At 66.2% G+C, this 110,879-nt stretch carries 117 protein-coding genes (2 of these 117 only partly in view); 64 read left to right on the plus strand and 53 right to left on the minus strand.

Going from position 1 to position 110,879, the window contains the following annotated elements:
- The 31 genes from rpsL to rplQ form a co-directional block, all read left to right on the plus strand.
- On the plus strand, positions 1 to 156 hold the 3' portion of the coding sequence (rpsL, locus tag MEU52_RS11095; protein ID WP_012113697.1) for a 30S ribosomal protein S12. It extends 216 nt beyond the left edge of the window; 156 of the gene's 372 nt are visible here — the last part of the coding sequence; its start codon lies beyond the left edge, outside the window; the stop codon is at positions 154 to 156.
- A 25-nt stretch (positions 157 to 181) separates the two neighbouring features.
- Entirely contained in the window at positions 182 to 652 is a 471-nt protein-coding gene (gene rpsG, locus MEU52_RS11100) for a 30S ribosomal protein S7 (protein WP_238121331.1), read from the plus strand.
- 18 nt (positions 653 to 670) lie between these two features.
- Positions 671 to 2,746 carry an elongation factor G gene (gene fusA / locus MEU52_RS11105; RefSeq protein ID WP_238121332.1) on the plus strand — a complete coding sequence of 692 codons (2,076 nt, stop codon included), beginning with the start codon at positions 671 to 673 and terminating at the stop codon, positions 2,744 to 2,746.
- A 75-nt stretch (positions 2,747 to 2,821) separates the two neighbouring features.
- Positions 2,822 to 4,012: an elongation factor Tu gene (gene tuf, locus MEU52_RS11110; protein WP_238121333.1), complete on the plus strand. Its 1,191-nt coding sequence runs from the start codon at positions 2,822 to 2,824 to the stop codon at positions 4,010 to 4,012.
- 83 nt (positions 4,013 to 4,095) lie between these two features.
- Positions 4,096 to 4,404, plus strand: coding sequence for a 30S ribosomal protein S10 (rpsJ, locus tag MEU52_RS11115; protein ID WP_012113701.1), 309 nt, complete (start codon positions 4,096 to 4,098; stop codon positions 4,402 to 4,404).
- A gap of 23 nt (positions 4,405 to 4,427) precedes the next feature.
- Positions 4,428 to 5,159: a 50S ribosomal protein L3 gene (gene rplC, locus MEU52_RS11120; protein WP_238121334.1), complete on the plus strand. Its 732-nt coding sequence runs from the start codon at positions 4,428 to 4,430 to the stop codon at positions 5,157 to 5,159.
- A complete protein-coding gene (gene rplD, locus MEU52_RS11125) occupies positions 5,159 to 5,779 on the plus strand; it encodes a 50S ribosomal protein L4 (RefSeq protein ID WP_238121335.1) in 621 nt (206 codons plus the stop codon). The genes rplC and rplD overlap by 1 nt, the downstream gene beginning before the upstream one ends.
- Positions 5,776 to 6,081 carry a 50S ribosomal protein L23 gene (locus MEU52_RS11130; RefSeq protein WP_238121336.1) on the plus strand — a complete coding sequence of 102 codons (306 nt, stop codon included), beginning with the start codon at positions 5,776 to 5,778 and terminating at the stop codon, positions 6,079 to 6,081. The genes rplD and MEU52_RS11130 overlap by 4 nt, the downstream gene beginning before the upstream one ends.
- Before the next feature lie 25 nt (positions 6,082 to 6,106).
- Complete coding sequence (gene rplB, locus MEU52_RS11135; RefSeq protein WP_238121337.1) at positions 6,107 to 6,940, plus strand: 50S ribosomal protein L2; 834 nt, start codon at positions 6,107 to 6,109, stop codon at positions 6,938 to 6,940.
- An 11-nt stretch (positions 6,941 to 6,951) separates the two neighbouring features.
- Positions 6,952 to 7,230 (plus strand): 30S ribosomal protein S19, encoded by a 279-nt coding sequence (rpsS, locus tag MEU52_RS11140; RefSeq protein WP_238121338.1) that lies wholly within the window; start codon positions 6,952 to 6,954, stop codon positions 7,228 to 7,230.
- Between the two features lie 6 nt (positions 7,231 to 7,236).
- Positions 7,237 to 7,617, plus strand: coding sequence for a 50S ribosomal protein L22 (gene rplV, locus MEU52_RS11145; protein ID WP_238121339.1), 381 nt, complete (start codon positions 7,237 to 7,239; stop codon positions 7,615 to 7,617).
- Entirely contained in the window at positions 7,617 to 8,360 is a 744-nt protein-coding gene (rpsC, locus tag MEU52_RS11150) for a 30S ribosomal protein S3 (protein ID WP_238121340.1), read from the plus strand. Before rplV ends, rpsC begins: the two co-directional genes overlap by 1 nt.
- A gap of 29 nt (positions 8,361 to 8,389) precedes the next feature.
- Complete coding sequence (gene rplP, locus MEU52_RS11155) at positions 8,390 to 8,803, plus strand: 50S ribosomal protein L16 (RefSeq protein ID WP_238121341.1); 414 nt, start codon at positions 8,390 to 8,392, stop codon at positions 8,801 to 8,803.
- Between the two features lie 10 nt (positions 8,804 to 8,813).
- On the plus strand, positions 8,814 to 9,026 hold the full coding sequence (gene rpmC / locus MEU52_RS11160) for a 50S ribosomal protein L29 (RefSeq protein WP_238121342.1): 213 nt from the start codon (positions 8,814 to 8,816) through the stop codon (positions 9,024 to 9,026).
- Positions 9,027 to 9,033: 7 nt separating this feature from the next.
- Entirely contained in the window at positions 9,034 to 9,282 is a 249-nt protein-coding gene (rpsQ, locus tag MEU52_RS11165) for a 30S ribosomal protein S17 (protein WP_238121343.1), read from the plus strand.
- A 203-nt stretch (positions 9,283 to 9,485) separates the two neighbouring features.
- Positions 9,486 to 9,854 carry a 50S ribosomal protein L14 gene (gene rplN, locus MEU52_RS11170; RefSeq protein ID WP_138398138.1) on the plus strand — a complete coding sequence of 123 codons (369 nt, stop codon included), beginning with the start codon at positions 9,486 to 9,488 and terminating at the stop codon, positions 9,852 to 9,854.
- On the plus strand, positions 9,854 to 10,171 hold the full coding sequence (gene rplX, locus MEU52_RS11175; protein ID WP_238121344.1) for a 50S ribosomal protein L24: 318 nt from the start codon (positions 9,854 to 9,856) through the stop codon (positions 10,169 to 10,171). Before rplN ends, rplX begins: the two co-directional genes overlap by 1 nt.
- Positions 10,164 to 10,718 (plus strand): 50S ribosomal protein L5, encoded by a 555-nt coding sequence (rplE, locus tag MEU52_RS11180; RefSeq protein ID WP_238121345.1) that lies wholly within the window; start codon positions 10,164 to 10,166, stop codon positions 10,716 to 10,718. Before rplX ends, rplE begins: the two co-directional genes overlap by 8 nt.
- A gap of 141 nt (positions 10,719 to 10,859) precedes the next feature.
- On the plus strand, positions 10,860 to 11,165 hold the full coding sequence (rpsN, locus tag MEU52_RS11185; RefSeq protein ID WP_238121346.1) for a 30S ribosomal protein S14: 306 nt from the start codon (positions 10,860 to 10,862) through the stop codon (positions 11,163 to 11,165).
- Positions 11,166 to 11,175: 10 nt separating this feature from the next.
- Positions 11,176 to 11,574, plus strand: a complete 399-nt coding sequence (gene rpsH / locus MEU52_RS11190) for a 30S ribosomal protein S8 (RefSeq protein ID WP_238121347.1) — start codon at positions 11,176 to 11,178, stop codon at positions 11,572 to 11,574.
- 16 nt (positions 11,575 to 11,590) lie between these two features.
- On the plus strand, positions 11,591 to 12,124 hold the full coding sequence (gene rplF / locus MEU52_RS11195; RefSeq protein WP_238121348.1) for a 50S ribosomal protein L6: 534 nt from the start codon (positions 11,591 to 11,593) through the stop codon (positions 12,122 to 12,124).
- 12 nt (positions 12,125 to 12,136) lie between these two features.
- Positions 12,137 to 12,499 carry a 50S ribosomal protein L18 gene (gene rplR, locus MEU52_RS11200; RefSeq protein ID WP_238121349.1) on the plus strand — a complete coding sequence of 121 codons (363 nt, stop codon included), beginning with the start codon at positions 12,137 to 12,139 and terminating at the stop codon, positions 12,497 to 12,499.
- A gap of 17 nt (positions 12,500 to 12,516) precedes the next feature.
- On the plus strand, positions 12,517 to 13,074 hold the full coding sequence (gene rpsE, locus MEU52_RS11205) for a 30S ribosomal protein S5 (protein WP_238121350.1): 558 nt from the start codon (positions 12,517 to 12,519) through the stop codon (positions 13,072 to 13,074).
- 30 nt (positions 13,075 to 13,104) lie between these two features.
- A complete protein-coding gene (gene rpmD, locus MEU52_RS11210; protein ID WP_238121351.1) occupies positions 13,105 to 13,293 on the plus strand; it encodes a 50S ribosomal protein L30 in 189 nt (62 codons plus the stop codon).
- Between the two features lie 11 nt (positions 13,294 to 13,304).
- A complete protein-coding gene (rplO, locus tag MEU52_RS11215) occupies positions 13,305 to 13,790 on the plus strand; it encodes a 50S ribosomal protein L15 (protein WP_238121352.1) in 486 nt (161 codons plus the stop codon).
- 248 nt (positions 13,791 to 14,038) lie between these two features.
- Positions 14,039 to 15,373, plus strand: coding sequence for a preprotein translocase subunit SecY (gene secY, locus MEU52_RS11220; RefSeq protein WP_238121434.1), 1,335 nt, complete (start codon positions 14,039 to 14,041; stop codon positions 15,371 to 15,373).
- Positions 15,373 to 15,960, plus strand: coding sequence for an adenylate kinase (locus MEU52_RS11225; protein WP_238121353.1), 588 nt, complete (start codon positions 15,373 to 15,375; stop codon positions 15,958 to 15,960). The genes secY and MEU52_RS11225 overlap by 1 nt, the downstream gene beginning before the upstream one ends.
- A 330-nt stretch (positions 15,961 to 16,290) precedes the next feature.
- Positions 16,291 to 16,659 carry a 30S ribosomal protein S13 gene (gene rpsM, locus MEU52_RS11230; RefSeq protein ID WP_238121354.1) on the plus strand — a complete coding sequence of 123 codons (369 nt, stop codon included), beginning with the start codon at positions 16,291 to 16,293 and terminating at the stop codon, positions 16,657 to 16,659.
- 121 nt (positions 16,660 to 16,780) lie between these two features.
- The gene (rpsK, locus tag MEU52_RS11235; protein WP_234050032.1) at positions 16,781 to 17,170 is read left to right on the plus strand and encodes a 30S ribosomal protein S11; all 390 of its coding nucleotides are present in this window, start codon (positions 16,781 to 16,783) and stop codon (positions 17,168 to 17,170) included.
- A gap of 137 nt (positions 17,171 to 17,307) precedes the next feature.
- Positions 17,308 to 18,330: a DNA-directed RNA polymerase subunit alpha gene (locus tag MEU52_RS11240; RefSeq protein WP_238121435.1), complete on the plus strand. Its 1,023-nt coding sequence runs from the start codon at positions 17,308 to 17,310 to the stop codon at positions 18,328 to 18,330.
- Between the two features lie 72 nt (positions 18,331 to 18,402).
- The gene (gene rplQ / locus MEU52_RS11245; RefSeq protein WP_238121355.1) at positions 18,403 to 18,828 is read left to right on the plus strand and encodes a 50S ribosomal protein L17; all 426 of its coding nucleotides are present in this window, start codon (positions 18,403 to 18,405) and stop codon (positions 18,826 to 18,828) included.
- 76 nt (positions 18,829 to 18,904) lie between these two features.
- Here the strand turns inward: rplQ and MEU52_RS11250 are convergent, their stop codons facing one another.
- Complete coding sequence (locus MEU52_RS11250) at positions 18,905 to 20,437, minus strand: DUF2235 domain-containing protein (protein WP_238121356.1); 1,533 nt, start codon at positions 20,435 to 20,437, stop codon at positions 18,905 to 18,907.
- 219 nt (positions 20,438 to 20,656) lie between these two features.
- On the opposite strand from MEU52_RS11250, the gene MEU52_RS11255 reads away from it, so the two are divergent.
- Together MEU52_RS11255 and MEU52_RS11260 are read left to right on the plus strand one after the other, a co-directional pair.
- Positions 20,657 to 22,117, plus strand: a complete 1,461-nt coding sequence (locus tag MEU52_RS11255; RefSeq protein WP_238121357.1) for a DegQ family serine endoprotease — start codon at positions 20,657 to 20,659, stop codon at positions 22,115 to 22,117.
- A 9-nt stretch (positions 22,118 to 22,126) separates the two neighbouring features.
- Positions 22,127 to 23,437, plus strand: a complete 1,311-nt coding sequence (locus MEU52_RS11260) for a replication-associated recombination protein A (RefSeq protein WP_238121358.1) — start codon at positions 22,127 to 22,129, stop codon at positions 23,435 to 23,437.
- Positions 23,438 to 23,443: 6 nt separating this feature from the next.
- On the opposite strand, the gene MEU52_RS11265 is transcribed toward MEU52_RS11260, so the two are convergent.
- Complete coding sequence (locus MEU52_RS11265) at positions 23,444 to 24,373, minus strand: DMT family transporter (RefSeq protein ID WP_238121359.1); 930 nt, start codon at positions 24,371 to 24,373, stop codon at positions 23,444 to 23,446.
- 161 nt (positions 24,374 to 24,534) lie between these two features.
- On the opposite strand from MEU52_RS11265, the gene MEU52_RS11270 reads away from it, so the two are divergent.
- A complete protein-coding gene (locus MEU52_RS11270; RefSeq protein ID WP_238121360.1) occupies positions 24,535 to 25,065 on the plus strand; it encodes a MarR family winged helix-turn-helix transcriptional regulator in 531 nt (176 codons plus the stop codon).
- Positions 25,066 to 25,094: 29 nt separating this feature from the next.
- On the opposite strand, the gene MEU52_RS11275 is transcribed toward MEU52_RS11270, so the two are convergent.
- Positions 25,095 to 25,577 (minus strand): Lrp/AsnC family transcriptional regulator, encoded by a 483-nt coding sequence (locus MEU52_RS11275; protein ID WP_238121361.1) that lies wholly within the window; start codon positions 25,575 to 25,577, stop codon positions 25,095 to 25,097.
- Positions 25,578 to 25,841: 264 nt separating this feature from the next.
- Between MEU52_RS11275 and trxB the strand changes: the two genes are divergently transcribed.
- The 6 genes from trxB to MEU52_RS11305 all read left to right on the plus strand — a co-directional run bounded on the left by trxB (position 25,842) and on the right by MEU52_RS11305 (position 34,593).
- Positions 25,842 to 26,801 (plus strand): thioredoxin-disulfide reductase, encoded by a 960-nt coding sequence (gene trxB / locus MEU52_RS11280; protein ID WP_238121362.1) that lies wholly within the window; start codon positions 25,842 to 25,844, stop codon positions 26,799 to 26,801.
- A 148-nt stretch (positions 26,802 to 26,949) separates the two neighbouring features.
- Positions 26,950 to 27,840: a LysR family transcriptional regulator gene (locus MEU52_RS11285; protein ID WP_238121363.1), complete on the plus strand. Its 891-nt coding sequence runs from the start codon at positions 26,950 to 26,952 to the stop codon at positions 27,838 to 27,840.
- Positions 27,841 to 28,201: 361 nt separating this feature from the next.
- Positions 28,202 to 28,720 (plus strand): peptidoglycan-binding domain-containing protein, encoded by a 519-nt coding sequence (locus MEU52_RS11290; protein WP_238121364.1) that lies wholly within the window; start codon positions 28,202 to 28,204, stop codon positions 28,718 to 28,720.
- Positions 28,721 to 28,849: 129 nt separating this feature from the next.
- Positions 28,850 to 29,539, plus strand: coding sequence for a M15 family metallopeptidase (locus MEU52_RS11295; protein ID WP_238121365.1), 690 nt, complete (start codon positions 28,850 to 28,852; stop codon positions 29,537 to 29,539).
- A gap of 116 nt (positions 29,540 to 29,655) precedes the next feature.
- The gene (locus tag MEU52_RS11300) at positions 29,656 to 33,105 is read left to right on the plus strand and encodes an autotransporter domain-containing protein (RefSeq protein ID WP_238121366.1); all 3,450 of its coding nucleotides are present in this window, start codon (positions 29,656 to 29,658) and stop codon (positions 33,103 to 33,105) included.
- A 195-nt stretch (positions 33,106 to 33,300) separates the two neighbouring features.
- Positions 33,301 to 34,593: a mechanosensitive ion channel family protein gene (locus tag MEU52_RS11305; RefSeq protein ID WP_238121367.1), complete on the plus strand. Its 1,293-nt coding sequence runs from the start codon at positions 33,301 to 33,303 to the stop codon at positions 34,591 to 34,593.
- Between the two features lie 45 nt (positions 34,594 to 34,638).
- Here MEU52_RS11305 and MEU52_RS11310 read toward each other — a convergent pair whose 3' ends face one another.
- Genes MEU52_RS11310 through MEU52_RS11330 form a run of 5 tightly spaced genes read right to left on the minus strand, consistent with a single transcriptional unit; the run spans position 34,639 to position 38,013 of the window.
- Entirely contained in the window at positions 34,639 to 35,343 is a 705-nt protein-coding gene (locus MEU52_RS11310; RefSeq protein ID WP_238121368.1) for an energy-coupling factor ABC transporter ATP-binding protein, read from the minus strand.
- Positions 35,340 to 36,050: a cobalt ECF transporter T component CbiQ gene (gene cbiQ, locus MEU52_RS11315; RefSeq protein ID WP_238121369.1), complete on the minus strand. Its 711-nt coding sequence runs from the start codon at positions 36,048 to 36,050 to the stop codon at positions 35,340 to 35,342. Before cbiQ ends, MEU52_RS11310 begins: the two co-directional genes overlap by 4 nt.
- Positions 36,050 to 36,625: a cobalamin biosynthesis protein CbiL gene (locus MEU52_RS11320; protein WP_238121370.1), complete on the minus strand. Its 576-nt coding sequence runs from the start codon at positions 36,623 to 36,625 to the stop codon at positions 36,050 to 36,052. Before MEU52_RS11320 ends, cbiQ begins: the two co-directional genes overlap by 1 nt.
- Entirely contained in the window at positions 36,622 to 37,242 is a 621-nt protein-coding gene (gene cbiM / locus MEU52_RS11325; protein WP_238121371.1) for a cobalt transporter CbiM, read from the minus strand. Before cbiM ends, MEU52_RS11320 begins: the two co-directional genes overlap by 4 nt.
- A gap of 6 nt (positions 37,243 to 37,248) precedes the next feature.
- Complete coding sequence (locus tag MEU52_RS11330; RefSeq protein WP_273546201.1) at positions 37,249 to 38,013, minus strand: DUF4198 domain-containing protein; 765 nt, start codon at positions 38,011 to 38,013, stop codon at positions 37,249 to 37,251.
- A gap of 153 nt (positions 38,014 to 38,166) precedes the next feature.
- Here MEU52_RS11330 and nikR point away from each other — a divergent pair, with 153 nt between their 5' ends.
- A complete protein-coding gene (nikR, locus tag MEU52_RS11335) occupies positions 38,167 to 38,640 on the plus strand; it encodes a nickel-responsive transcriptional regulator NikR (RefSeq protein ID WP_238121373.1) in 474 nt (157 codons plus the stop codon).
- A gap of 41 nt (positions 38,641 to 38,681) precedes the next feature.
- Here the strand turns inward: nikR and MEU52_RS11340 are convergent, their stop codons facing one another.
- From MEU52_RS11340 to MEU52_RS11390, 11 genes are all read right to left on the minus strand, one after another.
- On the minus strand, positions 38,682 to 39,926 hold the full coding sequence (locus tag MEU52_RS11340; RefSeq protein WP_238121374.1) for an ammonium transporter: 1,245 nt from the start codon (positions 39,924 to 39,926) through the stop codon (positions 38,682 to 38,684).
- Between the two features lie 103 nt (positions 39,927 to 40,029).
- Entirely contained in the window at positions 40,030 to 41,049 is a 1,020-nt protein-coding gene (gene yut / locus MEU52_RS11345) for an urea transporter (RefSeq protein ID WP_238121375.1), read from the minus strand.
- A gap of 14 nt (positions 41,050 to 41,063) precedes the next feature.
- Entirely contained in the window at positions 41,064 to 42,002 is a 939-nt protein-coding gene (locus tag MEU52_RS11350) for an urease accessory protein UreD (protein ID WP_238121376.1), read from the minus strand.
- A 4-nt stretch (positions 42,003 to 42,006) separates the two neighbouring features.
- Positions 42,007 to 42,657 carry an urease accessory protein UreG gene (ureG, locus tag MEU52_RS11355; RefSeq protein ID WP_238121377.1) on the minus strand — a complete coding sequence of 217 codons (651 nt, stop codon included), beginning with the start codon at positions 42,655 to 42,657 and terminating at the stop codon, positions 42,007 to 42,009.
- Between the two features lie 25 nt (positions 42,658 to 42,682).
- Positions 42,683 to 43,405: an urease accessory protein UreF gene (locus tag MEU52_RS11360; RefSeq protein WP_238121378.1), complete on the minus strand. Its 723-nt coding sequence runs from the start codon at positions 43,403 to 43,405 to the stop codon at positions 42,683 to 42,685.
- 11 nt (positions 43,406 to 43,416) lie between these two features.
- On the minus strand, positions 43,417 to 44,097 hold the full coding sequence (ureE, locus tag MEU52_RS11365) for an urease accessory protein UreE (protein WP_238121379.1): 681 nt from the start codon (positions 44,095 to 44,097) through the stop codon (positions 43,417 to 43,419).
- A gap of 26 nt (positions 44,098 to 44,123) precedes the next feature.
- Positions 44,124 to 44,507, minus strand: coding sequence for a fluoride efflux transporter CrcB (crcB, locus tag MEU52_RS11370; protein ID WP_238121380.1), 384 nt, complete (start codon positions 44,505 to 44,507; stop codon positions 44,124 to 44,126).
- A gap of 12 nt (positions 44,508 to 44,519) precedes the next feature.
- A complete protein-coding gene (locus MEU52_RS11375) occupies positions 44,520 to 44,903 on the minus strand; it encodes a fluoride efflux transporter FluC (protein WP_238121381.1) in 384 nt (127 codons plus the stop codon).
- A gap of 83 nt (positions 44,904 to 44,986) precedes the next feature.
- Positions 44,987 to 46,705 (minus strand): urease subunit alpha, encoded by a 1,719-nt coding sequence (locus MEU52_RS11380; protein ID WP_238121382.1) that lies wholly within the window; start codon positions 46,703 to 46,705, stop codon positions 44,987 to 44,989.
- Positions 46,706 to 46,739: 34 nt separating this feature from the next.
- A complete protein-coding gene (locus tag MEU52_RS11385) occupies positions 46,740 to 47,150 on the minus strand; it encodes an urease subunit beta (RefSeq protein ID WP_238121383.1) in 411 nt (136 codons plus the stop codon).
- Positions 47,151 to 47,170: 20 nt separating this feature from the next.
- Positions 47,171 to 47,473 carry an urease subunit gamma gene (locus tag MEU52_RS11390; RefSeq protein ID WP_238121384.1) on the minus strand — a complete coding sequence of 101 codons (303 nt, stop codon included), beginning with the start codon at positions 47,471 to 47,473 and terminating at the stop codon, positions 47,171 to 47,173.
- Positions 47,474 to 48,295: 822 nt separating this feature from the next.
- Here MEU52_RS11390 and MEU52_RS11395 point away from each other — a divergent pair.
- Entirely contained in the window at positions 48,296 to 49,618 is a 1,323-nt protein-coding gene (locus tag MEU52_RS11395; RefSeq protein WP_238121385.1) for an RsmB/NOP family class I SAM-dependent RNA methyltransferase, read from the plus strand.
- Between the two features lie 68 nt (positions 49,619 to 49,686).
- Here the strand turns inward: MEU52_RS11395 and MEU52_RS11400 are convergent, their stop codons facing one another.
- The 4 genes from MEU52_RS11400 to MEU52_RS11415 form a co-directional block, all read right to left on the minus strand.
- The gene (locus tag MEU52_RS11400) at positions 49,687 to 51,756 is read right to left on the minus strand and encodes a YgiQ family radical SAM protein (RefSeq protein ID WP_238121386.1); all 2,070 of its coding nucleotides are present in this window, start codon (positions 51,754 to 51,756) and stop codon (positions 49,687 to 49,689) included.
- Between the two features lie 140 nt (positions 51,757 to 51,896).
- Positions 51,897 to 55,376 carry a TonB-dependent receptor domain-containing protein gene (locus MEU52_RS11405; protein WP_238121387.1) on the minus strand — a complete coding sequence of 1,160 codons (3,480 nt, stop codon included), beginning with the start codon at positions 55,374 to 55,376 and terminating at the stop codon, positions 51,897 to 51,899.
- 184 nt (positions 55,377 to 55,560) lie between these two features.
- The gene (locus tag MEU52_RS11410; RefSeq protein ID WP_238121388.1) at positions 55,561 to 56,502 is read right to left on the minus strand and encodes a FecR family protein; all 942 of its coding nucleotides are present in this window, start codon (positions 56,500 to 56,502) and stop codon (positions 55,561 to 55,563) included.
- 100 nt (positions 56,503 to 56,602) lie between these two features.
- On the minus strand, positions 56,603 to 57,103 hold the full coding sequence (locus tag MEU52_RS11415) for an RNA polymerase sigma factor (protein ID WP_238121389.1): 501 nt from the start codon (positions 57,101 to 57,103) through the stop codon (positions 56,603 to 56,605).
- A gap of 569 nt (positions 57,104 to 57,672) precedes the next feature.
- Between MEU52_RS11415 and MEU52_RS11420 the strand changes: the two genes are divergently transcribed.
- Together MEU52_RS11420 and MEU52_RS11425 are read left to right on the plus strand one after the other, a co-directional pair.
- Positions 57,673 to 59,028 (plus strand): tyrosine-type recombinase/integrase, encoded by a 1,356-nt coding sequence (locus MEU52_RS11420; protein ID WP_238121390.1) that lies wholly within the window; start codon positions 57,673 to 57,675, stop codon positions 59,026 to 59,028.
- 27 nt (positions 59,029 to 59,055) lie between these two features.
- Positions 59,056 to 60,201: a hypothetical protein gene (locus MEU52_RS11425; RefSeq protein WP_110372450.1), complete on the plus strand. Its 1,146-nt coding sequence runs from the start codon at positions 59,056 to 59,058 to the stop codon at positions 60,199 to 60,201.
- Between the two features lie 48 nt (positions 60,202 to 60,249).
- On the opposite strand, the gene MEU52_RS11430 is transcribed toward MEU52_RS11425, so the two are convergent.
- The 4 genes from MEU52_RS11430 to MEU52_RS11445 form a co-directional block, all read right to left on the minus strand.
- Entirely contained in the window at positions 60,250 to 61,317 is a 1,068-nt protein-coding gene (locus MEU52_RS11430) for a helix-turn-helix domain-containing protein (protein ID WP_110372449.1), read from the minus strand.
- A gap of 3 nt (positions 61,318 to 61,320) precedes the next feature.
- Entirely contained in the window at positions 61,321 to 61,962 is a 642-nt protein-coding gene (locus MEU52_RS11435; protein ID WP_110372448.1) for a hypothetical protein, read from the minus strand.
- A 278-nt stretch (positions 61,963 to 62,240) separates the two neighbouring features.
- Positions 62,241 to 64,535, minus strand: a complete 2,295-nt coding sequence (locus tag MEU52_RS11440; protein WP_110372447.1) for a heavy metal translocating P-type ATPase — start codon at positions 64,533 to 64,535, stop codon at positions 62,241 to 62,243.
- 167 nt (positions 64,536 to 64,702) lie between these two features.
- Complete coding sequence (locus MEU52_RS11445) at positions 64,703 to 65,695, minus strand: chromate resistance protein ChrB domain-containing protein (protein ID WP_210206329.1); 993 nt, start codon at positions 65,693 to 65,695, stop codon at positions 64,703 to 64,705.
- A 120-nt stretch (positions 65,696 to 65,815) separates the two neighbouring features.
- Here MEU52_RS11445 and MEU52_RS11450 point away from each other — a divergent pair, with 120 nt between their 5' ends.
- The 11 genes from MEU52_RS11450 (at position 65,816) to MEU52_RS11500 (ending at position 76,634) form a co-directional block, all read left to right on the plus strand.
- Positions 65,816 to 66,262, plus strand: coding sequence for a chromate resistance protein ChrB domain-containing protein (locus tag MEU52_RS11450; protein WP_110372446.1), 447 nt, complete (start codon positions 65,816 to 65,818; stop codon positions 66,260 to 66,262).
- Positions 66,263 to 66,278: 16 nt separating this feature from the next.
- Positions 66,279 to 67,508 (plus strand): MFS transporter, encoded by a 1,230-nt coding sequence (locus tag MEU52_RS11455; RefSeq protein ID WP_238121391.1) that lies wholly within the window; start codon positions 66,279 to 66,281, stop codon positions 67,506 to 67,508.
- A gap of 96 nt (positions 67,509 to 67,604) precedes the next feature.
- Complete coding sequence (locus tag MEU52_RS11460) at positions 67,605 to 67,931, plus strand: PadR family transcriptional regulator (RefSeq protein ID WP_110372445.1); 327 nt, start codon at positions 67,605 to 67,607, stop codon at positions 67,929 to 67,931.
- Between the two features lie 38 nt (positions 67,932 to 67,969).
- Positions 67,970 to 69,223, plus strand: coding sequence for a chromate efflux transporter (gene chrA, locus MEU52_RS11465; protein ID WP_110373179.1), 1,254 nt, complete (start codon positions 67,970 to 67,972; stop codon positions 69,221 to 69,223).
- Positions 69,224 to 69,276: 53 nt separating this feature from the next.
- On the plus strand, positions 69,277 to 70,053 hold the full coding sequence (locus MEU52_RS11470; RefSeq protein WP_238121392.1) for a sulfurtransferase: 777 nt from the start codon (positions 69,277 to 69,279) through the stop codon (positions 70,051 to 70,053).
- Between the two features lie 157 nt (positions 70,054 to 70,210).
- Complete coding sequence (locus tag MEU52_RS11475; protein WP_238121393.1) at positions 70,211 to 70,567, plus strand: hypothetical protein; 357 nt, start codon at positions 70,211 to 70,213, stop codon at positions 70,565 to 70,567.
- A gap of 137 nt (positions 70,568 to 70,704) precedes the next feature.
- Positions 70,705 to 72,603, plus strand: coding sequence for a DUF3141 domain-containing protein (locus tag MEU52_RS11480; RefSeq protein ID WP_110372442.1), 1,899 nt, complete (start codon positions 70,705 to 70,707; stop codon positions 72,601 to 72,603).
- 2 nt (positions 72,604 to 72,605) lie between these two features.
- Complete coding sequence (locus MEU52_RS11485; protein WP_110372441.1) at positions 72,606 to 73,214, plus strand: Spy/CpxP family protein refolding chaperone; 609 nt, start codon at positions 72,606 to 72,608, stop codon at positions 73,212 to 73,214.
- 78 nt (positions 73,215 to 73,292) lie between these two features.
- Positions 73,293 to 73,586 carry a DUF2933 domain-containing protein gene (locus MEU52_RS11490; RefSeq protein ID WP_110372440.1) on the plus strand — a complete coding sequence of 98 codons (294 nt, stop codon included), beginning with the start codon at positions 73,293 to 73,295 and terminating at the stop codon, positions 73,584 to 73,586.
- Positions 73,583 to 74,257, plus strand: a complete 675-nt coding sequence (locus tag MEU52_RS11495; RefSeq protein ID WP_110372439.1) for a methyltransferase family protein — start codon at positions 73,583 to 73,585, stop codon at positions 74,255 to 74,257. Before MEU52_RS11490 ends, MEU52_RS11495 begins: the two co-directional genes overlap by 4 nt.
- Complete coding sequence (locus MEU52_RS11500; RefSeq protein WP_110373178.1) at positions 74,250 to 76,634, plus strand: heavy metal translocating P-type ATPase; 2,385 nt, start codon at positions 74,250 to 74,252, stop codon at positions 76,632 to 76,634. Before MEU52_RS11495 ends, MEU52_RS11500 begins: the two co-directional genes overlap by 8 nt.
- Before the next feature lie 236 nt (positions 76,635 to 76,870).
- Here MEU52_RS11500 and MEU52_RS11505 read toward each other — a convergent pair whose 3' ends face one another.
- From MEU52_RS11505 to MEU52_RS21960, 13 genes are all read right to left on the minus strand, one after another.
- Positions 76,871 to 77,998, minus strand: a complete 1,128-nt coding sequence (locus MEU52_RS11505) for an MFS transporter (protein WP_238121394.1) — start codon at positions 77,996 to 77,998, stop codon at positions 76,871 to 76,873.
- A 98-nt stretch (positions 77,999 to 78,096) separates the two neighbouring features.
- Positions 78,097 to 79,659: a multicopper oxidase family protein gene (locus MEU52_RS11510; protein ID WP_238121395.1), complete on the minus strand. Its 1,563-nt coding sequence runs from the start codon at positions 79,657 to 79,659 to the stop codon at positions 78,097 to 78,099.
- 62 nt (positions 79,660 to 79,721) lie between these two features.
- Complete coding sequence (locus tag MEU52_RS11515; RefSeq protein ID WP_238121396.1) at positions 79,722 to 80,096, minus strand: hypothetical protein; 375 nt, start codon at positions 80,094 to 80,096, stop codon at positions 79,722 to 79,724.
- A gap of 12 nt (positions 80,097 to 80,108) precedes the next feature.
- Positions 80,109 to 83,240 carry an efflux RND transporter permease subunit gene (locus tag MEU52_RS11520; protein ID WP_110372436.1) on the minus strand — a complete coding sequence of 1,044 codons (3,132 nt, stop codon included), beginning with the start codon at positions 83,238 to 83,240 and terminating at the stop codon, positions 80,109 to 80,111.
- A gap of 9 nt (positions 83,241 to 83,249) precedes the next feature.
- Positions 83,250 to 84,902: an efflux RND transporter periplasmic adaptor subunit gene (locus MEU52_RS11525; RefSeq protein WP_110372435.1), complete on the minus strand. Its 1,653-nt coding sequence runs from the start codon at positions 84,900 to 84,902 to the stop codon at positions 83,250 to 83,252.
- 78 nt (positions 84,903 to 84,980) lie between these two features.
- The gene (locus MEU52_RS21955; protein ID WP_110372434.1) at positions 84,981 to 86,315 is read right to left on the minus strand and encodes an ATP-binding protein; all 1,335 of its coding nucleotides are present in this window, start codon (positions 86,313 to 86,315) and stop codon (positions 84,981 to 84,983) included.
- Complete coding sequence (locus MEU52_RS11535; protein WP_110372433.1) at positions 86,312 to 87,025, minus strand: response regulator; 714 nt, start codon at positions 87,023 to 87,025, stop codon at positions 86,312 to 86,314. Before MEU52_RS11535 ends, MEU52_RS21955 begins: the two co-directional genes overlap by 4 nt.
- A gap of 103 nt (positions 87,026 to 87,128) precedes the next feature.
- Positions 87,129 to 88,259: a nickel/cobalt efflux transporter gene (locus MEU52_RS11540; RefSeq protein ID WP_110372432.1), complete on the minus strand. Its 1,131-nt coding sequence runs from the start codon at positions 88,257 to 88,259 to the stop codon at positions 87,129 to 87,131.
- A 12-nt stretch (positions 88,260 to 88,271) separates the two neighbouring features.
- Positions 88,272 to 88,550 carry a metal/formaldehyde-sensitive transcriptional repressor gene (locus MEU52_RS11545; protein ID WP_012115376.1) on the minus strand — a complete coding sequence of 93 codons (279 nt, stop codon included), beginning with the start codon at positions 88,548 to 88,550 and terminating at the stop codon, positions 88,272 to 88,274.
- Positions 88,551 to 88,860: 310 nt separating this feature from the next.
- A complete protein-coding gene (locus MEU52_RS11550) occupies positions 88,861 to 89,340 on the minus strand; it encodes an SRPBCC family protein (protein ID WP_110372431.1) in 480 nt (159 codons plus the stop codon).
- Positions 89,341 to 89,671: 331 nt separating this feature from the next.
- Positions 89,672 to 90,367, minus strand: coding sequence for a VIT1/CCC1 transporter family protein (locus MEU52_RS11555; RefSeq protein ID WP_110372430.1), 696 nt, complete (start codon positions 90,365 to 90,367; stop codon positions 89,672 to 89,674).
- Positions 90,368 to 90,632: 265 nt separating this feature from the next.
- Positions 90,633 to 91,019: a nitrate/nitrite transporter NrtS gene (gene nrtS / locus MEU52_RS11560; protein ID WP_238121397.1), complete on the minus strand. Its 387-nt coding sequence runs from the start codon at positions 91,017 to 91,019 to the stop codon at positions 90,633 to 90,635.
- On the minus strand, positions 91,003 to 91,503 hold the full coding sequence (locus MEU52_RS21960; RefSeq protein WP_337927114.1) for a PepSY domain-containing protein: 501 nt from the start codon (positions 91,501 to 91,503) through the stop codon (positions 91,003 to 91,005). The genes nrtS and MEU52_RS21960 overlap by 17 nt, the downstream gene beginning before the upstream one ends.
- Between MEU52_RS21960 and MEU52_RS11570 the strand changes: the two genes are divergently transcribed.
- From MEU52_RS11570 to MEU52_RS11600, 7 genes are all read left to right on the plus strand, one after another.
- Entirely contained in the window at positions 91,429 to 92,100 is a 672-nt protein-coding gene (locus MEU52_RS11570; RefSeq protein ID WP_110372428.1) for a response regulator transcription factor, read from the plus strand. The two genes, MEU52_RS21960 and MEU52_RS11570, sit on opposite strands and share 75 nt — an antisense overlap.
- Positions 92,097 to 93,464, plus strand: a complete 1,368-nt coding sequence (locus MEU52_RS11575; protein ID WP_110372427.1) for an ATP-binding protein — start codon at positions 92,097 to 92,099, stop codon at positions 93,462 to 93,464. The genes MEU52_RS11570 and MEU52_RS11575 overlap by 4 nt, the downstream gene beginning before the upstream one ends.
- Positions 93,465 to 93,557: 93 nt before the next feature.
- The gene (locus MEU52_RS11580; protein WP_110372426.1) at positions 93,558 to 93,917 is read left to right on the plus strand and encodes a hypothetical protein; all 360 of its coding nucleotides are present in this window, start codon (positions 93,558 to 93,560) and stop codon (positions 93,915 to 93,917) included.
- Between the two features lie 44 nt (positions 93,918 to 93,961).
- Entirely contained in the window at positions 93,962 to 94,432 is a 471-nt protein-coding gene (locus MEU52_RS11585) for a DUF2271 domain-containing protein (RefSeq protein ID WP_110372425.1), read from the plus strand.
- 18 nt (positions 94,433 to 94,450) lie between these two features.
- On the plus strand, positions 94,451 to 96,637 hold the full coding sequence (locus MEU52_RS11590) for a PepSY domain-containing protein (RefSeq protein WP_238121399.1): 2,187 nt from the start codon (positions 94,451 to 94,453) through the stop codon (positions 96,635 to 96,637).
- Positions 96,618 to 97,574 carry an FAD:protein FMN transferase gene (locus MEU52_RS11595; protein ID WP_110372423.1) on the plus strand — a complete coding sequence of 319 codons (957 nt, stop codon included), beginning with the start codon at positions 96,618 to 96,620 and terminating at the stop codon, positions 97,572 to 97,574. Before MEU52_RS11590 ends, MEU52_RS11595 begins: the two co-directional genes overlap by 20 nt.
- 160 nt (positions 97,575 to 97,734) lie before the next feature.
- Positions 97,735 to 99,087 (plus strand): ferredoxin reductase family protein, encoded by a 1,353-nt coding sequence (locus tag MEU52_RS11600; protein ID WP_238121400.1) that lies wholly within the window; start codon positions 97,735 to 97,737, stop codon positions 99,085 to 99,087.
- A gap of 422 nt (positions 99,088 to 99,509) precedes the next feature.
- Here the strand turns inward: MEU52_RS11600 and MEU52_RS11605 are convergent, their stop codons facing one another.
- The 5 genes from MEU52_RS11605 to MEU52_RS11625 all read right to left on the minus strand — a co-directional run bounded on the left by MEU52_RS11605 (position 99,510) and on the right by MEU52_RS11625 (position 103,233).
- On the minus strand, positions 99,510 to 100,169 hold the full coding sequence (locus MEU52_RS11605) for a heme-binding beta-barrel domain-containing protein (RefSeq protein WP_273546164.1): 660 nt from the start codon (positions 100,167 to 100,169) through the stop codon (positions 99,510 to 99,512).
- A gap of 124 nt (positions 100,170 to 100,293) precedes the next feature.
- On the minus strand, positions 100,294 to 101,658 hold the full coding sequence (locus MEU52_RS11610) for a sensor histidine kinase (RefSeq protein WP_110372421.1): 1,365 nt from the start codon (positions 101,656 to 101,658) through the stop codon (positions 100,294 to 100,296).
- Positions 101,655 to 102,365 carry a response regulator transcription factor gene (locus tag MEU52_RS11615; protein ID WP_110372420.1) on the minus strand — a complete coding sequence of 237 codons (711 nt, stop codon included), beginning with the start codon at positions 102,363 to 102,365 and terminating at the stop codon, positions 101,655 to 101,657. Before MEU52_RS11615 ends, MEU52_RS11610 begins: the two co-directional genes overlap by 4 nt.
- Positions 102,340 to 102,954, minus strand: coding sequence for a cytochrome b/b6 domain-containing protein (locus tag MEU52_RS11620; RefSeq protein ID WP_110372419.1), 615 nt, complete (start codon positions 102,952 to 102,954; stop codon positions 102,340 to 102,342). Before MEU52_RS11620 ends, MEU52_RS11615 begins: the two co-directional genes overlap by 26 nt.
- A 3-nt stretch (positions 102,955 to 102,957) precedes the next feature.
- Positions 102,958 to 103,233, minus strand: coding sequence for a PepSY domain-containing protein (locus MEU52_RS11625; protein ID WP_110373174.1), 276 nt, complete (start codon positions 103,231 to 103,233; stop codon positions 102,958 to 102,960).
- A gap of 230 nt (positions 103,234 to 103,463) precedes the next feature.
- Between MEU52_RS11625 and MEU52_RS11630 the strand changes: the two genes are divergently transcribed.
- Positions 103,464 to 103,937, plus strand: a complete 474-nt coding sequence (locus MEU52_RS11630) for a rubrerythrin family protein (protein WP_110372418.1) — start codon at positions 103,464 to 103,466, stop codon at positions 103,935 to 103,937.
- Positions 103,938 to 104,187: 250 nt separating this feature from the next.
- A complete protein-coding gene (locus MEU52_RS11635) occupies positions 104,188 to 105,075 on the plus strand; it encodes a LysR family transcriptional regulator (protein ID WP_110372417.1) in 888 nt (295 codons plus the stop codon).
- On the opposite strand, the gene MEU52_RS11640 is transcribed toward MEU52_RS11635, so the two are convergent.
- The 8 genes in view from MEU52_RS11640 to trbE are tightly spaced (at most 14 nt apart) and all read right to left on the minus strand, a layout consistent with a single transcriptional unit that may run on beyond the window.
- Positions 105,037 to 105,300: a DUF2274 domain-containing protein gene (locus tag MEU52_RS11640; RefSeq protein ID WP_110372416.1), complete on the minus strand. Its 264-nt coding sequence runs from the start codon at positions 105,298 to 105,300 to the stop codon at positions 105,037 to 105,039. The genes MEU52_RS11635 and MEU52_RS11640 overlap by 39 nt on opposite strands.
- Positions 105,297 to 106,571: a TrbI/VirB10 family protein gene (locus MEU52_RS11645; RefSeq protein ID WP_110372415.1), complete on the minus strand. Its 1,275-nt coding sequence runs from the start codon at positions 106,569 to 106,571 to the stop codon at positions 105,297 to 105,299. The genes MEU52_RS11640 and MEU52_RS11645 overlap by 4 nt, the downstream gene beginning before the upstream one ends.
- Positions 106,568 to 107,560 carry a P-type conjugative transfer protein TrbG gene (gene trbG / locus MEU52_RS11650; protein ID WP_110372414.1) on the minus strand — a complete coding sequence of 331 codons (993 nt, stop codon included), beginning with the start codon at positions 107,558 to 107,560 and terminating at the stop codon, positions 106,568 to 106,570. Before trbG ends, MEU52_RS11645 begins: the two co-directional genes overlap by 4 nt.
- A 14-nt stretch (positions 107,561 to 107,574) precedes the next feature.
- Positions 107,575 to 108,270, minus strand: a complete 696-nt coding sequence (trbF, locus tag MEU52_RS11655) for a conjugal transfer protein TrbF (protein ID WP_110372413.1) — start codon at positions 108,268 to 108,270, stop codon at positions 107,575 to 107,577.
- A 3-nt stretch (positions 108,271 to 108,273) separates the two neighbouring features.
- Positions 108,274 to 109,623, minus strand: a complete 1,350-nt coding sequence (gene trbL, locus MEU52_RS11660; protein WP_110373173.1) for a P-type conjugative transfer protein TrbL — start codon at positions 109,621 to 109,623, stop codon at positions 108,274 to 108,276.
- Positions 109,624 to 109,629: 6 nt separating this feature from the next.
- Complete coding sequence (locus MEU52_RS11665; RefSeq protein ID WP_210206326.1) at positions 109,630 to 109,953, minus strand: entry exclusion lipoprotein TrbK; 324 nt, start codon at positions 109,951 to 109,953, stop codon at positions 109,630 to 109,632.
- A 10-nt stretch (positions 109,954 to 109,963) separates the two neighbouring features.
- Positions 109,964 to 110,692 carry a P-type conjugative transfer protein TrbJ gene (gene trbJ, locus MEU52_RS11670; protein ID WP_110372412.1) on the minus strand — a complete coding sequence of 243 codons (729 nt, stop codon included), beginning with the start codon at positions 110,690 to 110,692 and terminating at the stop codon, positions 109,964 to 109,966.
- Positions 110,689 to 110,879: the 3' end of a conjugal transfer protein TrbE gene (trbE, locus tag MEU52_RS11675; RefSeq protein WP_238121401.1), read on the minus strand. The gene runs 2,242 nt beyond the window's last position; the window shows 191 of its 2,433 coding nt (coding positions 2,243-2,433); its start codon lies off the right edge, out of view; the stop codon is at positions 110,689 to 110,691. The genes trbJ and trbE overlap by 4 nt, the downstream gene beginning before the upstream one ends.

Consider the following 110,879-nt stretch of genomic DNA (forward strand, 5'->3'; position numbering starts at 1 on the left):
AACCTTCAGGAGCACTCCGTGGTGATGATCCGCGGTGGCCGCGTGAAGGATCTTCCCGGTGTGCGTTACCACATCCTGCGCGGCGTGCTCGATACGCAGGGCGTCAAGAACCGCAAGCAGCGCCGTTCGAAGTACGGCGCGAAGCGGCCGAAGTGATCCGGCTGAAGTGAGGAACTGAACGATGTCACGTCGTCACAAGGCCGAGCGCCGCGAAGTCATTCCGGACGCGAAGTATGGCTCCACCACCCTGTCGCGCTTCATGAATTCCGTCATGCGCGATGGCAAGAAGTCGGTGGCTGAGACCATCGTGTATGGCGCTCTCGACGTTGTCGAGGCCAAGGCCAAGCACGATCCGGTGGAAGTCTTCATCCAGGCGCTCGAGAACGTTGCGCCGGCGGTGGAGGTTCGCTCCCGCCGCGTGGGTGGTGCCACCTATCAGGTGCCCGTGGAAGTGCGGAACGAGCGGCGCCAGACCCTGGCCATCCGCTGGCTGATCGCCTCGGCCCGGGCCCGCAACGAGAAGACCATGGTGGAGCGTCTGTCCGCCGAGCTGCTCGATGCTGCCAACAACCGCGGCGCTGCCGTGAAGAAACGCGAAGACACGCACCGCATGGCTGAAGCCAACCGGGCGTTCTCGCATTACCGCTGGTGATCGGAGAGGACGACTTCCATGCCCCGTACTCACGCGATCGAGGACTACCGCAACTTCGGCATCATGGCTCACATCGATGCCGGCAAGACCACGACCACTGAGCGGATCCTCTACTACACCGGCAAGAGCCACAAGATCGGCGAAGTCCATGATGGCGCTGCCACTATGGACTGGATGACCCAGGAGCAGGAGCGCGGCATCACCATCACGTCTGCCGCGACGACCGCTTTCTGGCAGGGCAAGCGCCTGAACATCATCGACACCCCCGGGCACGTGGACTTCACCATCGAGGTGGAGCGCTCCCTGCGTGTGCTGGACGGCGCCGTGTGCGTGCTCGACGGCAACCAGGGTGTGGAGCCGCAGACCGAGACGGTGTGGCGCCAGGCGGACAAGTACAACGTGCCGCGCATCGTGTTCGTCAACAAGATGGACAAGATCGGCGCTGACTTCTACCGCTGCGTCGAGATGATCGTGGATCGCGTCGCCGGCAACCCGGTGTGCTGCCAGCTGCCGATCGGTTCCGAGAGCAACTTCAAGGGCATCATCGACCTCGTTCGCATGAAGGCGGTGGTGTGGGAAGACGAGGCGCTTGGCGCCAAGTTCCACGACGAAGAGATCCCGGCCGACCTCGCCGACAAGGCTGCCGAGTATCGCAATAAGCTGGTTGAGGCCGCCGTCGAGCTCGACGACGATGCCATGGCCGCTTATCTCGACGGCACCGAGCCGGACGAAGCGACCCTGAAGCGCCTGATCCGTCTCGCGGTCATCGGTCGGAAGTTCAACCCCGTGTTCTGCGGCTCGGCCTTCAAGAACAAGGGTGTTCAGCCCCTGCTCGACGCCGTTGTGGACTTCCTGCCGTCTCCGGTGGATCGCGGCGCCATCAAGGGCATCGACTTCAAGACCGAGGAAGAGACCGACCGCAAGCCGTCGGACGCCGAGCCCCTGTCGGTGCTGGCCTTCAAGATCATGGACGACCCCTTCGTGGGCACCATCACCTTCTGCCGCGTCTATTCGGGCGTGATGGAAACCGGCATGAGCCTTTTGAACTCGACCCGCGACAAGCGCGAGCGCGTGGGTCGGATGCTGCTCATGCATGCCAATAACCGTGAGGACATCAAGGAAGCCTATGCGGGTGACATCGTCGCCCTCGCCGGCCTCAAGGAAGTCCGCACCGGTGACACGCTGTGCTCGACCGACAAGCCGGTGATCCTCGAGAAGATGGAGTTCCCCGAACCCGTTATCGAGATCGCCATCGAGCCGAAGTCCAAGGCCGACCAGGAGAAGCTGGGCATTGCCCTGTCGAAGCTGGCTGCCGAGGATCCGTCCTTCCGCGTGGCGACCGATCACGAGAGCGGCCAGACCATCCTCAAGGGGATGGGCGAACTGCACCTCGACATCAAGGTCGACATCCTGAAGCGGACCTACAAGGTCGACGCCAACATCGGCGCCCCGCAGGTTGCCTATCGTGAGACTCTCACGAAGAAGACCGAGGTGGACTACACCCACAAGAAACAGACCGGTGGTACCGGCCAGTTCGCGCGGGTGAAGTTCGTGGTGGAGCCGAACGAGGCCGGCAAGGGCTTCGAGTTCGAGAGCGTGATCGTCGGCGGCGCGGTGCCGAAGGAGTATATCCCGGGTGTCCAGAAGGGCCTCGAGAGCGTGCTCGGCGCTGGCGTGCTGGCCGGCTTCCCGGTGGTGGACGTGAAGGTTCAGCTGATCGATGGCGCCTTCCACGAAGTGGACTCGTCCGCTCTGGCGTTCGAGATCGCGTCCCGCGCCGGTTTCCGTGAAGCCCTGCAGAAGGGCGGCTCGGTGCTGCTGGAGCCGATCATGAAGGTCGAGGTGGTCACTCCCGAGGATTACACCGGCTCGGTGATCGGCGACCTGAACTCTCGCCGGGGTCAGATCCAGGGCCAGGACATGCGCGGCAATGCCAACGTGATCAACGCGATGGTGCCGCTGGCGAACATGTTTGGCTACGTGAACACCCTGCGTTCGTTCAGCCAGGGCCGTGCCACCTTCACCATGCAGTTCGACCACTACGAACAGGTGCCGTCGAACGTCGCTCAGGAGGTTCAGGCCAAATACGCCTGACGCTTCAAGCGTCAGCGTGGGCCTGAGCCCCATTCACCCTAGAGATCACGCCAGAGAGACCCGACGGAGCGTCCCATGGCCAAAGAAAAGTTTAATCGGTCGAAGCCGCACTGCAACATCGGCACCATTGGTCACGTTGACCATGGCAAGACCTCGCTGACCGCTGCGATCACCAAGGTGCTGGCCGAGACCGGCGGCGCCACCTTCACCGCCTACGACCAGATCGACAAGGCGCCGGAAGAGAAGGCCCGCGGTATCACCATCTCCACGGCCCACGTGGAGTATGAGACGCAGAACCGCCACTACGCGCACGTCGACTGCCCCGGGCACGCCGACTATGTGAAGAACATGATCACCGGCGCGGCGCAGATGGACGGCGCGATCCTGGTGGTGTCCGCCGCCGACGGCCCCATGCCGCAGACCCGCGAGCACATCCTGCTCGCCCGTCAGGTTGGCGTGCCGGCCCTGGTGGTGTTCCTGAACAAGTGCGATATGGTCGACGATCCGGAACTGCTGGAGTTGGTCGAGATGGAGGTGCGCGAGCTCCTCTCCAAGTACGACTTCCCCGGCGATGATATCCCGATCATTCGTGGTTCCGCGCTGGTGGCGCTTGAGAACGGTGATCCGGCTCTCGGCCGCGATGCAGTGCTCAAGCTGATGGAGGCGGTCGACGCCTACATCCCGCAGCCGGAGCGCCCGGTGGACCTGCCGTTCCTGATGCCCATCGAGGACGTGTTCTCGATCTCCGGCCGTGGCACCGTGGTGACTGGTCGCGTGGAGCGCGGCATCATCAAGGTCGGCGAGGAAGTGGAAATCGTCGGCATCCGTCCCACCGTGAAGACCACGGTGACCGGCGTCGAGATGTTCCGCAAGCTGCTCGACCAGGGTCAGGCCGGTGACAACGTCGGCATCCTGCTGCGTGGTACCAAGCGCGAGGACGTGGAGCGTGGCCAGGTGGTGTGCAAGCCCGGCTCGGTGAAGCCCCACACCAAGTTCAAGGCCGAAGCCTACATCCTGACCAAGGAAGAGGGCGGGCGTCACACGCCGTTCTTCACCAACTACCGCCCGCAGTTCTACTTCCGCACCACGGACGTGACCGGCGTGTGCACCCTGCCGGAAGGCACCGAGATGGTGATGCCCGGCGATAACGTGTCCATGGACGTGGCGCTGATCGTGCCGATCGCCATGGAAGAGAAGCTGCGCTTCGCCATCCGTGAAGGCGGTCGTACCGTCGGCGCCGGCGTGGTCGCGTCCATCATCGAGTGATCCGTAACGAAAAGAAACGGGGGCACGCCGCCCGGCGCGGTCAGCGCGGTGCGCGTGCCCTTCATTCCCGGAGCCTTTGAGCCATGAACGGCCAGAACATTCGAATTCGCCTGAAGGCGTTCGATCACCGCATCCTCGATGCGTCGACGCGTGAGATCGTCGCCACGGCCAAGCGCACGGGTGCGCAGGTGCGCGGCCCGATCCCGCTGCCCACGCGGATCGAGAAGTTCACCGTGAATCGCTCTCCGCACATCGACAAGAAGTCGCGCGAGCAGTTCGAGATGCGTACTCACAAGCGGTTGCTCGATATCGTCGATCCGACGCCCCAGACGGTGGACGCGCTGATGAAGCTCGACCTCGCCGCCGGCGTTGACGTCGAAATCAAGCTCTGAACGAGAGGCGAGGAGACACGACCATGCGGTCAGGCGTCATCGCCCAGAAGGTCGGCATGACCCGCATCTTTACCGATGCTGGTGAGCACGTGCCGGTCACTGTGCTGAAAGTCGAGAGCTGCCAGGTGGTTGCCCACCGTACGCTCGATAAGAATGGCTACGTTGCGGTCCAGCTTGGTGCTGGCCGTCGCAAGCCGAAGAACGTGACCCGCGCCGAGCGCGGCCATTTCGCGGTGGCTCAGGTTGAGCCCAAGCGGAAGATGGCCGAGTTCCGGGTCCCGGAAGAGGCTCTGATCCCGGTGGGTGCCGAGATCACCGTCGACCACTTCGTGGTGGGCCAGTATGTGGACGTGACAGGCACCACCGTTGGTAAGGGTTTTGCCGGCGGTATGAAGCGTCACAACTTCGGCGGCCTGCGCGCCTCTCACGGCGTGTCCATCTCGCATCGTTCGATTGGTTCGACCGGTGGTCGTCAGGACCCTGGCAAGACCTTCAAGAACAAGAAGATGCCGGGCCATATGGGCGACGTGACCGTCACCACGCAGAACCTGAAGGTCGTGATGACCGACGTGGAGCGTGGCCTGATCGCGGTCGAGGGTGCCGTGCCCGGGCACGCCGGTGGCTGGATCACCGTGCGTGATGCGGTGAAGAAGAAGTTGCCGGCTGATGCCCCGAAGCCGGGTGCGTTCAAGCTCGGTTCCGAGGCTGCCGCTGAGGCGCCCGCGGTCGAAGCCACCAATGGGGAGGGCGCGTGATGGAATTCACCGTCAAGACGCTCGACGGCGCTGACGCGGGCTCGGTGACTCTGGCGGACGAGATCTTCGGTCTCGAGCCCCGCGCAGACATCCTGCACCGCATGGTGACCTGGCAGCTGGCCCGCCGTCAGGCCGGCACGCACCGCACCAAGGGACGTTCGGAGATCAACCGGACGTCCAAGAAAATGTACAAGCAGAAGGGCACCGGTAATGCCCGCCATGGCGCGGCGTCTGCGCCGCAGTTCCGTGGCGGCGGTCGCGCCTTCGGTCCGGTCGTGCGCTCCCATGCGTTCGATCTGCCGAAGAAGGTGCGCGCGCTGGCGCTCAAGCATGCTCTGTCGTCCAAGCTGAAGGCGGAGCAGATCGTGGTGCTCGACAAAGTGTCGCTCACCGATCCGAAGACCAAGGCTTTGAAGGACCGTTTCGCGCAGCTGGGCTGGGCGTCGGTGCTCATCGTCGATGGCACTGAGGTGGAGCAGAACGTGGCGCTTGCCGCCCGCAACCTGCCTTATGTGGACGTGCTGCCCGTGCAGGGCATCAACGTCTATGACATCCTGCGCCGCGACAAGCTGGTCCTGACCAAGGCCGCCGTGGACGCGCTGGAGGCGCGCTTCAAATGAGCACGCGCAACATCGAGCCGCGTCATTACGACGTCATCGTCTCGCCGGTGATCACTGAAAAGGCTACCACCGCGAGCGAGCAGAGCAAGGTCGTCTTCAACGTGGCCAAGACCGCCACCAAGCCGGCGATCAAGGAAGCGGTGGAGAAGCTCTTCGACGTGAAGGTCAAGAGCGTCAACACGCTGGTCCGTAAGGGCAAGGTGAAGATCTTCCGCGGCCGCAAGGGCGTCCAGAGCGACGTCAAGAAGGCTGTCGTGACCCTCGAAGAGGGCCAGAAGATCGACATCACCACGGGCCTCTGAGAGCCGAGGGGAACGGGATAAGACCATGGCGCTGAAGCATTTCAAGCCGGTCACGCCGAGCCTTCGCCAGCTCGTGATCGTGGACCGCTCCGGCCTCTACAAGGGCAAGCCGGTGAAGACGCTGACCGAGGGCAAGAGCTCATCGGGCGGCCGTAACAACAATGGCCGCATCACCGTCCGCTTCCGCGGCGGCGGCCATAAGCAGACCTACCGTCTGGTGGACTTCAAGCGCACCAAGCGTGATGTTGCCGCGAGCGTGGAGCGGATCGAGTACGATCCCAACCGCACCGCCTTCATCGCCCTCATCAAGTATGAGGATGGTGAGCTTGCCTACATCCTGGCGCCGCAGCGTCTAGCGGTTGGCGATCAGGTGATCGCTGGTTCGCAGGTGGACGTGAAGCCCGGCAATGCCGGTCCGCTGTCTTCGCTGCCGGTGGGCACCATCGTGCACAACGTGGAGCTGAAGCAGGGTAAGGGCGGCCAGATCGCCCGCTCTGCCGGCAGCTACGCGCAGATCGTGGGTCGCGACGAGGGTTATGTCATCCTTCGTCTGAACTCGGGCGAGCAGCGCCTGGTGCATGGCGCCTGCTATGCGACGGTCGGGGCGGTGTCCAACCCGGACCATATGAACATCTCGCTCGGCAAGGCCGGGCGGAACCGGTGGCTTGGCCAGCGCCCGCATAACCGCGGCGTCGTCATGAACCCGGTTGACCATCCGCACGGCGGCGGCGAAGGCCGCACCTCGGGTGGCCGGCATCCGGTCACGCCCTGGGGCATTCCCACCAAGGGCAAGAAGACCCGCAGCAACAAGGCGACGGACAAGTTCATCGTGTCCAGCCGCCACAAGCGGAAGAAGTGAGGGCCTGACAGATGACACGGTCGGTTTGGAAGGGCCCGTTCGTCGACGGCTACCTCCTGAAGAAGGCGGAAGCCGCTCAGGGTTCGGGTCGCAGGGACGTGCTCAAGATCTGGAGCCGTCGCTCCACCATCCTGCCCCAGTTCGTGGGGCTCACCTTCGGCGTCTATAACGGGCAGAAGCATGTGCCCGTGTCGGTCACCGAAGACATGATCGGTCACAAGTTCGGTGAGTTCGCCCCCACGCGGACCTACTACGGACACGCGGCCGACAAGAAGTCGAAGCGGCGGTGATCGGTCATGGGTAAGCAGGCAAAGCCCCGCGCGCTCGCGGACAACGAAGCCAAGGCGGTTGCGCGTAATTTGCGCGTGTCGCCTCAGAAGCTGAATCTGGTCGCGGGCCTGATCCGCGGCAAGAAGGTGGCGACGGCTCTCGCCGATCTCGAGTTCTCTCACAAGCGGATCGCCCGTGATGTGAAGAAGTGCCTCGAGAGCGCGATCGCCAACGCCGAGAACAACCACGAGCTCGACGTGGACGATCTGATCGTCGCCGAGGCGCATGTGGGTAAGGGTCTGGTGATGAAGCGGTTCTCGCCGCGGGCGCGCGGTCGCGCCTCGCGGATCGAGAAGCCCTTCTCCCACATCACCATCGTGGTGCGGGAAGTCGAGGAGCGGGCCTGATGGGTCAGAAGGTCAATCCGGTCGGGCTCCGGCTCGGCATCAACCGCACGTGGGACAGCCGCTGGTTCGCCAACAAGGGCGAGTACGGCAAGCTGCTGCACGAAGACATCAAGATCCGCGAGATGCTGCTGAAGCAGCTCAAGCAGGCGGCCGTGGCCAAGGTCGTGATCGAGCGTCCGCACAAGAAGTGCCGTGTCACCATCTACTCGGCCCGCCCGGGTGTGGTGATCGGCAAGAAGGGCGCGGACATCGAAAAGCTGCGCCGCAAGGTTTCCGAGATGACCACCTCGGAAGTCTTCATCAATATCGTCGAGATTCGGAAGCCTGAGATCGACGCCAAGCTGGTGGCCGACTCCATCGCCCAGCAGCTGGAGCGCCGTGTGGCATTCCGCCGCGCCATGAAGCGCGCCGTGCAGTCGGCGATGCGTCTGGGCGCGGAAGGCATTCGTATCAACTGTTCCGGCCGTCTGGGCGGGGCTGAGATCGCGCGCCTGGAGTGGTATCGCGAAGGTCGCGTGCCGCTGCACACCTTGCGCGCTGACGTGGATTATGGCACGGCGACCGCCTTCACCACCTACGGCACCTGCGGTGTCAAGGTGTGGATCTTCAAGGGCGAGATCCTCGAGCACGATCCGATGGCGCAGGACAAGCGCCAGGCCGAGCAGGAAGCCGGGCCTTCTTCGCGTCCCCAGCGGCGCGAGCGGGGCGATCGTGACCGCGGTGACCGCGGCGAGCGCGCCTGACGGCCGGCGAGAAAGAAGGCGATTAAGCCATGCTGCAACCCAAGCGCACCAAGTTCCGTAAGCAGTTCAAGGGACGCATTCACGGCGTCGCCAAGGGCGGTACGGACCTCAACTTCGGCGAGTTTGGCCTCAAGGCCATGGAGCCGGAGCGCGTGACGGCCCGCCAGATCGAGGCGGCCCGTCGTGCCATGACCCGTCACATGAAGCGTGCCGGCCGTGTGTGGATCCGCGTGTTCCCCGATGTGCCCGTCTCGTCCAAGCCCACCGAAGTGCGTATGGGTAAGGGCAAGGGCGCGCCGGAGTACTGGGCGGCCAAGATCAAGCCCGGTCGCATCATGTTCGAGATCGACGGCGTGAGTGTGGAGCTCGCCCGCGAGGCGTTGACCCTCGCCGCCGCGAAGCTGCCGATCAAGACGCGCTTCATCCAGCGCATCGCCGAGTGAGGAGAGGCTCATGAAAGCCGAGGACGTTCGGGCCCTCAGCCCCGATCAGCTCGCCGATGAGCTGCTGAAGCTGAAGAAGGAACAGTTCAACCTGCGCTTCCAGAAGGCGACGGGTCAGCTGGAGAACACTGCGCGGTCCAAGGTGATTCGTCGCGATATCGCGCGGATCATCACCGTGCAGAACCAGAAGCGTGCCGGTGCGCCGGCGCAGAAGGCGAAGTGAGGAAGCGATGCCGAAGCGCGTGCTCCAGGGCGTCGTGGTGAGCGACAAGACCGACAAGACCGTGGTGGTCCGGGTGGAGCGGCGCTTCACCCATCCGCTGCTCAAGAAGACCGTTCGGCGGTCCAAGAAGTATCATGCCCATGACGAGGCGAATGCCTGGAAGGTGGGCGATACGGTTTGGATCGAGGAGCATCGGCCGCTCTCCAAGCTGAAGAACTGGATCGTGGTCCAGGGCGAGAAGCGGGCTGAGGTCTGAGAGCTTCAAGGCTTCTCACCCGGGTGAGTCATCCGGGTGAGGGAAGGTGCCCCGACGCTGGGTCCGTTGTCGTGTTCCGGGAAACCGGCCGGCGAGAGGAGACCGCATCGCGGCGACCTCGTGTTCGATGAGCGGGCACGGGGAGTGAGGATTAAGGCAAAGCCGGTCATCCGGTGGCGCCGGATGACGAGAACAGGTGCGTCATGATCCAGATGCAGACCAATCTCGACGTGGCGGACAATTCCGGTGCGCGTCGTGTCATGTGCATCAAGGTGCTTGGCGGCTCGAAGCGGAAGTACGCTCACGTGGGCGACATCATCGTGGTGTCGGTCAAGGAAGCCATTCCGCGGGGCCGCGTGAAGAAGGGCGATGTGATGAAGGCCGTGGTGGTTCGCACCGCCAAGGACATTCGTCGCGTTGACGGCTCCGTGATCCGTTTCGACCGCAATGCGGCCGTGCTGATCAACAACAACAAGGAGCCCGTCGGCACCCGTATCTTCGGACCGGTTCCGCGCGAGCTGCGCTCCAAGAACCACATGAAGATCATCTCGCTGGCGCCGGAGGTGCTGTGATGGCCGCGAAGATCAAGAAGGGCGACAAGGTCGTCGTCCTCGCTGGCCGCGACAAGGGCCGCACCGGCGAGGTTATCCAGGTCATGCCGAAGGACGAGCGCGCGCTCGTGCGCGGCGTGAACGTCGTCAAGCGCCACCAGCGCCAGACCGCGAACCAGGAAGGTGGGATCATCTCGAAGGAGGCCCCCATCCACCTGTCGAACATTGCGGTGGCCGATCCTAAGGATGGCAAGCCCACCCGCGTCGGTTTCCAGGTGCTGGAGGACGGGAACAAGGTCCGCGTGGCCAAGCGCTCCGGGGAGAAGATCGATGGCTGAGGCGTATACCCCGCGGCTCCGCGCCCATTACGACACCGTGGTGCGGCCGAAGCTGATCGAGCAGTTCGGCTACAAGAACCCCATGGAAGTGCCGACGATCGAGAAGATCGTCATCAACATGGGCGTGGGCGAAGCCACCGCCGACACCAAGAAGGCGACGACCGCCGCCGCGGATCTCGCGCTGATCGCCGGCCAGAAGCCGGTGCTCACTCGCGCCCGCAAGGCGATCTCGAACTTCAAGCTGCGCGAGAACCAGCCGGTGGGCACCAAGGTGACCCTCCGCAAGGTGCGCATGTATGAGTTCCTCGACCGGCTCGTGACCATGGCTCTGCCGCGTGTTCGCGATTTCCGCGGGCTCAACCCCAAGAGCTTCGATGGCCGTGGCAACTACGCCATGGGCATCAAGGAGCACATTGTGTTCCCCGAGATCAACTACGACCGCGTCGAGCAGATCTGGGGCATGGACATCATCGTGTGCACCACGGCGAAGACGGACGACGAGGCCCGGGCGCTGCTCAAGGCCTTTAACTTCCCCTTCCGCCAGTGATCGATTAGAAGGGGCGCTTCGATTCGGTGCGCCCCTCGCCGTCTCCGTAAGGGGTGCGGCGACCGAGTGACTGTTTCGAGTGCTTTTCCGGCCGTGAGGGGGTGAGAACGCGCCCTCAAACGCGGAGAACAGGAGCAAGAGATGGCGAAGAAGAGCGCGGTCGAGACGAACGAGCGCCGCCGCAAGCTGGCAGCCAGCCAGGCGGCGAAGCGCGCGCGTCTGAAGGCGATCGTGAACGACAAGACGCTGCCGATCGAGGAGCGCTTCCAGGCGTCCTTGAAGCTGGCGCAGATGCCGCGCAACGGCGCGAAGATCCGGATCCGCAATCGTTGCGAGGTCACGGGTCGTCCCCGTGCGTTCTATCGGAAGCTCAAGATGAGCCGTGTGGCACTGCGTGAGCTCGGCAACCAGGGCATGATTCCTGGTCTCGTGAAGTCGAGCTGGTGAGGAGGATCGCATGTCTGTGAATGATCCCATCGGCGATCTGATCACCCGTATCCGCAACGCGCAGATGCGCCGCAAGGACAAGACCCAGAGCCCCGGCTCGCGTCTTCGTGCCTCGGTGCTCGATGTGCTGCGCGATGAGGGCTATATCCGCGGTTACACCACCACGGACCAGGGCAATGGCCGCAGCGAGTTCGAGATCGAGCTCAAGTATTTCGATGGCGTGCCGGTGATCCGCGAGATCGCCCGTGTCTCGAAGCCCGGCCGGCGCGTTTATGCTTCGGTGAAGAACCTGCCCCGAGTTGCCAACGGTCTCGGCATCGCCGTCGTCTCCACGCCGCAGGGCGTGATGGCCGACCACGAAGCCCGCGACAAGAACGTTGGTGGCGAAGTGCTCTGCACCGTCTTCTGAGGCGAAGGAGGATAGAATGTCGAAGATCGGCAAGCTTCCCGTCGCCATTCCGGCGGGCGTCACGGCCTCGCTGAGCGGGCAGACGGTGAAGGTGAAGGGTCCGAAGGGCGCCCTCGAGCTGACCTTGGTGGAAGAAATTGCCGCCAAGCTCGAGGGATCCGAGATCCTGCTTTCCATGACCGGCGAGTCCAACCGCCACAAGGCTATGTGGGGCATGTCCCGCACGCTGGTGGCGAACCTGGTCGAGGGTGTGACCAAGGGCTTCGAGAAAAAGCTCGAGATCACCGGCGTCGGCTACAAGGCCGCCGTGCAGGGCAAGACCCTCAACCTGTCGCTGGGCTACAGCCACGACGTGCTCTACGCGATCCCGGAAGGCATCCAGATCGTCACGCCGAAACCCACTGAGGTGATCGTCTCCGGTATCAACCGGCAGCAGGTCGGCCAGGTGGCGGCTGAAATCCGTGAGTTCCGCGGCCCCGAGCCCTATAAGGGCAAGGGTGTGAAGTACGCGGGCGAATTCATCTTCCGTAAGGAAGGCAAGAAGAAGTAACGGAGGCGGACCATGGCTAAGGATTTGGAGGCGCTGGCGCGCCGCAAGGCCAAGGTGCGCCGCGCCATTCGTGTTGCCGCGAACGGACGCCCGCGCCTGTCGGTGCATCGCACGTCGCAGCACATCTATGCGCAGGTCATCGACGACGCGAAGGGGGAAACCCTCGCTTCCGCGTCGAGCCTGGAGAAGGAGCTGCGCTCCTCGCTCAAGACCGGCGCGGACACCGATGCGGCCAAGACCATTGGCAAGCTGGTGGCCGAGCGGGCGCTGGCGAAGGGCGTGTCTACGGTCGTGTTCGACCGTGGCGCATACATCTATCATGGGCGCGTCAAGGCGCTCGCTGAAGCGGCCCGCGAGGGCGGCCTTCAGTTCTGACGCGAGGACGTTGAGCAATGGCCCGTGAACGGGAACAGCGCCAGGAGCGCGAAGATCGCGACAACACGTTTGTGGACAAGCTGGTCCACATCAATCGCGTCGCCAAGGTGGTGAAGGGCGGCCGTCGTTTCGGCTTCGCCGCCCTGGTTGTGGTGGGTGATCAGAAGGGTCGCGTTGGCTTCGGCCACGGCAAGGCCCGCGAGGTGCCGGAGGCGATCCGCAAGGCGACCGAAAGCGCCAAGCGGGCTCTGATCCGTGTGCCGCTGCGGGAAGGCCGGACGTTGCACCATGACGTGCATGGCCACCACGGCGCCGGCAAGGTGGTGCTTCGCGCCGCCCCGGCCGGTACCGGCATCATCGCCGGCGGCCCGATGCGCGCCGTCTTCGAGACGCTCGGCATGCATGACGTGGTGGCGAAGTCCTTCGGGTCTTCCAACCCCTACAACATGATCCGCGCCACCTTCGACGCGCTGAAGAACCAGGACAGCCCGCGCTCGGTTGCCGCGCGCCGTGGCCTCAAGGTCTCGCAGCTTCAGTCCCGCCGCCGCGTCGAAGACGCGGAAGCGACCGACTGAGCGGCGCGAACCGACGATTAGGAGCGCGCCATGAGCGACAAGACCATCACCGTGGAGCAGATCGGTTCGCCGATCCGCCGCCCGTTCGTCCAGGAAGCGACCCTCAAGGGTCTTGGGCTGAACAAGCGGCATCGCCGCTCCACTCTCCAGGATACGCCGGCCGTTCGCGGCATGATCGCGAAGGTCGCCCACCTCGTCCGCGTGGTCGAGGGGGAGTGAGGAGCTGAACCATGAAGCTCGATGAGATCCGGGACAATCCCGGTGCCCGCAAGAGCCGGATCCGCGTGGGTCGCGGCATCGGCTCCGGCAAGGGCAAGACCGGCGGTCGCGGCGTGAAGGGCCAGAAGTCCCGCACCGGCGTCGCCGTGAAGGGGTTCGAAGGCGGTCAGATGCCGCTGCATCGGCGCCTGCCGAAGCGTGGCTTCCACAACATCTTCCGCGTGGACTACAACGAAGTGTCCCTGGGCCGTATCCAGGAGGCGCTTGATGCCGGCAAGCTCGAGGCTGGCCAGCCGATCACCGTGTCGGCGCTGGTGGCCGCCAATGTTCTGCGTCGTCCCAAGGCGGGCGTGCGGGTGCTGGGCGGCGGTGAGCTGAAGGCCGCGGTGACCCTCGAAGTCGCCTATGCCACCAAGTCGGTGGTTGCGGCGGTGGAGGGCCTGGGCGGGAAGGTGATCCTTCTTGCTCCGCCGACGGTTGCCGCCGAAGCGGTGTGAGGAATTGCGGCCGGGCCCAGCGCCCGGCCGTTTCGCGTGGCGGGGCGGGTTCGCAGCTGGTATCGAGGGTGCGCAACTGGCGTTGAGCGTGACGGTGCCCGCGGCAAGATCCGAATGGCCCCTTGGCAACCCGGCCTCGTGCCGGGTATGTGCGTTCTGCGGCGATGTGTCGGCGCCGCCTTGGCACCGCAGATCCCGCCCATATATCAGGGCTGCCCATAACCGGGCGGCGTCCAGCGGAGCAAGGCATGGTCTCGGCGGCGGAACAACTCGCGGCGAACCTCAATTTTGGTGCTCTCGGCAAGGCCGAGGAGCTGAAGAAGCGCATCTGGTTCACGCTTGGCGCGCTCATCATCTATCGGCTTGGCACCTATATCCCGATGCCGGGCATCAATCCTGATGCCCTGGCCGACGTGTTCAAGAACGCGCAGAACGGGATCATTGGCCTCTTCAACATGTTCTCGGGCGGCGCCGTCGAGCGGATGGCCATTTTCGCCCTGAACATCATGCCGTACATTTCGGCCTCCATCATCATTCAGCTTCTCACCAGCGTGTCACCCACGCTGGAGGCGCTGAAGAAGGAAGGCGAGGCGGGTCGCAAGCAGCTCAACCAGTATACCCGGTACCTCACCGTCGTCCTGGCGCTGTTCCAAGCGTACGGTATCGCCGTCGGCCTTGAGGGCTCCGGCAGCGTGGTGGCGGATCCCGGCTGGTTCTTCCGCATCAGCACCGTGATCACACTCACCGGTGGCACCATGTTCCTGATGTGGCTGGGTGAGCAGATCACCTCGCGCGGCATCGGCAACGGCACCTCCCTCATCATTTTCGGCGGCATCGTCGCTGAGCTGCCGGGCGCGTTCGTGCGCACGCTGGAGCTCGGGCGAGAGGGGGCCATCTCCACGGTGGCGATTCTCGGCGTGCTGCTGATGGTGGTGGTGGTGATCGCCTTCATCGTCTTCATGGAGCGGGCCCAGCGCCGGCTGCTGATTCAGTATCCCAAGCGCCAGGTGGGGAATCGAATCTATGAGGGGCAGTCGTCACATCTGCCGCTCAAGCTCAACACCTCCGGCGTCATTCCGCCGATCTTCGCCTCCTCGCTGCTGCTGATTCCGACCACCATTGCCAGCTTCACGCAGGGCAGTGGGCCGGAGTGGCTGCAGACCATCACGGCCTTCCTCGGCCACGGTCGTCCGCTCTATATGGCGCTTTATGTGGCTCTGATCGTGTTCTTCTGCTTCTTCTACACGGCCATCGTGTTCAATCCGGTGGAGACGGCCGACAATTTGAAGAAGCATGGCGGCTTCATCCCGGGCATTCGCCCCGGTGAGCGGACGGCGGAATATATCGACTATGTGCTCACCCGCATCACCGTGGTGGGTGCGGCCTACATCGCGGCGGTTTGCCTCTTCCCCGAACTGCTGATTTCCTACGCGGCTGTTCCGTTCTATTTCGGTGGAACGTCGCTCTTGATTGTGGTCAGCGTCACGATGGACACTGTGTCCCAAATTCAAGGCCACCTGCTCGCCCACCAGTACGAAGGACTGGTCAAGAAGGCGAAGCTGCGTGGGGGGAGGAGAAAGTGATGAGGCTGGTACTGCTTGGGCCGCCCGGGGCGGGGAAGGGGACGCAGGCGCAGCGGCTGGTGTCGCGCCATGGCATCGTTCAGCTGTCCACTGGTGACATGCTGCGCGCCGCGGTTGCAGCGCAGACGCCCATCGGGCTGAAGGCGAAAGAGGTCATGGAGGCCGGCGGGCTGGTTTCCGACGAGATCGTCATCGGCATCATCGCCGATCGCCTGGCCCAGCCAGACGCGAAGAACGGCTTCATTCTCGATGGCTTCCCCCGCACCGTGGCGCAGGCTGAGGCGCTGGACCGGATGCTGGCGGAAAAGGGAATCAAGCTGGACGCGGTCATCGAACTGGTGGTCGACCAGGAGAAGCTGGTGAACCGCATCCTCAATCGTGCCGCCGAGGCCCAGGCGAAGGGCGAGGTTGTGCGCAAGGACGACGACCCGGACGTCTTCAAGAGCCGCCTTGCCGCCTACAATCGTGATACCGCCGTCGTGGCGCCCTATTACAAGGCGCGCGGCCAGCTCAAGCAGATTGATGGCATGATGCCCATCGATGCGGTCACCGAGGCGATCGCCGGCGTGCTGAAGCAGGCGGCCTGAGCCGTAGCTTGGGAGTGCGTTGACGCAGGCCGCCACGTCCAACTGGGCGCGGTGGCTTTCTTTGCTGTGGCGGTCGCTCTGTTGAGCGGGGTGAGGCAGAGAGTGTGCGGCAAAGCGTCGCGCTCTGGGTTGACGAGACAGGGAATCCCCGCTATGGGCATTCCCTCGCTTCGGAATTAGGTGCCGTTCGCCCAGGTCGGAAGAGCCCGGGGAGGATGGGCGTCTTTGTCGCTTCCTTAAGCGTTTTTTCATTCGCAAGGGCCGGCCTCCACCGGACGCGAATGGCCAATGCGCGCCGGCGGCTTCGCCGCGCGACACATGGAGAGAGCAGTGGCTCGTATTGCAGGCGTCAACATCCCGACCAACAAGCGCGTGGTCATCGGACTTCAGTATATCCACGGCATCGGTGCCAAGAAGGCGCAGGAGATCGTGGAGAAGGTGGGCATCCCGGCCGAGCGCCGCGTGAATCAGCTGACCGACCAGGAAGTGCTGCAGATTCGCGAAACCATCGACCGCGACTACATCGTGGAAGGTGACCTGCGTCGGGAAGTCGCCATGAACATCAAGCGGCTGATGGACCTCGGCTGCTATCGCGGTCTGCGTCATCGTCGCGGCCTGCCGGTGCGTGGTCAGCGGACGCACACCAATGCCCGCACCCGCAAGGGTCCGGCCAAGCCCATCGCCGGCAAGAAGAAGTGATCGGCCGCCTGGCGGCTTGAGGAAGGGGTGGCGCTGCCGCCCCTTCCGGTTCCTCCCGGTCCCGCAAGGGGCCATCCCGAGCGCCTGGGATTACGGGCGCGCTTGAAGGATCGAAAAGAGTATGGCTAAGGAAGCTACCCGCGTTCGTCGTCGCGAGCGCAAGAACATCGCGTCCGGCGTTGCTCACGTGAACGCCTCGTTCAACAACACCATGATCACCATCACCGACGCGCAGGGCAACACGATCTCTTGGTCGTCGGCCGGTGCCATGGGCTTCAAGGGCTCGCGCAAGTCCACTCCGTATGCTGCCCAGGTTGCGGCTGAGGATGCGGCGCGCAAGGCCGCCGAGCATGGCATGCGCACCCTCGAGGTCGAGGTGTCGGGTCCCGGTTCGGGACGTGAGTCGGCTCTGCGGGCGCTGCAGGCAGCCGGCTTCCTCGTCACCTCCATCCGCGATGTGACGCCGATCCCGCACAACGGTTGCCGCCCGCGTAAGCGTCGTCGCGTCTGATCCGCTCTTGACCCCGTGGGACACGCGTCCTGCGGATCGTTTGCCCGGTTTCTCCTCCCCGCGATCGGGACGGGCCAGCACCTCCGGATGAGGTCGATACCCCGGCAGCAGTGACGGCCTGGCGAGAAAGCAAGGTGATGCAAGTGATTCAGAAGAACTGGCAAGAGCTGATCAAGCCCGAGAAGCTGCACGTGACTGCGGGCAGCGATCCCCAGCGCCTCGCCACGGTGGTGGCGGAGCCGCTGGAGCGTGGCTTCGGCATGACGCTGGGCAATGCGCTGCGCCGTATTCTGCTGTCGTCGCTCCAGGGGGCGGCGGTGACGTCGATCCACATCGACGGCGTGCTGCACGAGTTCTCGTCCATTCCGGGCGTGCGTGAGGATGTGACGGACATCATCCTCAACGTGAAGGACATCGCCATCAAGATGCAGGGCGATGGCCCGAAGCGGATGGTGGCGAAGAAGACCGGTCCCGGCGTGCTCTATGCCGGCGACATTCAGACGGTCGGCGATATCCAGGTGCTGAACCCGGAACTGGTGCTGTGCACCCTGGACGAAGGCGCGGAGCTGCGCGTCGAGTTCACGGTCGACACCGGCAAGGGCTATGTGCCGGCGGATCGCAACCGTCCCGAGGATGCGCCGATCGGCCTCATTCCGATCGATAGCCTCTACTCGCCGGTTCGGAAGGTCTCCTACAAGGTGGAGAACACCCGCGCCGGGCAGATCCTCGATTACGATAAGCTCACGCTGCAGATCGAGACCGATGGTTCGATCTCGCCTGAGGACGCGCTCGCCTATTCGGCCCGTATCCTGCAGGACCAGCTTGAGATCTTCGTGAACTTCGAGGAGCCCAAGCGCGAGAGCGAGGCTGCCGCCATCCAGACGCTGCCGTTCTCTCCGGCACTGCTGAAGAAGGTGGACGAGCTCGAGCTCTCCGTCCGTTCGGCGAACTGCCTGAAGAACGACAACATCGTCTACATCGGCGACCTGATCCAGAAGAGCGAGACGGAAATGCTCCGGACTCCGAACTTTGGCCGCAAGTCGCTCAATGAGATCAAGGAAGTGCTTGCTTCGCTTGGCCTGCACCTGGGCATGGAAGTGCCCGGCTGGCCGCCGGAGAATATCGAAGAGCTGGCCAAGCGCTTCGAGGAACACTACTGATCTGAACCCAACAGCGGCTCGAGCCGCGCAACCCTTCGGCTCGCCGCCGTCAGCTTTCAGGAGTTCGCCGTCATGCGTCACGGCAAGGTTTATCGCAAATTCAACCGCACCGCGGAGCATCGCAAGGCGATGTTCTCCAACCTCGCCGGTGCCCTCATCACCCATGAGCAGATCGTCACCACCCTGCCCAAGGCCAAGGACCTGCGTCCCGTGGTCGAGAAGCTGGTGACCTTGGCCCGTCGCGGCGATCTGCACGCCCGTCGTCAGGCCATCGCCGAGCTGCGCGACCTGGCCGTGGTGAAGAAGCTGTTTGAGGTTCTGGCGCCCCGCTATGCCGGCCGTCCGGGTGGTTACACGCGCATCATCAAGGCGGGCTTCCGCTATGGCGACAACACCGCTGTGGCCGTGATCGAGTTCGTTGATCGTGACGTGGAGGCCAAGGGCGCCGCCGACCGTGCGCGCGCCGCCGCCGAAGCCAGCGAGGCTGAGGCCGCCTGAGCTTCAGCCATCGCTTCATGAGATCGAAAAGGGCGGCCCCGTGGCCGCCCTTTTTGTTTGGCGGAAGGCAGTGCGTTTATGCCGAGGTCGGGCCTGGCTGCGGCGCGCGCGACGGGGGGAGCTCGCACTTCCGGGAGCGCGCGACCTTGCATGGGGGAGCGCCCGGCCGAAGCTCATACAAGGGCTTGCTGTCTTTGTGTTCCCCGAGGGCGCCCGGGCGATAAGGAGCACGGTGGTCGTAGATGCCGACCGTTGCGGCATCAAGGCGGTCGTAGACCGTGGGGTGGAGGATGGCCTCCACGTCAAGGTTGCGGTCGCCCCGGCCATAGGTCAGGCGAAACCAGCGGGTGATCAGGCCGAAACCCTCCCGCCGGGCGTCGTGTTGCAGGCCGCTCGGATCGGGGTAGAGCCGCAGCACGGTCGGATCATAGAGCAGGCCGTTGGGGATGCCGGTGGCCCAGTCCAGCATCCATTGGAGCGGAATGTCGGACAGCCGCGATTCATCTTCCGCATAGCTGCCGCCGACGTCGGAGTGCACGCCTGCGAACCAGACCTGCTCGAAGCGGATGTGGCCGGCGCCGTCGCGTTCGCCGAGGGCGGGGGCATAATCAGATGCCCACGGGACGCGGGCGAATGCCGCTCGGTTCTCGTCGATGGAGAGGGCGTGCTTGGCGTAAGGCACATGGCCGTCGAGGGAGGTATCGGCGAAGGTCTGAACCAGATCGGTGAGATGAAGGGTTCGCAGTTTGTCGGCCAGGCTCTGGTCCGGGAGGGAGAAGGTGAATTTGAGATGCGTAAAGAGATAGGGGAGCACGCCGCAGAGCAGGGCGGCGAGCAGAGTGAGGAGGATGCTCGCACCGGGGGAGATCCCGAAATAGACGGAGAGCACGGCCACCAGGCCAACACAGGCGAGGACGACGGCGAGGAGCAGCACGGCGAATTTCGGTGGATCCAGGAGAGCGGCGACCGTGTCGAACACGCCGATGAAATAGGGCATGACATTGGGGCGGTCCGGGTCGTCCGGATCGGCTGAGCCATGTTCGGCGCGGAAGCGGGCAGCGAGCTGCTCACGGGTATTCAGGAGGAAGAGCTGGCGGGGAGTGGCTTTCGGCTTCGGGCGGGAGGTGGTGAATTGATAGACCTGCTTCACGGCCTGGGTGGCGAGCTTTCGGGATCCGTAGCCATCGAGCGGCAGCGGGCTTCCGTCGGGCATGCGGGTGGGGATGCCGCACCAGCGGATGACGCCGGACAGGCAGCGCACGGTGTAGGCCCCGCGGCTGAAGCCGAAGAGGAAGATGCGGTCGCCGGGCTGCCACATGCGGATGAGAGCGGCGTAGCAATCGATGATGTTGGCGGTGATGCCGAAGCCTGTCGCCTTGCTGATGAGGGTATAGGGCCCTCGCAGGATGCCGCGGTAGGGGCCATCACCATCCAGCGCCGAGCCGAGGCCGGGATCGTAGAAGGCGGTCTGATCTTTCGGGTCGATGATGGAATCCGGGCCGCAGCGCGTGGCGCGGTAGAGCTTGTAGATATTCGAGCGGCGCTCGTCGAAGGTGATGCCGCCGGCTTGCGCGGTGCCATCCGAAAAAATGACGATATTGCGTCCCATGGCTCCCCTCCTGGACGCCGCAAGTGTAGCTGTGATTTCGGCAAGTACAACTAAATGGTGTGATAGTGTATGCCTGCCTCACGCCACTGTGCTGCCCTTATCGAGAGCGTGGGGGTATAGGTCTTCGCGGGCGCAAGCGCCGCTCTCAGGTGCGGCATCGCAAGCGCTGCATCGGAGCTGCCGGCCCGCGCGGCATGGGTTCACCAACGGTAGAGGCGGATGACTGTCTTCTTTCCCATCTCACGGATCGCCCGGCCCGTCCTGTGGTCGGTTCTTTGCGCCACGCTTTTCGTCGCTGCCGTTGCGCCAGGCGGCAGCCAGGCCCTGGCCCAGACGCGGGTGCCCAGCTCTGCCGCGGAGGTGAAGCTCTCGTTCGCGCCCATCGTCGCGCGCTCGGCGCCAGCCGTGGTGAACGTCTATGCGATGAAGACCGCGCGGGCGGTGAATCCGTTCTTTGAGGACCCCTTCTTCCGCCGCTTCTTCGGTGGGCCGGGGCGCGGCGGTCCGGGCCTCGGGGCGCCCGAGCGAGTGCAGCGGTCCCTCGGCTCCGGCGTGATTGTCGATCCCTCCGGAATCGTGGTGACCAATTATCACGTGATCGAGGGGGCCGATGAAATCCGCATCGCCCTCAACGACAAGCGCGAGTTCGAGGCGCAGGTGCTGCTGCGCGATCAGCGCACGGATCTCGCTATTCTGAAGCTGAAGGCGGAAGCTCAGGAGACCTTCGCGTCGCTGCCCATGGGCAATTCCGACGAATTGGCGGTGGGCGATCTGGTGCTCGCCATCGGCGATCCGTTCGGCGTCGGCCAGACCGTCACCCAGGGCATCGTTTCCGCACTGGCGCGCACTCAGGTGGGGGTGTCGGACTATCAGTTCTTCATTCAGACCGATGCGGCCATCAATCCGGGTAATTCCGGCGGCGCGCTGGTGGACATGGCCGGGCATCTGGTGGGCATCAACAGCGCCATCTATTCGCGCACCGGTGGGTCGCTGGGCATCGGCTTCGCCATTCCCGTGAACATGGTGCGGGTGGTGGTGGAACAGGCCAGGTCCGGTGGAACCGCTGTGCGGCGGCCCTGGCTCGGCGCGCGGCTGCAGCGCGTCACGCCCGACATCGCCGATGGCCTCGGCCTGGCACGCCCCACCGGAGCGCTGGTGCGGGAGGTCACGCCCGGCAGCCCGGCCGCCAAGGCCGGGCTGAAATCCGGCGATCTTATCGTCGCGGTCGAAGGGCAGGGGGTGGAAGACCCAGAATCGCTGAATTACCGGCTGGCGACCCGCCCCATCGGCAGCCGGGCGGCCCTGGGCCTGAACCGCTCGGGCAAGACGGAAAGTGTCGTGGTGGTGCTGGAAAGCGCGCCGGAGGTGCCGGCCCGCGAGGCTCTGGAGCTGCGCTCGCGCTCGCCGTTCAGCGGGGCCACCATCGTCAATCTTTCGCCGGCCGTGGCCGAGGAACTGAGGGTGGACGATGGTGCCAAGGGCGTGGTGATCTTTGATGTGGCCGAAGGCAGCCCGGCCGCTATGGCCGGTTTCAAGGCCGGTGACGTGGTGGCTGAGGTGAATGGTCAGAAGATCGTGCGCACGGCGGATCTCGCTGAGGTCTCCCGTGCGCCCATGCGGGCGTGGCAGGTGACGGTGGTGCGGAACGGCCGACTCATCACCGCCCTGCTACCCGGTTGAGGCCGGCCCATGTCGGATCTGTTCGAGGCCGCTGGCCTCAGTGAGAGCGCTCCCCGCCCCTTGGCGGATCGGCTGCGCCCCACCACCCTCGCGGAGGTGGTCGGGCAGGACCATCTGGTGGGCCCCGACGGCGTGCTGACACGCATGCTGGAAGCCCGCTCGCTCGGCTCCCTCATCCTGTGGGGGCCGCCGGGCACCGGCAAGACTACGGTGGCGCGGCTGCTGGCCAATGCCACCGATCTGCATTTCGAGCAGATCTCCGCCATCTTCTCCGGCGTCGCCGATCTGAAGAAGGTGTTCGAGCACGCGCGGGCGCGCCGGCGCATCGGCCAGGCGACTCTGCTGTTCGTGGATGAGATCCATCGCTTCAACCGCGCCCAGCAGGACAGCTTCCTGCCGGTGATGGAGGATGGCACCGTCACGCTGGTGGGGGCCACCACCGAGAATCCGTCGTTCGAGCTCAACGCCGCGCTGCTGTCGCGGGCGCGGGTGCTGGTGTTTCGCGCCCTGGATGCGGACGCCATTGGCCGGCTTTTGGCGCGGGCGGAAGAGGTGCAGGGCAAGCCCCTGCCGCTCACGGAGGAGGCCCGGCTGGCGCTGGTGAACATGGCGGACGGCGACGGCCGCGCCTCCCTGACCCTGGCGGAAGAGGTCTGGCGGGCGGCGCGGCCCGGGGAAGAGTTCGACGTGGCCGCGCTGGCCGATGTGGTGCAGCGCCGGGCGCCCATCTATGACAAGAGCGAGGACGGGCATTACAACCTCATCTCCGCCTTGCACAAATCGGTGCGGGGCTCGGATCCGGACGCGGCGCTCTACTATCTCGCCCGCATGCTGGATGCCGGGGAGAGCCCGCTGTTTCTCGCCCGCCGTATCGTCCGCATGGCGGTGGAGGACATCGGCAATGCCGATCCGCAGGCGCTGGTGGTGGCCAGTGCCGCCAAGGACGCCTTCGATTTTCTCGGCTCTCCCGAGGGCGAACTGGCGCTGGCGCAGGCGGTTGTCTATGTGGCGACCGCGCCCAAGTCCAATGCCGTCTACACCGCCTTCAAGGCCGCGCGGCGGCTGGCCGAGGCGGGGGGATCGCTGATGCCGCCCAAGCACATTCTCAATGCCCCCACCAAGCTCATGAAGACCGTGGGCTATGGCGACGGCTACCGCTACGATCACGACGAGCCGGATGCCTTCTCGGGGCAGAACTACTTCCCCGAGGCGCTGGGGCGGCAGAGCCTTTATCACCCGGTGGAGCGGGGCTTCGAGCGCGAGATCAAAAAACGCATGGAGTATTGGGCGCGGCTGCGGGCCGAGCGCGGCGAAAGCTGAGGCGGTTCAGTCGCGGCGGTCCGCGCCAGCACCTTTGCCGCGGCGGGCGAGAACGATGATGCCGGCCAGGATCAGCACGAACGCCGGCGGCAGCAGCAGCGGCACCGTCTCGCCCAGGAAGGCCACCGCCAGGGTCTTGCCGGTGCCGGCGGCGATCCAGCCGATCTGGCTGAGGCCCACCGGGCCGCTCAGCTTCTGCAGAATGAAATAAAGCGCGTAGGTGGCCGCGACCACCAGGGTCTGTGCCGCCAGCAGTGCAATCTCGACCGGTGCGTCCGGCAGCTGGAGCGGCACACCGGTGGCCACCGCGACCGTTCCGGAAATCAGCGCCGCCGCCAGAAGCATCAGGGGCGCCAGCAGGCGTGGGCTGGCAAGCCCCGGCCAGTCCACCGTGCGATAGATGTTGCCGGCCGACACCACCAGCGGCGCCGCCAGCGCGAGCCCGATCCAGAGCCACCCCCCATCGTCGCTGCGCGTGCCGGACAGCGCGAGGAATACCGCGCCCACGAGGCCGAGCGCCATTCCCAGCACGCCCCTTGTGGTCAGTCGGTCCATGCGCAGCGGCACGGCCATGGCATAGGTGACGAGGGGCGGGAAGGCGAGGCAGAGCGCCACGAAGCCTGCGCCCACATGGGGAATCGCGGCGAACGACAGCAGGTTCGGCAGCGCGAAGCTCAGCAGGCCGGAGAGCAGGGCGTAGCGCAGGAGGTGCGGCGACAGGCGCGGCCGCTCGCCTGCGGCCAGGGCGAGAACAGACAACAGCACGCCGCTGGTCAGCGCAGACCAGAAGAGGAAGGCGAACGGGGCCCAGCCCTGCCGGATGGCGCTGCCGGCCACGAAGGTGGTGAGACCGAGCAGGGCACCTGTGGCCAGCAGACACAGCAGCGGCAAGAGCGTCTCGCGCCGGGCCATGGAAGCTGTTGCGTCGGTCGTCATGGGGCCTCCGAGCCGCGTCTTAGCGGATAGATCCAATAAGGGAAGGGAGCGTTCGGGGGGGGGGGGCGGACGCGGGCGAGCCTCCGATGCCGCGTTCGTTGCCAAGGCGGCGAGAGACAGCTAATATCTCAATATCAAGTATCTTTATGTCAAGATAAATCATGAGAGATGACGCTCATCCGGATCGCGCGGCGCTCGCGGCAGCTCAATGGCGGCGGGAGCGGCCGGACCTCGATCCCTTTCCCATGGAGGTGCTGGGGCGACTGGCTGAGCTGGCGCACGTGGTGGCGCGCGACCAGCTGCTACCGGTCTTCGCGCGCTTCGGCCTGCAGCATGGGGATTTCGATGTGCTGGCGACCTTGCGCCGCGCGGGGGCGCCCTTTGCGCTCACCCCCACGGCGCTCTATGCAGCGACCATGGTCTCATCCGGCGGCATGACGGCGCGGCTGGACCGGCTGGAGCGCGCCGGCCTGATCATCCGCCGCAAGCACCCCACCGACCGGCGCGGGACGCTGGTGGAGCTGGCGGCGCCCGGCCGGGCCATCATCGACGCGGTGCTGCCGGTCCATGTGGAGAACGAGCGGGGGATCCTCGAAGGGCTCAGTCCGTATGAACAGGCGCAGCTCAATGGGCTGTTAGCCAAGCTCCTGGCGCATCTTGAACGGCTAGGGCCTGCAGCGCCCCCGGCCTGAGGCTGCGGGAGACGCTCAGGCGAGCCGGCTCAGAGCTTGGGCAGGCCGGCCTCAAGGGGCACGGCAGGCGCGTTCTTCACCTGCTTCAGCGTCAAGGCCGTCTTGACGTTGCGCACGTTCGGAGTGGCGGTGATCTCCAGCACGAAATTCTGGAAGGTGCGCAGGTCCGGTGCCACGCAGAGCATCATGAAATCCACGTCGCCGGAGAGCATCCAGGCGCTGCGGACCAGGGGCCAATGGTCGATGCGTTCCTGAAAGGCGGCAAGATCGGTCTCCGCCTGGCTCACCAGATGCACCATGGCGAACGCCATCAGGTCGTAGCCCAGGCGCTTCTCGTCGAGCAGCGCGCGATAGCCGTGGATGATCCCGTCATCCTCCAGCGCGCGGACGCGGCGCAGGCACGGAGGCGCGGAAATGCCGACCCGCCGGGACAGCTCCACATTGGTCATGCGCCCGTTGCGCTGCAGCTCGTCGAGGATTTTCCAGTCGACAGCATCGAGGCGGACGGTCAAGGCGGGCTCCCGGGGAACAGAGGCGACGCGGCGCGGCGCTCGCGCACCTTAGTTCGGGATTGCGGCAACGCAACGAAATAATCTTTCGTTGCCGGATCCCTGCACCGCCTATGACGAAAGGCGAATGTGCAGGCGCGCGGGCGCCTTGTCGCGGTGCGTGGGAGCCCCTACATTTGCGCATAGCTTACGCTGCGATGCGGGAGAGCTGCCCGGTGTGGGCGCTGCGCGCGATCCGCGGCGCGCATTTGCGGTTTCGAGGTCATAATGAGCGCCCAACATGTCAAGGTCGTCATCATCGGTTCGGGGCCGGCCGGCTATACGGCGGCGGTCTATGCCGCACGGGCCATGCTGCAGCCGGTTCTGTTCGAGGGCATCCAGCCCGGTGGCCAGCTGACCATCACCACAGAGGTCGAGAACTACCCCGGCTTTGCCGAGCCCATTCAGGGGCCCTGGCTGATGGAGCAGATGCGCGCCCAGGCCGAGCACGTGGGCACCACGATCATTGCCGATCATGTGGCGCAGCTCGATCTGTCGCAGCGCCCGTTCCGACTCAAGACCGAGTCGGGCACCGACTACACAGCCGACGTGGTGATTCTGGCCACCGGCGCCCAGGCCCGCTGGCTGGGGTTGCCGAGCGAGGAGACCTATCGGGGCTTCGGCGTTTCCGCCTGCGCCACCTGTGATGGCTTCTTCTATCGCGGCAAGGAGGTCGTGGTGGTCGGTGGCGGCAATACCGCCGTCGAGGAAGCGCTGTTCCTGACCAATTTCGCCGCGAAGGTGACCGTGGTGCACCGTCGCGACAGCTTCCGCGCCGAGCGCATCCTGCAGGATCGGCTGTTCGCCAATCCCAAGGTGGCGGTGGTGTGGAACGCGGAAGTGGCCGAAGTGAAGGGTGCGGACGAGCCGGCGCCGCACGTGACCGGCGTGGTGCTGCGCGACATCCGCACCGGTGAGATCAGCGAGCTGAAGGCCGACGGCTTCTTCGTGGCCATCGGCCATGCTCCGGCCACCGACCTGGTGGCCGGCCAGTTGCGCCTGAAGCCGTCCGGTTATGTCTGGACGGCGCCGGATTCCACCGCCACCTCGGTGCCGGGCGTGTTCGCCGCCGGCGACGTGGCCGACGACGTCTATCGCCAGGCGGTGACGGCGGCGGGCCGCGGCTGCATGGCGGCGCTGGAGGCGGAACGCTTCCTCGCACATACGGTGGCGGAAGCCGCGGAATGACGCGGCGCCGGCGGGTGGTCCATCCGCCGGGCCGAACTGTCCCCCTTTGAAGCCGGGACCGCCGAGCGCGCGCCCCGGCTTCTTCAACCGATGAAAGCCGCCCGCATCCCGCGCTCGAGGGGTGTCGCGCAGAACCCCCGGGGCCCCAATGGATTGGGACAAGCTGAAGGTTTTTCACGTCGCCGCCGAAGCCGGTTCCTTCACCCATGCGGGCGAAACGCTCGGATTGTCGCAGTCGGCCGTGAGCCGGCAGGTGTCGGCGCTGGAGGCGGAGCTGAAGGTTCCCCTGTTCCATCGCCACGCGCGTGGCCTCATCCTGACCGAGCAGGGCGAGCTGCTCTATCGCACCGCCCATGAGGTGTTCCTGAAGCTCGAATCGGCGCGGGCGCAGCTCAGCGACAGCCGCGAAAAGCCCAACGGGGAACTGCGCGTCACCACCACCATGGGCCTCGGCACCCATTGGCTCACCGCGCGGGTGGGTGAGTTCGTCGAGCTGTTTCCCGATATTCGCATCCAGCTCATCCTCACCGATGAGGAGCTGGATCTGGCCATGCGCGAGGCTGACGTCGCCATCCGCATGCGCCAGCCGGTGCAGCCGGATCTGGTGCAACGCAAGCTGTTCACGGTGCATTTTCATGCCTATGCGTCGGTGGACTATTTGAAGCGCCACGGCCAGCCCCGTTCCCTCGACGAGCTGGACAAGCACCGCATCCTGCTGCTGGGCGGGCCCATCCCATCCTATTTCCAGGGGCTCAACTGGCTGGAGCATGCCGGGCGAGAGGGCGCCTCGCCGCGGGTGCCCACGTTCGAGGTGAATAGCGTGCTGGGACTCAAGCGGGCGGTGGAGCGCGGCGTTGGGATCGGCACCTTGCCGGACTATCTGACGGACGACGCCACCTCGCTGGTGCAGCTGTTCACCGATCGCGAGACGCCCAAGCTCGAGGCGTATTTCACCTATGCCCAGGAAATGCGCTCTGTGGCGCGCATTCAGGTGTTCCGCGACTTCCTGATCTCCAAGGCGCAGCGCTGGAACTATTGATCTTTGACGGGCGTGTGTCGCCCCATGCAGAGGTCTGGGGATGAGCCCTTGGGCAAATGCATGCCTGATATGCCTGCTCTGCCGCCATTCGGCGTTGCAATCTGCCTAAGGAGCGTGCATGTTGCACAAGCGCTGATCGCATCGTGATTGATGCTTCAGCTGTTCCCCTCTGGAAGGTTCGCCGCTCTGCGGCGATACTTGCCGGGTCCTTCGTGGACCCGGCATTTTTCTTTTATGGGGCTGCCGATGCGCTTCTCGTGCCCTGTGTCGAATGGGGCGGTGCGCAGATCGCCGGTAGGCGATATAAGCGGAAGCTCCACCTTTCGTTGTCTCTAGATGACTCGTCCTGATGGGGGATGCCATGGCAATTCTGAAGCGCGGACTGGCCGGTGAGCCGGTGAAGATCCTGCAGGCCAAGCTCGGCGTGGTGGCCGATGGCCAGTTCGGCCCGGCCACCGAAGAGGCCCTGAAGGCCTATCAGAAGGCGCACGGGCTGTCGGTGGACGGCATCGCCGGGCCCGATACCTTCCTGGCACTGGAGCTGCCGGAGCTCATTCTGCTGACGGTGGGGTCCAAGGGCGACGCGGTCAAGAAGCTGCAGGAGGCGCTCAACATCGCCGCCGACGGCAAGTTCGGCGAGGGCACGGCCAAGGCTGTGCGCGCCTTCCAGGAGCAGAATGGCCTGGATGCGGATGGTATGGCCGGTCCGGTGACCCTGGCCAAGATTCCCGCTTTCGCCGGCGTGGTGACGGTCGAGGCGGTCACCAAGTCTCAGTCCGGCCCGGAGACGGTTGCCCCTGGTGCGACGCCCGCAGCTGCGGAGATTGCTGCCGCGCCGAAGAAGAGCATCTGGCAGACCATCACCAGCTTCTTCTCCTGAGTGCCCGGGGCGGATGGCGACATCCGCCCCTCTCATTTCTGCCCGCGCGCGGGATTGCCGCCGCCGGGATGGCGGGTAAAGTCGAGCTGTTCGGGGACACCGATGCCGACTCGCCTCATGGATTGGATTGTGAAGCCTGCCCTCATCTGCGCCGGTCTGTCGGGCGCCGCGTCGCCGGCGATCGGCCTGGCCGCCGAAGTGCAGCGCGCGCGACCGGACAGCTTCGTGGATGTGAGCACCCTGGTGCCCGACGCGGTGCTCGATGTCCGCTATGCGGGCACGCACAATTTCGTTGGCACTCCAGTGGATGGATATGGCGCGGCGCGGTGCCTGTTGACCCGCCCCGCCGCCGAGGCGCTGGCGCAGGTGGCCGAGAGCGCGCGGGCGCAGGGCTATCGGGTGAAGCTGTTTGACTGCTACCGCCCGGCTCGCGCGGTGGCCCACTTCGCCCGCTGGGCGGCCGACCTCGCCGACACGCACACGAAGGGGGAGTATTACCCCGATCTGGACAAGGGCGACCTGTTCACCCTGGGCTATATCGCCGCCCGCTCCGGCCATTCGCGTGGCTCCACCCTGGATCTCACTTTAGTGGAGGCGGCCAGCGGCGCGGAGTTGGACATGGGCACGCCGTTCGATCTGTTCAGCGACCTGTCGTGGCCGGGATCGGATGCGGTGACCGAGGTGCAGAAGGCCAATCGGCAGCGGCTTGCGCAATTGATGAGCGGCCACGGTTTCCAGCCCTTCGACAAGGAGTGGTGGCACTTCACCCTGGCGAACGAGCCGTTTCCCGACACCTATTTTGATTTTCCGATCGACTAGCGAGCGCCGGGGGGCGGCCGGGTCATGGGCCGAGTGCGCCGCCCGTTACCGCATTGTCATGTGTGTGTAGCATCCAGACCGTAGGGGAGGGACCTTCTTCCATACGGATCCCCCCGATGCCCGCGCTCTGCTCCACCGCCAGCCGTCTTGTTCTCATTCTCCTGTGCGCCGGCACCAGCGCGCCGGCGTTTGCGGGCTCCTTCGTGGTGCCGCCGGCGAGTGGGCCGCAGAGCGTGGCAGGGTCGGATACGGGCGTGGTTGAGGCCGGGGCGACGCTGGATGGCGGCGCTGATGCGGCGATCACCTGGAACGGCGCCGCGACGGGTTCCGGTGTCACCATCATCAATGACGGTTCAATCGTCTCCGAGGGGCGCGCCATTGACGCCGCGTCCAGCGTCAGCGGGGCCTTCAGCCTGTCTAATGCGGGCACCATCGCGTCGGACGACGACGCCCTCCGCCTCAAGGGGGCCTTCGCGGATGGTCAGCTCACCGTCGACAACAGCGGCATCCTCTCATCCGCGAGCGGCCAGGCGCTCGACCTCGACAAGGCCACGGCCGCCAGTGCCGTGGTGGCGGTGACCAATTCGGGAACGATTTCGTCGGCTGGCAGCGATGCGGTGCGGATCGGGGGCGGCACCCTCTCCATCGTGAATTCCGGAATCATCACCACCACGGCCGATGGCAAGCGCGCCATCAAGATGGATACCGCAGCGAATTTCGAGACCCTGCAGAGCCTTGCCATCACCAACCTGGCCGGTGGCCTGATCTCGGGCACCGATGATGGCATCAAGATCTCGTCGCCGGACGGCAGCAGCGCGGCGCCGGTCATCGCGATCCGCAATGCCGGCACCATCCAATCGACGGTGGATGGTCAGGCCATTGATCTAGGCGGAATCGCCTCGAAGAACGCGCAGATCACCATTGTCAACGAGGCCGGTGGGCTCATCACTGCCGCAGCCGATGATGGCATCCAGGGCGCCAACGGCATGGTGGTGACAAACGCGGGCACCATCAGCTCGTCTTATGCGGACGGCACCGCCGATACCCAGAACAATTCGGCCATCAAGATCGATGGCGAGGATCTCGCCGGCGGCATGAGCGCCACCATCATCAACGAGGCCACGGGGGTAATCTCCGGCGCCTATCACGGCATCAAGGCCTCGGGTGCAGAAGATTTCCTCGATGTCACCAATGCCGGCACCATCGAAGGGCGCAACGGGTCGGGTGTGAATTCCAACGGCTCGGGTATCGTGGTGAATTACGGCACCATCACCGGCACTTACGATCCCGCAGCCAGCTTCGGTGACGGGGATGGCGTCGATTTCGACAATGCCGGCACCATCTACAATTACGGCACCATTTCCGGCCTCGGCTCCAAGGGCACCAAGGAGGGCGAGACCAACCCGAGCACCAGCGAAGGCATCGCCATTGGTGGCGGCACCATCGTCAACGGCAGCGCCTCTGTCACCACGGCGCTCATCTCCGGCGCCAATAACGGCATTCTCGCCGATGACAGCAACAGCGGTGACATCTATGCGGCCCTGTCGGTGACCAATTACGGCACCATCCGCGGTGACGATGGCTTCGGCATCAAGGTGGTGAATACGGCCGGCCTCTTCTCCACCACCATCGTCAATTACGGCATCATCTCGGGCACCACTTATGCCGTCGCCATGGGCGATGGCGACGACCTGTTCGTCTATGAGGCCGGCTCCTCCGTGGTCGGGGCCGTGCGCGGGGAAGGGGGCACCGATACGCTGCGGCTTGGCGAGGTGGACGGCAGTTTCGACCTCGCCCTGCTGGGAGAGAGCGCCACCTATCAGGGATTCGAGCGCCTCACGCTGGCCGCCGGATCGAGCTGGATCGTCTCCGGCGGCAGCGCGTTCACCGGCACCACCACGGTGGATCAGGCGACGCTGCTGCTGGCCGATGCGCAGCTCGCGGGCTCCAGCGTGGTGGTTTCCGGTGATCTGGCGGGCGGGGCTTTGGGCCATCTGCGCGGCACCGGCACCATCGGTGGCCTGAGTGTCGAGAGCGGCGGCGTGGTGGCTCCCGGCGCCGTCGGCGCGGCTGGGACCCTCGTCGTCGGCGGCGACGTGCGCTTCGCTGCCGGTTCCAGCTACCAGGTGAGCGCCTCCACCCTGGGCACGGTGGACCTCATCGCCGCCACCGGCACCGCGAGCGTGGATGCCGGCGCGAGCCTGGTGCTCTCCGCGGCACCGGGCAGTCTCACCTGGGGCACCCGCTATACGGTGCTCAGCGCCGATGGGGGTGTGAGCGGGAGCTTCGGCAGCCTGGAGAGCACCACCAGCTATCTGTTCCTCACCCCTACGATGGGGGCGGACGCCAACGACATTTATGTGGAGCTCGATCGCAACAGCGTCTCGCTCGCCAGCTATGCCACAACGGCGAACCAGCGGGCGGTGGCGCGGTCGCTGGACCGGTTCGGCGCGGGGGCGACCCCGGGGGCCTCGAGCCTCTATGACGCGGTGGTGGGGCAGGCCTCCGCGCCGGTGGTGCGCACCGCTTTCACCCAGCTGGCCGGCGACGTCCACGCCACGGTGCCCGGCGTCCTGTTCAACGAGAATACCCTGGTCAACGACACCCTGCTCGGGCGCCTGCGGCAGGCGGATTCTGCCGGGACCGGCGGTGCCGCAGCGGCCCTCGGCTTCGGTGGGCCGGTGAGCGCCTATGCCGATGCGGCGCCGCAGGCTGGTCCGTTCAACGCGCTGTCCACCCCGGCGCGGCCGTCGGGCCCGGTGCTGAATGCCTGGGCGCAGGGCTATGGCCAGTGGCTGAACGCCAGCTCGGGGCCCATGTCCGCGGACACCCATCTCGGCGGCGCGCTGGTGGGCCTTGATGCCACTTTCGGCGCCAGCGTGGTCGGCGCCGCGGTCGGCTATTCCTCCAGCTCCACCTCCACCGGCGGGGCATCCGCCGATGCGGACACGGTGCGGCTCGCGGTCTATGGCGGCACCGCGTTCGATGCCGTCAAGCTGCGCGCTGGCGCCGATATCGGGTGGAGCTCCATCTCCACCGCCCGCTATGTGGCACTCACCGGAGAACGGCCGCAGGCGGATTATGACGGCACCTCGGCCAATCTGTTCGGCGAGGTGGCCTATGCGGTCACCGCCGGACCGGTGGCGTTCGAGCCCTTCGCCGGTTTCGGCTGGAGCTATGTGGACCTGGACGGCTTCACTGAAACCGGCGCACCCGTGGCGGGGCTGACCGCGACGGGCACCAGCGCCAGCACCCCCTATTCCACCCTCGGCGTGCGTGCGGCCGGCCTGGTGTCGCACGGAGGCACCAGCCTCACGCCCCATGCGAGCGTCGGCTGGCGCCATGCGTTCGGTGATGTGGCGCCGGAGGCGACGCTGGTGTTCCTGTCCACGGGCACGGGCTTTTCCGCCGCCGGCGTGCCGGTGGCGACAGATAGCCTGGTGGTTGGCGCGGGTCTCGACATGACCCTCCCCAAGGGCGTCACCCTCGGCCTTGCTTATGATGGGGCGTTCGGGGATGGCGTGACCTCCAATGCCGGCCGCGGCGTGCTGCAGGTTCGGTTCTGAGCAGAGCCCGCCACGCGAGGTCCGTGGGCGGCGCGGTCGCCCACGGACATGACACCTGTTTCATTTTACCGGCGGATCAGGCCATGCTAGAGCCGGCTCGGCGCATCCGCAGCGCCGGACGCCATGCTGGCCGACCCCTGCGCTGCCGTTCTACGGTGTGACCTCGGGAGCCATTGCGCGACGAGGACACGAGTCATGCCGATTGAGCGGAGCCCTGCCGATCTCCTGGCCCCGGCCCAGCGGGCCGTCGAGCCGGTGACGAGCTTTTTCGGCCATGTGGTGGCGGCCGTCGAGGCGCTGCCAATGGAGCGCATCGCCACCGCGCTCGGGGTCTTTCTGTTGTGTCTGGCGCTACGCTGGCCCATCCGCCACGTGATCTTGTTCCTCATTGTGCGCACGGTGGGTATCACCAGCAAGGATCTGCGGACGCAGATCGCCGACGCGCTGCGGCAGCCCGTGGGGCTTCTGCCGGTGGTGCTCGGCATCTTCTTCGCCTTCGAGATCCTCAAGGTGGACGAGAGCGGCATCATCGCCCGCATCTCCAAGGAGGCGGTCGCTACCTTGCTGATTCTGGCCGCCTATTGGGCCTTGTTCGCTCTGGTGGAGCCGCTGATCGCCTATCTGCGCCCACGGCAGAGCCATCTCACCGCCCCGGTGGCGGACTGGATCCGCAACGCCTTGAAATGCCTGGTGGCCTTCTTCGCGCTGGCGGCCATTCTGCAGCAATGGGGGGTGCGGATCGGACCGATGCTCACCGGCCTCGGCATCGTCGGCGCCGCCGCCGCGCTCGGATCGCAGGCGCTGTTCAAGAACCTGATCTCCGGGGTGCTGATTCTGATGGAGCAGCGCTTCCAGTATGGGGACTGGGTGAAGGTTCCGAACGTGGTGGAAGGCACGGTGGAGAGCATCGGCTTCGGATCCACCAAGATCCGCCAGTTCGACGACGCGGCGGTGCAGGTCCCCAATTCGGATCTGGCCGACAATGCCGTCATCAACTACACGCGCATGCGTCGGCGGCGGATCTATTGGCTCATTGGCGTGCCTTATTCCACAACCGTGGATCAGCTGCGGGTCATTCGCGACGGCATCGAAACCTACATCCACGAATGCGCGGACTTCGTGCCCTATAAGCAGGCCTCCACCTTCGTGAGGATCGATTCATTCGGCCAGTCGTCCATCAACATCATGGTCTATTGCTTCACGCGCACCACCAATTGGGGAGAGTGGCTGCTGGTGAAGGAGCGCCTCGCCTATAAGATCATGGACATCGTGCTCGGCGCCGGCTCCAGCTTCGCCTTCCCCTCCACGTCGCTCTATGTGGAATCGATGCCGCACGATCAGCCCGACCTGTTCCTGCCGCCGGAGGGTGATCAGCCCCGGATCGAGGCCGCCGTGGAGCCGCCGCCCGCCGCCACTGGCGCGGTGGGGCGTGTCGGTCCCGCGGACAAGGGCGAGCTGGACGGAGCACCCGGCGAGGGGCAGGGCTGACGACGATGTGACCGCATTGCGGGCCCTGCACATGGCGTGAAGGGCTCACGAGGCGGGGTGCACGTGCGGATGGCTGTGGCTGTGCGGGTGGGTGTGGATCTGCGCGGGCGTAAGGCCTTGATCCTGGATGACCAGGGCGTGGGTGGCCAGCTCCGAGATGAAGGCGTCGTCGTGGGAGACCAGCAGCAGCGCGCCGCTGAAGGTGCGCAGCGCATCACGCAGGCGCCGCCCGTTGCTCACGTCCACGCCGTTGGTGGGTTCGTCCAGCATCAGCACGTCCGGCCGCATGGCCAGCAGACCCGCCAGGCACACGAGACGCTTCTCCCCGCCCGACAGGCGATGGCTGATGCGATCCGCCAGATGGCCGATGCCGAGCGCGTCCAGCACATCCGCCGCCTGCGCCTGGGCCTGGGCCTCGGACAGGCCCATGTTCAGCGGGCCAAAGCACACGTCCTCAAGCACCGTGGGGCAGAACAGCTGGTCCTCGCTGTCTTGAAACAGATAGCCGATGCGGGGCCGGAAGGGGCGGAAGTCCCGCTCCTCCACGCAGCTGGCGCCGAACAGGCGGATCGTGCCCTGAGCGGGCCGTTCCAGGCCGACGATGGCGCGCAGCAGGGTGGTCTTGCCCGCGCCGTTGGGGCCGACGATGGCCAGCCGTTCACCGGCGGTGAGGGTGAGGTCCACCCCCTGCAGCACCGCAACGCCATCGCGGGCCAGGGTCACGTTCTGAAGTTCGATGAGCGGGGTCATAGGCGGTCGATCACCAGGGCGATGAGGCCGATGCCGGCGATGCCGGCGAAGCCGACCCAGTCGGTGACGGCGGGCGCCGGCTGGGTGCGATAGGGAAAGCGGCCATCGTAGCCCCGGCAGGCCATGGCGTCTTCAATCCGCTGCGCGCGATCGAGCGCCCGCACCAGCATCATGCCGATGAGGTTGCCATAGCTGCGCCAGGTGTGGCGGTTGGAGCCGGGGCGAAAGCCGCGCATGCGCATGGCATCGTGCAGGCGCCGGGCTTCGTCGCGGATCAGGCCCGCGTAGCGCACCGTCATCACGAACAGGCGGGTGAGGCGTTCGGGCACGTGGAGGCCGCGCAGGGCGGGGCCGAGCCGCGAGGGGTCCACATCGCCCAGAAGGGCCATCGCCAGCAGCACCGAGGCCGATACCTTGCAGGCGATGAGAGCGGCGCGCGCGACCCCCTCGACGCTGGCGGTCAGCGGGCCCAGCACCAGCAGGGGCGTGCCGGAAACGGTGAAGGGCAGGGTGGCGAACAGCAGCAGCAGGAAGCCCTCCATATGCAGGAGGCGCAGCCAGAGGCGTCCGGGCGGCCGCACCAGCGCCATCATGGCGACGATCAACGCCAGCACGCCGGCCGCCAGGGTGAGGGTCGCCAGCTGAGAGATGCAGGCGATCGCCACGAAGGTCGCGAGCAGGCGCAGCCGCAGATCTTGGGGCGGCATCAGCCGCGGCGCGCGCGCAGCCACAGTGCTCCCCCGGCCAGCCCGATGATGAGGAAGATGCCCGACAATGCATCGACGAAGCGCAGGCGCGAATCCAAGGCCTCGATCCGTTCCAGCAGCGGTTCGATCTGGCGGGCCACCGCGGCGTCCACCACTGCCGCAAGCTGCTGCGGGTCGGTGGAGGGACCCATCGTCGCCGGCGCGGCGGTGGGGGGGCGAGCAGCGCTGGCGGGTGGGCTTTGCGCGGGGGCCGCGCCATCGAAGCGGGAGGCGGCCAAGGTGGTGCTGGCGACGTGCGCGTCGTGGGTGTCCACGGTCACCGTGAGGTCAGAGGCGAAGCCCTGGGGCAGGGTGAAGCGGAACGCGCCCTCGGTGTCGGTGTCGCCGCCAGCGAGCTGGGTGCCTGTGGCATCGCGGGCGGTCCAGGCCGCGCCTTGCGGCCGGCCCCCGCCGATGAAGAAAGCGTAGCCGCTCACCGTCTCGCCGGCCACGGCGGCAAACACCTTCAGCTTGTGGGCCTGGGCCGGCCCGGCAAAGGCCAGGGCGAGAAGCAGCGGCAGGAAAACGCGCATCATGAGGGCGTGGCCACCGGTGAGAGGGCCGAGGGTTGAACCCGGGCCAGGAACGTGACGATGGCCGCCGTCACCAGCGCCTCGCCGAACGCGAGGGGCAGATAGGTGGCGATGAGGACGCTGGCGACCACCGTGTATTCGCTGGACGACAGGGCAAGGGAGAGGGCCACCAGCGCCCCCGTGCCGAGCACCGACAAGGCCCCGACGGCCCCCGCCAGCAGCGCCCGCACCAGCGGTCGCGCGCTGCGGCGGATCATGGGGCCCAGCAGGGCGGCGAACACGACCCCGGGCAGGGCGATGTTCACCGTGTTGACGCCGAGTGTGGTGAAGCCGCCGAAGCCGAACAGCAGCACCTGCAACAGCAGCACCACCAGCACGGCGGCGAAGGTGCTGATCCCCAGCATGATGCCGAGCAGGCCGGAGAGCAGCACATGGACGCTGGAGGGCCCCACCGGAACGGCGATCAGCGAGCCGGCGAACACCACCGCCGAGAGAATGGCGGCACGGGGGATCAGACGATCGTCGAGCCGCCGCAGCGCCAGCACCACGCCGGCGGCGGCGATGACGCCGCCCCCGACCAGCACCGGGGCTGAAAGGATGCCGTCCGGAATATGGGCCATTCGCGCCTACTTTCCTGCTGCGCCAGCCATGTCGGTGGCCTTGACCCAGATGAGGGCGCCTTCCTCGACCGCGGCGGGCTTGCCATCGGGCGCCGGCTTCTTCGCGTCGCCGTCGAGTAGCGCGGCAAAGCCCCACCAGCCCGCGCGGGGCATGGCGTAAGTGAAGGTGCCGTTGGCGTCTGCCTTGATGACCTGGGTCACGAATGCATCATTGGGCGGGCGCACCGAGCCGTCGTTCACGAACTCCACCTCGACTTCGGCGAACGGCACCGGCTTGCCGGCCTTCAGCACCACGCCGGAAAAGACGTTGCCCGTCCAAAGGCCGGTGGGGCGGGTGAGGGGCTGGATCTCCACCGGAAGCCCCACCAATTCGTCCCATCCCTCGCCGGAGGCGAAGCCGTCCACGATCACCTTGGCATAATGAACGATGTATTTGTTCTCGGCCGGCTCCCAATAAGGCTGGGGCTCGACGAAGAAGATCTCGGCACCGGGTTCCGCGATGGCGCGGGTGAGGCTCCAGGCGCTCTTGCCGTCCACTGGCTTGGCCTTCACCTGGTCTGTGAGGTCGGTGGTCTTGCCTCCGGCGTGCACACCTACGCGGACCGGCTTTTTCATCTCCATCGTCGGGCCGCGCTCCACCGGGTGGGTGAAGATCAGGTCGAGCGTCACGTCTCCGCCTTCCGGCAGCACGTCGGCGGAGGGAATGATTTCCTGGAAATGGGCGAAGGCAGGCGTGGCACCGAGCAGAAGGCCGACCAGGCCAAAGCGCAGCGCGGAACGAAGGTGCGACACGAAAACCCCCAGTATGAAAGACTCGATAAAAAATCATACCTCCGCCGGTCTGATCTTCGCAACCACGCCGGCGTTATTCTCGCCGGGCCCGCGGCGCGTATGATGCGTCGCTCCCCTTTGGCAGAGAGGCCCATGCAGCGCACAACCATCACTCTCGACGACGATCTGGCCGCCGACCTCGATGCCTATATGCAGGCCACCGGAGCCATGAGCCGCTCCGAGGCTATTCGCGATCTGGTGCGCCGCGGCCTGTCCACCCGGTCCGGCCGACCGGCGGAGGCCCATTGCTTCGGCATTGCCAGCTGCACCGTGGATCAGGCCGTGCGCAATCTTGCGGCGCGCGTGCCCCAGGGGCGGCTTGAGCGGCATGATCAGACCGTCGCGGCCCTGTCGGTGCCGCTTGATCACACCACCTCCATCGACATCGCGGTGATGCGTGGCCACGTGGCCGATGTCTCCGCTTATGCGGAGGCCCTGTTCCTGGAACGTGGGGTGATGCACGGAGCGCTGAACCTCATTCCCGTGGTGGAAGATAAGGTGCCCCATTCCCACGCCGAAGGGACCGGAACCGCGCACACCCATCTGCGCGTGCGCAGCGGCTTTTGAGGGAGCGCCCTCCCGCTCGAGGGGAGCGGGAGGGCAGGTGGTCATTCCGGCAGCTTGCGGTCCATGTCCCACAGGCTGTAGGCGCTTTCGCCCACCAGGGTCTGGTCGAGCCCGGCTTCCTGCACCGCATCGGACACCCGCAGCTTGCCGGTGAGGTCGAGCAGCGTCAGCAGGATGGTGGTGACCACCCAGGCGTAGAAGGCGACGATGGCCACCGCCAGCACCTGCATCAGCAGCTGGTGGCCGCTGGCCTGGACGCCGTTGATATGGGAGCTGGCCGCCACGCCGATGAGGATGGCGCCGGTGATGCCGCCCACGCCATGGGCCCGCCACACCTCAAGGGTGTCGTCGATCTTGAGCCACTTCTGCACATACTTGGCGTAATAGCAGACGGTGGCACCAGCGGCGCCGATGCAGAGCGCCGCCATGGGCTCCACATAGCCCGACGCGGGGGTGATGGTGGCGAGACCGGCCACGGCGCCCACCAGCACGCCGGAGAACGAGGCCCGTCCGGTCTCACGCCATTCCCAGAACATCCACACCAGCATGGCGATGGAGCCGGCCAGCATGGTGTTGGTGAAGGCATAGGCGGCCAGCGCGTCGGCGGCATAGGCGCCGCCTGCGTTGAAGCCGAACCAGCCGAACCACAGCAGGCCGGCGCCCAGCGCCACCAGCGGCAAGGAGGCGGGTTCCGCTGCCCCTGTGCCCGGGGCGGTCTTGCGCTTGCCGAGATAGCGCGCGGTAGCCAGAGCCGAGAAGCCGGCCGAGGCGTGGATGACGATGCCGCCGGCGAAATCCACCACGCCGAGCTGCGCCAGGAAGCCGCCGCCCCACACCCAGTGGGCCGCCGGCAGATAGATCAGCACCGTCCACAGGGCGATGAAGATGAGATAGGCGCCGAACCGGAACCGACCCACGAAGGCGCCGGTCATGAGCGCCGGGGTGATGATGGCGAACATCATCTGATAGGCGAACACGGTGATGAACGGCACGCTGGGCCCATAGGTGGGGTTGGGCGTGACGCCCACGTGATACATGCCGAAATAGGGGCGGATGTCGCCGATGACACCGCCCAGGAGGCTCGGGCCGAACACCAGGCTGAAACCGCCAAAGACCCAGATCAAGCCGACCACGCCCATGCACACGAAGTTCTGGATCATGATCGACAGCATGTCGCGCTGCTTCACCAGGCCGCCGTAGAACAGCGCCAGCGCCGGCGTCATCATGCAGACCAGCGCCGTGCACACCAGCACGAACGCGGTATCACCCGCATTTATTCCCTGCATCTTCGTCCCCCTTCGATCTCACTTCAGCCCAGCTCGAAGATTAAATGCAGTTGGCGGCAGCGCCCGTTGAGGGAGCACCGCCGCCATCCCTGCCGTCCGCGGTTCAGTTGGCCGCGGCTTTCCCCGTCGTCGCGTCAGCCGCGGGTGCCACCAGATGGCCCTTCACTGCCGCATGCGGATGGGGCGCGAACGCCTTCTTCGGCGCAATGAACAAGTACATGGTGAGCACATAGGGCGCCGTGAACGAGGGCAGGCCCGCCGGCAGCATCATGACATCGAAGGCGCCCTGGATGAACACAGTGGTGATGGTCGCCAGGAGAGCATAAAGGGCGACCCGCAGCGAGGGCTTGAGGAAGATCACGCCCACCGCCATCGCCGTCAGCACCGGGCTGAAGCCATAGAGGCCGGCTTGCACCGTGGCCGGATCGGCGCCCATGAGAATGGACACGATCATCGCAACGGCGGAACCCGCAGCCGCGGCGATGCCGGCCGGGATCGAGGCGATGAAGATGCCGAGCAGAATGAGGGCTCCGCTATACTCACTGCCCAGCAGGTAGACCTGGCCGATGTTGCGGAAGAAGATCTGCACCAGCTCCAGCGGGGCGGGAATGCTCACCAGGCCCTGCACATAGTCGGTGGCGAGTTTCGGCGCGTCGCCGGAAACGCTCAGGCCGCCGAAAGAGTAGGCTCCGGCCACCATCAGCCAGCCGGTCAGCACGAACGGACCGGTCGATCCGGGAATGCCCCAGGCCTTGGTCAGGGTGGCGCTGAAGGCTGCGGTGATGACCGTGCTGGCGGCCGCACCCACCACCACATAGACCCACAGCTGCGGCGAGGCGGTGATGAAGGTGGGCAAGGCGGCGCCGACCAGGATGCCGTTGAAGCCATAGAGGCCCGAGCTCACCGAGGTGTCGTCGGCATCCAGCAGCATGGCGGTGAGGGTCGCCACCACGACGCCGACGGCAGCGCCGATGGTGGTCGCCCACACGCCCGATTGGTAGGAGGCGACGGCGATCGCCGCGAAGAAGAGCACTCCGGTAATGGAGTTTTCCATGAAGAAGACCTGGCTGGTGCCGCGGAGGCACAGGACCAGGAAATTCAGTTTACTCTCGGTCGTGGCCATGCTGTCCCCCCTTGTCAGCGCCAGATGAATTCAGTCGGCAACGTGCGTCCGCGCGCTTCCTCGCGGACGATCCGCCAGAAGCGTCGCACCTCGTGGCGCACGTCGTAGCTTTCCACGCCCACTGCTCGCAGCATCAGCCCCGCCTCGTTGGGCAGCCGCGAGACGCCGCTCATGGCGCGGATCTCCCCCTCCACCGGCAGGTGCGGAGTGAAGCGCTCGCGGATCCGCGCGCACACCGGCGCGGGCGCCAGGCACATGATGTTGGCGAAGGCATCGAACCCGCGCATCACCGCGGTGAAGTCGATGGTGGGGTCGCCTTTCTCGATCAGCACCTTTTCCGTGAACAGCTGCCGCCCGTCGGGGCGGCGCACGCTGGCCATCACCGACAGCAGGTCCAGGCCGAACCGCTCATCCACGTGATGATGTTTGCGCCCGGTCATCATCATCTCGCCGTAGAGCACGGTGGCGTCGGGCGCGACCACCAGCTCGGTTTCGTTGATGAAGCGTGAGCCCCGGTAGGGAATGGTGAAGTCCGGCAGGTATTCGAGATAGGCGCCGGCCTCGACGTTCACCGTCTGGTGCTGGGACGCATAATTGGCATCCATGCGGTGGATGCGGTTGGCGCCCTGCGAGGTCACATAGGCGCAGGCCCCGGGCCCCACCGAGATGTCGATCTTGTAGCGATCGCCCTGGAGAATGCCGCCGCCCACCGAGATGATGGAGCAGATCGGCAGTTCCGGCATGGCCTCGTCCCAGTACAGCGCCTGCTGCACCAGCAGGGGGGCCACACGATAAAGATCGTGGAGCACCGACTTGCCATGGCGCATGGAAAAGCCGAGCCGCAGCTCGCCCACCTTGCCAGGCCCGGCCGCGCGCATCTGCGCGGGCTGGTCCTGATAGCCTTGCACTTCCCGCGCGAGGTCGAGGCGCCTCAGTTGCGCATCAAGGCCCATGGAGCTACTCGGCCGCCGAGCTGGTGGGGGTCGACGGCTTCACGTCGAACAGCGCCATGTCCATGATGAGCGCGATCAGCGCGTCGATGCCCTCGCCGGTCTTGCAATTGGTGAACACGAACGGCTTCTTGCCGCGCATCAGCTTGGAATCCCGGTCCATCACCTCCAGGCTCGCGCCCACATAGGGGGCGAGGTCCTTCTTGTTGATGACGAGGATGTCGGACTGGCACACGCCCGCCCCGTTCTTGCGCGGGATCTTGTCGCCTGCGGCCACGTCGATCACATAGATATAGAAGTCTGCGAGGGCCGGGCTGAAGGTCAAAGTGAGGTTGTCACCGCCGGACTCGATGAAGATCACATCGCTGTCGGGGTATTTTTCCTCGAGCTCCTCGACGGCGGCGATGTTCATGGACGGATCTTCACGCACCGCCGTATGCGGGCAGGCGCCGGTTTCCACGCCGACGATCTTTTCTTCCACCAGAATGCCATTGAGCGTGCGGCGCACCTGCTTGGCGTCCTCGGTGGTCACCACGTCATTGGTGATGATGAGCGGCTTGATGCCCATCTTGATGAGGCGCGGGGTGATGGTCTCGATGACCGCCGTCTTGCCGGAGCCGACGGGCCCGCCGATGCCGATACGGGTGATCTTCTTCATTGTTCGTTCCTTTCCGGGGCGGCCATTAGTTCATGAACAGGCGCACGTGGGCGGTGGTGTGGTGCGCCACCAGGATGTCGAAGACCGGTGCGAACACCGACATTTCCTCGAGGGCGAGGTCGCGGACGGCATTATAGTCCTCCTCCACCCGTCCCTGCACGGTGAAGAGGATGCGCTGGGTTTCCATATGGTCGATCCGCATCAGGCGCAGCGCCGCGCTCAAGACCATGGATGCCACCGCATATTGGTGCATCACAAAGCACTCGACCTCATCGGCCCCCATCTCCCTCAAGGCGATGGCCTGGCCGATGGGAAAGCACCCGGGAGCGCTTCCGCCCTTGATGTCGCCGAGCCAGCGGCCAAGCAGGGGCAAGGGGGCGAGCTTCAGCGCCAGTTCGGCGAACTTGCGGCCCATGCGGGAGAGCATCAGCTGCTGTTCTTCGCCCACCCGGCGGCACCACAGGGCCTGATCGGCTGCGCGGATGGTCTCATAGTCGCCGGTGCCGGCGGCCCGATGGGCATGCAGCAGCGCCACGCCGTCCATGCGCGCCGCCTGGTGCACCACCAGTTCAACGAACTGGAGCAGCTCGGCCGGGTTGTTCACCACCTGCATCTGCAGGGCCGACTCCAGGCCGTTGGAAAAGGCGAAGGAGCCGATAGGCAGGGTCGAGTCCGAGAACTGCAGCAGGCGCGCCAGATGCACCATGCTGCGATGAGGGTCGGGCGCGGCGCCGTCGTCGTTCGCCATGGTAGGACCGCTCAATGCTCGTGCCGGTGCGCTGAGCCGTGGCCATGGGAATGACCATGCTCATGCGGGTGATCATGGTCATGGTGGTGATCATGATCATGGTCATGGCTATGCCCATGATCGTGGCCGCGGTCAGCGATGTCGTGGTGATGGTGGGGGGTGGCATCGGCGCCGGCGAACAGCAGGCGGTTCTCGCGTGCGTCGAGCTTGGCGGCCACTTCGGCGCCCGGAGCGAAGCGGGTCGTCACATGGGCGAAGGCGTGGGTGCGCATCACGGAGGCCATCACCTTCTGGTCGACCGAGAGGGGCACATAGACCGTGGTGCCCTTGATGACTGCCGGCCAGTGCTGGTTTCCAAGGCCGTGGCCCAGTTCGAAGCAGGTGCGCAGGATTTCCACCGGGGAGAGCTGCTCGATGCTCTCCAGTTCAATCACCAGCACATCCTTGAGGGCGACCCGCGCCACCACGATGGTGTTGCTGGCCTCGTCGGCATAGAGCACGTCGCCGTCGTGAAGATGTTCGTTGCGGGGCAAGGAGATAGCGAGCTCGATGCCGCCCTCGCTGGCCTTGCGCAGGCGGTTCTTGGGGGCTTCCCACTGCTCCAGGATCAGCGGGTCCACCTTGGCGCTGGCGGCGCGGGTGCTCCAGTGGGGATCGCTCAGGTTGCCGAGCATTTTTTCAACGAGGATCATGCGGGTCTCCCAATGGGCGTGTTCGGTCACGCGCGCCGCAGGCGCGTCGCGGCATGGATGCCGAGGAGGGTTGCGATGTAGCCGAAGACGAGGCTGAGGATGATGTAGAGGAGGCTGAGGCCGAGCCGAGCCGGCTCCACCATCTCGGAATAGGCGCCGAAGACGAAGGTGGAGAAGGTGGACATGCCGCCGGTGAAGCCGGTGCCCAGCAGCAGGGTGAATTCGTTCGACACCCCGCCGATGCGGTGTAGCGAGAAGGTGAAGCCCAGGAGCAGGCAGGCGAGCACGTTGGCGCTGAAGATATCCATCGGGAAGCTGCCGCCGTGCTGGGGCAGCAGGAGCATGAAGAACTCGCGCGTGGCCGCGCCGAGTGCACCACCAACGAAGACGAAAACCGCTTGCGCCCACATGATGCCGCCTCCTCACGCGCGCGCCAGGGCCACGCCGGCGGCGGCTGCCGCCAGGCCGAGGACCGTGGATGAGACAAGATAGAGCAACGCCAGGCCGTGCCGGTGCGCGGCCGACATCTGGGTGGTGTCGAGCAGCATGGTGCTGAAGGTGGTGTAGCCGCCGAGCAGGCCGGTGAGCACCAGCGACGACATCACGTCGCCGAAGCGATGCTCCCAGCTGACGCCCAGCGCCGTCGACAGATAGGCGATGACGAAGGCGCCGCTCACATTGATGAAGAAGGTCCCGAACTTGAAGCGGGAGACGATCCATCCGTCGATGAGCCGCCCGATCTGCCAGCGCAAGAGCGAGCCGATGCCGCCTCCCAGACAGACCCACATGACATCGATCGCGCGCATTTCACCTTCCGCCCGAAGCGGGAACGCAGGAATGGGGCAGGGAAGGGCTGGGGGAGGCGGCGCCTCTCCCAGCCCGTGATGGCCTAGCTGAAGAAATAGAGCTGGCTGAGCGGGATGCTCGTGGCCGGCTCGATGGTGGCGTGCTCCCCATCGACGGTGACCGCGAAGGTCTCCGGGTTGACCTCGATGGCCGGCAGACAGCTGTTGCGCACCATGGAGGTCTTGCTGAGGGTCCGGGTTCCATACACCGGCACCACATTCGATTTCAGCTCGTAGCGCTGGACGATGCCGGCGTCGATGGCGGCATGGGAGGTGAAGGTGACACGCGTCTTCGGCAGCGCCGAACCCAGCGTGCCGAACATGGGCCGATAGCGCACCGGCTGCGGCGTGGGCAGCGAGGCGTTGGGATCACCCATCAGCGACCAGGAGATCATGCCGCCCTTGATCACCATCTTGGGCTTGGCGCCGAAGAAGGCGGGCTCCCACAGCACCAGGTCGGCCATCTTGCCGACTTCCACCGAGCCGATCACCTGGGCGACGCCCTGGGCGATGGCCGGGTTGATGGTGACCTTGGAGACGAACCGCAGCACGCGCGCGTTGTCGTTGCCGGAGGTGTCGCCGGCATAGGCGCCGCGCCGCTGCTTCATCAGGTGTGCGGTCTGGATGGTGCGCATCCAGTTCTCGCCCACCCGGCCCATGGCCTGGCTGTCGCTCGACAGGATGGAGATGGCGCCCATGTCGTGCAGCACGTTCTCCGCGGCGATGGTCTCGGCACGGACACGGCTTTCGGCGAAGGCCACATCGGTGGGGATCTTCGGGCTGAGATTGTGACAGATCATCGTCATGTCGAACAATTCAGCCTGCGAGTTCACCCCGTACGGCAGCGTCGGGTTGGTGGAGCTCGGCAGCACGTTGGAGACGCCGGCCACGCGGATGATGTCCGGGGCATGGCCGCCGCCGGCGCCTTCCGTGTGGTAGGTGTGGATGGTGCGGCCCTCGAAGGCGGCGATGGTGCTCTCGACGAAGCCGGCCTCGTTGAGCGTGTCGGTGTGGATGCACACCTGCACGTCATATTCGTCGGCTACGGTGAGCGCCGTGCGGATGGCCTGCGGGGTGCTGCCCCAGTCCTCGTGGATTTTCAGGCCCATGGCGCCGGCGCGGATCTGCTCCTCGATGGGCGCGATGCCCGAGCAGTTGCCCTTGCCGAGCACGCCGGCATTCACCGGCCAGGCATCGAACGAGCGGAGCATCATCTCCACGTTCCAGGTGCCGGGGGTGATGGTGGTGCCGTTGGTGCCGTCGGAGGGGCCGATGCCGCCGCCGAACAGGGTGGTCACGCCGTTGCTCAGCGCCGCTTCCGCCTGCTGGGGCGAGATGAAGTGCACGTGGGCGTCAATGCCGCCGGCGGTGAGAATGAGGTGCTCGCCGGAAATGGCGTCGGTGCCCGCGCCGATGGCGAGGCCGGGGGTGACGCCGGGCATGGTGGCCGGGTTGCCCGCCTTGCCGATGCCGCAGATGAGGCCGTTCTTGATGCCCACATCGGCCTTGATGATGCCGGTCACGCCGTCGACGATCGTCACGTTGGTGATGACGAGGTCGGGAGCGCCCGCGATGTTGGTGAGCTCGTTGTCGAAGCCCATGCCGTCGCGCAGCGTCTTGCCGCCGCCATAGACGGCTTCTTCGCCGTAGACGCGCAGGTCCTTCTCAATCTCGATGAAGAGATCGGTGTCACCCAGGCGGATCTTGTCGCCCGTGGTCGGACCGTAGAGGTCCGAATACTGCTGCCGTGAGATCTTGACCATCTCAGCACTTCCTTCCGTGTATCAGGGCGGCGGATCAGGCCTTGTTCTTGAAGCCGTAGCGGGTGACGCGCTCCATGGCGTCGGTCAGGCGGGGGCGGTAGTCCGCATAATTCTCGTCGCCCACCCAGCCGTTCACGAGGCCGTTGAAGCCCACCACGCGCTGCTTGCCCTGGAAGGGCACGAGGACGACCTCCTTCTCGTCGCCGGGCTCGAAGCGCAGCGCGGTGGTCGCCGGAATGTTCAGGCGCTTGCCGAAGGCCTGCTCGCGGTCGAACTCGAGCGCGGCATTGACCTCGAAGAAATGGAAATGCGAACCCACCTGGATCGGACGATCGCCGGTGTTGCGCACCTTCAAGGTCGTCGTCGGATATCCGGCGTTGAGCTCGATGTCGTCGGAAGCCAGGACCAGTCCCCCGACTGGAACCTTCTTGCTGTCGTCAGCCATGGCGGAACCTTTCCTCGGATTCACTTGATGGGATCGTGGACGGTGACCAGCCGGCTGCCATCGGTGAAGACGGCTTCGACCTGCACATAGGGGATCATCTCGATCACCCCGTCCATCACGTCGTCATGGGTCACCGCCTTGCGGGCGAGCTCCATGACTTCTTCCACCGTCTTGCCCGCACGCGCGCCGTCCAGTGCGGCAGCGGCGATGAGCGAGACGGTCTCCGGGTGGTTCAGCTTCAGGCCCTGCTCGCGTCGACGCTGCGCGACCTGTGCCATCATGTAGATCATCAACTTGTCGATTTCGCGTGGGGTGAAATGCATCTGCATTCTCCTTTCGTGAAGAGGAAGTATTCTTTATTTCTACAGACCCGGCCGCCTCCCGCGACTGGCTTCTCTAGTTCGCCGATCGGAATGGCATGGCACCGCCCGGCCGCGCGATGGCGCCGCCCGTCGGCTGGATTCGATGGTCCGCGGTGATCCCGGGCGCCGTCGCCTCGGATCATAGACCTCTACAGCCCGACCGGTGACGTGGCGATGTCGCAGAAGGCGGATGGACCCGCCATGCGGTGCTGCCGTCCCCAACCTTTGTGCGTTAATACAATCTAAGATTGATAACGTGCCAAACCGCGTCTTGTAACGCGCAAGCGAGGCGCGCGCATGTCCGTGCCGCTGGAATGTGACAAACTGTTGTCGCAATGAGAGTTCCGCGAATGCCGATGTCCCACTCAAGGGGGCGAGAGGCGCGGGGCGGTACGTCGCGTGGCGGCGGCTCATATCACTGCAACTCCGTACAACGCCCCAACTGGGGAACCGCGGTGACACGCCGACGGCGAAGTCCGGCAGGCGCCGACTCTTCGCTCGCCTTATGAAGGTAGTTTAATGCGGCAGGGCTGGTCCGCAATATCCTAAATGAGAGAGTACCCTTGAAGTTGTAAGGGGTTCGGGCGGGATGGGGTCAGCGCGGCTGCCAGACGTGGGCGCGCGGTGCTGCGCCCGGAAGAGGTGGAGCCGGTGCGCGGCCTCCGCCGCCGGCGCGGCGATCGCGCCGAGGGCTGCGGCGGGTGCGCAGGCGCCGCTGCCGGCGCTAGGAATCCACAGGCAACGGATCTATGGTGCGGCGCCTTTCCAGCCGATCGTTGTTCCGTGACCCCAGCCGCCCTTCTGCAAGCGACCCTTGATCTGTTGCATGACGTCGAGAACGTCGCCCGCCCTGCCGATGCCGTCGTCTCGGCCTGGTTTCGGACCCATCGCGACCTGAGCGACGAGGACCGGGGCCGCATCTCCGATCTTCTCTATGCGCTGCTGCGCCATCGCGCGCGGCTGGGCTGGTGGTTGGCGCGCCACGGCCGCGCCGACACGCCGCGCCAGCGGCTGCTCGCCTGGCTGGTGCTGGATGGGCGCAAGACGGCCGATCAGTTGCGTGGCCTGTTCACCGGCGGGACCTTCGCCCCCAGCGTCCTCACCGATCACGAGCGGGCGCTGGCGATCAAGCTGCAGGGCGGCTCCATCAATCACCCGTCCATGGCGGACGAGGTGCGCTATGAGTGCCCGGCCTGGGCCGTCGCGCCCCTGCGCGAGCGTTTCGGCGAGGACTTCGCCGCGGAAATGGCGGCCCTGCTGACGCCGCCGCCGCTCGATCTGCGGGTCAATCCGGTCAAGGCCACCCGGGCCGAGATGCTGGAAGCGCTGCGGCATCTGGGCCTGCAGCCCGAGGCGTCTCACCTGGCGCCCTATGGCATCCGCCTCGATGCCCGCCTGTCGCTGGCTCGCCTGCCCATGCTGCATGCCGGAGCGGTGGAGATTCAGGACGAGGGCTCGCAGCTCGTCGCCATGCTGGTGGACGCGCGACCGGGAGAGCGGGTGGTGGACTTCTGCGCCGGCGCGGGGGGCAAGACCCTCGCCATTGCCGCGCAGATGGCCAACAAGGGCCACGTCATCGCCTGCGACGTGCTGGAGAGCCGGCTGAAACGCGCGGCCGAGCGGTTCCGGCGGGCCGGCCTCCACAATATCGAAACCCGGCTCCTCGCCAGCGAAACCGACCGCTGGGTGAAGCGCCACAAGGGCACGTTCGACCGGGTGCTGGTGGACGCCCCGTGCAGCGGCACCGGCACCTGGCGGCGCAATCCCGATGCCCGTTGGCGCGAGGAAGGACAGGGCCTCGACAATCTGCTGGCGCTGCAGGGCCGCATTCTGGCCAGCGCGGCGCGGCTGGTGAAGCCCGGCGGGCGGCTGGTCTATGCCACCTGCTCGCTGCTGCCTGCGGAGAACGAGGCGCAGGTGGCGGCCTTCCTTGCCGCGCATCCTGCGTTCCATGCGGTTCCGCTGGCCGATGTCGCGCCGCACCTGACCTGCTCGGCGCATCCGGACTATCTGTCCCTGACCCCGGCGCGCCACGGCACCGATGGCTTCTTCGCCGCCGTGCTGGAGCGCGCGGCGGCGCCGGCCGAGGCGCCGCCAGCCCCCTAGACGCGGGTCGCCCGGGCCGCGCCTCACCCTTCACCTCCCGGTGCCCGACCGCTGGATGCGCCGTCGGATCAGGCCTTCGGCAGGCGCACGCCCTTGGTGGTGAAGCGTTGGGTGCCAGCAGGGCGACGCACGGGACGCGCCGGTCCGCTCCGCTTGGCGCCGGTCCCAGCGCCGGCACTTTTGCCGGTGCCCGGAGGCTGGTGGGCCGGCACCAGCTGGTCGGGCCGCGGGCCGATGAGATCGGCCCGGCCCATGGTCCGCAGCGCCTCGCGCAGGAGCGGCCAGTTTTCCGGATCGTGATAGCGCAGGAATGCCTTGTGCAGGCGCCGCTGCCGCAGCCCCTTCACCGTCACGACCTTGTCGCTGCCGCCATGCCGCACCGCCCGCAGCGGGTTGATGCCGGTGTGGTACATGGCCGTCGCCGTCGCCATGGGGGAGGGCAGGAAGGTCTGCACCTGATCGGCGCGATAGCGGTTCTTCTTGAGCCACAAGGCGAGGTTCATCATGTCCTCGTCGGTGGTGCCCGGATGCGCGGCGATGAAATAGGGAATGAGATAGTATTTCTTGCCAGCCTGCTTCACCGCCGCGTCGAACATCTCCTTGAAGCGGTCATAGGTGCCGATGCCCGGCTTCATCATCTTGTCGAGGGGGCCGCGCTCGGTATGTTCCGGCGCAATCTTCAGGTAGCCGCCCACATGGTGGGTCACCAGCTCCTTGATGTATTCGGGGCTCTTCACGGCGAGATCATAGCGCACGCCGGAGGCCACCATCACCCGCTTCACCCCCTCCACCTCGCGCACCTTGCGATAGAGGCGGATCAGGTCATCATGGGAGGTGTTGAGGTTCTCGCAGACATCCGGGAAGACGCAGGAGGGCCGCCGGCAGGCCTTCTCGATCTTCGGGTCCTTGCAGGCCATGCGGTACATGTTGGCGGTGGGCCCGCCGATGTCGGAGATGACGCCGGTGAAGCCCGGGGTCTTGTCGCGGATCAGCTCGATCTCGCGCAGGATCGAGGCTTCCGAACGGTTCTGGATGATGCGCCCCTCGTGCTCGGTGATGGAGCAGAAGGTGCAGCCGCCGAAGCAGCCGCGCATGATGGTGACCGAGAACTTGATCATGTCCCAGGCCGGGATCTTCGCATCGCCATAGGCGGGATGCGGCGCGCGGGCATAGGGCAGATCGTAGACGCTATCCATCTCCTCCGAGGCGAGCGGGATGGGCGGCGGGTTCAGCCACAGGTCGCGGTCGCCATGGCGCTGCACCAGCGGGCGGGCGTTGCCGGGATTGCTCTCCCGGTGCAGCACGCGGGAGGCGCGGGCATAGGCTTCCGGGTCGCTTTCCACCTGCTCGAAGGCCGGCAGGCGGATCACCGTATCACCGGGACGGCGGGCGGCGCCCTCGTCGGCATCGTCGAGGTCGTCGGCGTGCAGTTCCGTGTAGGTCTCTGGCACCCGGCGGAACAAGGCCACGCCGCGGATGGAATTAAGATCGCGCGGCGCCTCGCCAGCGGCGATCCGGTTCGCCACCTCGATGATGGCGCGCTCGGCGTTGCCGTAGACCAGGAGGTCCGCCTTGGAATCCGCCAGGATGGAGCGGCGGACCTTATCGGACCAGTAATCGTAATGGGCGATGCGGCGCAGGGAGGATTCGATGCCGCCCAGGATGATCGGCACATCCTTGAACGCCTCGCGGCAGCGCTGGGTGTAGACGATCACCGAGCGATCCGGCCGCCGCCCGCCTTCGCCGCCGGGGGTATAGGCATCGTCGTGGCGCAGCCGGCGGTCCGCCGTGTAGCGGTTGACCATGGAATCGAGATTGCCGCCGGTGACGCCGAAGAACAGCCGCGGCTTGCCCAGCACCTTGAACGGCTCCGCCGACTGCCAGTCGGGCTGGGCGATGATGCCCACCCGGAAGCCTTGGGCCTCCAGCAGCCGGCCGATGATGGCCATGCCGAAGCTGGGGTGATCCACATAAGCATCGCCGGTCACCACGATGATGTCGCAGGCGTCCCAGCCCAGCGCGTCCATTTCGGCGCGGCTCATGGGCAGGAACGGCGCCGCCTGGCCCGTGCGCGGCCGGAGGCAGGGCAGGGACGGGACGGTATTCTCGGCGATCTGTGCTGTGGCTTGGGGCTGCATGGGCCCACGCATAAGGCCCCACTGTGGCGAATTCAACTCACGCTCTCGCGGGCGACGCGAGGAGCGATGCCCCCGGCCGGGCGGGTGACGCTCGGCCGGGGGGAAATGCAGGGCCCTCCGCCTCTGCGGGGAACGCGCCTCTAGAACCTGTAGTTCATCCCGAGCTTGAGGATCGAGAGGTCGAGCTCGCTCCGCAGGCGCCGGCCCACCACGTCCGGGTAGGTGGCGGGCGCGGTGGCGGAGGTGTGCATCACACCGGCGCGGGCGCCGGGGAAGAGCATCTCGCTCTCGCCGAAGCCGGCGAACAGGTAGTCCGCCTTCAGCGACCAGCCACCGCCCATGGCGTATTCGGCGCCGCCCCCCAGGGCGTAGCCCGTGCGGCTGGCGGAGGCGTGCTCGGTGAAGGCGGCCTCGGAGGTGGAGACGGCGGTGTAAAGGCTGGTCACGATGGCCCGGTACTGGGTGCGCTGCTGCTGCTGCTGCAGGAAGGCGGCACCGCCGGTGGCATAGACCATCAGCCGGTCGTTCACCGCATAGCCCAGGCGTGCGCGCAGGGTGGCGAGCCAGTCGATCTGGCCGGTCTGCACCGCCTCCACCGCCCGCATGCGATACATGTTGTTGGAGCAGCGGCAATCAATGCCCTCGGTGGCATAGGTGACCTCGGTGCCGGAAATCTCCGGCTTGGCGAGGTCCGCCTCGATGCCCACCACCACGCGGTTGGCGAACTGATGGTTCCACCCCGCCTGCACGCCGAAGGAGAAGCCCCGGGCATCGGTGTTCGGCGCCTCGTCTGCCGGATAGCCGCTGGCGGTGCCGTCCAGCGTGGTCATGCTGCCGCCGAAGCCGACGAAGTCGTAGCCCATGTGCGCGCCGGCATAGAAGCCCGACCAGTCGGCCACCCGGGCGACGTGCCCGGCCTTGGTGAACAGGGGTGGCAGCAGCGGCTGGTTGAAGTCCGATCCGCCGAACTTGCCGGTGGCGCCGATCCGGAAGGTCCGCCCCGGCCCGGGCTGAACCACCAGACTCAGCGGGTCCACGTAATAGGTGTCGGTGAGGTTCTCGATATTGGCCCATAGGGTGATGGTGTCGGAGACCTTCAGCTCGGCGAAGGTGTCCACCAGCCAGTAGGGATTCCAGTCCACCAGGGCGATCAGCGTCTGGGCGCCGCTCACCGGCGTGCCGTGGTCGGCGGCGCGGGGCCCCGTATAGGAGACGCGGCCGCCGATGGTGAGGGCATCGTTGAGGAACTTCTGGGAGGCGGTGAGCGACACCATGTATTGCGGGGGGATCTGGTTGGTGGCGTAATCCCCGGACAAGGTGGCGTTGCCGCAGGTGTCGGCGGTGGGACAGAATTCCACGTCGAGATAATAGTTCGCCGCCAGATCCAGGTTGAAGCCGTTGTTCTCATACCGCCCGGAGAACTCGAGGCCCGAGAATTTCGCGCGATCGATATTGAAGATCTGCAGGCCGGTATAGCTGTATCCGGCTGGCGCGGTGAAGCGGCTCATCTGTCGGGCGACGTAATTCTTGATGTCCCAGTTGAAATAGCCAAACTTGAACATGGCCTTGTCGCCGGCCGCCAGAACACCGTCCTTGATGACATTGATGCCGAGGTCCCAGTTGCTGGCTCGCTCGGGCTCCAGGGCGTCGTTGACGATGAGCGCGTAGGTCGCCAGCGTCTCGGTCAGGCTGGGCATGCGCAGGGCGTTGGAATAGTTCACATAGAGCTGCGTTCCGGTGAACGGCTCCACGGTCACACCCACGGAGGGACTGAAGCCGCCGTCGCTGCGGGTGGGCTGCGGGTTGGCGTTCAATGCGTTGCTGGGGGCGCTCAGATCCTCGGACCAGTATTGGGAATAGCGCAGGCCCGCGTTCAGCGTCAGCCACGACAGCGGCTTATAGGACAGCTTGCCGAATGCCGCCGCCTCCTGGCGATTTCCGTCGCGGCCGGCGATGCCGTTGAGGAGGTCGGTGTAGGCCGTCGGCGCGGTCTCCTCGCTCAGGAACGAGCCGCCGAAGGTCAGGTGCAGCTTACCGTAGCCGCCCAGCGACAGGTCGGACTGGTTGTTCGCGTCCGCACCCCACATGCGGGTGCTGCTGCCGACCCGATAGTCGAAGGGCAGGCCGTAGTCTTCCGGCTTGGCGGAGACGCCGCCGCGGATCGGCGTGCGCTGCTCGAGGTTGGTGTACCAGAGATTGGCGCGCAGGTTGATCAGGTCGTTGTCATCGGGATTCCAGCCATAGCGCGCGGTTCCCGAATCCAGCCTGATGCCGGAGGTCTGCGCCTGCTGGGTGGCCTGGCTGGTCTCGGAGGCGAAGCGCGAGGCCAGCACGTCACCGGCTTCACTGCGATAACCGATATAGCCGAGCTGCAGGCTCTGGCCGTTGTCGTCGCGAATGGTGCCCTTGGCGATGAACGATTGGGTGTCGAGCTGGGTGTTGAGGACCTGCTCGCCGGCACGATAGCTGGTGAGCCCGTTGTTGACGAAATAGTTGGTATAGGTGCCGCTGAAGGTGGGCGGCAGACAGTATCCACTTGAATAGCAGAACAGCTTCGGGCCGGTGCCAACGGGTGCGGCGGAGGCGCCATTGGTGCCGGCGAAATAATTGCCCTGCTTGCGGTGGGCATAGCCCGCGAACAGGTCAAAATGCTCTTCTTTCCAGCCGGCCGCGACGCTGAATGATCCACTGGTGGGCTCAAGCGCGCCGGGCCGGTTCATGCCGTCCGCCGTGGCGATGGGCAGGAGATCCGGGTTGCCCACCGTGGGCTGCTGCCACAGATAGCCCCCGAGATTGCCGGCGATGGGCGCCGCCGTATTGGTGCCGAAGCCGCCTTTGACCACGATGCCGAATGTCTCGCCGGGCTTCACCACGTCGGCGGCTCCCAGCGTGCGCATGGAGACGGTGCCGGCGATGCCGCTGGAGGAGGCATCCGCCCCCTTCACGATGTCGATGCCGGCGAGCAGGTCGGGGTCCACATAGCTGCGGTTGGAAACGCCCTGATAGCCCTGATAGATATTGAGCCCGTTCTCCGAGCCGTCCACCGTCACCGCCACGCGGCCCATGCCCTGCATGCCGCGAATGTTCACGTCGATGGCGCCCGCGCCATTGCGGGCTTCGGCGGACATGACGCCCGGCGTGCCGCGAAAGATGTCGGCCGGGCTCGAGCCGCGAAACCGTTCGATGCTCTGTCCGGAGATGTAATCCACTGGACCGGGGGTCTCGAACGGCACAAGCGTGCGGGACACGGCGCCCGCCGCCACTTCCAGGGTGTCGAGGGCGATGGCGCCGTCCGCCGCGGCGGCTGGGCCGCCCGCCGCGCTGCCGGGCGCGGAGATCTGCACCGTCGTGGCATTGGGGAAGGTGAAGGACAGTCCGGATCCGCGCAGCAGCCGCGCGATGGCCTGCTCACGGGACATGGTGCCCGAAAGGCCGGGTGACGTTTTTCCGGAGGTGACCGTCGCGAGATAGGTCACCTGCAGTCCCGCCTGCCGTCCGAACAGCGCCAGCGCCTGGTCCAGCGGCCCCGCGGGCACGGAAAAAGCCACCTGTGTGGCGCCTTGGGCGAGCACCGGGCGCGGCTGCACCGCGGCGCCCAGCGCAAGTGTGGTTCCCATCATCCACATCGCAGCCAAAGTGCGGCCATTCCGATGGCGCGCCGCGCGCGTCCCGGCAAAAGTCTTCATGTTGAAACGGCTCCAAACTGCTCGTCTGGAGGGCCTGAAGCGCAGCTGTCTGTGCTTTCGGCCTCCTGAAGACTGTTACAGATCAGAGCATCTGTTTTTCTCTTTGGGTCAGCACTTTTTAGAAATACGAAACTACAGTGAGAAAGGATGCGATCTGCCGTACGCGGGCGCCGGTGGGCTGCACGGCTGCTTCCAGCGCCCGGACCGGATCATTGAGATCGAAGATGCCGCTGATGCGCTCCTGGCCGATGAACGGGTCGGCCACCAGCACGCGCCCGGGGATCCATCGGGCGATGCGGGCGATGAGCGCCGTCGCCACCTCGCGCTGGGCGATCACCAGGTTGTCGCGCCACGCCGCGATCTGGCTCACGTCGCGCGTGCCCCGTTCCGGCCCGCTGCCGTCCGGGCCGAAGGACATCCATTCCCCGGCCGTCAACTGATCGGCCGGCGCGGCAGCCGTCGACACGGCGAGCGTGCCCCGATCCACCGCGACACTGAAAATGCTGGCTTCCAGGCCCGCCTCGAACGCTGTTTCGCGGGCGCTGGCCGTCACCGCTCCCGCCGCCACGCGGAACGGACGTTCGGTGTCGCGCGCGACGTCGAAGAAGGCCATGCCGGAGAGGAGCTCCACGCCCCGGCGCTCCGGCGAGAAGGCGAAGGCGAGGGCGCTGTCGGGACCGAGCGTGGCGGTGGTGCCGTCGGGCAGCGCCACCTTGCGCGTCTCCGCTGTTCCGGTGGCGACATCCGCTCGGGCGCGCGCGATCATGCCGGGCACAATGAGGCTTCCGGTGGCTCCGGCGCCTGCGGCGAGCAGTCCGCCCACCACCAGGTTGCGGCGGGACAGGCCCGAGCGTGCGCGTTGCGCTGCCCGCCGCTGCTCGGCAAGGATCTTCCCGCTCGCCCCATGGATCCGCGCCACCCGCGTCCAGGCTTGCTCATGGGCGGCGCTGCGAGCACGCCAGAGGCGGATCACGTCGTCCACCACCGGGTTGTCGGGATCGTTCTGCAGCCGGATGACGAGCGCGATGGCCTCGTCGGTCAGCCGATCCGCCTCGCTCATAAGCTCTCCCCCGGCCACGGGCTGGCTGTCCGCCTGCATGCGGCGCCGGTCCCCGTTGTGTTTACAATCGGGCGGCCACTTTTTTCACAGCGCCGGCGCGTCATGGCGCGTCCACGCGGGTCAGCAGGTGACGGTAGGCCTCGTGCACCAGCCCCCAGGTTCGCGAGACGGAAAGGCCCAGCGCATCGGCCACCTCCGCCAGGGTGCGCCCGTCGAGCCGGTGCATCTCGAACGCCAGCCGCGTGCGCTCGGGCAGTTCGTCGAGGGCGCGCCGGGTCTGCAGCAGGCATTGGCGGGAATAGACCACCCGTTCCGGTGAGGGGGCGGGATCGGCGATCCGCTGAACCTCCTCTCCGGAAAGGTCGGTGAAGGCCACCAGGCGTTCCCGCCGACGCTGGTTGATGCTGAGGTTGCGGGAGACCTGATAGAGATAGGCGCGCGGATTGTGGTTGGCCTCCGCCTCCCCCGGCGGGGTGGCGAGCACGCGCAGGAAGGTATCCTGGGTGATGTCGGCAGCCGTCTCTGCACTGTGGCCGCGCCGCCGCAGGAAGCGTTCCAGCTCCCGGGCGTGGCGGACGAACAGCTTGTGCAGATCCCACATCGGCGGCTCCGTGCGGCCCGGCGCGCCGCCGTGGCGCGCCCATTCCGCTCCCGCGGTCCGAGCGATGGCGCCGGCGATCCGGATCGCGCTGCGATCCGGCCCGGCTGCCGTCGGGGCCACGGCTGACGGCATCGGCCTGGCGCAGTGCCGTTCACAGTGCGCGGCCGGCTTCACCGTCCGTCGCCACGTCCGATCCGTCAGTCGCCAGCCTATAGGGGGAATGGAAATCTGCTGCAACAGCAATGATTTATATGGATTCCAAGCTGCCTGGCCCATCGCCAGTGCCGCTTGCCCTCTCGCGCAAGCCGCGTCCACCGAACGACCGGTCCAGCGCGCCAGAACGCCATTGACGCCCGTTCGGGCGCCATCTCGATCTTCGATTGTCTTGAGAGAAACTGGAGCGGGCGAAGGGATTCGAACCCTCGACCCCAACCTTGGCAAAATTGGAGACAGGGTTATCCGGAGTTTTCCTCAGTTGGACTGACCTGTAAAAATCAATACTATTCAGTGGCTTATTGATATTGGCCTTTCTGGCATGGTATGAGATTTTCCGTCACGGTGGTCACCAGGTGGTCACCAACTTCGATGGCATCGACCTATCGAAAGGCACGGGAATGGCAAGAGAAAACGCCGTCAGGCTCACTAAAAAGGTGGTCGACAGCATCGTCTCGAACGGTGAGCGTTGCTTCGCTTGGGACAGCGAGTTATCCGGGTTTGGGGTCCGTACTGACCCGAGCGGATCGAAGACCTTCATCATTCGATACCGCGCCAACGGCGGCGGGCGGAACGCGCCGAAGCGTTTCCAGACAGTCGGCCGCTATGGAAACTTGACCGTCGACGAGGCACGCAAGAAGGCGAAGATTCTGCTCGGCGCAGCCGCGAAAGGTGAGGACCCTGCTGGCGAGCTTCAGACAAAGCGGCGCGAAATGCTGATGGCCGAGCTGATCGACCTTTATGAAGAAGAAGGCTGCTTCGTTCAGCGCGGCATTCGGCAGGGCGAGCCCATGAAGCCCCGCACCAAGGCTTACACGATCGCGCGTTTACGGCACCATGTCGTGCCGCTGCTCGGACGAAAGCGCGTGTCGGAGGTTGGTGCGGGTGAGATCGAACGCTTCGTGCGGGATGTGACCAACGGCAAGACCGCCAAGGATGAGAAAATCGGGTTTCGCAAACGCATCATCGTTCGCGGCGGCGAGGGAGCCGCGCGGAAGGTCGTAAAGGATCTCTCCGCCGTTTTTAGCTTTGCTGTGCGGCGCAAGATCGTGTCCTCCAATCCTTGCGACATCGCTGCTGTGAAAAAATCCGACAACAGGCGCGATAGGTATTTGACGCTCGAGGAGATCAGCCGTCTCGGCAAGGCGTTCGACGCGCTGGAACTGGAGGGTGTCAACGCCAAAGCATTGAACATTGCACGCCTGTGGGCTTTGACCGGCTGTCGTCGCGACGAGATCGCCGCGCTGCGATGGAATGAGGTGAGTTTCGAGCACGGCCTTCTCGTTTTGGACGACAGCAAGACTGGAAAGTCCATTCGGCCGCTTGGCGCGGCTGCAATCGTGCTGCTGCGTGGCATTACAAGGAAGCCGGGTTCCGACTTCGTATTCCCGGCGGAACGGGGAGATGGCCATTTTCAGGGAACAAAGGGCGTTTGGACCAGGGTCGTCGCGAAAGCGGAACTACCTGGCGTTACCCCCCATACGCTGAGGCATACGATGGGATCCACCGCCGTCTCCTATGGCGAAGGGTTGCCCCTGACAGGAGCCATTCTTGGCCATGCGAATGCACGCTCAACAGCGATCTACGCGCATGTGCAACATGATCCTTCGCGTCGCGCGGCCAATCGGATTTCGGGAAAGATTGCTGAAGCACTGGCAGGCAGGAGTGAGGTGTCAGCTCAGAGCGAACAATCGGATGCACGTGAACACTAGGCTGCCAAAACTGAAGTTGAACTAATTATGGAAGCGCAGATTTATCTCAGGAAATTGTCCCGGCATCTTTCATATCTGTTGGCGTTCGCTCGGAGAATCAACGAACTCGACTTTGCCGCTTCGCTCGGTGGAGAATTCCGCGGCATGCAGGACGCCGGCTGGGCTACTACGATCACAGCGCACGAAGTGTTCGAGGAAATCTCCGCTCACCCCGCACACAGCCGCCCACGGTCGAAGGCCGAAATTCGTATCCTGCTGTTTCTCTATTGTCAGCTCGCTGAGGCAGGCGGCATCTATGAGACCCTCAAGAATATGATGGGGATTGTCACGCTAAAACCTTATTTGCTTTGGCCATTTCAAGACCTTGTTCGAGTAAGACAGCAACCCGCTAGGGTCATTGGGCCGAATGCAAATGCGACGTTCAGAGATCTAGCTAGAACCGCGCATGCGATTGGCATGCCGGGTCTTGCATTGGTGCTGGAAGAGGCCTTTAGAGACGATATTCGTAATGGCATTTATCATGCCGATTACGTTATCTGGGAGGATGGCTTGCGTCTCAGGCGTCGGAACGGCGGTCATGCGACTCGGTTGACTTTCGACGAGGTCAATGTGGCTCTTACAAAAGGCGTTGGCTTTTTTGACATCCATAGATCCTATATGTCCGAAGCCATCCACTCTTTTCATCCGGCACGTACAATCATCGGCCGCTTTAGCGCAAATTTTCCAGCACCCTGGACTATCCATGCCGATCCCGAGCGGCACACATTCTCAATATCCGGTTCAGCGCCAGCCCCGGTAACAACGCCCGAATTTCAACGGCAGGAAGCGATCAATGGTCAGCTTGGCGGAAAGGTATTGGCGGTGTTCACGGATCAAGCCGCCGGACAGCCTGCGGAATTTCTTGTTTACATGTGGGATGCCGGGTTCGCCCCTAACGAGATTGCTTTGCCCGAGGATCGAATGCTCAAACTCTTGGAACATGTCGAGCGTGACGGACTGTGGGATCCTCGTTTCGAGCAACCGGCTCGGAGGAGCCTGCTCCTTCTAAGCCCGTGGGGTTTCCGATATCTCACCGAACCGGCCGATTTTGATAGTTTGCTCGACATTCCATTTATGGAGATCAATGTCGGGACAGGTGATGCATCCGAAAGTTCGGTGAGCGAGCAACCATGATCGTTTTTCCAATCGTGATATCTCGGAGGCTTAACCCCCTAGGCACAATCACGGAACTAGCCGGAGAGACGAACCACCGACGGATGGCGGATTCACATCCCCGGTAAGCCCGAACAGAAGATTGTCGAGTTCTGCCTCAGGAATATCCAGGCGGGCCGCCACGTGCCGGCGCGTCACGCCTTCCCGCCAAAGTTCTGTGAGAACACGCTGCCATATTGCAGATCGTTCTGGCGGGAGACCGTCAGGCTCGTTGATGCCGAACCGCTTGTTTATCTGGATGCAGAAAGTCCGGTAGTTCCAGTCGGAGATCCGGCCGATCCGGTGGAGGCGATGCGCAAGCGCAGCGACGGACACGCCCCACCGCCTCTTTGCGAGCACCAATTGATCGAGGCTTCGGACGAATGGGATCGTCGCCACGACGTCGTCGTGAGGCATCAGGAACGACGATGCAAACGCATGTGCCTCCAGTTCGGCAGCGCGCCCTTGATTGGGACCGCCATGCTTGTGCAGGACAAGGTGCGCCAGCTCATGAGCAGCGTCGAACCGACTGCGCTCCGTGGTCTTGAAGGTGTTGAGGAAGACATACGGTTCACCATCATGCCAGCAGGAAAAGGCATCCACATTCTTCGTGTTCTCGGCCAGCGAGAAGACGCGGACGCCCTTCGTCTCAAGCAGCTTGATCATATGGGAGATCGGCCGCTCGCCGATCGCCCAATGCTGGCGTAGCGCACGTGCGGCTCCGGCGGGATCGCGTTCATGGCTGAGGTCGAGCAGGTCTGGCTGCGGCAGAACGAACCTTTCCCGCACCCAGGCTGACATCTCGAAGGCCAATGAGCCGGCGGCGAGCGCCGCATCGCGCTCTCGCGCCGACATCGCCGTCAGGCTCCGGAAGCTGGCGGCATCAGCGCCGATCGGGGCCGCGTCGTCCCGGAAGAAGAACTCCCGCGGAAATCCCAGCGCACGCACCAAGCCGTCGACAGTGTCTTCATCCGGAACCTGCTGCCCGTTGACGACACGCGACAGGGTGACCGGCGATATGCCGGCTTGCTCGGCGAGAGCCTTGGCGGTCAACCGCTGCCGCTTCCGCGCGAGCTCCATTCTGCCAATGTTGAACATGGCCTAGCGACGCAAAACAGCAGGCTCGAACTCAATGCCGTCCGGACGATCGCTATCAAGGATGGCATCCGCCGGCCATTCACCACCGCCGAGGATGAAGATGCGCTCGATGAAGCCCTCGAAATTGCCGCCGGAAATGCCCGAAGGCAGAGAGAGCTCGGCGCGGATCTCATCACCTTGAACCGACACGCAGAAGAACCATACGCCGGTCCGGAGCTCCGCCAGCCCCTGATCTCGCGCCGCGGACATTTCTTCCTCGGGGAACAGCCCGGTCTGTCCCACCGCAATGATACGGTCGGCGCCGGAGCCTTTCCCGGAAACCGCTTGCGGCCTGTGCAACTTGTCGGCGGCATGGTCGACACTTTGATAGACCACCTTGAGCGGGCTATCCGGATGCTTGACGGATTCGACGTTGTTCTCGCGATAATTGACCCAGCCGATCGCCCGGAAAAGTTGCCGCACATACCGGGTGCCGTAGATGTAGGCGAGCAGCCCCTCAGCAGAAGCGGGATCATCGGCGATCGCGTCGGCACGCGCAGCGACCACGCCGCGCACGACCTCGAGCAGCGCCTGGCGCGTGACACCGAACTCGGCGAGGCGAGCATCAACTTCAGGATGATCGGCAAGCACGCGAACCGCAGCCATCGAATCGCTCCACGATAATTTTCTTGACCTCATTTGTGGAGGAAAAAATTATCGCGTGCAACTGTCTTGGTTGGGTGGTTGGGGGCGGCGGATGATCGAAGAAGAGTTCTGTATGAAGGTATGCTCCGCCATGGCCTGCCACTGAGCGCAATAGCGGGCCTGATCTTCGCGGGCAGCTTCATATTCGTAACCGCCGTGCTTACAAAGATCTGAAGCAAGAAACTCGCGCGCTGAGCTGCCAAGGTCTGGCATGAAGTGCCGGGGCTTCGCTGCGAGGCTCAGGCCGCTACGTTCTCGTAGATGTCCTCCTCCTGCGCGTTATGCATGCGCACCAGTGCCTCGATGGATTCCACCATGCGCTGCGCGTCGCGGATAAGATAGCGGTCTGCATCGTCCGCGCCGAGGCCGTCCGCCAGGCGCCTCAGAAGCCGCGCGAGATGGAGGATCTCGCGGTGGGCGCGGCTCATGGCGGCGAGACCATCCCCGTCATGCAGGACTTCGCGCAACTGCGGGTAGATGCTCTCCTCGTCCAGCCGCTCGTGGGCTGCGATCTGTGTCGTCACCAGCGTGCTCGCCTCCTGGATCAAGGCGACGGCGGCCGCGCCGGTGGTATCGTCGAGACTGTCGGCGATCTCCCGCATCCGGTCGAGGGTTGCCTCCAGCTCCCGGTGATCCTGCTGAAGGGCGAGGGTGAACCCCGGCTTCAGCGCACGATGGCCGAAGCCGTGACCCGCCGTCAAAGCGCGCAGGGCATTGAGGATGACGGCGACATCGATGGCCTCCTGGGTCAGCGCACCGGCGACCGGCGACAGCCAGCCGAAGGCGGCCGCGATCATGGCGAGGCAAGACAGCCCCATGCCGACGCCGATGCTCTCGAGCGCGATGCGCCGCGTGCGCTTGGCGATCGTCACGGCGTCCGACACCCGGTCCAGCTGATCCACGAGGATGACCACATCGGCCGCTTCGGACGAAGCGCTGGCGCCGTGCGCACCCATGGCGATGCCCACGTCGGCGGCGGCGAGGGCGGGCGCGTCGTTGATGCCGTCGCCCACCATCAGCGTGGGGTTGAGCCGCTGCTCCACCGCGACCGCTTCCAGCTTGTCGCCCGGGGTTCGGTTGGCGAGGACGCAATCGAGGTCCAAAGCGGCGCCGATGGTCTCCGCCGCCTCCGCATTGTCGCCGGTCAGCATGACGATGCGCGCCACGCCCGCGGCCCGCAGCGACTGGACCGCGCGCGGCGTCTCCCGCCGCAGCTCGTCGGCCAGCAGGATGGCGCCCTTCAGCTGCCCATCCACGGAGACGAAGACGCTGAGGGCGGATCGCCAGGCGGCGCGCCGCAGGGCCCGCAGCGCCCACGACTCGCGATGACAGGCGCCGCAGACGAGCTCATACGATCCCGCCTTCACCAGGCGCCCGTCGACCCGGCCCTCCAGGCCTGATCCCATGGCTTCGCGTACCGCGTCGGGCGGATCAAGCGCGACGCCGCGCCCGCGAGCCGCACGGACGATGGCCTCCGCCACCACATGGTGCGAGGCCTGCTCCAGCGAGGCCGCGAGCCGCAGGATCTCATCCGGACTTTCGCCGGGCGCCGTCTCCACGGCGACGAGACGGGCGCCGCCCACGGTCAGCGTGCCGGTCTTGTCGAACAGGACGGTGTGGGTGCGCGCCAGCGCCTCCAGCGCGCTTCCGCCTTTGACAAGAATGCCAAGCCGCGCCGCCCGGGAGATGCCGGCGATGAAGGCCACCGGCGCCGCCAGGATCAGCGGACAGGGCGTCGAGGCGACCAGCACGGCGAGGGCGCGGATCTTGTCGCCCGACAGCGCCCAGGCCAGGCCTGCGACGACGAGCGTTGCCGGCAGCAGCAGCAGCGCATAGCGGTCGGCGAGCCGGATGAACGGGGCCTTGGCCGTCTGTGCCGCCGTCACCATGCGCACGATGCCGGCATAGGTGCTGTCGCCGGCTGCTGCGGTGGCGCGGATCTCGAAGGTTTCGCCGGCATTGACGGTGCCGCTGAACACCGGTGCGCCGCGCACTTTCGCGACCGGCATGGGCTCTCCGGTCAGGGCCGCCTCGTCCAAAGCGGCTGCATTGGCAATTAGGAGGCCGTCCACCGGCACCACCTCGCCGGCCCGCACCACCAGCACGTCGCCCACCGCGACGGTCTCGATGGCAATGTCCGCAATCGTCTCTCCGGTGCGGCGATGGGCGATGTGGGGCGCCCGATCGACCAGCGATCGCAGATCCCGCTCTGCCCGCGCGATGGCGATGTCCTCAAGGAGGTTTCCGCCGGCATACATCACCGCGATGACCGAACCTGCGAGGCTCTCGCCGAGCGCTATGGCGCCGCTCATGGAGAGGAGCGCCACCGCATCGACGCCCATGCGTCCGGCGACAAGGTCCCGCACGATGGAGACGGTGAGCCAGGCGACGACGGGAATGGTGCCGGCCGTCCAGATCAGGCCGGCGACGGCCCCATGGCCGAGCGCCCACGCGGCAAGGCCACCGAGAAGCCCAACCAGGGCCGCCGCCGCGAGGGCCCTGCGCAAAAAGCGCTCGTCGAGCAAACGTCCCATCCTGGTCCCCCCTGGCGATGCTCGCCTGACCGGGCTGGACGTTAGTCCGATGGTCCGTCACATGCCACCGCGCCGGGGCTGCGCAACTCGCTTCCTGAAGACATGCCCTGAGCACTCACCAGCAGCGTGATGGCGCCATCCAGATTGCCCTGATGACCTCGTTTCGGTCATGCGCGGCTGGCGCGGAAATACTGGTAGAGCGTGTCGAATACTCCAGCGCCCTTGGTGAGGCGCTGGGCATCGTCGGGTTCGCTCAAGACGATGCCGGTGATGAGGCTGGCGATGCCGCCGGCTTCCTCACGGCCGAACTTGCCGTCCTTGAGGTCGATGTCGTGGACGATCTCGCCCACCGCCTGCAAAGCGGGATCGGAAAGGCCGGTGCGGCCGAGCAGCACCTCGAAGCTGCAGCGATCGCCCTCATGGGTGATCTCGCCCTCGTACATGTCGAAGCGCAGCTCTTCGGGTTTGGGCACATAGCCCTTGCCAGGAACGAAACGGATCTGAGCATCTGGATCGATGAAGCGCCGGATCAGCCAGCCGCAGGCGATGCGGTCCACATGCACGTCGCGCCGTGTCACCCACACATGCCCCTTGAGCGCGGCAAGGGGATCGAGATTGACGGGTGACGTTGCGGGCGGGAATGCCATGGCTGTGTCCTCCGCGGTTCGGGCCTCAAGGGCAGCGATGAGGCCTTCGGCAACTAGCCGCCCCGTGGCGCCGAAGAAATCGAGCGCGGCGATGTCGGCGAGGCGTCGCCGCAGCCGACCGGTCTGTGATCGCGCCTCGGCACGCTTCTCGGCCCCGGCGTCCGCATCGAGTGCGGCGGCGATGCCGCGCGCCTCCTCTGAGATCGCGCCGTAATCGGTGTCTCGCGCGGTATCGAACAAGGTACGGACCTGGGCATCCGTCAGTCCGTCCACGAGTCTGGCCTCGCAGACCATGGCCTCACCGCTGCCGGCGGCGATCTCCTTTACGAGCCACTGGAAATCCTCCTGCGTCTCGGCCGAGGCCGGCAGGGCATAGACCGAGCTCTTCACCGCCACGGCGCCGATGCCCTGCAGCCGCCGCCAGATCTTCACGCGGAAGTAGGCCGGCTTGGTCGGAAGCTGGTGGATCAGCAGCAGCCAAAGCTGCCCGGAAGAGGTCTCATCGTCGCTCATGAGTAAACCGTATCACTCCAAAATAAAAATGCAACACTTGTATCATAATTGATGTAGGCGTAGCGTCTCCACGTGGCCGGTGGTGATCAGAAGCCGCCGCGCCAGGCAAGGAGACGGCTCATGAAATGGATCACCCGCGCCCGCCCGGTCATCGACCGTATCGCCTGCCCCTGGCTCATCGCGCGCTTCATCGACGCGGCGCCCGAATTCCTGTTCACGCCGCCTGAGGATGTGATCCGCCAGGCCGAGGAGACCGGCGCTACGCTGTTCGACGTGCCCGGCGTCGCGTTCGGCCATGCGGGCGACAAGTGCAGCTTCGACGCCTTCGTGACGCACTACGGCCTTCAGAGCGATCCGGCCATCGTCGCCCTCGCCGACATCGTGCGCGGCGCCGACACCAGCCGGCTGGACCTCACGCCCCAGTCGGCGGGCCTGCTCGCCATCTCCAAGGGGCTGCGTGAGGTGACGCCGGACGACCATGACCTCCTGAAGCGCGGCTTCGTCATTTACGACGCGCTCTACGCCTGGGCCGGCGGAAAGAGCGCGACATATCCGGCTGCGGCCTAAAGAGGGAGCGGTTGCCGTGTCCCAAGTCCTGAACAGCCCGGCGGTCGAGGGCCACGGCCTCTTCTCCCCCGTCTCCTCGCTTTATGCGGCGCGGGCCCTTCGGGATTTCGGCGACGGCTTCGTCGCCGTGCTGCTTCCCGTCTATCTCTCGGCCCTCGGACTCGGCGCATTCGAGATCGGCGTGGTGGCAACCACCGCGTTGTTTGGCTCGGCGCTGATGACCCTCGCCATCGGGCTGCTTGGCCATCGCATCGACCGGCGCACGCTGCTGATCGCCGCGTCGGGCCTCATGGTGGCGACGGGGTTCGCCTTCACCCAGTCGGCAAGCTACGGGGCCGTGTTGTTGGTGGCCTTCTGCGGCACCATCAACCCGTCGTCCGGCTCGGTAAGCATCTTCGTACCCATCGAGCACGCGACGCTGTCCCATCTGGTGGCGGACAAGGCGCGGACTTCGGCCTTCGCGCGCTACAGCCTCGTGGGGGCCCTCGCCGCCGCGGTGGGCGCGCTGGCGGCTATGAGCCCGGACCTGATGGCCGAGTTCGGCATCTCACGCCTCGGCGCGCTGGAAGCCATGTTCACGCTCTATGCGCTGCTAGGCGTGGCCGGCGGTCTCTTCTATGCCCGCATCCCGCGTGTCTCTGCCACCGAAGATAAGCCTGCCGCGGCCCTCGGTCCGTCGCGCGGCATCGTCTACCGGCTTGCGGCGCTGTTCTCCATCGATGCGTTTGCCGGCGGGCTCGCGGTGCAGTCGCTTCTCGCGCTCTGGCTGTTCACGCGCTTCGGCCTGTCGCTCGCCGAAGCCGGCACGTTCTTCTTTATCTCCGGCGTGCTGTCCGCCTTCTCCTTCCCGGTCGCGGCGTGGCTCGCGCGACGCATCGGGCTCGTGAACACCATGGTGTTCACCCACATCCCCTCCAGCCTGTGCCTGATCCTCGCCGCGGTGGTGCCGAGCCTTGAGGTGGCCCTCGTCCTGCTGCTGGTGCGCTCCGCTCTGTCGCAGATGGATGTTCCGACCCGCTCCTCCTATGTGATGGCAGTGGTGACGCCGCCCGAGCGCGCGGCGGCGGCGAGCATCACCTCGGTGCCGCGCAGCCTTGCCGCGGCCTTGAGCCCGGCCATGGCCGGCGCCCTGTTCGCCGCCGGCCATGAGGCCTGGCCATTCATTCTCTGCGGGGTGCTGAAGATCCTCTATGATTTCGGTCTGCTCTGGGCCTTCCGGCACATCAGGCCGCCGGAAGAGCGGTGACCTCTTGGCCAACCCTTCGGCGCGGGAGTTGACCGCTCCGCCCAGATAATCGAATATCGATATCGAAATTCGATTTCGTATGAGATGGAAGGGTGGATGGAGCATCAGGAGCTTCTGTCCGGCCTCGTTCGCCTGCACATCCTCCATCATGCGGTGGAAGGCGAGGTCTATGGCCAGTGGATGATCGAGGAACTCGCCCGCCACGGCTACCGGCTGAGCCCGGGGACCCTTTACCCGATGCTCCATGCCATGGAGCGCAAAGGCTATCTCGCCGTGCGGGAAGAGCGCCACGGACGTGCCCTCCGCCGGCTCTATTGCGCGACGCCGCTCGGCCGCGAGGCCCTGGAGACGGCGCGGCAGAAGGTGAGCGAGCTCTTCAAGGAAATGCGGCCCAGCCCACCAGCGGGGACCACGAAGCCATGAGCCAGGAAACCTGGGCCGGGAAGCATGAGCGGGGAAACATGAGCCGGGACGACGTCGCCGATGCCGCCATTCCTGCAACTCCGACGCGGGGCACGCCGCTCGAGGTCCTCGTCGCCTTCCTGAAGCTTGGATTCACCTGCTTCGGAGGGCCGATCGCCCATCTCGGCTATTTCCGGGAGGAGCTGGTGCTGCGCCGCCGCTGGCTCGATGACGAGGCCTATGCCGATCTCGTGGCCCTGTGCCAGTTCTTGCCGGGCCCCGCCTCCAGCCAGCTGGGCTTCGCGCTGGGACTGATCCGCGGCGGCGGGTTCCTTGGCGGCATCGCCGCATGGGCCGGCTTCACCCTTCCCTCTGCAGTGGCGCTCGTAGCGGTCGCGCTGGGCGCCGCCGCCCTCGGAGGACCTGCGGCCGAAGGCGTTCTGCACGGGTTGAAGCTCGTCGCCGTCGCGGTGGTGGCCCAGGCGGTCTGGGGCATGGCGCGCACGCTCACCCCCGATCAGCCAAGGGCCGGCATCGCCCTCGCGTCGATCGCCCTGGTGGTGTTTGCCGGCGGCGCCTTCGGACAGATCGCGGCCATTGCCGTGGGGGCGCTGGCGGGCCTAGTGCTGTGCCGCGACCAGACCGCTTTGGGACGTGGCGCGCAGGACCCGTCCCACGCCCCGCCGGTGCCCCTGTCCCGCCGGACGGGGGTGCTGTTGCTCGTTGCCTTCGCGGCGCTGCTGGTGGTGCCGCCGATCCTGGCGCCGGCGACCGGATCCCAGGGTCTGGCGCTCTTCGACGCCTTCTACCGTTCGGGCGCCCTGGTGTTCGGCGGCGGCCACGTGGTTCTGCCGCTCCTGCAAGCCGAGCTAGTGGCACCGGGCTGGGTCACGCCCGACGACTTCCTCGCCGGCTACGGCCTCGTCCAGGCGGTGCCGGGTCCGCTCTTCACCTTCGCGGCATGGCTCGGCGCCGTGATGCGGCCGGAACCGAACGGCATCGTCGGCGCCGCCATCGCCCTCGTGGCGGTGTTCCTGCCGGGCATCCTTCTCGTGACAGGCATGCTGCCGTTCTGGGACACGCTGCGGCGCAAGAGCCTAGCCCAAGCCGCCATGCGCGGCGCGAACGCGGCCGTCGTGGGAATCCTCGGGGCCGCGCTCTACAGCCCCGTCTTCACCGGCACGGTGTTCGATGCCCCGGATTTCGTGGTGGCGCTGGCGGGCTTCCTGCTGCTCACCGTGTGGCGCGTCCCACCGCTCGTCGTGGTGCTTCTGCTCGCCGCGGCTGGAGGCATGCGGCACACCTTGACCTGACACCCATCCGGGAGATGTCCATGTTACAGGATCCGGTCATCGAGCCGTCGGCCTTGGCCTTTCTCGGCGCCTTCCATCTCCTCGACGTCCGTTCCCCGGACGCGTTCGAAAAGGGCCATGCGCCGGGCGCCATCCGCGTGCCCATCGCGGCGTGGGAGGCGGCGGCCCGTGTCGCCGAGACCTCCCTCGATACGTCCACCTATTGGGAGGACGCCATCCGTGGGCTCGGTCTCGATCCGGCGGTTCCGGTGGTGGTGAGCGATGACGGCCGGATGACGGACTCGGCCCGCGTCTGGTTTATCCTGCAATATTTCGGGGTGAAGGCCCTGGTCCTGAACGGCGGCGGGCCAACCCTCTCCGGGTATCCGGATCGCCTCGCCGGCATTCGCCCGGCGGTCCCCACCGCGGCGTTCCGGGCCCATCCCGGCACTGGACCGGTCGGACTCGTCAACCGCACCGAATTGAAGGGCAACCTGAGCAAGGTCCACATCCTCGACGCCCGGACCTCGGCGGAATTCAGCGGCGAGGACCTGCGCCAGAACACAAGAGGCGGGCATCTGCCCGGTACCCGGCTTCTGCCGCATGCCGACCTCCTCGGTTCGGGCCGCCTGAAGCCGGCTGCCGACCTGCACGCGCTGCTGTCCGCTGCCGGGTTCGGCCCCGGCGACCACATCGTCACCCATTGCGATGGCGGCGGGCGCGCGGCCCTTGCGGCTCTCGCCGCCTTGCGGGCGGGCTATGACGACGTCCAAGTCTACTATTTGAGCTTTGCCGACTGGGCGAAGGACGAGAGTTGCCCGATCGTGCGGGACGAACAAGGACCCGCCTGATGGTGGTTCAGGGAAAACCAATGCGCGCACAGGTGACCTCGTCGGCGCGCACATTGATCCTGCTCAAGGCGGTCCTTTCATGCGGACCTACGATGAGGCATAGTTCGCCGGTGAGGCGATGGGGTATATGATTAGGCTTAGATCCGCAGCGGGGTGGGTGAAAGTGCTGCCAGCGATCCTGGTGGCAATGGCCATGCTGTTCGGACCCATCGCCAGCGCCTATTCCGCGCCATGCCACGACGACGGGGACCCGGCATACGCCGCTGCGGCGGATCATCCGCATCAGGTCGCCTCGCCCGATCCCGCGGATCATCATCCGGACGAGCCGACCCAAACCGCTGACCACGGAAAATGCTGCAGCGTCTCCTGCAGCGTCTATGTGCCCGTGGCAAACGGCGTGGACCTCCACGTTCTGGATCTGGTCTTTGTGCGACAGCCCTTTGATCTCGACAACCAGGCCGGGGACGGCTTGGCGGTCTTGCCCGGCCTCGATCCCCCTCGTTTCCAGAGCTGATAGCGGTCTCAACGCATTCCAGGCGTGAGGCGGACGTGCGAAGCGGCACCCGTTGAGGGTTCCGACGCGTCGACGCGCCGGAAGATGCCCCGACATCAGCGTCGGCCTTGTGCCGATGGGGAAACGAGGACCTTTCCATGTACGGTCGCGACACGCTTGCCGAGCCTATGGCCGGCACGGCTGCGCCTGGGCAATCCGGACTGACTGGCACCGGAGCCCGGCAGCAAACCCGCAATGCCCAGGGGGGCGCCTTCTCCAGCGATCCCGGAACGTTCGCTCGCAATTTCCTGTCCTATGGCAGAGACGCGGCCGAGCGCTGGATCCTGTTCTGGGACACGCTGCGCCAGCGGGCTGACAACATGCTGGCGCACGAGCGCGCAGGAAAGCCGCCGCTGCTCGACTTCGACTACGAGGTCGTGCTCGATGCCCGCCGGTTCGAGCATCCGACAAACTATGCGCTCCTGCGCGTGACCCGCGTCGGGGACGAATGTTTGGAAGACTGCCTGGACGCGGCCAAGCCACCCGTGGTGATCCTCGATCCGCGCGCCGGCCACGGCCCCGGGATCGGGGGCTTCAGGCAGGACTCCGAGATCGGCGTCGCCCTGCACCAGGGGCACCCGGTCTATTTCGTCACCTTCTATCCCGAGCCTGCCGCGGGGCAGACGCTCGCCGACGTGCTCCATGCGCTGCGGCAGTTCGTAAAGGAGGTGTCCCATCGGCATTCCGGCGCCGCGCCTGTGCTCTATGGGAATTGCCAGGCCGGCTGGGCGGTGACGCTGCTCGCCGCGGACTGCGCGGGGCTGGCCGGACCCACCGTGCTGAACGGAACCCCTCTGTCCTACTGGGCCGGCGAGACCGGCATCAACCCCATGCGCATCGCCGCCGGTTTCGAGGGCGGGGCATGGCTGACGCATCTCCTCTCCGACCTCGGGGACGGACGCTTCGACGGCGCCTTCCTGGTGCAGAACTTCGAGGGACTGAAGCCAGAGGCCGTGTGGGAGAAGTATGCGAACCTCTATGCCCATATGGATACCGAGCGCGAGCGGTTCCTTGCCTTCGAGCGCTGGTGGGGCGGCTATTACTTCCTGAGCCGCGAAGAGATCCTCGCCATCGTGGAGAATTTCTTCGTCGGTAACAAGTTGGAGCAGGGTCGTGTCCAGATCTGCGAAGGGTGCCATGCGGACCTCAGGCGCATCCGCAATCCACTCGTGATCTTCGCCTCCTATGGCGACAACATCACGCCGCCCCATCAGGCGCTTGGCTGGATACCGGCCGTGTACAAGGATACGGACGACCTGAAGGCGGCGGGCCAGCGCATCGTCTATCTCATCAACCGCCACGTGGGTCACCTCGGCATCTTCGTTTCCGCCAAGGTTGCGCGGCTGGAACATCGGGCCATCCTCGAGAGCCTGCCGCGGATCGAGACGCTCCCGCCCGGCCTCTACGAGATGAAGATCGACAATCCGTCCGGCGATCCCGATTGCCGTGAGGGCGGCTATCAGGTCCGCTTCGAGGCGCGCGAGGTGTCGGACATCCGCTTCCCCCGGCAGGACCCTGCCTTCGAGCGCGTGCGCGACCTGTCGGAACGCAACGAAGCCTTCTACCGCACGTTCGTCAGCCCCTGGGTCCGGGCGCTGACGACGCCCTGGTCCGCGGCGGCGCTTGAGACGCTGCACCCCATGCGCACCAGCCGCCTCCTCCTGTCCGAAGGCTTTATGCCCTGGATGCGCGGCGTCCGATGGCTGGCGGAGCACGTCGACGCGGACCGGCATCCGGTTGCTCCGGACAATCCCTTCAAGGTCGAGGAGGAGCGGGTCGTCTTGCGTGTCGCCGAGGGGATCGAGCAGGGACGGCGCCTGCGGGACGCCCTGTGGGAGCGCGCCTTCGACAGCATCTATGGCGGCGTGGGTAGTACCCGCCCCGTCGCGCCGGAACACCAGGGCACGATCGATGAAGCACAGCCGCAAGACACACGGACCAGTTTGGATTTCCAGGCGGCCGGCCTCAGCCGCGCCGCAGTGACAGGAGGGAACTGACCATGACGACGTTTCGCAATCTGATGCTCGCCGGCGCGCTGTTGCTCGCCACGCCAGGCTTCGCCGAGGACGCGCACCACCCGCCGGAGGCCCAGCCTGCCGCGCCCCAGGCACCCGCGCCGGCGCCGCAGCCGTCTCAGGCCACGCCGACGCCCGGCGGCCCCCAAGGCATGATGGGGCCGGGCATGATGGGGATGATGGGCGGTGGAAACGCAGGGGCCGGCATGGGGATGATGGGCGGAGCCGCCGCGGGCGCCATGGGGATGGGCCAGATGATGGATCCAGGCCGCGTCGCAGGGCGCATCGCCTTCCTGAAGGCCGAACTGAAGATCACCGACGCCCAGCAGCCCCTGTGGAACGCATTCACGGAGGCGCTCAAGACCAACCGCGCCATGATGGGGGACATGCAGGAGATGATGATGGCTGCGCAGGGCGCCGCCGCCCCAACCCTCATCCAGCGGATTGAGGGCCACGAGCGCATGCTCGCCGCTCGCCTCGAAGCGGTGCGCCGCCTCAAGGCCGCGCTCGGGCCGCTCTACGCGTCGTTCGACGAAGCGCAGAAGCGCACAGCGGACCAGCTCATGATGCCGGGCGGAATGGGGCCCATGTAAGCGCGATGTGAGCGTCGCGCCGCGTAGGCGGGTCGGCGATCGCGGCCGGCCCGCCCGGATCAAGTGGAGGAGGACCAAATGTCCTGGCATGACGACACCGGCCATATGCCGCGGCCCGGCAACGACACCGGCACGCGCGCCCCGCACCGAAGCTTCTGGCGCTCGCCCGGCGGCATCGTCGCCATCGGCTTCCTTCTCGCGGCGGCCTTTCTTTTGTTCTCGGAGCACCGCGCCCATGTGCTGGGATATCTACCCTTCCTCCTGCTGCTCGCCTGCCCGCTGATGCACATGTTCATGCATCACGGTCACGGCCATCATGCGGGACACCAGCCAGGCGAACGGCAGCCGGGCCCCGATGGGGGCAACCGATGACCGAGACCCCCGCTTATGGCCTGTGGGGCCTCGTGATCATCAACTCGGTGGTCTTTATCCTGTTTGCGGCAAGCTTCACCCGGCTGCAGACACCGCGGGACTGGCGCACGCTCGGGGCGTTCTCGGCCTTCATCCTTGCCCTGTTCACCGAGATGTACGGCTTTCCGCTGACCATCTATCTCCTGTCGGGATGGCTTGGCCGGCAGTTTCCCGGTGTCGATTTCTGGTCCCATGACGCCGGCCATCTGCTGGAGACCTTGTTCGGATGGCGCGTGAACCCCCATTTCGGGCCGTTCCACATCCTCAGCAATATTCTGATCTTCGGCGGCTTCTGGCTGCTCGTGGCGAGCTGGAACGTGCTTTATGCGGCCCAGCGCGATCATCGCCTCGCGACCGAAGGTCCCTATTCCCGCGTGCGGCATCCCCAGTACGCCGCCTTCGTCGTCATCATGTTCGGCTTCCTGCTGCAGTGGCCGACATTGGTCACGCTCGCCATGTTCCCCATTCTCGTCTGGGTCTATGCGCGGCTCGCACGGCAGGAAGAAGCCGCCGCCCGCGCCGAGTTCGGGCCGGCGTGGGATGATTATGCCAGCCGCGTCCCCGCCTTTTTCCCCCGTATCGGAATTTCATCCGCGACAGCGCCTCGCTCCGGAGATGGCCTTCATGATTGAGCACGACACGCACGCCGGCCACCATCACCATGACCATGCAGCTCACCCGCCCGAAGGAGCCGGGACCGCACCCGCGGAGACGGTCAAGGACCCCGTCTGCGGGATGACGGTGAACCCGGCCACCGCCGGCTTCCGGTCGGAGCACCGGGGCAAGAGCTATTTCTTCTGCTCGGCGAAGTGCCACGACACGTTCGACGCGAACCCTTCAGCCTATGCGGCCGGTACGGCGGAGACGCCGACCGCAGCGAAGGGCCAGCCGACAGGCGTGATCTACACCTGCCCCATGCACCCGCAGATCCGCCAGGTGGGGCCGGGCAACTGCCCCATCTGCGGCATGACGCTGGAGCCCGAGGTGGCGACAGCCGAGAGCGGCCCGAGCGCCGAGCTCGTGGACATGACCCGGCGCTTCTGGGTCGGCCTTGCGCTGGCGCTGCCGGTGCTCGCGCTGGAGATGGGCGGGCACCTCACCAACCTGCACATGCTGCTCGGCGCACAGGCTGCCAACTGGATCCAGCTCACGCTGGCGACGCCGGTGGTGCTGTGGGCCGGCTGGCCGTTCTTCGTCCGGGCGTGGCAGTCGCTGGTGACGCGGCATCTCAACATGTTCACCCTGATCGCCATGGGCACGGGCGTCGCGTGGCTCTACAGCGTCATCGCGACCGCCGCGCCGCAGATCTTCCCCTCGACCTTCCGTGCGGCCGACGGCTCGGTGGCCATCTATTTCGAGGCGGCCGCCGTCATCACGGTGCTGGTGCTGCTGGGACAGGTGCTGGAGCTACGCGCCCGGGAGCAGACCGGCGGGGCCATCCGCGCCCTGCTCGACCTCGCCCCCAAGACCGCGCGACGCATACGCGACGACGGCACGGACGAGGACGTGGCGCTGGAACAGGTCGTGGTGGGGGACCGCCTGAGGGTCCGCCCCGGCGAGAAGGTGCCGGTGGACGGCGAATTGGTCGAGGGGCGCTCCTCGATCGACGAGTCCATGATCACCGGCGAGTCCATGCCGGTCACCAAGGACGTCGGCGCGAGGGTCATCGGCGGCACGCTCAACCAGAGCGGCGGCTTCGTCATGCGCGCCGGCAAGGTGGGACGGGACACCATGCTGGCGCAGATCGTCCACATGGTGGCGGAGGCGCAACGCTCGCGGGCGCCGATCCAGCGCCTCGCCGACGAGGTCTCCGGCTGGTTCGTGCCGGTGGTGATCGCCATCGCGCTCCTCGCCTTCGCGGCGTGGGGCATCGTCGGACCGGAGCCGCGCCTCGCGCACGGCCTCATTGCCGCGGTGGCGGTGCTCATCATCGCCTGTCCGTGCGCGCTCGGGCTGGCGACGCCCATGTCCATCATGGTGGGGGTGGGCCGGGGCGCCTCCATGGGCGTGCTGATCAAGAACGCCGAGGCGCTGGAGCGGTTCGAGAAGGTGGACACGCTGGTGGTCGACAAGACCGGCACCCTCACCGAAGGCAAGCCGAAGGTGGTCGCGCTGAAGACGGCCGGCGCCCTGGAGGAGGACACGCTCCTGCGGCTCGCGGCGACGCTCGAGCGGGCGAGCGAGCACCCGCTCGCGGCGGCCATCGTGGCCGCGGCGGAGGAGCGCGGCCTGCCTCTCGGCGAGGCCCAGGATTTCGACAGTCCCGTGGGCAAGGGCGTGACCGGGAGCGTGGACGGCCGCAAACTCGTCATCGGCAGCCATCGCATCATGGGCGAGGCGGGCGTGGACCTTTCGGCGCTTTCAGCCGAGGCCGAGGCGCTGCGCGGGGAGGGCGCCACCGTCATCTTCGTCGCCGTCGACGGGCGCGTCGGCGGCCTCATCGCCATCGCCGACCCGGTCAAGGCGACGACGCCCGCCGCCTTGGCGGCGCTCAGGGCAGCGGGGGTCCGCGTCGTCATGCTCACCGGCGACAATCGGACGACGGCCGAGGCGGTGGCCCGGCGCCTGGGCATCGACGAGGTGGAAGCGGAGGTGCTGCCGGAGAACAAGGCGCAGGTGGTGACGCGGCTGCGCCAGGAAGGTCGCATCGTCGCCATGGCCGGCGACGGCGTGAACGATGCGCCCGCCCTCGCTGCCGCGGACGTGGGCGTCGCCATGGGGACCGGCACGGACGTCGCCATCGAGAGCGCCGGCGTGACACTGCTGAAGGGTGATCTCCAGGGCATCGCCCGCGCCCGGCAGCTGAGCCACGCCACCATGAGCAACATCCGCCAGAACCTGTTCTTCGCCTTCATCTACAATGCGGCGGGCGTGCCCATCGCCGCCGGCGTGCTCTACCCGTGGCTCGGGCTCCTGCTCTCACCCATCATCGCGGCTGCGGCCATGGCGCTGTCCTCCGTCAGCGTCATCGTTAATGCCCTGCGCCTGCGGCGCACGCCGCTGGGCTGACGCGTCCTCATTCGTGGATTGCAGAGACGGCTCCGGCTCCAGGGAGGGAACCATGATGAATCTCGACGGCATGATGGGCTCCGGCATGTGGGGGATGTGGCTGTTCGGCCTCCTGATCCTGGTGCTGGTCGTCCTCGGGATCGCGGCGCTCATCAAGTATCTCGGTCGATGAGACCGCGTCCCTCCGGTCGGACGCCGTGGGCATGCGTTTCGCGACGATGATCGGCGGGACCGCTTCAGGACTTCCGGCTGAGATCGAAGGTGATCACGAGCGCGGATGCGAGGAGGGCGAAGACGGCTCCGGCGATGAACGTCGTCCGGGCGCCGCTGACGTCCCACAGGAGACCGGCGGCGAGGCTCGCTGCCAGCGTCGCGAGGCCGGTGGCGAGATTGAACAGGCCGAAGGCTGATCCGCGCAGCGTCGCCGGGGCGTTCTGGGCCACGAGCTTGGCGAGGAGGCCCTGGGTGAGCGCCATGTGCACGCCCCACAGGCCGATGCCGAGGAATGCTCCCCACAGGCCCGGGACGAAGGCGAGGGTGAGGTCGGCCGCCACCAGCACGGCAAGGCCGCTGAGCAAAAGCCGCTCCGGCGGAGCCTGATCCGACCAGGCGCCGGCAGGATAGGCGCCGAGGGAATAGACGACATTCATCGCGACGAGCACGAACGGAGCGAACGCCAGCGGCAGTCCCTCGTCGTGGGCCTTCAGGACGAGGAAGGCCTCGCTGAAGCGCGCGAGCGTGAAGACGACACCGATGGCCACAACGACAAGGAAGGGACGTTCGAGGCGCCTGAGATCCGCGATCCGCACCGGTGGAGGTCGGCCTGTTCCAACCGTGCCCACGGACCGATCCTCGACGCCGAGGACGACGCAGAGCACGGCAAGAGAGCCGGGAACGAGAGCGACCCAGAAGACCGCCCGCATGTCGTCGGCGAACAGCGCCATCAGCGCGACGGCAAGCAGCGGCCCGACGAAGGCGCCCACCGTGTCGAGGGCCTGGCGCAAGCCGTAGGCGCGTCCGCGGATCCCAAGCGGGGTGACGTCGGCCACGAGCGCATCGCGGGGCGCACCCCGGATGCCCTTGCCGATGCGGTCGGCGAAGCGCGCGGCGAACACCATCGCCGGAGCGCCGGCCAGGGCAAAGAACGGCTTGGATGCGGCGCCGAGCCCGTAACCGAGCAGGATCAGCGGCTTGCGCCGACCGAAGCGGTCCGACAAATAGCCCGAGAAGACCTTCGCGATCTGCGCCGTGGATTCCCCGACGCCCTCGATCAGGCCCACCATGGCGACGCTCGCACCGAGCGTGCCGGTGAGAAAGAGCGGCAGCAGCGCGTGAATCATCTCGGACGAGATGTCCATGAACATGCTGACCAAGCCGAGGGCCCAGACGGTCCTCGGGATGGGGGGGCGCGGACCTGCAGCCTCCGGGCGGCTTTCCGGCAGGGCCCCGTCCGCGTCGTGCATCACGCCACCTTCACCACGGCCATCATTCCCCCGGCCATATGATAGAGGTGGTGGCAGTGCAGGAACCAGTCCCCTTTCGGCCCGGCGTCGAAGGCGATGGTCACCGGCGCGTGCGGCGGCACCATCACCGTGTCGCGCAGCGCGCCGGAGAAGCGGCGTCCACCGAGGCCCACCACCTGGAAATGGTGGCCGTGCAGGTGCATGGGATGCCCCATGCTGGTGGGGTTCATGAAGGTCATCTCCACCCGCTCGCCTTGCGTCACGGTGAAGGGTTCGGCCTCGCCGGAGACGCGGCCGTTGATAGTCCAGCGATAGCCCGGCTCCTCGCCCAGCATGACCGGAAAGACCCTGTCGGCCTTGCGCACAGCGAGCGGCTTCGTCGCCGCGAGGCGCCCCTCGAAGGTCAGGTCGAGGAGGCCCGCTGGCGCTTCCGCCGCCTCGGCGATACGGACAACAGAGGCGCCAGGCGTCGCCAGCACGAGGCCGGTGCGGCGGGTCGAGGCCTCCACCTGCGCCAGCACCGGGAAGGCGCCCCCGCTCGCCGGAACCTCCACCAAAAGGTCGATGCGCTGGCCCTGGGCGAGGGGAAAGGCCTCCGCCTCCACCGGGGCGCAAGGCGTGCCGTCGACGGCGATGCAGCGGGGCTTCAGGCCGGGCACGGTGATGAAGAAGGCCGTGGCCGTGCCGCCATTGATGATGCGCAGCCGCACCCGGCCGCCTTTCTCCACTTGCACCACTTCCGGGTCGGCCAGCGTGCGGCGGTTGGCGAGGAAGGCGTCGTAGGCGACGTCATTGGCGTGCGCCATGGGCATGCCGCCGCCCGGAGCGCCGGTTCCGGCCGCGCCCATGCTGTAGCCGGCGCTGCCCATCGCGCTGCCCGGCATGGCTCCGCCCACCGGAGCCATGCCGTTCATGGCGTGGCCCGCATGGTTCATGCCCGGCATCGCCATTCCCTGCATCGGCGCGCCCTGCGTTTCCATACCCTGCATCTGCTGGCCCATGGCGTGGCCACCTTGAGCACCCGCGCCGCCGAGCCCGGCGAGGATCTCCTCCGGGCTGCGGAAGGAGAAGTCGTGCAACATCACCACCACGTCCTGCACGTCCCCGGCATCCGCCTCGCGGGTGACGAGAGGTGCCGCGAGCAATTGCTGCTCGCTCAAGGTGTGGGAGTGCATCCAGTGGGTGCCGGGGGTGAGGCGAAAATCCACCTGGTCCATTCCGCCGACGGCCAGCTCACCCCCGTTCGGGCGGGCGCGATCCTGGTCCGGCGGGATAAAGATCTGGCCGTGCCAGTGCAGCACCGCCGGGCTCTGCGAGGCGTTGAGCACCGCGCCGGTGAGCCGGTCGCCTTCTTTCGCGAACACGCCTTCGCCGGAAGGGCCCTTCACGGCGAAGACCTTCGCCGCCTTGCCGTTCACGTCGAGGCTGAGGCTTTCTACCGTGAGCAGCGGGGCGGCAAGGGCCTGCTGCCAGCCGCCGGAGAAGGCGAGCGCGCCGAGTGCCGCGCCACCGGCCAGAACGGTGCGGCGGGAGGGAGCAGGTTCAAACATGGGTCGGGTCATGATCGGCCTCTTTGGCTCGTCGCCGGACAGACGAGGCGAAGCGAAGGGGTTTCGGGTGGTGTTCAATATTTGGCCTGCGCGGAGGCGCCGTCGGGCGCGGAGATCTGGACCACGCCCTTCACGCCCCTGGGGATGGCAACCGCCGCCGTCCCGGCGAGCCGGTTGCCGCCGGCGGGCGAGAGGGGAAAGCGCTGGGCCTTGCCATCTACTATCATTATGGCACTGGCCTTGAAGCCCTCGGCCGCCACCGGCTTGTCGGCGCCATCGCTCAGATAGAGCGAGATGGCGGGCGTGCCGTCGGCCACCAGCTCCGCGTGGTAATGGCCGGCATCCACCCGCACTCCGCCGTTCGCCCCCACGCCGGGCTCGTGGGCGAAGGCAGGCAAGGCGACCAGCGGGAGACTGAGGACAGCCATCAGAAAGTGGCGAGAGATCATGACAGGCTCCGATCAGAAGGCGTCCGCGCGAGCAGCGGCAATGGAGGGGGGCGTCTCCCGCGCCGCCGTCACCAGCCGCTCCAGAGGGCGGCGGCCGTAGGCGAGGACGAGGACGGGGGTGAGGACGGCATCGAGCAGCGTGGCGCTGACGAGGCCGCCGAAAATGGTGATGGCGACGGGGTGGAGGATCTCCTTGCCCGGCACCTCGGCCCCGCTCATGAGCGGCAGCAAAGCGATGCCGGCGGACGCGGCGGTCATCAGCACCGGCGTCAGCCGCTCCAGGCTGCCGCGCGTCACCAGCGCGGGGCCGAACGGCATGCCCTCCGAGATGGCGAGGTTGATGATGTGGCTGATCTTGAGGATGCCGTTGCGCGCGGCGATGCCGGTGAGCGTCACGAAGCCGATCATGCTGGCCACCGACAGGGGCTGCCCGGCGATCCGGAGCGCCACCACCGCGCCGATGAGCGCCAGCGGCACGCTGCCCATGATGACGAGCGCGAACAAAGCCGAGCGGTAGCGGCTGTAGAGGATGGCGAAGACGAGCAGCAGCGACACCGCGGAGAGCGCGCCGATGGTGCGCATGGACTCCTCCTGCGCCGCGAAGGTGCCCTCGAGGCTTGCCGAGACCCCCGCCGGCAGCGCCACCGCCGTGATCGCCCGGCGCATGTCGGCCACCACCGCTGCCACGTCGCGCCCGCCGGAGGTGTTGGCGAGAACGACGATGCGCCGGCGCCCGCCTTCGCGCAGGATCTGGTTCGGCCCGTCCGTCTCCTTCACCTCGGCGACCTGCGAGAGCGGCACCCAGCCGGAGGGCGTCTCGATCAGCAGGGCCGAAAGCCCCTCCGTGTTGCGGGCCGCATCCGACAGGCGGACCAGCACGTCGAAGCGCCGCGTGCCGTCCACGAGGCGGGAGACCACGCGGCCGTTGGAGAGCCGCTCCAGGGCGTCCGTTACCTGCGCGGGCTGGAGGCCGTTGAGGGAGGCGCGGCCATAGTCCACGCGCACGGTGACCTCCGGCACGCGCACCTGCCGCTCCACCTGCAGGTCGACGAGGCCGGGAATGTCGGCGAGGCGGCGGCGCAGGTCCTCCGCCGTGGTGCGCAGGGTGTCGAGGTCATCGCCGAACAGCTTCAGGGCGATCTCGGCGCGTACGCCCGAGAGCATGTGATCGAGCCGATGGGAGATGGGCTGGCCCACATTGAACGCGGCCGGCAGGACGGACAGGCGGTCGCGGATGTCGGCGGTGATCTCGGCCCGGCTGCGGGGGGAGGGGGCAAGGTCCACCTCGATCTCGGAGGCGTGGACGCCCTCGGCATGCTCGTCGAGCTCGGCCCGGCCGGTGCGGCGGCCCACGGCCTTCACCTCCGGCACCTCCAGGATGAGCTGTTCGGCCACAAGGCCCATGCGGTGACTCTCGGCGAGGGAGAGCCCCGGCCTGAACGACATGGAGATGGTGAGCGAGCCCTCGTTGAAGGGCGGCAGGAAGGCGCGTGGCAGGCTGGCGGCGGAGGCAAGGGCGGCAAGAAAGAGCACGGCGACCGCTGCCAATACCAGACGTTGATGGCGGAAGGCGGAGGCGAGCAGCGCCGCGTATCCGCCCTTGAGGCCGCGCACCAGGGCGCCGTCGCGCTCCACATGCCGGCTGAGGGCCGGCAGCAGGTAATAAGCCAGCACCGGCGTCAGCGTGATGGAGGTAGCAAGGCTCGCCAGGATGGAAACGATATAGGCCTGCCCCAGCGGCGCGAACAGCCGCCCCTCAATGCCCGGCAGCGCGAACAAAGGCACGAACACCAGCACGATGATGAGGGTGGCGTAGACGATGCCGGAGCGCACCTCCCGGCTCGCCGCCACCACCACGTCGAACACCGGCCTCGGCACTGCCGCGGCGGCGTTCTCGCGCAGGCGGCGGAAGATGTTCTCGACGTCCACCACCGCATCGTCCACCAGCTCGCCGATGGCGATGGCGATGCCGCCCAGAGTCATGGTGTTGATGGAGAGGCCGAAGGCGTGGAACACGATGGCCGTGGTGAGGATCGACACCGGGATGGCGGTAAGCGAGATGAGCGTGGTGCGCCAGTTCAGCAGGAAGAGGAACAGCACCACGGCCACTACCGCCATGGCCTCCATCAGCACCTTCTCCACGTTGCCGATGGAGGCGGCGATGAAGTCCGCCTGCCGGAAAACCGGGGGTGAGATGTGGATGCCGTCGGGCAGCGTGCGGTTGAGGTCTGCCACCGCCTCTTCCACCGCGCGGGTGAGGGCGAGGGTGTCCACCTCCGGCTGCTTCTCCACCGAGACGATCACGGCGGGCCGACCCATGTAGCCGGCGTCGCCCCGCTTGAGGCGGGCCGCGTAGTCCACCTGAGCAATCTGGTGCAGGAAGATGGTGCCCCCGGTGGCGCGCGGCAGCACGAGCCCCTTCAGGTCGTCGAGGCTGAGGGTGCGGCCGATGTTGCGGATGAGGAACTCGCGCCCGCCATGGTCGGTGAAGCCGCCACCGGAATTGGTGCCGAACTGGGCGAGCGCCTTTTCCAGCGCATCGAGCGTGATGCCGTAGGCGCGCATGGCGGCAAGGTCTGGGGAGACGCGGAACTGCCGCACCTCCCCGCCCATGGGGATGACCTGCGCGATGCCGGGGATGGCGAGCAGCCGCGGGCGGATGACGAAGTCCGCCGCCTCCCGCACCGCCATGGGGGAGGCCGTGTCGCTCGTCACGCCGAACATCAGGATCTGCCCCATGATGGAGCTGATGGGGCCCATCTGCGGGGAGACGTTCGCCGGCAGCCGGTCCCGCACGAGGGCGAGGCGCTCGGCGATCTGCTGGCGATCACGGAAGATGTCGGTGCCGAAGTCGAACTCCACGTAGATCACGGAGAGGCCGACGCCCGACACCGAGCGCAGGCGGATGAGACCGGGCAGGCCGTTCATCGCCGTCTCCAGCGGGAAGGTGACGAGTTGCTCCACCTCGGCAGGGGCGAGGCCCTCCGCCTCGGTCATGATGGTGACGGTGGGCCGGTTGAGGTCCGGCAGCACGTCCACCGGCAGGCGGGTGACCGCGTAGGCGCCGTAGAGCACCAGCACGAGGGCGAGCGCCAGCACCAGCAGGCGGTTGCGCAGGGACTGGGTGACGAGGAAGGTGAACATCGGCCGGCCTCAGCGGATCTGCTCGATGAGCTCGGCGCCCTCGGTGACCACGCGGCGACCGGGCGGCAAGCCGGCCACCACCAGCACGCGGCCGGCATCGAGCGGCTCCGTCTTCACTTCGCGCGCCATGAAGCGCTCGGCGGTGACATGTTCATAGACGATGGTCTGGCCGTTCGCCCCGCGCACCACCGCCGTGCGTGGGATGGCAATGCCCGTGCGCGGGGCGCCGGCCTCCGCGAGCACCGTGAGAAACTGGCCGGCGCGTAGCTGCTCGGCACCCGCGGTTACGGAAAACTGGAGCGGAAGGGCCTGACTGCGGTCGGACATTCCGGCGCCGAGGAAGGTGAGCGTGACGGAACGGCCGTCGGGCAGCCGCCCGGAAGCCCCCGACCGGCCGACATCCGGCGAGAAACCCAGCGCCTCCACCCACAGCCGGTCGGGATCGATGATGCGGAACACCACCGTGTTCGGGTCCGCCATCTGCCCGGCCATCGCATCGGAGGTGGCGATGACGCCGGCAACGGGCGCCCGCAGCGCCTCGGGTTCGCGCTGCACCCGCTCCAGATTGGCGCGGCGGGTCTGGAGACCCTTCAGTTCGATCTCCGTCTCCTCCACCTCGCGGCGGGTGACGGCGTTCTGGATAGCGGAGAGGCGCTCGTAGCGGCGCTTCACGATGGCGATCTGCTGGTCGAGCTCGTAGCCCTGCTGTTCCAGGTCCTTCAGGTCCGAGGCGCCGATGGGCGGGTGCACGAAAGCCAGGATCTCGCCGGCCGCGACCTTCGTGCCGAGCGGCTTGAAGCCGCCCTGTGGCGGCGCCAGCCGCCCGCCCACCGCCGTCTGCACAAGCCCGCTGGCATTGGCATCCGGCACCACGCGTCCGGGCAATTCCACGACGCCGACGTGGCTGGCTGACGCGGTGACGATGGTGCGCACGCCGAGGATGCGCTGGCTCGGCTTCGGCAGGATCACCGAGCCGTCGGGCAGGCGCTGGGCGGCATCGCGGACGGGAGGCTTCGGCGTGTCCGCGGCTCGTGCGCCCTGCGGTGCTCCGGCGAGCGCGACGCCGAGTGTTCCGAGGACGAGGAGGGCGGCCGCCCGCCGCCGGGACATGACGAGCGCCCCGGCCAGAAAGCCGATGAGAAGACCCGCCAGAGCGCCCACCGGCAGGCCGCCGAACTGCGCCAGCGCCGCCGGCGCTGGCGTCTGCGTGTCGGATGATGCTGCTGCGGCGGGAACGGTCAAAGTACCGGCGAGCACGTCTACCGTATCGCCTGCCGTGATGGTGAAGGCGAGGTCGTGCGCGCCCGGCCTCGCGGCGAACGGCGCCGGCACCACATAGGTGCCGGGCGCCACGGGTTTCGCGGCCTGCGAGCCTTCGGGCGTGTCCATTTCGATGGTCGCGCCGTCCACCGGCGCATTGTCTGCGAAGCGGTCGAGGTGGAGGGTGAGCGTGCCGTCGCGCAGCACCGCCACCAGCTCGAAATCGGCGGAAGCCGCCTCGGCGCGGGGGGCGAGGGTCGTTACCTGGGGCGTGGCGGGCGCACCGTGGTCATGGCCCTCGTGCGCCCACGCGCCCGTCGCCAGCACGAGGCCGGCGAGCCCGAGGCCGACGAGAAGGCCGCACGGACCAAGGCTCCCCCTCCGCACCAAATGGCATGCCATGCTTCAACCCGTCCGTTGGTAAATCCGGTACGGGAGCCAGATAGCGCACGGGGTGTCACGCCGCGTATCGCTTCTGTATCAGTTTGTTTCAGCCTGGAGCTTAGGCAGGCGCACCGTGGCGACGAGCCCTCCACCGACGCCGTTGACGAGGCTCAAGGCGCCGCCATGGGCCTCAGCCACCGCGCGGGCGATGGGAAGGCCAAGCCCCACCCCGCCGGTGGAGCGGCTGCGGGAGGATTCGAGCCGGACGAAGGGTTCGAGCACGGCGGTCAGCTGCGCCTCCGGAATGCCGGGGCCCTCGTCCCGCACCGTCAGCACGGCCTCGCCCCCCTCCTCCGCGAGCACGACATGCGCGGCGCCACCATAAAGAAGCGCGTTCTCCAGCAGGTTTGACACCATCCGCTTCAGGCTGACCAGGCGTCCCGCCACCACGAGGCGCGGCGGGGCGGAAAGATCGGCGGCGAGGCCCCGGTCGCGGGCATTGTCCACCAGCGTCTCCACCAGCGCCACGAGGTCGAGCGGGCGCACGGCCTCTTCGCTGGCCTCGCCGCGCAGGTAGGACAGGGTGGCGTCCACCATCTGCTCCATCTCCGCCACATCCGCCGTCATGGCCTCGCGCAGGATGGGGTCGCCCACGTCCTCCATGCGGAAGCGCAGGCGCGTCATGGGCGTGCGCAGATCGTGGGAGACGGCGGCGAGGGCCCGGGTGCGCCGCTCCATCAGATCGGCGATGCGGGCCTGCATGCCGTTGAAGGCGTGGGCCAGCTCCCGCACCTCCTTGGGGCCACTCTCCGGAAGCCGCACGAGAGGGGCCGCCGGAGGCAAGGTCGCCACCGTCCGCGCCATGGCCCGGAGCGGCCGCGTCAGCCAGGCGGCGATGGCGAGGGACAACAGCAGCACGCCCGACGCCATGAGGGTCGTGGACAGCACCGATCCGTGCGCCCCGGCCGCCTGCGGGACGGAGGCGAACAGGCGGGCGTTCAGCCAGCTGCCGTCCGGCAGGCGAACGGCGACAAGGCTGAGGTGCGGGTCGGTGCCCGCGCCCACCAGCACATCCTGCGGCCGCAGGTCGGGCGCCAGCGTGCGCACGTCGTCTGCGAGGCGCTGCCATCGCTCCGCGGCACGGGCGCCGGGAGCGGCCATGGCCTCCCGGCTCCAGTGGGCGTCGATGGCGCCGCCGGACAAGTCATGGGCCACGTCCTCCCGCTTCTCCGCCGCCGCCGCCATGAGCGAACGGCGCAGCGCGACGATCTGGTCGGCGAGGCGGATGGCGTGGGCCGCGTGGCGCTCACGCTCCATGGCGTGCTCGTAGGTCCACAGGCTCAGCACGTGAACCACGACGATGCCCAGCACGGCCACCACGGCGGTGCGCACGGCGAGGCTGTCCGAGGCTCGGATCAGGGCGCGGATCACGAGCGCTCCACCTCCGGTGCGAAGAAATAGCCGGCGCCGCGCACGGTCTTCACCATCTCCGGTCCGCCGTGGGACTCCAGCTTCTTGCGCAGCCGGCTGACCTGGATGTCGATGGCGCGGTCGAAGCCCGTGGCGGTGCGGTTCTTGGCGGCGTCCATCAGCTGGTCGCGCGTCAGCACCCTTTGTGGATGTTCGAGGAAGGTCAGGAGCAGGTCATATTCCCCGGTGGAGAGGTCCACCACCACGGTTTCGGGATTGGTCAGCTCGCGCCGGCGGGTGTCGAGCATCCAGCCGGAAAAGGCGAGCAGGGTGCCCCCGGAAGCCGTGGCGCCGCCCGGAGGCCGCATGCGTCGCAGCACCGCGTGGATGCGGGCGAGCAGCTCGCGCGGATTGAACGGCTTCGCCAGATAGTCGTCCGCGCCGAGTTCCAGGCCCACGATCCGGTCCACGTCGCTGCCGCGCGCGGTGAGCATGATGATGGGCACGTCCGAGGTGCGGCGGATGTCCCGGCACAGGTCCAGCCCGCTCACGCCCGGCAGCATGATGTCGAGGATGACGAGATCCACCGGCCCGGCCTTCATCGCCTCCCGCATCTCGCGGGCATCCTGGGCCGCGGTGACCTTGTGCCCGTGCTCGCGCAGGAACTTGCCGGCGAGGCGCCGGATCTCGGCATCGTCGTCGACGATCAGGATATGGCCTTCGGGGGACACGGGGTGACGGACTCCTGAGAGGCACTCCGCGGGGCGGAACCGCGGCTCCACGGACAGGCCCTTTTATCCCAGCCCGCGTGCTTCGCGATACGCCGATGCCCGGTCAAGCCCGGCGGCTCGGAGCCTGCTCGCCGATGGCCGCCGATGGGGCGTGGTCCCGCGAAAGACCATGCCAGCCGAGCCAGCCGGTATAAAGACCGACCATCAGGATCAGCGCGGCGGAGGCATAGGGCGCGCGCCGGGCGAGCGCGCTGAAGCCCGACCAGCGTTGCGAGACGTGCCGGACGCTGAGCGCGGCGAGCACGCCGGCGGACACCAGCGTGAGCGCCAGGCCGATGCTGAAGCACAGCACCAGCACGAAGCCGAGGCTGAACGCCTTCAGCTGCATGCAGATCAACAGAACGGTGATCGCCGCCGGGCACGGGATCAGCCCGCCCGTCAGTCCGAAGACCACGATCTGCCAGGTCGTCACCGGGCGGCCGGCAAAGCGACTGCGGATATCGGCGGCGTGGGCGCGTGCGTGGGCGTCGTCCTCGTCGCCGAGAGTCATGTGGGCGTGGTCATGCTCCTCGAAGGCAAGGGCATGGACCTCCTCCCCTCCATCGGCGAGGCGCAGTCGCAGCTCCGCTGAAAAGGCATGGGGCTCGGGAATGTCTTGCGCGCTTTCGAGGAATGCGCCCCGGTTCACGAACGGGAAGACCTGACGGCCGCCCCCGGGCCTCAGCGTTTCGAGAACGACGCGTCCTGCGTCGGGAAGCGCACGCCCGGCAAGGCTGGAGATGCGCCAGCGCGGCGGCACGCCGTCCTCGAAGATGCCGAGCGCCAGTTCCCCCTCCGCGGTCGGGACGAGACGGGTCTCGTCCTCATGGTGGTGGTGATGCGCGTCGCTTTGCTCGTGCCACGTCCGCCAGGCCATCCAGGTGGCGATGGCGATGATGGCCACGGCCGAAGCCAGCTGAAAATAAGTTTCGCTCGCCTCAGCACCCCATTGCTGCCCGAAATACAGGCCGCCGAGAGCAATGAGCCAGACCACCGCCGTGTGCGACGCCGTTGCGGCGAGGCCCAGCAGGACGGCCTGGGTGAGCGTGCCGCGGATGGCGATGATGAAGGCGGCCATCATCGTCTTGGAATGACCCGGCTCGAGCCCGTGCAGCGCACCGAGCAGCACGGCCGAGGGGATGAACAGCCAGGCGTGCGCGGCCCCCTGCTGGAGCAGGTCTGTAAACGCGGTCATGTTGCTCTCGGGTCACTTGAGATAGGTGCGGACAACCTCGATCAGGTCGGCGGCGCCTTTGGCACGCTCGGGGTCCGGCTCGGCGTCCGGGTTCACCACGTGATGGCGGATGTGATCCTCCATCAGCTCCGCCGTCAGTCCGTTGATGGCGCCGCGCATGGAGGCGACCAGCATGAGCACGTCGGTGCAGCCGAGCTCGGCCTCCAGCGCGCGCTCCACGGCTTCGGCCTGCCCCTTGATCCGGCGAATGCGGGCGAGAAGCTTGGTCTTGTGCTTGATCGTATGGGCCATCACGGATTTATAATATAGGGGGGTACCGTATGTAAACCACTCCCCTTCGTCTGCCGGACCATTCTGGGCCTATGTCGAGGCCGGGAGCCCGGTGACCCTCGATCGATGTGGGGACTTGAACGGGGCTAACAGCTTGGCGCCGTGGGCCCGACCTGTCATCCGCTGACGCAACATCGGATGACGATGCCGGTCCCTCGGACGGTGTCGTCAAGTGTTTCTGCCAAGGGAATGTCCCGTTTCCCGAATTTGCGACCCGAGAGCGGGCCTAACATTCCAGACATTGCCCACATTTGGCCACAGCCGAGAATGTTCATTCGACCAAGATCGAGAGATTCTTGAGCGTAGATTGCAGCCCGGCGTTGTGGTCTTCCTGCTGTACCCCTTCCGGAACATTTTCGCAGGTGATAGTCACCCTGGCTCCTCCGGGAACGGGCGAAAGGCTCCACTTCATCTTCATCTCGCCCGCGAAGGCCGGATCGTTTGATTGGAGCCTGACAAGATGGACGATCTGCTCGTCCGGAGCCAACTCCAGGAAACACCCTTCGACGACATCAGTGTCTTCCGAGGTCTTACCGTGGGTAGATCGATCTCCTTTGGCATAGGTCAGCGCCATCCCGTAGGCTCCGCCCTGGCGCGGTTCGAATTTGTAGATGTGTCCCGTCATTCCCTCGGGCGGGAGCCACTTCACCCATGCCTCCGGGTCTAGGAATGCTCGGTAGAGGGACTGCGGCGACGCGGCAATCACCCGCGTCGCCGAGTCAGTCCTTTGTCCTCCCGATACGCCTTTCATGAATCGGAATCCTTCGGCACCCCGTCCCCCACCGTGGACGGCTACAGCGATTTGGCCTGAATTCAACTGCGCTGCCGACGTCGGCTCACACCCATACCAGAAATCAAAACGCGACATCCGAAAGGCGCGTCTTTTCAGAGCGCGGTGGCGACCATGGGCATGACGAAGCCCCACTCGGGAGTGGGGGACCTCGTGAAGTGTCCGGCCCAGACCCAATCCATTCGAGGACGCAGGTGGGTGGCCAGCACGGAAATCAACAGGCGCACGACAGGCGAGACCCAGCTCCGAGTTGACAAGCGCGGCGCGTTTTCCCGCCAACATTTCTTCCCTATCAGCCGAGAAGATGCGCCAGCCAATAGGCTGCACCTGCCGCGAGACCGCCAACCAACAAAGTCTGCACGGCGGACCTGAAGGGGTTTACCCCCGTGAAGCGGCCTTTGATTGCACCGAAAATCGCCAGCGCGATCCCCGTAGTGAGCACGGACATCTTCAAGGCATCAGGGATGTTCGATACGGCGATATAAGGCGCAAGCGGGATGAACCCGCCAACGAGATAAGCGATCGCGATGGTCGCAGCGCTCAGCGGAGCGCGTTTCGGATCCGGCTGTTCAAGGCCGAGCTCGAAGCGCATCATGAAATCCGTCCAGCGCCGGGGATTGGCGCTGATCGCGTCAACCACGTTCGTCAGAGCGGCGCCCTCAAGGCCGTAGGTTTCAAATATCTGCCTCACCTCGTTTACCTCGAAATCGCGCTTATGCTCGATTTCCCAAGTTTCACGCGCTTCCTCCGACTTGAAATGCTCAATGTCCGTATGCGCGGCGAGATAACCGCCAAGCCCCATCGCGATGGCGCCGGCGGCGATCTCGGCAAGGCCCGCAGTCACGATCACTCCGGTGTCACTGACGGCGGCAGACAAACCAGCGGCCAGGGCAAAAGGAACCGTCAGGCCGTCCGACATGCCGATGACGACGTCGCGGACGATCTCCGAGCCGCTAAAATGTTTTTCGATATGCGGAGTGGTCGGCATTGATAAGGGTCCTTTTTGACGGTTATCGAGAAAGCCCATCCGATGGATGAGGCTTGACGTATTGGAACCTTCGACGGAGGTCGTGCCACTCGGCCAATCGCGGCTGCAATCTGGCAAACGAAGCTGACGGAAGACTGACGCAGCCCGTTTAGAATCGGCCATCAAGCGGCTTTTCGGCGATGAGGTGTCGCAGGATTGTGCGCACAGTCCGTCGGCCCCGCCGGCACACTGCATCTTCATGCATGCGGAGGCTTGGAGCGGCGGCTCAAGGCTGTTCGGAAGAAACTGACGGCGACGGCCTGGTCTCGCGCTCTTGGCGCAGCCGATACGAGACGGCGCCGTAGGTGGCGACGCAATAGGGGACCAGGAACGTCAAGCCTATCTTGGTCCAGTTGACCGAGCCGCCGCCCACGGCGGCATCGCCCTGGTTGATGAGATTGAGGATGGTGCCGACGACCACCGCCACCAGGAAGGAGCGGCGCGGAATGCCGGACTGCGTTGCATAGGAAAGGAAACGCCGGATCATGCTGGTGCCGGATTTCTCGCCGCGCGAGCTGATGGGACACGTCACCCCGATAGCATTTGCATCAGGATTGCCGGCGCAATCCGGACCCTCGCACATCGTCGCCGTCGCATCAGTCGTCGTCTTCATCGCCGTGCTTCCGCCGGATCTGTTCCAGGCTGGCGGGGTCGTACTTCGCCTTCAGGCTGTCGCCGCGCACGTTGGTCGCCCTGACCTTGTAGCAGCCGTCGTCGGAGCGGATCGAGAGCACGGTCCACCCCTCGCCCTCCAGCTTCTTCTGGAGCGCGTCGCGTGGCTGCCAGTCGGCCAGCGGCACGTTGCAAGCCCTATCGGCCGCCGCCGGTCCCGCGCCGAGGCACGCGGCGAAGACCAAAATCGCGGCAACCCGCGTGCGTCTCACCAAAGATCCTCCGACGTGTGCAGCCCGCGAAATAGAAAGCACGCCCAACTGACGCCCACCTGAACGCTCATGCAAATTATCGGGCCCCATCGGCTCGTCTCGCGCGCTAAATTGGCACGGAACACGCCGAGGCGACACATGCGGATCCTTCTGGTGGAAGACGACCCTGTCCTTGGGATGGCCGTGCGCGACCAGATCGTCGCCGACGGGCATACACCCGACTGGGTGACCCGTCTCGACGACGCCACCGAGGCGATCCATGCCGCAGCCTTCGATCTGGTCCTGCTCGACCTGATGTTGCCGGACGGGCGCGGGCTCGATTTCCTGAAGCGTCTGAGGGTGGCGGGCGACGTCACGCCCATCATCGTACTGACGGCGCGGGACCAGATCTCGGACCGCATCGCGGCGCTCGATGCCGGCGCCGACGATTACCTGGTCAAGCCGTTCGACCTGTTCGAGCTCAGCGCGCGGATCCGGGCGGTGGGGCGGCGCTATGCCGGCAATCCCAATCCTCTGGTGTCCCTCGGCGACATTGAGGTGGATCTTGCGGCCCGCTCGGTGCGGCGAGCGGGACGGCCTGTGGCGCTGACCGGCCGCGAATGGTCGCTGTTCGAGGCGTTCGTGCAACGGCCCCACCAGCTCATGTCGAAGCCGCAGCTCGAGGAGCGGCTCTATTCCTTCGACGCCGAGGTGGAGAGCAACACCATCGAGGTCTACATCGCCCGCCTGCGCAAGAAGCTCGGGGCGGAGGTGATCGAGACGGTGCGCGGCATGGGCTATCGCCTCGGCCCGCCTGAGGCGGGCGCATGAACGAGGCGGTGGGCGACGGCCGCCGCGGTAGCGGGTGGAGCCTGCGCCTGCGCTTGGGATTGTGGCTGGCGCTGGCGGTCACCGCCCTGTGGCTCGCCGCCGCCACCGTGGCCGGGCTGGTGCTGCGCCGCGAGATCGGCGAGGTATTCGACAGTGCCCTGCAGGAGGTGGCGCAGCGGGTGCTGCCGCTGGCCTATGCCGAACTGCTCTCGCGGGACGGAGGCAGCGCGACCCAGCACATGGCACCTATCGGCCCCCACCGGGAATACATCACCTACGTGGTCCGCGACGCGGACGGCCGCGAGCTGCTCCAGTCGAGCGACGCCGACCTGATGCAGATCCCCCGCGGCCTCCCGCCGGGCTTCCACAGCACGGAGCGGCTGCGCACCTACACCGAGGCGGCCGTCAGGGGCACAATCCTGGTGACCACCGCCGAGGACCTCGGCCATCGCCGCGCGGCGGTCCGACGCGCGGTGGTCGCCCTGATCTGGCCCCTTGTCGCCCTGGTGCCCATCGCGCTCGTCGGGGTGTGGCTTTCCGTCCGCCTGTCCTTGAGGCCCGTCATCACCTTTCGCTCGGCGATCGAGGAACGGGGCCGCGGCAATCTCGCGCCGGTCGCAGCGGTGGGGCTGCCGGAGGAGATCGCACCCGTCGCGACATCGGTCAACGCCCTGCTGGAACGCCTGCGCGGTGCGCTCGAAGCCGAGCGCGGCTTCACCGCCAACAGCGCCCATGAGCTCCGGACGCCCATCGCCGCCGCACTGGCGCAGACCCAGCGCCTCGTCGCTGAACTGCCGGGCGGCGCGCCCCGGGAACGGGCCCGTTCAGTGGCGGTCGCCCTGAAGCGTCTCTCGCGCTTGTCCGAGAAGCTGCTGCAGCTGGCCAAGGCCGAGGGCGGCGGCCTCCTCGCCGAAACCCCGACGCCCCTCGCGCCGGTGCTGCGCCACGTGATCGCGGACATCGACCGGCTGACTGACCGGGGCGAGGACCTGATGGTCGAAATCCCGCCGGACAGCGGCCTTGTCTGCGACCTCGATCCGGACGCCTTCGCCATCCTCGCCCGCAATCTCATCGAGAATGCGTTGAAGCACGGCACGCCCGGCACGCCCGTGCGGCTGCGGCTGGCCGACGGCCTGTTCGAGGTCTCCAATGGCGGCCCCGTGGTGCCGGCCGACCGGCTGGCGCGCCTGATCCGCCCGTTCGAGCGCGGCCCGACGGGGGCGGAGGGCTCCGGCCTCGGCCTTGCCATCGTCGCCGCCATCTGCCGCGGCGCTGGCCTGACCCTCGACCTCGCCTCGCCGATCCCGGGCGAAGCCGACGGCTTCCGTGCCAGGGTGCGCTTCGCGGCCGTGCCTCAAGCCTGACGGGAAGCTGAACGGAGATCCGCATCGGCTTCAGGTGGCCGTCAGGTGCGAAAGCGAGGGTGCTTCCGGTCAACACCAACCGGGAGATGGCCAATGAAGACGCGCACCCTGATCGGAGCGGCGCTCCTGCTTTCCACCACGGGTATCGGCGTCGCACTGGCGGCGGCAGAGGCTGATCACCTGACCTCAAGCCATCACGAACGGCTCGATGGCGTGACGTCATCCGCCATCGAGGGGCGCCCGATCCGCTTCGCCGAAGAGTCCTATGAGCGGCGTCGTGACGGCGAGCATCGCGGACGCCGCCACCACGATGACGATGAGGACGAAGGCGAAGACGACGAGGGTGGCCGCCGCGGCGCAATCCCGCAGGCCGGCCCGGCCGATCCCAATGCGCCGGCGCCCGACAACGGCCTCTTCAACGGCAAAGCCCGTCCCAAGGTCGAGGTGCAATGAGCACCTCGCGGCGCCCGACCTTCTCTCCATTGAGGAACAGACCGATGAAATTCGTCCTCTCCGCCGTGGCCGCCACCACCGCCTTGATCGCCCCGGTGGTCGCCGAGGCCCGCCAAGTCACCTTCGAGACCACCCTCAAGGCCTATGGCGGCAACGGCGCCTATGTGGTGCTCTACGTCACCGATGCCGCCGGCGTCTACAAGGGCACCTTGTGGATGGCCGGCGGCAAGGCGAAGTACTATCGCCACCTCAGCGACTGGCAGCGCGTCTCCGGCGGGCGACCGACCGAGATCGACGGCATCACCGGCGCCAGCATCGGCTCGGGCAGGACGCTGAAGATCAGCCTCGACCTCGCCGATGCCATGATCGACGCCGGATACAAGGTCCATGTCGACACCGCCGTGGAGGACGGCATGGACAATCCCTCCGAGGTGGTCGTGCCCCTCGATACCGCGGCCTCCGGCAAGCCGGCGCCGGGCAAGGGCTACGTCAAATCCTTCACGGTCACCTTCTGAAGCGATCGGACCTGATCCATGCTTCGTCGCATTCATGCGCTGCCGGGCGTCGTGCTCGCGCTCGGCCTTACCGTCATGGCCCTCACCGGCGTGGCGCTTTCCGTGCAGCCGGCGCTCGACCGTCTCGCATCACCGGCGATTCCGGTCGGCACCAGCGTCGCCGCCCTCGCCGAGGCGGTGGCGGCGCGTCACCAGGGCATCGATTCGATCCGCGTGCGGCCGGACGGCGCCGTCACGGTCGCCTTCACCGACGGCGAAACGCGCGGCGTGGAGCGGGTCGATCCGGCGACCGGGGCCGGGCTTGGTCCCTACCATGTCTCAGAAACGACACGCGTCATCACGAATCTGCATCGCGCGTTTCTGACCGGAGATGCGGGGCGGGCCGCCACCGGCGCCGGCGCGCTCGCCATGCTCGTGCTCACCGTCTCCGGCACCCTCCTCCTCGCCCGCCGCCTCGGCGGAGCGGGCGCGCTGCTGCAGTCCATCCGAGGCACACCGGCCCAGCGCTGGCACGGCGAGCTCGGCCGTTTCGCTGCCGCCGGCCTCGTCCTCTCATCCCTCACGAGCGCGTGGATGTCGGCGAGCAGCTTCGGCCTCATCCCCGAACACGAAGCCGCCGCGCCCATGGTGTCGGCGAGCGGCGGCGCGCCTGCTCCGGCCGGCACGCTGGCGGCGCTCAGGGCGACCGATGTGGCGAGCCTGCTCGAGCTGACCTTCCCGGCACCCGACGATCCGACCGACACCTACGGCCTGCGGACAAGCCGGGGCGAGGCGCAGATCGATGCGGCGACGGGCGCGGAGCTGTCCTTCACCCCGGCGACGACGCTCGACCGCCTGAACGGCATGATCCGTACCCTCCACACCGGCCAGGGCGCCTGGGTGCTCGGGCTCGTGCTCGGCCTTTCGGCGGCGGCGGTTCCGGTGCTCGGCGCGACCGGCATCGCAATGTGGTGGCGCCGCCGCGCCGCCCGGCCGCGCATCGCGATGAACGCGCCCGCCCGTGCTGCCGACACCGTCCTCCTGGTGGGCAGCGAAGGCAATTCCACCTGGGGCTTCGCCGCGACGCTGCACGACGCGCTGACCCGCGCCGGCCACCATGTCCACACCGCGGCCATGAACGATCTTCAGCCGTTTTCCGCCGTCACCGAACGCCTGCTGCTCTTGGCCGCGACCCATGGCGACGGAGCGGCGCCCGCCTCGGCGACGGCGTTCCTGTCCCGGCTCGCGCGGCAGGAACGCCGCGTGCCGGTGGCGGTGCTCGGCTTCGGCGACCGCTGCTTTCCGCATTTCTGCGGCTACGCCGAGGAGATGTTGGCTGCGCTCACGGCGAACGGCTGGCCGCAGCTCCTGCCGATGAAGCGCATCGATCGGCGTTCTGCGCAGGAGTTCGCCCAATGGGGCCGCGACCTCGGTACCGTGCTTGGTCACGACCTCAAGCTAGAGCACGTCGCCGAGCCGCCGAAGACGGTCGCGCTCGAACTCGTCGAACGCGAGGACTATGGCGTGGCCGTCGGCGCGCCGGTGGCGATCCTGCGCTTCCGGAGGCCAGGAACGGACGGCAAGGCCGGACGCCTGCCGTCGTTCGAGCCCGGCGACCTCGTCGGCATCCTGCCGCCGGGCCATCCGATGCCGCGCTTCTATTCGCTGGCGTCGTCGTCGTGCGACGGGATGCTGGAGATCTGCGTCCGCCTGCGCGCAGGCGGGCTCTGCTCGACCTTCCTGCACGCTCTCGCTCCCGGCGATCGCGTGGAGGCTTTCATCCGCGCCAACCCGACCTTCCGGCCGGCCGCGGGACGGGCGCCGCTCATCCTGATCGGCGCCGGCGCCGGCATCGGTCCACTCGCCGGCCTGGTGCGCGCCAATGCGGCCGGTCGCCCGGTCCACCTCTACTGGGGCGGCCGCAGCCCGTCGTCGGATTTTCTCTACGAGCACGAACTGGCCCAGCATCTCGCCGAGAAACGCCTGACCTCGCTCCAGACCGCCTTCTCACGCGGTCCGGATGGCGGCGCCTATGTGCAGGATCGCATCGCCGCCGACGCGCCTCGCCTGCGCGAGCTGATCCGGCAGGGCGCGCAAATCCTGGTGTGCGGCGGCCGTGACATGGCCCAGGCCGTGACCTGGGCACTCGATCCGATCGTGCGGCCACTCGGCCTCGACCTTCCCACCCTCAAGTCGTCTGGACGCTATGTCGAAGATGTCTACTGATTCAGCTCAAGGCGCGCTGGAGCCCCGCCGCCACGCCCTCAGCGGCCCCGCCATGGGCGCGCGCTGGTCGGCGGTGTTTTTCGCCGTAGGCGGCGTGGACGAGGGGGCGCTCACCCGCCGCCTTCAGGGCACCCTCGACCGTGTCGAGCGCCAGATGTCCACCTGGCGGCCGGATTCCGACCTGGAGCAGCTCAACGCCGCCCCCCTCGGCACCTGGGTGGCCATTCCCTGCGAACTGATGGGCGTGCTCGCTGCGGCCCTCGAGATCGGCCGCCTGTCGGGGGGCGCGTTCGACATCGGCGTGGGCGATCTGGTCCAGGCCTGGGGCTTCGGGTGCGGCACGCGCGTGCCCGACGGCGGACGCATCGCTGCGCTTGCGGGGCGTCCCTCCTTCGAGCCGCCAAAGACCCTGCAGCTCGATCCGGCAGGCTGCCGCGCGCGCCGCCTGGCGCCGCTGCGGCTCGATCTGTCCGGCATCGCCAAGGGCTTCGGCGTGGACGACCTGGCGCGGGAGATGACGGAGGCGGGCTTTTCCGCCTGGCTCGTGGGCATCGACGGGGAGATGCGCGCGGCGGGCACGAAGCCGGATGGCCGCCCCTGGGTCGTCGCCCACGAGGCGCCAGTCCCCGGCGTGCGGGAAGTCCTCGGGGTGCTGGAGTTGTCCGGTGCCGCCGTCGCAACCTCTGGCAGCTATCGCCATCAGGTGGAGGTGGCGGGCAGGAGGCTCTCCCACACCATGGACCCCTCTCGCGGCGCGCCATTGGAGAACGACCTCGCCGCCGTCACCGTGCTCAGCGACACCTGCATGGCCGCCGATGCCTGGGCGACGGCGCTGTTGGTGCGCGGTGCGCAGGACGGCCCGGCCCTCGCCCGCCGGCTCGGCCTCGCCGCGCTGTTCGTCGGGAGCGACGGAGAGGTGGTGGCGACATGGCCGTGACCAACCATGCCGCATGGACTGGCGGCGCAATCCTGGCCCCCGGGTCCATTCCCTTGCGTCCTCTCAATGCGGCCGCTGCCGTTTCCGGGTGTTCTTCCCGGTGGAGGTGCCCGCTCGGGATCAATGCAGAACCGTCGGGGTGTGAAAGGGAACGGGAGACATGAGACACATCAAGCAGGTCCTTGTTGGCATCCTCGCCCTCGTATCGCTGCTGTGGGTCGCGGCTGAGCCCGGGGTGTTCCAGTCAGCCGGGTTCTTCGCGATACGGGCGGCCGCCGTGCAGTACACGGGCGTGCTCGCCATCGCGCTCATGAGTGTGGCGATGATGCTGGCGCTGCGTCCGCGTTGGCCCGAGCGTTGGATGGGCGGCCTCGACAAGATGTACCGGCTCCACAAATGGCTCGGCATCACCGCGCTCATCGTCGCCATCATCCACTGGCTGTGGACGCAGGGGCCGAAGTGGGCCGTGGGCTGGGGCTTTCTGGAGCGGCCCGCCCGTGGGGACCGCCCGCCCATCGAAAACCAGGTGGAGGCCGCTTTCTCAAGCCTGCGCGGCACCGCCGAGGGAGTGGGCGAATGGGCTTTCTATGCAGTTGTGGCGCTGATCGCGCTGGCGCTGGTCCGGGCCTTTCCCTACCGCTGGTTCTATAAGACCCATCGCCTGCTGGCGCTCGCTTATCTGGTGCTGATGTTCCACTCGGTGGTGCTCCTGACCTTCGCCGACTGGATGACGCCGCTCGGCGCCGCGATGGCGGTGCTGCTGGCCGGCGGCACCTTCTCGGCCGGGGTGGTGCTGCTGCGCCGCGTCGGCGCAGCGCGGCAGGTGAAGGGACGCATCGCCGAACTCACCTATTATCCGGGCGTGAAGGCGCTCGAGACCGTCATCGACGTGCCCGCCGGCTGGCCGGGCCACCGTCCCGGACAATTCGCCTTCGCCAAGTCGGATGCCTCCGAAGGCGCGCATCCCTACACCATCGCCTCGGGCTGGCACCCGGACCATCCGCGGATCACCTTCGTGACCAAGGAACTGGGCGACCACACCAGGGGGCTGAAGGAGCGGCTCAAGGTGGGCCAGGAGGTGCGGGTGGAGGGGCCATATGGCTGCTTCACCTTCGACGACGATTGCCGCAACCAGATCTGGATCGGTGGCGGCATCGGTATCACGCCGTTCATCGCCCGCATGAAGCACATGGCCTTGCGCGGCGAGGCGCCCGACTGGCCGCAGGGCCAGGTCGCCGATCTGTTCCACACCACCAGCGATGTGGACGAGGTGGCGCTTGCAAAGCTCGCCGAGGATGCCAGAGCTGCCCAGGTACAATTGCATCTGCTGATCGACGCGCGCGATGGCCGGCTGACCGGCGCCCGCATCCGCGAGGCGGTGCCGGACTGGCGGGAGGCCAGCATCTGGTTCTGCGGCCCGGCCGGCTTCGGGGCGGCGCTGCGGGCCGATTTCGCCACCGAGGGCTTCCCGGTGGATAAGCGCTTCCACCAGGAACTCTTCGACATGCGGTGAGGGGCCTCGGCACACTCGCAATGGATGCGTTCAGGCTCGTGTCACCGATCCGTCTTCGGAAAAACGAGGCGGATGCGCATACCGCGGCCGGGGGCGTCCTCGACGCGCACGGCTCCGCCGTGCAGCGTCATGATGGTGGAAACGATGGCGAGCCTCGGCCCGGCACCGTCGGGCCGGCTTCGGTCCAGGCGGTGGAAGCGATTGAGAAGACCTGCTCCGCGATCTTCCGGTGTCCGATCCGCGCGAGCGCCCTGCGGCAACGACATCGAGTCGCAGGGCGCCGCGATCGGCTGCACGAATTTCGCGGCTGCGCTCGACTAAGCGACTCCGCAATCTCTCAAGTCCTTCGGCAGACAGTGCCGGTACGCCAAATTCGGGCGGCAGGCTGATATCAGGAAAGGTCGTATGAGACCGTCCGTCTCTTACTCTTTGACCCGCGTGAGCGTGCTGATATCGGTATGGGTGAATGGCTTACCATACACATGCAGAATCGTTTCCTGCGTGTATTGCATGGTATTTCCAGACACCTCATAAGTGACAGTGAATTTTTCCGTCTTGTCGTTTGCTGCCATATAGTCCGATTGGCCGATGCCCACGTTCTGGGCCGTCAGGGTAAGCGTGGCATCCGGTTTTCCCGTTGCCACAACGCATACAGCCCTGGGGATGCAAAACGAATTATATATTGTCTGATTCGCCTTGTCGTAAATGAGATATCCGACTTGGTCGTGAAACTGTTTCTTGTCGCTCTTGCGGAAAACCATCTGGTGATAAAAAATTGCCGTCAGATGCTGGCTGCTCGCGTTTGTGGCATCACCGGCTGGCGTGAATCTTATGGTCTCGTAATAAGGCGAAGCAGCACCGCCTCCTTTACCCACTTCGGAACCTTCCCGGCCGGGAGCCACGTCCAATCCTTCGTCGTCCTGAGTCTTCCAGGTCCCGACGAACTTGGCGAGTGGGCCGTAATCCAGCCCGTTGATAACAGTTTCTGTCTCAGATGTAGCGGCAACGGCGGATATAGCGGGGAGTGTGAGGCCGGCAATCGTGCTGGCAACGAGGAGGCTTCGGGAGAATTTCACGATCAATCTCCTGACTGGATATCAGCTTTCATCAGAACAACGGCTCATCGACAGCTCGATAGCATGAGCGCTCTGACAAAAGCCTGACGATGGGCCGAACTCGGGGAGCTCTTCGCCAATGCGTTGAGGCTCACCCGCGCGGGAAGATAAGACGCATGAGCGCCCCGCCGCCGGGTGCGTCCTCAATCCGGACATCGCCGTTGTGCAGCTCCATGGTGGTGGAGACGATCGCGAGGCCCAGCCCCGCCCCGTCCGAAGCCCTTTTGTCCAGGCGCCGAAAGCGTTCCAGCACGTCGCCGCGCCGCTCCGGGGGGATGCCGGGGCCATGGTCGCGCACTGCGCACTGGCCCCCAGGGCCCGTAGTCACCTCGACGGCGGTGCCCGCCGGCGTGTGGGCCAAAGCATTTTCCACAAGGTTCCGCAACGCCCGGCCGATGGCGTCGCCGTGGCCGTGCACGCGCGCCGCTCCCGCGTCCCGAAAGGCGATGGTTCGACCGCGCATGACCGCGAGCGGCGTCAGCTCGGCCACCACCTCGCGGGCGATGGCGCCGAGATCGGCCTGGGCATCCGGCGCGAGTTCCAATGCGGTCGCGTGCGACATGTCGAGCATCTGGTCTACAAGGCGTTTCATGCGCTGCGCGTCGGCCACGAGCTTTGCCTTCTCGACGCTGTCCGGCAGCTTGCCGATGCTCAGCATCATGATGGCGAGCGGGGTGCGCAGCTCATGGGCCGCATCCCCCGCGAAATCCCTCAGGGCGCACACGGAGCGCTCGATGCGCGCCAGCATGGCGTTGACCGCCGTCACCAGCGCCTGCACCTCCCGCAGGGAGGGCTCCGCCGCGATCCGCGTGGACACCTGAGCCGGATCAATCCGGTCGATGGCGGCGATGGTGGTCTCGAGCGGCTTCAGCGTGGTGCGCACCACGCTGAAATTGAACAGGAGGAACATGAGCGAGAGCAGGATGAGCGGCAAGATCACGTGGAAGCGGATCTCGTTGAAGATGACCGGCACGAACGGTCGGAAGCCCTCGCCGGCGATGGCCACCGTGATCCAATAGGGATGCCGCCCGACCTCGACGCGGCGGGTGCCGGTAAGCAGGAAGCGGCTGTCCCAGCTCTCGCGCTGAGTCCGGATGACCAGGAACGACAGGGGCGGCTCGTCGGCGATCTTCAGGCTGGCGTCGTCGAACCGCGCCACCACCGCGCCGCCGCGCTCGTGGATCAGGAAAGCCCGCCGTGTGCCGGAGGCGAGCGGATATTGCAGGTCTTCCGAAACCGGGTTGCCGGCGGCCCCCCTCATCTGCGGGATCTCCTGGGCGATCCGGTCCGCCTCCGCGGTCACGAGGAGGTGGTCGAGCTCGTTGGGATTGTTGACATACATCCGCACGACGACGAGCAGCTCGACCACCAGGAAGACGAGCCCCACCAGAGCGAGGCGCACCGAGAGGCGAAAGAAGAGGCTGCGCGGCACGACGGGCGGGCGGCTCGCAGTCATGGGGCTTCCCGTTCCGCGCCGGCATCGGTCGGATGCGGGGCCGGCACCAGCATGTAGCCGACGCCGTGGGCGGTGTGCAGGATCACGTCCGCTCCGGCGGCGCCAAGGCGCCGGCGCAGACGCGAGGCCGCCGCCTCCAGAGCATTGGGCGTAACCTCGGACGACAGGGCGTACATGGCCTCTTCGAGGCTGGTCTTGCTCACCACATGCCCGGCCCGCCGCATCAGGCGTTCCAGCAGGTCCCGCTCCCGCGGCGGCACATGGATCACGCGGCCGCCGACGCGCACCTCCCGCGCCACGGTATCGAAATCGAGGTTTCCCAGGCTCAGGACGATGCCGAGGCACCCCCCGGGGCGGCGCAGCAAAGCACGGCAGCGGGCCGCCAGCTCCGCCATGTCGAACGGCTTCACCAGATAGTCGTCGGCTCCCGAATCAAGGCCGCCCACCCGGTCGCCGAGACCGTTGCGGGCAGTGATCACCAGGATGGGAGCGCCGCTCCCCGTCCGCCGGACGGCGCGGATGAAATCCACACCGTCGCCGTCGGGCATGCCGAGGTCGATGAGCAGGAGGTCGTAAGGCGTCACGGCCATGCTTTCCCAGGCGACGCTCAAGGAGGCGAAGCGGTCGAGCACGAAGCCCTCGGCCTCCAGGCCTTCTGCGATCAGGATCGCGAGCCGGGGGTTATCCTCCGCGAGCAGAACCCGCATGGTCGACATCCGTTCCGCGGGCGCGGCGCTTGCGCCCCGTGATCATGGCGAGCACCAGATTTTCCCGGTGTGCCAAGCTTTCTGCAATGGCGGCGAGCACGTGCACCGCCGCCATGGCGAGAATGAGGTTGGCGGCGATCTCATGGGCCTCCTCCACCCACTCCTTGCCCCAGAAGGCATCGAGGGTCTGCATCCAGCCGGTTAGGCAGGTGGCGGCGAGCAGACCCATGAGGAGGAGCATCATCACCGCCCCGGCGGGATTGTGGCCGACATAGCGTCGGTCACGCCGGTCGAGCACCGCGCGCAGATGGTCCGCGAAGGTCCGCGGGGACGGCACGAAATCGCGGAACCGTGCGTGAACGGTGCCGACGAAGCCCCACACCACGCGAACGGCGAGCAGGGCGGCGACGGTGTAGCCTACGTAGCGGTGGAGCGCTTTGCCGTCCTCCAGCACGAAGCTGTTGAGCACGACGCCGAGCACCACCGTCCAGTGGAAGATCCGCACCAGCGGATCCCACACCGGAACGGTATAGCGGACGTGCGCGGCGGCGCGCGCTGATGCTTCGGATCGAGGGGGCAGCATGGCCATGGTTCAGTCCACGTTGTTCTCGACGATCTCGCCGGTCACGGGATTGAAGTAGACTTCTGCCTTGCGTCCATCGGCATTGGATCCATAGATTTCGTAGCACCAAGAACTGGTCTTCTTGAACACCTTGATGTCCTTGAAACCCATCTGGCCGATCTTTTGCTTCATGACCTCTTCGCTGAGCCACTTGTCCTGCGGCTCCTTGGTGCAGGTCGGGCTGGCGAGAGCCATGGAGGAGGCAAGGCTCAGGGCGACGGCAGCGACGAAAAGTCTGCGGATCATCGGGTTTTCCTCATGCTGCGGGAAGCGATGGACCAAGGCCATCCCGCCGGCACGTCTCTTAACGATCCCGGCTGACCAAAGCCTGACGGGCAAAGATGCGCGCGCATGCCGAAAAGGGGGCGCCCCCGATGCGCGCGAAGGATAGACCACGTCAGGACGTCGTCAGCCCGTCCGCGTATCGAAGGGCCGTCGCTCCTTAGGGCGACTGCATCCTTTCGAGAGACCGATCCATGATCATCGTTCGCAGCCTTCTTGTCGCTGGCGTTCTCGCTTGCGCCTCGCTCGCCGCCCCGGGCTTTGCCGCCGACGCCCTCAATCCGCAGACGAAGAAGAACCTGGAAGCGGCCATGCACGGCGAAGCCTTCGCCAACCTGAAATATCAGGCCTATGCCGAGCATGCCCGCAAGAGCGGCCACCCCGCGATAGCCAAGCTGTTCGACGAAAACGCGAATGTCGAGGCCAACGAGCATTTCGCCCGCGAGGCAGACGCTCTTGCCCTCGTGAGCAGCGACGAGGCCAACTTGCTCGACGGCATGGCCGGCGAACACTACGAAAACACCAAGATGTACGTCGAGTTCGCCAACCAGGCCGATGCGGTCGGTGACAAGAAGGTGGCTGATCTTTTCCGTCAGATCGCCGCCGATGAAGGCGATCACTACGCCGCCTACAAGGCGGCCGTTGAGAAGCTGCGCGCCGAAAAATGAGATTTCTGAGTGGCGCGAAACTCTTTCTTCGCGCCGCTCGTAACGCACTTCGATGCATCAGAATGTGTTGCAGGCAGTTTTATCGAAAATTCGGAGCATGATGAGATGATATTCGATAGTTTATATTAGTGATACCAGGTAAATACTTGCCACATCTCAGTATTTAAGCTTTCGATTGCTGCGAATACGCCGAACATATATCAGTCCAGAGGGAGCATTCCTAACTCTTTTGATATCAACGGGAGCGGGAATGGAGCTTCGTCATCTTCGGCATTTCGTGGCGGTTGCAGAAGAGCTCCATTTTACACGTGGCGCGCAACGCGCCGGCATCGAACAATCGCCATTGTCTCGATCGATCAGGACTCTCGAACGGCGCCTTGGCGTAGTATTATTCGAGCGCACACGGCGATCCACGAAGCTAACGCCGGCCGGTGAACGCCTTCTCGTCCATGCGCGTGCGCTCCTCGCATCCGCCGACGAAGCACGCATAGACGTTCGCACTCCAGCAGCGACAGGAGACACTATCAGCCATTTGCACATCGGCATTTGCGACGGCGTACCCTTTGCGCGTCTCGCGCGACTGATTTCAGAAGTAAAGCGGGATAGTCCGCAAGTTGTCATTCATGTCCATGAAGCGTCAATGGCGCAGAACGTAGAGGGCTTGCGAAGCGGCTTTCTTGATGCGGCGCTCACGCCGGAGAGCGGATACGGCAAGGGGATTTTGTCCGAGGCAGTTTGGCGAGATCCGCCGATCGCTTTGATGCCGAGCGGCCATCCTTTGGCTGTAAAGAAGCGGATCAAACTGTCTGGTATTGTTAAGGAGCCTCTCGTTCTAAGCCGACCCGATACGGGTCTTAGCCAGCAATCCCAGATCGAACAGCTTGTTCGAACTGCAAATTCGACCCCTAATATTATTAGTCGCACCATGACACTTTCGGTGTTGGTTACGCTGGTACTTGCGGGTTATGGCATCGGAATAGCGACCGCTGCTCAACTCGAGGCGGTCGAGGTGGATGGCCTTGCCCTCCGGCCCCTGAGCGATGCGCCCGCTGATCTGAAGACTTGGTTGATGGTGCATGAGGGGACACTCAGCGTGCCACTATCTCGTTTCATCGAGCGAGCCCGGACGATTATTTAGAGAGCCTCCAAGGCTAGGCCGCGCGGCACGGAATCCCTTGTCACGAGCAATAAAGGTTTCGAGCATGAGCGGGGCCAACGTCAAAGCATCGACAACCGTGCCATGAAGCTCGGAATGAAGAGCGGCATATCGATCGAGGTCGGCTCGAAGTTGCACCGATATGGTGATGGTGAGTTTGATGGTTTCAGCTTTCGGCACCGGTCCGAGGCTAAGTTTTTTGGTCAATCATCCCTCCTGATGTCAGCCGTCATCGGTGTGGCGCGATAGGGTCGCAAGACGAGATCTTTATTGACGATGACGCGGACCGGAAAGCCCGGCCGCACCTTTAAGGTCGGCTGGATATTGAGATTGCGCCGCGTGATCTGCTGGCCGACATCGTTGATGGTGTCCTGGGCGCCGTCGCGCGTCGCGATGATGACCTGATCGCCGTTCGTCCCCTGATTTTGAGGCGCTGCCAACTCGGCGCCGATGCCGAGCAGCGAGGAGAGGACCGCGCCTCCGATCAGGCGGAACCAGTGATTGTCGACCTCATCTTCAAGGCCCGAATAGCCGGCCGTATCGACGCCGGAGAGACGATCCAGCACGATGGAGGAGCCGTCCGGCATGATGAGGCGATTCCAGACCAGGAGCACACGGCTCTGGCCGAAGGCGACGCCGGAATCGTACTGGCCCATCAGGCGGGTGCCCTGGGGGATCAAGAGATGCCTGCCCGTAGCCGTGTCGTAGACATTCTCGGTGACGGTACCGATGATCTGGCCCGGCAGATCGGAATTGATCCCCGTCACCAAGGCGGCCGGAATGATGGTGCCGGCCATTACTTGATAGGGCGAGCGTGGCGTTTGGAGAGTTCCAGATCCGTAAATCTTCTGGTCGGCTTCGCGGCTTGCGAACGCCTGCTTGCGATCCTGCATATTCTGCGTGGTCATTTCATCGACGGGCGGAGCAACGGTAGTTTCCGCACCGGTAGCGCGTATTGCGGTGAGATCGAGCCGGTTTGGCTCCGGCGAGGCGACCGCGGTTGCCGATACCTCCTGCTTCGGGCGTGTCGTCTGAAAGAACACGGCTGCTTTCGCTGCGGCTTCCGCTTCCTGCTGGGCACGAAGGCGCGCCGCGCGTTTGGCATCCTCTTCCGGATCAGCCCTGAAACTCGGCCGCTCGGGCATGGGCGGAATGCCCGCCTCCCGTTCGGTGCGCACGACTGGCCCACCGAGCTCACCGGGCAAGGGGGCACCGAGCTTCGGTGGTTGAACCTGCGTATAGTCGCGCGGTAACGTTTGCAGCCCCTCCGCCGGGTTGACGCGATCGGTGTTGTAGAGCTCCTCACCGGTCCGGGCTGATCTGTTCCGGCTTTGCAACGCCCAAATCATCGCGCCAAGCACTGCGGTAGAGACGGCGCCGGCGAGCACCATCAAGGTCCAGCGATTGAGACGGGTCACGGGACGCGGCTTGGCGCGAATGGCGAGATCGGGCGGCGGGGATTTGGGCGGCACGGTCATAGCCCGAAAATCCCCCGCCGGTTGCCGTCGGTGCGCGAGATACGCACGATCTGCTGCTTCTCGCCTCCGAGACGAAGCTCGGCCGCACCGAACAAGCGATCGACGATGTAATATGGTGGCTTTGCGCGGTAGTTGACGAGCTGGTTTTCCCCGGTGGGGCCAACAACGAACAGCGGCGGCAACTCGCCCTGGGCGATACCAGCGGGAAACTGGATATAGACCTTCTCACCGTCATCGAAGACGCGGGTCGGCCGCCACGATGGATTGTCGCCCGTGATCTCATAGCGGAACTGGACACGCTCGAGTGCGACGGCATTTGCGACCGGCGTGGCAGTCCCCGCACGATCGTTCTGACGCTGCAGCGCGAGGAGGCGGTCGTGTGGATAGTCCCATGAGACCGACGCCATCCAGGTCTGGGGCGTCGATGTGAGTTCGAGAAGGTAGGTCCGGCGGTTGGTGTTGACCACCAGATTGGTCTTCAGATCCGGCCGCGTCGGTTTCACCAAGATGTGGGTCTGCTGGCTTCCGCCCCCACCGCTGGTCGTATCGCCGATCACCCATCGCACGGTGTCGCCGGCCGAGACGGAAATCAGCTCTTCGCCGCTCTGCAGGGCGATGTCCGTTACTTTTTCAGGCGCCGCATAAACCTGATAGAGCGCGCCGGCCATGTAGGGCCAGACCTGCGTTGCATTGACATAGCCGGTGCGGGTCGGCTGCACGCGGGCGGCATCATTAGCCGTCGTCACGCGCAGCTTTGGATCGGCAGGTTCAACTGTTCCGCTTTTGACCGGCATCGGCTTTAACTGGCCGGGCAGCGGCAACGGCTTCGGCAGCTCGACTATTTCGACGGGACCAGCCGGCTCGACGATCCGGCTCGCCTCGTAGGGTTCATCCAGGGAGATTTCCGGCGGCGGTGTTTTCCCGGCGCAACCCGCCAGCAACGTGACGGACGAGAGGAGGAGAATGCGGATTGGCAGCATGCGGGTCATGATCCTTTTCTCCTTCACGACCCGCTGGCGCCGAGTTCACGGCTCCAGTTGATGCCGTTGACGAAAATGCCGAGAGGATTCTTACGCAGCCGGTCCTCGGTGCGCGGTGGTTGCATGATGATGGTGAGGATGCCGGTCCAGCGATCCGTGCCGGCAAGCTGATTGTTCTCATAACGCCGCTCGATCCAGCGGATCTGGAAGGAGCTGTCCGATGCGCGCACGACGCTGGTGACCTCGACGGCGACCGACATTTTGCCGACCTTGCCGAACGGATCGTTGGCACGCGCATAGTCATTCAACCCGGCGCTGCCGCGATCGGTGGTGAAGTCGTAAGCCTCGAGCCAGTTCTGCCGCACCACGATGGGATCGGTGGGCAGTGCGCGCACGTTCTGTATGAAACGCGCGAGCGCGTAGGCAATCTGGGCGTCGGTCGGCCGATAGGCCTCCACGGCCGGGCCAACGGCCTTTACTTGGCCGAGCTGATCGACTTCGACCACATAGGGTGTGACGGTGGAGCGGCCCGCCTGCCACAGCAGACCGCCGGCCATGCCTACGGCAAGCGTCAGACAGCCGAAGGACATGAGCCGCCAATTTCGGGCCTGAATGCGGGCGGACCCGAGGCGTTCGTCCCAGAGTTGGCCGGCGGCCTGATAGGGCGTTGAGGGTTCCGACGTTTGCGAATAGCGCACATCGGCGCGTTTGAAGCGCATCGTTCAATCCTCTTGTCGCAGAGATGGATTGGCGCCGGAGCCACCATGATCGCCGGAGCGCAAAGCATGGGCTGCGGTGGTGGCACCGTGGGAGACGTGCGAGCCGCTCGGTCCGTTTCTCACGCGATTGGCCCATGCGGGAGCACCGCCGGCACCGGTGAACGACGCATCGCTTCCGGCCCCACCCATCGCTCCCACGGGCTTGCCGCCGGTAGCCGTCCAGGCGCCACGGGCGCCAGCGGAAGCACGTGAGTCGACCGTGCCCGCGACGCGTGACACGACACTGCGACCCGCCTGTATGACGGCGCCACCGCCCGCTTGCGCCACGCCAGAAAGACCAGCTCCAACGGCTCCCATGCCCGATGCGCTGGACGTCGCTGCACCGAGTTCGAAGGCGACACGCGCGCCGCCCGACATGGTGGATGCTGCCTTGACGCCGGAACCGATAGCGGCCCCTCCGAGCTGTGCCGCGCCGACAGCTCCGGCGCTTGCCGCGACCGCCATGCCGCCGGCGGCGAGCGCGGTGCCGGCGACTGCACCTGCGCCGAGCTGCGGGGCTCCGGAGACGAGACCCGTCGCGATCGACGGGCCGAAGATGCCCAGCCCAAGCATGGCGAGCGACGCCAGCATGATCGCCAGCGCATGATCGATGGACGGCTCTGTTCCCGCCGAGGCGCGAAATTCCGCAAAGAGGCCGTTGCCGATGCCAACGATAACGGCAAGGACCAGGATCTTGATCCCGGACGACACGACATTGCCGAGCACGCGTTCGGCCAGGAAGGCGGTCTTGTTCCAAAATGCGAAGGGCACCAGCACGAAGCCGGCCAACGTCGTCAACTTGAACTCCAGCAACGTCACAAAGAGCTGCACCGCGAGCACGAAGAAACTGACGATGACCACGAGCCAGGCGAGGAACAGGACGGCGATGGTGTCGATGTTGGAGAAGACGGAGGTGAAGCCGGACAAGTCGCCTATCTGCGCGAGGATCGGTCGGCCGGCGTCCATACCGACGGAGGCGAGCTTACCGGGACGCAGGAAATCGTCCTGGGACAGGTCGGAGCCAGAGGCGGTCAGGCCGAGCCCGGCGAAGGATCTGAAGATGATGCTGGCCAGCGAATTGAAGTTTGTAATGATGTAGGCGAAGGCACCGACATAGAGGACCTTCTTGATGAGCTTCGCCAGAATCTCGTCATTGCCGGCTCCGAAGGCCCAGAACAGGCCGGCGAGCGTTATATCGATGGCGATGAGCGTTGCCGAAAGGTAAGCGATCTCACCGTGAAGCAGGCCAAACCCGCTGTCGATATACTGCGAGAAGGTGTCGGTGAAACGGTCGATGACGGAGAGATCGTCCATGGACAATCACTCCGCGTCCGGAGCGACGGGGTCGGTTTTCTCCGGAGTTCTGCTCTTCTTCAGTGACGGGAACAGATCGACCGGATGTGGCGTGTACGGCGTTTTGCCAGAACCCATGAAGCGGCGGCGCTGCGCTTTGCTGGCCATGGTGCACAGTTCGTCGCCTGTCCCAGCCCAGTCGTCTTTGCAAAGCTTTTGCACCTCACGGAGCCGTTGCGGATCGGCGGCGAGGCTGTCCACCGTGTCGGCCGCCCCCGCGGATTGGACGAGAAGCCCGGCGCCGATGGCAATCGCGGCCACGACAGAGAGACGGATGATTTGTCTGAGCATGGCGGGTCCCTCAATCGCGGAACAACCGGACGGGTGCCGGCGTATAGCCGCTGCCATCACCCATGAATCGGCGGCGAACCTCACGCGCCCGCTCCTCCTCCGCGACGGCACGGGCCTGCTCCGCGGCGACGGCGCGGTCCTGAGAGAGCTTGAGCCGGGAGGCGTCGATAGCTTGCTTAGCCTGAAGGGCAAGGAGCTGGTTGGTCGCCTGCGTCGCGTCGAGATTCCCCGTTGCCGACTGGCTGCGAGTGACAAGATCGCCGAGAGTAGCCTCATCGGAGGCGAGGTTTTCGGAGACCTGCGCCTGCATCTTCATGGCCGTTTCCAGAGCGGATCGAGATTGCTCCCAGCGCTTTCGCACATCGGCGAGGATCTGATCGCTCGATGCGGATGCCGCGTATTCCTTCGGGTAGAGCTGCTGGAATTGCCGTTCCATCGCCGATATGTCGTAGCTCAAGCCCTCGGCCTCGCTGATAAGGCGCTCCGTCTTGGCGACGGACTGCTTCAGCTCGTTTAGTGCGGAGAAGTCGAGGCTCGTCAGATTCTTTGTTTGATTGAGGAGCGACTGAGCTTCGTTTTGCAGGCTCTTGATCTGGTTGTTGACCTGGTCCAGGGCTCGGACCGCCGACAGCACATTCTGGCTGTAGTTGTTCGGATCGAAGACGATCTGCGCCGCGACCGGCGGCGCGAGAGCGATGCCGAGCGCGCAGGCACCGGCAAGGCAAAGTGGTGTCCTCATGATGCGGTCTCCTGATTTTGCGGAAGCGGGAATTGGCGGATGAGGTCGGCTGCCCAATCGAGCCCGCGCACGTCGAGCCATGCTGCGGCAAAGGCATCGTGCCCATGGGACACGAGGACATCGTCCATCTGGCGATGATCCTCGGGGCGGCTGGCACCGGCGAAGGCGAGCGCCACAGGCCCGAGAT

The sequence above is a fragment of the Xanthobacter sp. NM-25 genome (assembly GCF_022138605.1).
Lineage (GTDB): Bacteria > Pseudomonadota > Alphaproteobacteria > Rhizobiales > Xanthobacteraceae > Xanthobacter.

Bases quoted from the DNA above. Each gene is read 5' to 3' on its own strand.
- rpsG (WP_238121331.1), top strand. From the start codon at position 182: ATGTCACGTCGTCACAAGGCCGAGCGCCGCGAAGTCATTCCGGACGCG.
- fusA (WP_238121332.1), top strand. From the start codon at position 671: ATGCCCCGTACTCACGCGATCGAGGACTACCGCAACTTCGGCATCATG.
- tuf (WP_238121333.1), top strand. From the start codon at position 2,822: ATGGCCAAAGAAAAGTTTAATCGGTCGAAGCCGCACTGCAACATCGGC.
- rpsJ (WP_012113701.1), top strand. From the start codon at position 4,096: ATGAACGGCCAGAACATTCGAATTCGCCTGAAGGCGTTCGATCACCGC.
- rplC (WP_238121334.1), top strand. From the start codon at position 4,428: ATGCGGTCAGGCGTCATCGCCCAGAAGGTCGGCATGACCCGCATCTTT.
- rplD (WP_238121335.1), top strand. From the start codon at position 5,159: ATGGAATTCACCGTCAAGACGCTCGACGGCGCTGACGCGGGCTCGGTG.
- MEU52_RS11130 (WP_238121336.1), top strand. From the start codon at position 5,776: ATGAGCACGCGCAACATCGAGCCGCGTCATTACGACGTCATCGTCTCG.
- rplB (WP_238121337.1), top strand. From the start codon at position 6,107: ATGGCGCTGAAGCATTTCAAGCCGGTCACGCCGAGCCTTCGCCAGCTC.
- rpsS (WP_238121338.1), top strand. From the start codon at position 6,952: ATGACACGGTCGGTTTGGAAGGGCCCGTTCGTCGACGGCTACCTCCTG.
- rplV (WP_238121339.1), top strand. From the start codon at position 7,237: ATGGGTAAGCAGGCAAAGCCCCGCGCGCTCGCGGACAACGAAGCCAAG.
- rpsC (WP_238121340.1), top strand. From the start codon at position 7,617: ATGGGTCAGAAGGTCAATCCGGTCGGGCTCCGGCTCGGCATCAACCGC.
- rplP (WP_238121341.1), top strand. From the start codon at position 8,390: ATGCTGCAACCCAAGCGCACCAAGTTCCGTAAGCAGTTCAAGGGACGC.
- rpmC (WP_238121342.1), top strand. From the start codon at position 8,814: ATGAAAGCCGAGGACGTTCGGGCCCTCAGCCCCGATCAGCTCGCCGAT.
- rpsQ (WP_238121343.1), top strand. From the start codon at position 9,034: ATGCCGAAGCGCGTGCTCCAGGGCGTCGTGGTGAGCGACAAGACCGAC.
- rplN (WP_138398138.1), top strand. From the start codon at position 9,486: ATGATCCAGATGCAGACCAATCTCGACGTGGCGGACAATTCCGGTGCG.
- rplX (WP_238121344.1), top strand. From the start codon at position 9,854: ATGGCCGCGAAGATCAAGAAGGGCGACAAGGTCGTCGTCCTCGCTGGC.
- rplE (WP_238121345.1), top strand. From the start codon at position 10,164: ATGGCTGAGGCGTATACCCCGCGGCTCCGCGCCCATTACGACACCGTG.
- rpsN (WP_238121346.1), top strand. From the start codon at position 10,860: ATGGCGAAGAAGAGCGCGGTCGAGACGAACGAGCGCCGCCGCAAGCTG.
- rpsH (WP_238121347.1), top strand. From the start codon at position 11,176: ATGTCTGTGAATGATCCCATCGGCGATCTGATCACCCGTATCCGCAAC.
- rplF (WP_238121348.1), top strand. From the start codon at position 11,591: ATGTCGAAGATCGGCAAGCTTCCCGTCGCCATTCCGGCGGGCGTCACG.
- rplR (WP_238121349.1), top strand. From the start codon at position 12,137: ATGGCTAAGGATTTGGAGGCGCTGGCGCGCCGCAAGGCCAAGGTGCGC.
- rpsE (WP_238121350.1), top strand. From the start codon at position 12,517: ATGGCCCGTGAACGGGAACAGCGCCAGGAGCGCGAAGATCGCGACAAC.
- rpmD (WP_238121351.1), top strand. From the start codon at position 13,105: ATGAGCGACAAGACCATCACCGTGGAGCAGATCGGTTCGCCGATCCGC.
- rplO (WP_238121352.1), top strand. From the start codon at position 13,305: ATGAAGCTCGATGAGATCCGGGACAATCCCGGTGCCCGCAAGAGCCGG.
- secY (WP_238121434.1), top strand. From the start codon at position 14,039: ATGGTCTCGGCGGCGGAACAACTCGCGGCGAACCTCAATTTTGGTGCT.
- MEU52_RS11225 (WP_238121353.1), top strand. From the start codon at position 15,373: ATGAGGCTGGTACTGCTTGGGCCGCCCGGGGCGGGGAAGGGGACGCAG.
- rpsK (WP_234050032.1), top strand. From the start codon at position 16,781: ATGGCTAAGGAAGCTACCCGCGTTCGTCGTCGCGAGCGCAAGAACATC.
- MEU52_RS11240 (WP_238121435.1), top strand. From the start codon at position 17,308: ATGCAAGTGATTCAGAAGAACTGGCAAGAGCTGATCAAGCCCGAGAAG.
- rplQ (WP_238121355.1), top strand. From the start codon at position 18,403: ATGCGTCACGGCAAGGTTTATCGCAAATTCAACCGCACCGCGGAGCAT.
- MEU52_RS11250 (WP_238121356.1), bottom strand. From the start codon at position 20,437: ATGGGACGCAATATCGTCATTTTTTCGGATGGCACCGCGCAAGCCGGC.
- MEU52_RS11255 (WP_238121357.1), top strand. From the start codon at position 20,657: ATGACTGTCTTCTTTCCCATCTCACGGATCGCCCGGCCCGTCCTGTGG.
- MEU52_RS11260 (WP_238121358.1), top strand. From the start codon at position 22,127: ATGTCGGATCTGTTCGAGGCCGCTGGCCTCAGTGAGAGCGCTCCCCGC.
- MEU52_RS11265 (WP_238121359.1), bottom strand. From the start codon at position 24,373: ATGACGACCGACGCAACAGCTTCCATGGCCCGGCGCGAGACGCTCTTG.
- MEU52_RS11270 (WP_238121360.1), top strand. From the start codon at position 24,535: ATGAGAGATGACGCTCATCCGGATCGCGCGGCGCTCGCGGCAGCTCAA.
- trxB (WP_238121362.1), top strand. From the start codon at position 25,842: ATGAGCGCCCAACATGTCAAGGTCGTCATCATCGGTTCGGGGCCGGCC.
- MEU52_RS11285 (WP_238121363.1), top strand. From the start codon at position 26,950: ATGGATTGGGACAAGCTGAAGGTTTTTCACGTCGCCGCCGAAGCCGGT.
- MEU52_RS11290 (WP_238121364.1), top strand. From the start codon at position 28,202: ATGGCAATTCTGAAGCGCGGACTGGCCGGTGAGCCGGTGAAGATCCTG.
- MEU52_RS11300 (WP_238121366.1), top strand. From the start codon at position 29,656: ATGCCCGCGCTCTGCTCCACCGCCAGCCGTCTTGTTCTCATTCTCCTG.
- MEU52_RS11305 (WP_238121367.1), top strand. From the start codon at position 33,301: ATGCCGATTGAGCGGAGCCCTGCCGATCTCCTGGCCCCGGCCCAGCGG.
- MEU52_RS11310 (WP_238121368.1), bottom strand. From the start codon at position 35,343: ATGACCCCGCTCATCGAACTTCAGAACGTGACCCTGGCCCGCGATGGC.
- cbiQ (WP_238121369.1), bottom strand. From the start codon at position 36,050: ATGCCGCCCCAAGATCTGCGGCTGCGCCTGCTCGCGACCTTCGTGGCG.
- MEU52_RS11320 (WP_238121370.1), bottom strand. From the start codon at position 36,625: ATGATGCGCGTTTTCCTGCCGCTGCTTCTCGCCCTGGCCTTTGCCGGG.
- cbiM (WP_238121371.1), bottom strand. From the start codon at position 37,242: ATGGCCCATATTCCGGACGGCATCCTTTCAGCCCCGGTGCTGGTCGGG.
- nikR (WP_238121373.1), top strand. From the start codon at position 38,167: ATGCAGCGCACAACCATCACTCTCGACGACGATCTGGCCGCCGACCTC.
- MEU52_RS11340 (WP_238121374.1), bottom strand. From the start codon at position 39,926: ATGCAGGGAATAAATGCGGGTGATACCGCGTTCGTGCTGGTGTGCACG.
- yut (WP_238121375.1), bottom strand. From the start codon at position 41,049: ATGGCCACGACCGAGAGTAAACTGAATTTCCTGGTCCTGTGCCTCCGC.
- MEU52_RS11350 (WP_238121376.1), bottom strand. From the start codon at position 42,002: ATGGGCCTTGATGCGCAACTGAGGCGCCTCGACCTCGCGCGGGAAGTG.
- ureG (WP_238121377.1), bottom strand. From the start codon at position 42,657: ATGAAGAAGATCACCCGTATCGGCATCGGCGGGCCCGTCGGCTCCGGC.
- MEU52_RS11360 (WP_238121378.1), bottom strand. From the start codon at position 43,405: ATGGCGAACGACGACGGCGCCGCGCCCGACCCTCATCGCAGCATGGTG.
- ureE (WP_238121379.1), bottom strand. From the start codon at position 44,097: ATGATCCTCGTTGAAAAAATGCTCGGCAACCTGAGCGATCCCCACTGG.
- crcB (WP_238121380.1), bottom strand. From the start codon at position 44,507: ATGTGGGCGCAAGCGGTTTTCGTCTTCGTTGGTGGTGCACTCGGCGCG.
- MEU52_RS11375 (WP_238121381.1), bottom strand. From the start codon at position 44,903: ATGCGCGCGATCGATGTCATGTGGGTCTGTCTGGGAGGCGGCATCGGC.
- MEU52_RS11380 (WP_238121382.1), bottom strand. From the start codon at position 46,705: ATGGTCAAGATCTCACGGCAGCAGTATTCGGACCTCTACGGTCCGACC.
- MEU52_RS11385 (WP_238121383.1), bottom strand. From the start codon at position 47,150: ATGGCTGACGACAGCAAGAAGGTTCCAGTCGGGGGACTGGTCCTGGCT.
- MEU52_RS11390 (WP_238121384.1), bottom strand. From the start codon at position 47,473: ATGCATTTCACCCCACGCGAAATCGACAAGTTGATGATCTACATGATG.
- MEU52_RS11400 (WP_238121386.1), bottom strand. From the start codon at position 51,756: ATGCAGCCCCAAGCCACAGCACAGATCGCCGAGAATACCGTCCCGTCC.
- MEU52_RS11405 (WP_238121387.1), bottom strand. From the start codon at position 55,376: ATGATGGGAACCACACTTGCGCTGGGCGCCGCGGTGCAGCCGCGCCCG.
- MEU52_RS11410 (WP_238121388.1), bottom strand. From the start codon at position 56,502: ATGAGCGAGGCGGATCGGCTGACCGACGAGGCCATCGCGCTCGTCATC.
- MEU52_RS11415 (WP_238121389.1), bottom strand. From the start codon at position 57,103: ATGTGGGATCTGCACAAGCTGTTCGTCCGCCACGCCCGGGAGCTGGAA.
- MEU52_RS11425 (WP_110372450.1), top strand. From the start codon at position 59,056: ATGGAAGCGCAGATTTATCTCAGGAAATTGTCCCGGCATCTTTCATAT.
- MEU52_RS11430 (WP_110372449.1), bottom strand. From the start codon at position 61,317: ATGTTCAACATTGGCAGAATGGAGCTCGCGCGGAAGCGGCAGCGGTTG.
- MEU52_RS11435 (WP_110372448.1), bottom strand. From the start codon at position 61,962: ATGGCTGCGGTTCGCGTGCTTGCCGATCATCCTGAAGTTGATGCTCGC.
- MEU52_RS11440 (WP_110372447.1), bottom strand. From the start codon at position 64,535: ATGGGACGTTTGCTCGACGAGCGCTTTTTGCGCAGGGCCCTCGCGGCG.
- MEU52_RS11445 (WP_210206329.1), bottom strand. From the start codon at position 65,695: ATGAGCGACGATGAGACCTCTTCCGGGCAGCTTTGGCTGCTGCTGATC.
- MEU52_RS11450 (WP_110372446.1), top strand. From the start codon at position 65,816: ATGAAATGGATCACCCGCGCCCGCCCGGTCATCGACCGTATCGCCTGC.
- MEU52_RS11460 (WP_110372445.1), top strand. From the start codon at position 67,605: ATGGAGCATCAGGAGCTTCTGTCCGGCCTCGTTCGCCTGCACATCCTC.
- chrA (WP_110373179.1), top strand. From the start codon at position 67,970: ATGAGCCGGGACGACGTCGCCGATGCCGCCATTCCTGCAACTCCGACG.
- MEU52_RS11480 (WP_110372442.1), top strand. From the start codon at position 70,705: ATGTACGGTCGCGACACGCTTGCCGAGCCTATGGCCGGCACGGCTGCG.
- MEU52_RS11485 (WP_110372441.1), top strand. From the start codon at position 72,606: ATGACGACGTTTCGCAATCTGATGCTCGCCGGCGCGCTGTTGCTCGCC.
- MEU52_RS11490 (WP_110372440.1), top strand. From the start codon at position 73,293: ATGTCCTGGCATGACGACACCGGCCATATGCCGCGGCCCGGCAACGAC.
- MEU52_RS11495 (WP_110372439.1), top strand. From the start codon at position 73,583: ATGACCGAGACCCCCGCTTATGGCCTGTGGGGCCTCGTGATCATCAAC.
- MEU52_RS11500 (WP_110373178.1), top strand. From the start codon at position 74,250: ATGATTGAGCACGACACGCACGCCGGCCACCATCACCATGACCATGCA.
- MEU52_RS11505 (WP_238121394.1), bottom strand. From the start codon at position 77,998: ATGTTCATGGACATCTCGTCCGAGATGATTCACGCGCTGCTGCCGCTC.
- MEU52_RS11510 (WP_238121395.1), bottom strand. From the start codon at position 79,659: ATGACCCGACCCATGTTTGAACCTGCTCCCTCCCGCCGCACCGTTCTG.
- MEU52_RS11515 (WP_238121396.1), bottom strand. From the start codon at position 80,096: ATGATCTCTCGCCACTTTCTGATGGCTGTCCTCAGTCTCCCGCTGGTC.
- MEU52_RS11520 (WP_110372436.1), bottom strand. From the start codon at position 83,240: ATGTTCACCTTCCTCGTCACCCAGTCCCTGCGCAACCGCCTGCTGGTG.
- MEU52_RS11525 (WP_110372435.1), bottom strand. From the start codon at position 84,902: ATGGCATGCCATTTGGTGCGGAGGGGGAGCCTTGGTCCGTGCGGCCTT.
- MEU52_RS11540 (WP_110372432.1), bottom strand. From the start codon at position 88,259: ATGACCGCGTTTACAGACCTGCTCCAGCAGGGGGCCGCGCACGCCTGG.
- MEU52_RS11545 (WP_012115376.1), bottom strand. From the start codon at position 88,550: ATGGCCCATACGATCAAGCACAAGACCAAGCTTCTCGCCCGCATTCGC.
- MEU52_RS11550 (WP_110372431.1), bottom strand. From the start codon at position 89,340: ATGAAAGGCGTATCGGGAGGACAAAGGACTGACTCGGCGACGCGGGTG.
- MEU52_RS11555 (WP_110372430.1), bottom strand. From the start codon at position 90,367: ATGCCGACCACTCCGCATATCGAAAAACATTTTAGCGGCTCGGAGATC.
- nrtS (WP_238121397.1), bottom strand. From the start codon at position 91,019: ATGAAGACGACGACTGATGCGACGGCGACGATGTGCGAGGGTCCGGAT.
- MEU52_RS11570 (WP_110372428.1), top strand. From the start codon at position 91,429: ATGCGGATCCTTCTGGTGGAAGACGACCCTGTCCTTGGGATGGCCGTG.
- MEU52_RS21960 (WP_337927114.1), bottom strand. From the start codon at position 91,503: ATGCCCGTCGGCGACGATCTGGTCGCGCACGGCCATCCCAAGGACAGG.
- MEU52_RS11575 (WP_110372427.1), top strand. From the start codon at position 92,097: ATGAACGAGGCGGTGGGCGACGGCCGCCGCGGTAGCGGGTGGAGCCTG.
- MEU52_RS11580 (WP_110372426.1), top strand. From the start codon at position 93,558: ATGAAGACGCGCACCCTGATCGGAGCGGCGCTCCTGCTTTCCACCACG.
- MEU52_RS11585 (WP_110372425.1), top strand. From the start codon at position 93,962: ATGAAATTCGTCCTCTCCGCCGTGGCCGCCACCACCGCCTTGATCGCC.
- MEU52_RS11590 (WP_238121399.1), top strand. From the start codon at position 94,451: ATGCTTCGTCGCATTCATGCGCTGCCGGGCGTCGTGCTCGCGCTCGGC.
- MEU52_RS11595 (WP_110372423.1), top strand. From the start codon at position 96,618: ATGTCGAAGATGTCTACTGATTCAGCTCAAGGCGCGCTGGAGCCCCGC.
- MEU52_RS11600 (WP_238121400.1), top strand. From the start codon at position 97,735: ATGAGACACATCAAGCAGGTCCTTGTTGGCATCCTCGCCCTCGTATCG.
- MEU52_RS11610 (WP_110372421.1), bottom strand. From the start codon at position 101,658: ATGACTGCGAGCCGCCCGCCCGTCGTGCCGCGCAGCCTCTTCTTTCGC.
- MEU52_RS11615 (WP_110372420.1), bottom strand. From the start codon at position 102,365: ATGCGGGTTCTGCTCGCGGAGGATAACCCCCGGCTCGCGATCCTGATC.
- MEU52_RS11620 (WP_110372419.1), bottom strand. From the start codon at position 102,954: ATGGCCATGCTGCCCCCTCGATCCGAAGCATCAGCGCGCGCCGCCGCG.
- MEU52_RS11625 (WP_110373174.1), bottom strand. From the start codon at position 103,233: ATGATCCGCAGACTTTTCGTCGCTGCCGTCGCCCTGAGCCTTGCCTCC.
- MEU52_RS11630 (WP_110372418.1), top strand. From the start codon at position 103,464: ATGATCATCGTTCGCAGCCTTCTTGTCGCTGGCGTTCTCGCTTGCGCC.
- MEU52_RS11635 (WP_110372417.1), top strand. From the start codon at position 104,188: ATGGAGCTTCGTCATCTTCGGCATTTCGTGGCGGTTGCAGAAGAGCTC.
- MEU52_RS11645 (WP_110372415.1), bottom strand. From the start codon at position 106,571: ATGACCGTGCCGCCCAAATCCCCGCCGCCCGATCTCGCCATTCGCGCC.
- trbG (WP_110372414.1), bottom strand. From the start codon at position 107,560: ATGACCCGCATGCTGCCAATCCGCATTCTCCTCCTCTCGTCCGTCACG.
- trbF (WP_110372413.1), bottom strand. From the start codon at position 108,270: ATGCGCTTCAAACGCGCCGATGTGCGCTATTCGCAAACGTCGGAACCC.
- trbL (WP_110373173.1), bottom strand. From the start codon at position 109,623: ATGGACGATCTCTCCGTCATCGACCGTTTCACCGACACCTTCTCGCAG.
- MEU52_RS11665 (WP_210206326.1), bottom strand. From the start codon at position 109,953: ATGCTCAGACAAATCATCCGTCTCTCTGTCGTGGCCGCGATTGCCATC.
- trbJ (WP_110372412.1), bottom strand. From the start codon at position 110,692: ATGAGGACACCACTTTGCCTTGCCGGTGCCTGCGCGCTCGGCATCGCT.